Below are 112,174 nucleotides of genomic sequence, written 5' to 3'. Positions count from 1 at the left end.
CCCGGCACGCCGCGTTCGCGGCCGGCCGGGCAGCCGTCGTCGCGCACGTCCCCGAGCACGACCTGGGCGCGGCGGCCTGCGCGATCGAGGCGGCGCGCGCGGCGGCACCGCCCGCGGAGGCGTAGAGCGCCCGGCGAGCGGAATGCCGGTGGCAGCGCGACCATCTCCCGGACGCGCTGCGCGAGCTCGTGCTGGAGGACCAGCGGCGGCGCAACGAGACCTGCTGGTCGGTCTTCGACCCCTAACCGACCCGTTCCCGGGTCCGCTCCACAGCGGCCAGCAGTTCGGGTGCGGCTTCGGCGATGAAGGTCGTCACGACATCGCCCGGCCCGTACCGCTGCTCGATCTCCGCGATCCGATCCCGCGCGTCGGTGGCCTCGCCATCGGGCGTGGTCGTCAGGTCGCAGCACCAGAGCGCATCCCGCGCAGCCGTCCGCTCGTCGACGTAGTCGGCGAGCTCGCCCTCCAACCCCCGGAGCCGCGCGTCCAGCACCGCGCAGGAGTGGTGCGCGACCAGGTGCGCGAGCCGATCCGGCGCACCGATGCGCTCCAGGTACCGAGCACCGTCGAGCGGGTGGAAACCGGTGATCGCGAGATCCGGCGCATAACCCACGTCGTGCAGCACCGCAGCCGCTTCCAGCAAGCTCGCGTCGTCACCGACAGCACCGGCCACCTCCCGCGCCCGCGCGGCAACCCCCTGAACGTGCGCCCACCGCCTCGGAAGCACCTCGGCCAACTTCCCCCGCGCCACTTCGAAGGCCCACTCGACCAACGCCATGCGACGACGGTAACGATGACGCGGAGCGAGGACCGTCGTCACACCGCGACCCGCTCCCGCCTGGAAACCCCTGCCACGAGGCGACGTCGGTCGTCACCATCGCGTCCGTGTTCGAAGTCGGCGGAGGCACGCTCGTCGCAGTTTGGCCGGAAACCACGCCCCCGGGGTGTGGTTTCCGGCCAAACTGCGACGTTGCCGCGCGGTTTCGTCAGCGCGCGCTTCGCGGCGCGGGCGTCTCGGCGCCCAGGAGCCCTGTGATGTAGGCGAAGAAGCCCGCTGCGTCCGCGTCTTCGACCACTGTGGCGTTGGGTTCCAGGCCGTGGACGCCCCAGGACATGGCGGCGTAGCCGCGGGTGAGGTCGCCGGCGGTTTCCACGTCGACGTGGTAGCGGCCGGTGCGGGTGACCAGTTCGGGGTGCAGGAGAGCTGCCACCGTCAGGGAGTCCGGGTGGGTGGTGCCGTCGATGCCGACGCTGCGGTCGAATTCGAGGGTTGCCGCGCAGACGCGGGTGAAGAACTCCGAGAGCGGGGTGGCGAGGGCTTCGATCTCGTCGAGCTGCGGCTGCCCGAAGACCGCGCGCTCCAGGGTCAGCGGTGCCCAGGGGATGACCGTGATGTCGAAGCCCGCCGCGAACACCGTCTTGGCCGCCTCGGGGTCGACGTAGAAGTTGAACTCGGCTGCTGCGGTGATGTTGCCCCGGGCGTTGTTGGAGCCGCCCATGACGTGCAGCGCCTTGACGTTGTCGACGAACCCCGGGTCCTTGACCGCGGCGGTGGCGATGTTGGTCAGCGGGCCGATGCAGACGACGGTCAGCTCGCCGGGAGATTCCGCCGCGAGGCGGATGAGCGCGTCGACGGCGTGCTCGGGGTTCGGCTCGCAACCGGTGAAGTCCATGGTCAGGCCGCCGACGCCGTCGCCGTGGACGTTCTCCGCGCTCTCCCACGGACGCACCAGCGGACGGCGGCAGCCGAGGTGGATCGGGACCTCGCCGAGCCGGCCCGCGGCGTCGAGGGTGAGGAAGGCGTTGCGAACTTGGTGGTCGAAGCCGACGTTGCCGGCGACCACGGTGATCGCGCGCAGCTCGGCCTCCGGGTCGAGCAGGCCGGCCAGCAGGGCGATGCAGTCGTCCTGGGCGGTGTCGGTGTCGATCACCAGCGGGATCATGTCGTCAGCTCCTCCGGGTGGGGTCCGCGTGCCGCGGCAGCGATCACCCGCAATACTCGCCCGGCAGACCGCCCCGCCACCAGCGCTGGAGACGCAGATGACGCAGATCAGCACCTACCTGATGTTCCAGGACGGAAAGGCGGAGGAAGCCATGGACTTCTACCTCGACGTCTTCGGCGGCGAGGTGCTCGACGTCAGCCGCTGGGGCCCGGACGGCCCCGGCGAGGAGGGAGCGGTGCAGCTCGCCGTCTTCACGCTGTGCGGGAACCGGTTCATGTGCTTCAACTCCCCGCCGGTGCACGACTTCGGGTTCACCCCGTCGACCTCCTCGTTCGTCGACTTCGACAGCGAGGCCGAGCTGGACCGCGCCTACGCGGCGCTGGCCGAGGGCGGCACCGCGCTCATGCCGCTGGGCGACTACGGGTTCAGCGAGAAGTTCGGGTGGGTCGCCGACCGGTTCGGCGTCTCCTGGCAGCTCAACCTCCCGCACCGCTGAACGATCTTGTCCCGCTAAGGTTCCCCAAGCCGTTCTAGCTTGATTGGGAGCCCCATGACGACCATCGGCGACCACGCCTCCGAGATGCTGTCCGCGCTCCGGCCGGACGTGCGCGAGAACGCCGAGCGCGCGGACGCGGCCGTCCTCCGCCCCTCCGACCAGTCGCTGGTGACGACCTCCGACCGGCTGCGCATCGCCCTGAGGGTCGCGCTGGTCAACGACGACCACGCCTGCGCCGACGAGCTCGCCGCCGAGATCGACGACGCCGAGGTGGTCCGCGACGTGGAGCGGTGGGGCTCGCTGCCCGAGCCGACGCAGGAGCTGCTGGCCTACTGCGAGCAGGTCGCGCTCGACCCCGCCGACGTCGGGACCGACGAGATCGCCGACCTGCGCGAGCACTTCTCGAGCGCGCAGGTCGTGGCCGCCACCCAGGTCGCCGCCTACGCGAGCTTCCGCTCCCGGCTGCTGTCCGGGCTGCGGCTGGTGGCCGGCTGCGGGGACGGTCCGGCCGCCGAGGCCGGTGTGGTCATCGAGGCCGGGTGCAGCGCCGACGGCGGCGACCTCTCCACACCCGAAGAAGCGTTTCCGCAGCTCAAGTGGGCATCGCGGATCGAGGGGTCGAGCGGTGACGACCAGTTCGCCAGCACGCTGCGGCACGATCCGGCCGCGCTCGCGGCGCAGACCGCGCTGCGCGAGGCGATCATGGCCGGCCGCGGCTCGCTGGACCGGGCCGACCGGGAGCTCGCGGCGCTGGCGACCTCGCTCGTCAACGGCTGCGAGTACTGCTGCGGCGTGCACGGACGCCGGCAGGTCGAGCTCTCCGGGGATCGGCTGACCGCCGTGGTGCTCGCCGAGGCCGGCCCCGCCGCGATCGCCGACCCGCAGCTGCGCGCCGTCGTCGACGCCGCGGGCAAGCTCGCGCGCACCCCCGCCGCGCTCGCCGAGCCCGACGTGCGGCGGCTGCACCAGGCGGGGTTGGACGCCGACGACGTGCACGACCTGGTCGCGGTGGCCTCCATGTTCGCCTGGGACAACCGGTTGATCATGGCCTTGGGCAACGCCGTGCGGCCTTCCTGAGCAGGACATTCCCGCGCGGACTACTGCGAACGGAGGTTTCTCCGGCGATCATGGGGCCGTGGGGTCACAGTGGGAAACGCGACCACGCGTCGCGATTCCGCCGACGGGGTAGTCGGTGCGCACGGACCCTCTAGGAGGCACAGATGGCTCAACTCACCACCGAGCCGATGACCGTGAAAACCCCCGCCGGGGATCTCGAAGGAGATCTCGTCATGCCACCGCCTGCCCGGGCGGTCGTCTTGTTCGCGCACGGGTCCGGCAGCTCGCGGCGCAGCCCGCGCAACCGCGCTGTCGCCGAGTCGCTGCAGAACGCGGGCTTCGGCACCCTGCTGCTGGACATGCTCACGCCCGAGGAAGCCCGGTACGACGCGCGCACGCAGGAGCTGCGCTTCGACATCGAGCTGCTCGCCGAACGGCTCGAGCCCGCGATCGACCAGCTCAACCAGTGGGAGGCGACCCGCGGCATGCCGGTGGGCCTGTTCGGCGCCAGCACCGGCGCGGCCGCCGCGATGAAGGCCGCCGCTCGCCGACCCGAGCGGATCTCGGCCGTCGTCTCCAGGGGCGGCCGACCCGACCTCGGGGGCGAAGGGCTCGCCGAGGTGCAGTCCCCGACGCTGCTGATCGTGGGCAGCAACGACCGCGAGGTGCTCAACCTCAACCGCCAGGCCGTCTCGCTGCTCACCTCGCTGCGCAAGGCCGACGTGCAGATCGAGATCGTGCAGCACGCCGGGCACCTGTTCGAGGAGCCCGGGGCGCTCGAGAAGGTCTCCGAACTGGCCGGCTCCTGGTTCTGCAAGTACCTCGGGGCCGGGACGAACCGCGCCACCGGACCCGATGGCGGGCACTTCAAGCCGCCGGAACCGCGGCGCCGCCCGCCCACGACGTAGGAGGAGGTTCGCGCGGTTCGGGCGCCACCGCCGGCGTCCGAACCCCCGCGGGGACGGATCAGCGCGGCATGCGGCGCCAGATCGGCTGCGGGACCAGCCGCATGACGGCGAAGACCCAGCGCAGGATGCCCGGCACCCACACCACCCTGCGCCCCTTCCGGACCGCGGCGACGGCGGCGTCGGCGACCTGGTCCGGGGTGCTCGACCACGGCGCCGGGGACATGCCCTTGGTCATCCGCCCGATCACGAAGCCGGGCCGGATGATCGACAGGGACACCCCGGAGCCGACCAGCGCGTCGGCCAGCCCGCTGGCGAAGCCGTCCAAGCCGGCCTTGGCCGAGCCGTAGACGTAGTTGGCGCGGCGCACCCGCGCACCGGCGACCGAGGAGAACACCGCGATCCGGCCGCTGCCCTGCTCGCGCAGCAGGTTGGCCAGGTGGGTGAGCACGTTGACGTGCGCGACGTAGTCGATGTGCACCACGTCGACCGCGTGCGCGGCGTCGGCCTCGGCGCGCTGCTGGTCGCCGAGGATGCCGAAGGAGATCACGGCGGTGCCGATCGGCCCGTGCCGGCGCAGCAGCTCGCGCAGCAGCTCCTCGTGGGTGTCGAGCTGCGCCGCGTCGAACTCGGCGCGCACCACCTCGGTCGCGCCGGCCTTGCGGACCGCGGCCTCCTCGGCGTCGAGGTCGCCGGATCGCCGCGCCGCCAGGATCACCGTGCCGTTGCTGTCGCGCACCAGGCGCTCGGCCACCGCCACGCCGATCTCGCTCCGGCCGCCCAGGATCAGTACCGCTCCGCTCACGGCGACAATCCTGCCACCACCCGCGCCGGGCCGATCGCGGTGCACCCCTTCGACCGATGTGTACCGGCCGCACCGCCCCGAATACTCTTGGCGCTGATCGTTTTCCCGGTACCAGCGAGCGGAATCTTCGTCATGCCAGAGGCCCAGCCCCGGATCGACACCAGAAAGCCCAGCATCGCGCGGGTTTACGACGCCTTCGTGGGCGGCAAGGACAACTTCGAGGTCGATCGCGAGGTGCTGCGCACCATCCAGGAGGTGGCCCCGGAGGCGGTCGCGGTCGGCAAGCAGTGCCGCGCATGGCTGATCCGGGTCGTGCGCTTCATGGCCGGCAACGCCGGGATCGACCAGTTCCTCGACCTCGGCTCCGGTCTGCCGACCGCGGAGAACACCCACCAGGCCGCGCAGCGCACCACCCGCGACGCGACCGTGGTGTACGTGGACAACGACCCGTCGGTGGCCGCGCACGGGCGCGCGCTGCTGGAGGAGAACGAGTGCACCCACTTCGCCGTCGCCGACCTGCGCGATCCGGAAGCGGTGCTCGCCGAGGCGGCCCGCCACCTCGACCTGGACCGGCCGATCGGCGTCATCCACAGCAACACGCTGCACCACGTCACCGACGAGGAGGACCCGAGCGGGATCGTGCACGCCTACCTGGATGCGGTGGCCGCCGGCTCCTACCTGGCGATCTCGCACCTGCGCGACCCGCGCGACGGCAGCGCGAGCGCGCGGTTGGCCGAGGAGTCCCAGCAGAAGTTCAACGCGATGATGGGCAGCTGCTACTACCGAAGCCGCGACGAGGTCGCGGCGCTGTTCGACGGCTTGGAGATGATCGAGCCCGGGCTGGTCCACCTCTTCGACTGGTGGCCCGACGGCCCGCGCCTGACCGAACCCTCCACCGGCGAGTACAACCTGCTCGGCGGGGTGGCGCGGAAGAGCTGAGCACCCGGAACCCGAAGGGGGCGCTTCCCGCTGGAGGCGCCCCCTCTTCGCGTCGGGCTCACATGCCCTGGCGCTGCGTCCAGTGCCGCATCGCGTGCTCGACGAGCCCGATCAGGGTCCGCTTGGTCGACTCGCGATCGCGCGCGTCGACCGGGCCGATCGGCACTTCCGGACCGATGGCCATCGCCTCGCGGACCTGCTCCAGCGAGTGCAGCATCTGCCCGTCGAAGCAGTTGACGCCCACCAGGTAGGGCAGGCCGCGGTCCTCGAAGAAGTCGATCGCGGAGAACGAGTCGGCCAGCCGGCGGGTGTCGACGAGCACCACCGCGCCGATGGCGCCGCGGACGAGGTCGTCCCACATGAACCAGAACCGCTGCTGCCCGGGCGTGCCGAACAGGTAGAGGATCAGGTCGTCGGCCAGCGAGATGCGGCCGAAGTCCATGGCCACGGTCGTGGTGGTCTTGTCCGGGGTGTTGTCGAGGTCGTCAACGCCCCGGGAGGCCTCCGTCATGACCGCTTCGGTGGTCAGCGGAACAATCTCCGAGACCGAGCCGACGAACGTAGTTTTACCCACACCGAAACCGCCCGCGACGACGATCTTCGCCGAAGTCGAGCTGGTGCCACCCCGGTTGGCGGCCTGCGGCATCGAGCCGACCTGGGGCGCGCTATAGCCGACGGAGTCCACTCAAAACCCTTTCCATCAACATCATGTGTGGTGCGCTGCCGCTTTCGCTCACCGTCTGGTGGACGGTGATCAGTCCCAGCTCGGCCATGTCCGCCAGCAGCACGCGGGCGACCCCGATCGGAACCGAAAGCAGCGCCCCCACCTCGGCGACCGAACGGGGTTGTTGGCACAGCTCGGCGATCGACTGGTGCTCCAGCCGGACCGGTGCGCCGGGCCGGTAGTTCTCGCCGACCGAGACCAGGGTCTCGATGGCGAACTCGTAGTTGGACTTCGTGCGTCCCCCGGTCCAGGTGTAGGACCGGATGCTGGATGCCGCGGGGGTCTCCTGCACCACGTCGGCCGGGTCCTCGGACTGCGCGCGCTGCCGCATCCGCTCGTAGGGGTCCGGCTCCGGCTCGGGCGGGCGCTGCGCGGGCTGTTCCACCGGCTCGGTGTCCGGTTCCCTGCGCTTGGCCCGCTTGCCGAACGTGAACCCGTTGACGACGTCAGCGAAGCTGTCGTCGCCCGAGTTGGCCCGTCTTCGGTCCCGACGCGGGTATTCCGAGCGTCTGCTCATCGTTCCCTCACACCAACTGACCCGAGACGGGGTTGTTGTTCTGCTGCAGCTGGTTGCGGATCTCCGGGGTCAGCATCTGGCCGACCCGCTCCACCAGCATGGTCATCTCGTAGGCGATCAGACCCATGTCGCACTGCGGCGCCGCGAGCACCGTAAGGCACGAACCGTCGCTGATCCCCATCTGCAACAGGGTGCCACGATCCATCTCGACTATGGTCTGAATCACCTCACCGGCCTCGAAGCACTTCGCCGACCCCTGGGTCAGGCTCAGCAGGCCCGAGGACACCGCCGCCAGCTGATCCGCGCGGTCGCGGGGCAGCGTGGCCGAGGCGGTCAGCACCATCCCGTCAGCGGAGACCACGATCGCGTGCGCCACACCGGCCACGCGCTCGGTGAAGTCCGTGATCAGCCAGCCGAACCTGCGAGAAATAGTCTGTGCGCTCATGCAACCTCCTGTTCGTTGCCGAGGTGATCACGTGTTCGTGAGTGCATCCATGATCACTCCCCGTCCATCCGGTGACGACCACGGCTGATACCGCCCTGGAAGTCGGAGAGCCTGCTGCGCAGCGCGTCCGCGTCGCGCTGGAAGCGCCGCTGCGGCTGCTGCGGCTCGTCGCCGTTGGACACACTCCCCGGCACCAGGTTCGCCTTGGGGGTGCGGCGAGGGAGCCCGGCGCTGGTGAACTCCGCGGACGGGTTGGACGCCGACTCGGTGACCTCCCGCGCCTTCTCCGCGGCGAAGTCCCAGGCCTGCGCCTCCGGGGTCTGCGGGATCCACGGCTCGGGCTCGGCAGCGGCCTCGGCAGCAGCGGCCGAGGGCCAACCGGACGCGCCCTCGTCGGCGATCTCGGAGTCGCCGAAGCGGATCCCGTTGTGCGCGAGCTGGTCGCTGATGTCCTCCGGGCTGCGCGCGCCGTTGCCGGCCAGCGCGTCTGCGCCGCTCGGCGGTGACGTCGGGCCCGGCTCGGATCCCGCGGGGTCCTGGGGCGCGGCGCGGCGCGGCTTGCGCTGCGGCAGGCCCGAGGCGGTCAGCGGGGTCTCCTCCGGTTCCGCATCGGACCCGGTCGGCGCACCCAGCGGGTCGTCGTCGTCCGGCCAGCTGAACTCGCCGGTCTGCGCGGCGGCGCTCTCGCTGGCGGGCATGAACCACTGGGTGGCCAGGTCGTTCCGCGGCGGCTCCGGCGCCGGCGGCTCCGCGTCCTGCGGTTCGGCCGAAGCCGGCCACCCGTCATCGGGATCGAGGTCGCCGAGCAGCCCGTTGGGGTGCTGCGCGGTCTCGGCCTCGGCGAACCCGCTCGGGTTGAAGAAGCCCGTGGCCTCGGCACCGGAGTCCGCGACCTCGCCACCGGACGGGCTGAAGAAGTCGGTGGACTCCGCGCCCTCGCCGAACAGGCCCGGTGGCGGCTCCGGCGGGTTGTCGCTGGGCTGCGCGGGCTCGAACAGACTGGCCGGCTCCGGCGACTGCTGGTCCTGCTGGGGCTGGCCGGTCGGCTGCGCCGCGAACTGCGGGCCGCGCGTCTGCCAGCCCGAGTCCTGCGGCGGGATCGACTGGCGCCCTTCGCGGCGGGGCAGGCCACCGGAGGTCAGCATCGCGTCGTTGTGCTGGTGGGAGTGCCCGTTGCGCTGGGCGGGCTGGGCCGCCGAGGGCATCTGCGGCTGCTGCCCCTGCGCGGAGACCACGTGGTCGGAGGGGATGAGCACCGCGGCGCGCACGCCCTCCACGTCCGGGCCGCCGTGCAGCTCGACGTTGATGCCGTGCCGCTGGGCCAGCCGACCCGCGACGAACAGGCCCATCCGGCGCGAGGTCGCCATGTCGTCCTCGGAGACCTGGGAGAGGCGCTGGTTGGCCTCGAACAGCTCCTCGTTGCCCATGCCGATGCCCTGGTCGAGGACGTCCAGGACCAGCGTGCCGTCACCGGACTGGTAGGCCGAGACGGTCACCGAGGTGTCCGGGGCGGAGAAGTTCGCCGCGTTGTCCAGCAGCTCGGCGACCAAGCGCACCAGGTCGGAAGCGGTGTTGCCGCGCAGCTTGATCGCCGGGGGCGGCTGCACCATCACGCGCGGGTACTGCTCGATCTCGGAGACCGCGGCGCGCAGCACGTCGGCCACCTCGGTGGGCTGGGTGAAGCGCCGCGCCAGGTCCGAGCCCGACAGCACCATCAGGTTCTCGTTGTTGCGGCGCATCCGCGTCGCGAGGTGGTCGAGCTGGAACAGGCGGGACAGCTGGTCGGGGTCTTCCTCGTCCTGCTCCAGCTCCTCGAACAGGCGCAGCTGCCGCTCCAGGAGCGCCTGGCTTCGCCGGGAGACGCTGACGAACGCGTCGGAGTAACCGCGCCGCAGGTCGGCCTGCTCCACGGCCAGCCGGAGCGCCTGCTCGTTGACCTGGTCGAACGCGCGGGCCACCTGGCCGACCTCTTCGCTGGTGTCCACCGGCAGCGGCGGCACCTCCGCCGAGGCGCCCTTGCCCTCCCGCACCTGGGCGACCGCCTGCGGCAGGTCGTACTCGGCGGCGTCGAGCGCGCCGATGCGCAGCGCGCGCAGCGAGCCGAGCAGCTGGCGGGAGATCATGATGATCATCGCGGCGGCGGCGATCAGCGCGGCCAGCAGGAACACCGAGTCCCAGCCGGCGGAGTCGCTGGCGTCGTCGGCGAGCTCGTCGGCGATGGTGCGGACCTCGTGGGCCAGCTCGCCGCGACCGCCCTCGATGGTGGCCACCGAGCCGTCGCTGGCCTCGTTCCAGGCCTGCCGGTCGATCGAGTAGCTGCCGCTGTGCACGTCGTCGGTGCTCTCCGCGACCAGCTGCGCCAGCATCGCGTTGCGCTGCACGATCGACGGGACCTTGAGCTGATCGTCCAGCCGATTCTGCCAGTGCTCGGCCACACCGGAACGAGCGTCGTTGATCTTCGACAGCAGTCGGGCGCGCGAGCCGTTGAGCTGCTGCAGCGTCTGCTCGTCGAGCTCGCCCTCGCTGAGGCCGGTGAGCACCAGGGCCTGCTGCAGGCGGACCTCCTCGCTCAGCGCCAGGAGGTCCTGCAGCGCGGTCGCGGTGCTGGAGATCCGGGGGTCGGCCACCGAAGCCGTCAGCGCGCGGTCCAGCGACAGCGCCTGCTGGATGACCTGGCTGTAGCCGCCGACCACCGCGGTCATGTCGACCGCGCCGACAGCTGCGCCCTTGCGCAGCTTGTCGACGGTGTCCATGGCCTTGCGCACCTCGTCGTACCGCTCGGTCGCGACGTCGGTGAACAGGTCCCGGTTGGCGTTCATCGCCTGGCGGAGGTCCTGGGCGGCCTTGTCGGTCTCGGCGGTCTGCTGCTCGAAGGCCGCGGCGTCACCGTCGCCGGCCAGCAGCTCGACCGCTCGGTTGCGCTCCAGCTGCAGGCCTTCGGTCAGCGGCTGGATCCGGTGCTCGGTGTCCAGCACCGTCGCGACGCGGCCGTAGTCGTCGGCCTGCTCGACCTGCCACCGGATCTGGCCAACACCGAGCGTAATCGCGAAGATGACCGGGACCAGCACGACGGCGGCCAGCTTGGTCAGCAGCGACCAGTTGCGCCACTGCAGTTTCGAGGCGCCTGCTTTGTCCCCGCTCACGAGCTGACTCCCGTCCTGCTCCCGTGCAGGTCACCCAGTGTCTGGACCCTATCGGGCGAACAATGCGTTGAAGAACGGCGCATGCGTGCGGTCCCGCAATCGTCGTCTTGGCTGTCAGGGGCGAAAGGCTTCTGATAACGGGCTGTCGGCGACCGGTGACTCTTTGTGAAACGCAAACTTCGAGCCACCCGCATCTCGTCGGCACTCAGCGTCACCAATGGCATACCGGATCTCCCATTCCGGACACTGGTACCGAACCGTAACCTTTCCCGTTCACCGTCCACCTCTCGGTGCCCAAGCACTATAAGCCCCTGCCGCGAGGAAAGCACCGGGGGCTTTTTCGCATTCGACTAGGCCAAACAGGCGAGATCACTCGGCGTGGCCATCGCGGTTCAGACGCCGTTCGCGCAATTTCACTCGTTCAGCCTAAGCGGAGGTCTCAACTCCATCTCTGACCTGCGGATATGCCCTGGTCAGCGACCTCCGGCGAAGACCGCGGCGGAGACCGAACCGTGCCTACCTGGCGGTAACCGAGCGTCGTCAGGCCTTCGACCAGGGGCGCGGAGGGCCGGAAACCCACCCCCGGAAACACCCGGGGAGGCGCGGCTGACCACACTGTGGGGAGGTGCTAGAGAAGTGGTAAGAATTCCCCGCCCGCGCCGCTCGGCGACCCCGGCGGGCCCACCGCGAAGTCCAGGAAGGATCCATGAGCAACGCACCGCAATCGGCGCTGCGCGGGTCCCCCCGCGAGCCCGGAAATCAACGTGCGGAGTTCGGCGGAATCGAGAAGAGCGCGGTTCGCACGACCGCGGAGCGACCCGATTTCACCACTATCCAGCACAGTCCTGAATTCCGGGCGCTGCGCAGTCGCCTAAAATGGTTCGTATTCCCCGCGACGGCGTTTTTCCTGATCTGGTACGTCGCCTACGTGATCGCGGCGGCGTACTTCCCGGAATTCATGGCGAAGCAGGTCTGGGGCGAGGTCAACATCGGCCTGCTGATGGGCGTGGGGCAGTTCGTCAGCACCCTCGCGCTGACCGCGTTCTACGTCCGGTTCGCCCGTCGAACCGTCGACCCGCGCGTCGACCGAATCCGTGAGCTGGCCGGAGAAGACGACTGATGATCTCAGCCCAACCGCACGTCATCCCCGAGGACACAGTGCTGGTCAACACCAGCGTGTTCATCGCGTTCGTCCTGATCACACTGCTGATCGTCTACCGCGTCGGCAGCCGCAGCAGCACCAGCGACTTCTTCGTCGCGGGCAGCTCGTTCACCGGCATGCAGAACGGCGTCGCGATCTCCGGCGACTACCTCTCCGCCGCATCCTTCCTGGGCATCGCGGGCGCGATCGCGATCTACGGCTACGACGGCTTCCTGTACTCGATCGGCTTCCTGGTCGCCTGGCTGATCAACCTGTTCCTGCTCGCCGAGCGGACCCGCAACACCGGCCGCTTCACGATGGGCGACGTGCTCGCCTTCCGGATGAAGCAGCGACCGATCCGGGCGGCCGCCTCGATCTCCACCCTGGCGATCACGATCATGTACATGATCGCGCAGGTCGCCGGCGCGGGCGGTCTGGTCGCGCTGCTGCTCAACGTGCACAGCCACCTCGGCCAGGCCGCGGTGATCGCCGGCGTGGGCGTGGTCATGATGATCTACGTGCTGGTCGGCGGCATGAAGGGCACCACCTGGGTGCAGATCGTCAAGGCCGTCCTGCTGCTGCTCTCGGTCATGATCATCACGATCTTCCTGATGGGCAAGTTCAGCTACAGCTTCACCGGGCTGCTCGACGCCGCCGCCGCGAGCAACGAGCACGGTCGCGACATCTTCGCCCCGGGCGTGCAGTACGGCAAGGACGCCATCAGCAAGCTGGACTTCATCTCGCTGTCGATGGCGCTGGTGCTCGGCGTGGGCGGCCTGCCGCACGTGCTGATGCGCTTCTACACCGTGCCCACCGCCCGGGAGGCCCGCCGCTCGGTGGTCTGGGCGACCTGGGTGATGGCGATCTTCTACCTGTGCACGCTGGTCATCGGCTACGGCGCGAGCGCGATGGTGGGCAGCAAGTCGATCATGGCCGCCCCCGGTGGGGAGAACTCCGCCGCGCCGCTGCTGGCCTACGAGATCGGCGGGACGGTGTTCCTGGGCATCATCTCCGCGGTCGCCTTCGCCACGATCCTGGCGGTGGTCGCGGGCCTGACGCTGACCGCTTCGGCCTCGTTCGCGCACGACATCTACGCCAGCGTGCTGCGCGACGGCGAGGCCGACGGCGACCAGGTCGTGCGGGTCGCCAGGATCACCGCGATGGCCATCGGCATCCTCTCGATCCTCGGCGGCATCGTGGTGATCGGGCAGAACGTGGCCTTCCTGGTGTCGCTGGCGTTCGCCTTCGCGGCGTCGGCGAACCTGTCGACCCTGCTCTACACGCTGTTCTGGAAGCGGTTCAACACCACCGGAACGCTGTGGGGCATGTACAGCGGTCTGATCTCGGCCCTCGTGCTGGTGATCTTCTCGCCGGTGGTCTCCGGCTCCGAGGACTCGATCTTCCCGAGCGTCGACTTCGCGTTCTTCCCGCTGAGCAACCCCGGCATCGCCTCGATCCCGATTTCCTTCCTGTTCGGGATCATCGGGACCTTCCTGGGCAAGCCCGAACCGGACCGCGAGCGCGCCGCCGAGATGGAGGTCCGCTCGCTGACCGGCATGAGCTCGCGCTGACCGGCAGCTGACCCGAGCAGGCCGGAGGGGCCGGTGCGATCGCCGATCGCACCGGCCCCTCCGTCGTAGCGCACCGGGTCGATGTTGCCGCGCGGCTCACCCACAGGTGGAGTTTCCGCGTCCCCTCCGGTAGCCGCGCGTCACCGCATTTCGTGCCCGGCCCGCACGAAGTCGATCTACCCAATCGGATACTGACGTCGGCGCCCCGCCGGTTCCTAGACTGGAACCCGTCCCGCACCAGGATTTCTTCGCCAGGCACCACAGGCGCTCGGAGGGATCCCGCGGGCGAAAAGCGGGGGTATTGAGCGATGCGAAATGTTCGCAAAGCGCTGTTAGGCATGGCCGTCGCGTCCGTGTTGCCTCTCGCCGGCCTCGGAACGCACATCTCCTCGTTCGCCGTCGAAGTCTCCGGCGCCCTGGCCCGAGCGGCCGAGCGCGTTCCCGAACGACCGGATGCGGACTTCCTCGCCTTCGGGGCGCGGATCCGCGAAGCTCCGAACACCGGGTCCGCCGTGCGCGGCATCGGAAACCCCGGTGACACCGCCACAGTTCACCTGCGAGTCCTCGGCGAGAGCGTCCGCTGCGCCGACGGCACCACCGATCCCCACTGGTTCGACCTGACCGACCGGCGCACCGGGCTGAGCGGGTTCGTCAGCGGCTGCCTGGTCCAGCAGCGGCACCAGGAGTCGGCCAATCCCGCCCGATCGGGGTGAATCAACCCGCACCGGCGGGGTTTCCCAGCCGCACGTCCGTGTTGCTCGCCAGGCACGAAGATCCACTCGGTCGTGGTGCATCAAGCGGATTCGCTGGCGCGCGCCCGGATCCGGGGTGGAACCTCTTCGCAACGCGACGTTTCCACCGGTCGCGGACGAATCCGGCCGATCGAAGGGATTTTCACATGTCCACCTGCACGCCGCCCCGGTTCGGACGCCTCGGCCTGCTGGCGCTGGGCAGCGCGCTGCTGACCACGGCGCTGCTGCCCGGTCTTGCCACCGAGGCAGGCGCCGGCGAGCAGCCCTGCGCCGACGGCTCGTTCTGCGCGTTCCCGCAGGCGGAGTTCGGCGGTACCCCGGAGGCGCTGCCGAGCCGCAGCACCGAGATCGAGAAGTGCGTGGCCCTCGAAACAGGTTGGGAAGTGCGCTCGTTCATCAACCGCGCCGGGAGACCGGTCACCACCTACCAGGACCCGAACTGCTCGACGCACGCCGAGTTCGACACCCACCCGGACGGCTCGCAGACGCCACGAGCGTCCTACGTGGTCAGAGCGATCAAGATCTGGGAGCGCTGACCCCGGCGAGCTCGCGCAGCAGGTCGAGCAGCCGCTCGGCCGAGTTGTGCCAGGTGAAGCGCGCCGCCTGCGCCCTGGCGCCGGCGACCAGCTCGGCGCGGGTGCCGGGTTCCTCGACGGCGCGCACCGCGGTGGCGAAGCCCTCGGCATCACCGGGGGCGAAGAACCTCGCGTGACCGCCGGTGACCTCGCCGAAGATGTCCAGGTCGGTGCAGACCACCGGCGTCCCCGCGTTCATCGCCTCGATGACCGGCAACCCGAAGCCCTCGTCCCGCGAGGCGGTGACCAGGGCGCTCGCCCCGGCGAGCAACCGCCGGTAGTCGTGCTCGTCGATCCCGCGCCAGAACACCACGTCCGCCCCGGCGGGCACCTGGGCGCGCAGCTCGGCCTCGCGCTCCGGCGCGAGGCGGCTGACCAGGTGCAGCCGGCGGCCCGGGAGGAAGGCCATGCCTCGAAGCAGCGTCTCGACGTCCTTGTACGGCATGAACGAGCCCATGTACACCAGCTCGCGCGGCCCACCGGCTCGCGGCGCCCCGGCGGGCGCCGCGAGCGCGGACCCGCTGGGCGCGTTGGGCACCACCGCGACCGGGCGGCGGGTCAGCCTGTGGTGCTCGATGAGGGCGCGCGTGGTCTCCGAGACCGTGACCACCGCGTCGGCCCGGTCGAGCATCAACCGCTGCGGCCAGAACGCCCGGTGGTACAGCCGCCAGGCGGCGCGCACCGGCAGCGGCAGGAACCCCGGCGGCGTCGGGTGCCGGTAGTAGATGAGGTCGTGCAGGGTCACGACCAGGCGGTAGTTCCGGCGGGAGCCCCCGATGATCTGCAGCGGGCTGAACACCACGTCGGCGCCGAGCCGGTTCAGCGTGCGCGAGATCCACAGCTCCCGCGGCGAGAAGGGGCTGTTGACCTTCACGTGCGGCACCTCGGCGGGCAGCAGGTCCAGCTGCCGCTCGTCGTGGACGAGCATCCGAACCGGGTGGAGGTCGTGCAACGCCTCGATCAAGCTCGCGCCGTAGCGGCTGATGCCGTCGTGCTGGTCGGTGCGGGTCCAGCGCGCGTCGACCACGATCCGGAGCGCCCGCTCGGATTCCCTTCCCACGCGGGTGGTTCCGCGATCGTGCTCGCTCATGCGCACCCCAGGAAGCGCCGGATCTCGGCGCCGGCCCGGGCCGGCGTCTCGTAGTGCACCAGGTGCCCGACCTCGGGGATGATCACGAGCTCGGACTCGGGCAGCCGCTCGGCCAGCGCGCGCTGCCCCGCCAGCGGTGCGATGTCGTCGGTCTCCCCGGCGATCAGCAGCACCGGCATGGTCAGCGCGTCGGCGTAGTCGGACACCGTGTGGGTCACCGAGGCGCGGAAGGTCTCGCCCAGCACGGCGGGGCTGTGGAACCGGCTGAAGTTGCGCAGGTGGTTGCGGTCGATGAACCCGCGCAGCCGCGGATCGCGGGTGCGTGTCATCGCCCGGCTGGCCGCCAGCACCACCCAGCGGTTGCTCAGCAGCGAGTGCGCGGCGCGCACCGGCAGGTGCTCGCCGAGGGAGTAGTAGGCGGCGGTCAGCGAGGACAGCACCACCCGCGGTCCCTCCAGGGCCGGGCTGGCGATCGCGTTGATCAGCACCAGCCTGCGCACCAGCTCCGGCGCGGCGGCGGCCAGCCGAGCCGCCACGATCGAACCGAAGGAGTGCCCCACCAGCGAGATCGGCCGCGCATCGCCGCCGAGCCTGCGCGCCAGTTCGAGCATCGCCTCGGCGTAGCCGGCGATGTCGTGACGGCGCTCGGTCATCGGCCCGGAATCCCCGAAGCCGGGCAGATCCGGGATCGCCACCCGCTGATCGGCCAGCTCGGCGGCGATGAGCTCCAACCCCTCGTGCGTGCCGCGGAGGCCGTGCACCATCAGCACGGTCTCCGGGTCCTGTCCCTCGGGCCCCGGCTCGTCGCGGTAAACCCAGCAGTGCAGGTCCGAGCCGCTGATGCGCTCGACCCGCTCCAGCGGGTGCAACTCCGGGATGATCATGGTCAGCTCGCCAGCTCGGTCCTGATCTCGTCCAGCTCCACACCGCCGTCGGGGTTCATCACGTGCTCGTAGATCGCCTCGAAGCGACCCAGGACCTCGGCGATGTCGTGCCGGGCCACGAGCTGCTCGCTCGCCTTGCCCATCCGGTCGATGGTGGCGCGGTCGTCGAGCACGTCGTCGATGGCCGCGGCCAGCGCGCGCACGTCGCGCGGCGGGTAGAGGTAGCCGTTCTCGCCGCTGCGCACCAGGTGCGGCAGCGCCATCGCGTCGGCCAGAACCACCGGGGTCGCCGCCGACATGGCCTCCATCGTGGCCAGGCTCTGCAGCTCGGCGATGCTGGGCATGCAGAACACGTCCGCGCGCGCGTAGGCGCGCAGCAGCTCGTCGTCGCTGAGGAAGCCGTGGAAGTGCACCCGGTCGGCGATGCCGAGGTCGGCCGCCAGCTGTTCGAGGGCCTCGCGGTGGCTGCCGTTGCCCACGATCTCCAGGCGCGTCTCGGCCTCGGTCTCGAGCAGCGAAATCGCCCGCAGCAGGTCGTCGATGTGCTTCTCCTCGTCGAGCCTGCCCACGAACAGCGCGGTGCGGACCTCGGGGTCCGGGTGCTCGGCCCGGTAGGCCTGCGCCGGGCGCCGGTACCGGTCGACGTCGATGCCGCAGGACACCGGCAGCGCGGTGCGGTGGAAACCGTTGTCCTGCAGCAGCTGGACCGCGCGCGGCGTCGGGGCGGTGACCAGCTGGGCCTTCCCGTAGTGCTTGACCAGGAAGTGCCACAGCACCCGCCCGGCCGCGCTCTGCAGGAAGGACGGGATCTTGAGGTAGCCGAAGACGTTCTCCGGCATGAAGTGGTTGGTGGCCACCAGCCCGATGCCGCGCTCGCGGGCGGCGTTGATCAGGCCGCGGCAGATGAAGAAGTGCGACTGCACGTGCACGATGTCCGGCTGGATCTCGGCCAGCAGCTCCTCCGCCCGGCCGGCCTGCCAGGGCCTGATGGTGCGGATCGACGGGTGGAACATCGTCTCGTAGGAGGCCACCCGGTGCACGCGCACGCCGTCCTCGACCTCGGAACGCTCCTCCCGGTCGGTGGAGTGGCAGATCACGTGCACCTCGTGCCCGCGGGCCGACAGCCCGGTCGCCAGGCGGTGCCCGAAGTTCGCCGCTCCGTTGACGTCGGGCGGGTAGGTGGTGGCACCGACCACGATCCGCAGCGGGCGGGTGCGCGACGGTTGCGAAGTCAAGAGGAACTCCCGTCAGGACTAGTTGTCGAGCGCGATCCGGCGGGATCGGCGCTCCCGGTGGTCACGATGGCGGGCATGGGGTTCGTCGTCTTTGTCGGGGTGGTACCGGGCGAGCACGAACACGCCGGCGCAGGCGACGGCGGCGCACAGCACCTCCCCGGCGGCCACCCAGCCGCCCACCTCGGCGGCTTCGCCGAGCAGTCCGATGCCCAGCCCCACCGCCACCAGCGGGTCGATCACGGTCAGGCACGCCACCACCAGGTCGGGCGGTCCGCTGGCGTAGGCGTGCTGCAGCAGCCAACCGCCCGTCACCATCGCGACCGCGATGCCCAGCAGCGGAAGCGGGTTGATGCCGAACAGCTCGGGGGTGCCGAGCTGCTGGGTGAGCGCGCGAGTCATCAGCGACACGTACCCGTAGGCCACGGCGCACCCGGCGGCGAACAGTACACACCGCACCTTCGCCCTGGTCAGGGCGGCCATCGCGCCGATGACCAGGACCGCGGGGGCGATCAGCTCGGTGGCCACGAGCTGCTGCGCGCCGCTCACCGGGGTGGACGTGGCGCTGCCCACGGCCAGCAGCACGAACATCGACACGCCGCCGGTGGCCGCGGCCACGCCCAGCAGCACGCTCGGGTTCAGCTCGCGCGCCCGGTACCCGCGGGCGCCCAGGTTCAGCAGCACGGTGAGGGGCAGCGCCAGGACCCCGATGGGCTGCACGACGCTGAGCGGGGCCAGGCCGAGCGCGACGGCGTGCAGCAGCGCCCCGGAGCCCAGCGCGCCCAGGCCGACGAGCCAGCGCGTGTTGCGCACCAGCCGCCCCTGGCTGCGCAGCCCCAGACCGCCGCCGGCCATGGCGTCGTGCACGGCGCCGTGCTGCAACCGCGCCCCCAGCGCGTATCCGCAGGCGCCCAACGCCGCGAGCAGCACCGCGAGCACCGTCATAGCGGGCCACCACCCGGACGCACGCGCGCGCGGCGCTCCGGCGAGAGCTCAACTCCGCGCTTCATGGCACGTCCCGTTGCAGGGCACCACGGCATCCGCCGCGACCGTCGGCCGATCGGGGCGAGCGCGCGGCCCGCTGCTCGTCGGCTTCGCTGTCCGTCCACACCGCTCAATCTCGCGTCTCGCGAGTCCGGCGCGCCTCCGGGGCCGGACCCCCAATTTCCCTGAGGTATTTCCCCACCGCATTCCGAATGCCGTTCACGATCGAGCCCCCGGAACGCCGCGGACCTGGCCGGGAACGGGATGGGGGCCTCGCGCGGTGCCCGATTCGGCCTCAGGGGACACCCGCGCGGACCCCGACCGGCGACCGGCGCAGAACGCTCGGCCGGAATTCCGGTCGGCGCGCGGCGGGGCTTCGCCGGAATGCGCGGGCACCGAACCGGCGGGCCGAAATGGACGGCCCGCGCATCCGGGCCGTCTCCCGGCGAAGGCCGCGCGGGCGCCGCGCGCGGGTGCGTCGCGCGCACCGCCCGCGCGTGCTGCCGCTCTGTCCGCCGGGTACACGCCCCGACTCTAGAACAACGACGCTGAGGACTTTGTCAGCAACACATCAACTTCAGCACCGCGCTCGCATTAACGCCGCGGAGCGATTCGGAAGCGATCCGGCGAGCACGCGGCACCAACTGGGAATTCGGCGGAAATGAAGATCAACATTCTGAACGCGGAATGGTGATCTAAGCGACATGGCGACAACATCACGCCCCGAACTGGGGCGCGCACCGAAACCGATCGGGCACGGCGGGTGCTCGGCGCGCAGTTTCGCCCGGAACGGCGAAAGGCGGCGGTGCGCCGATGCGCACCGCCGCCCGCCGCGGAACTCAGCGCGGAATGGTCAGCCGCTGCCCGACCTGGATCTGATTCGGGTCGGCGATGCCGTTGACCCGAGCGATCTCCCGCGAGTCCACGCCCAGCTTGGCGCCGATGCCCGACAGCGTGTCCCCGGGCTGGACCACGTAGGTCTCCGGCGCGGCGCCGCCGGGGACCTTGAGGACCTGGCCGACGTAGATCAGGTCCGGGTCCGAGATGCCATTGAGCCGCGCGATCTCCCGCCAGTCCACGCCTAACTCCGCGCCGATGCCCGACAGCGTGTCCCCCGGCTGGACCACGTAGGTGCCACCCGGGTCCGGGGCCGGCGGCGGGGGCGGCGGAGGCGGGGGCGCACCCGCACCGGTGAGGTGCTGCAGCGGCACCATCGAGACGTTGAGGTCGACGTTGCCCGCGATCCCCGGCACCTGGCCCTCGCTGGAGTGCTGGTGGATCACCACCCGGTCGGTCAGGTACCCGGGCTCGCCGGGAGCGCGGCCGTAGTGCGCGACCCACAGGAACACGCCCGGGTCCACCCACGTGTCGGTGGCCAGCTTGTCCTGGAACCAGGACGAGGAGGCGTAGACGACGATCTCGTTGCGGCCGGTGTGCCCGCGCAGCGCGTCGATGAAGCCCTTCACCCAGGCGCCCAGGTTCGGCGCGTCCTTCTCGATGTCCAGGCACGGCGGCAGGTTGCCCTGACCTGCGGCGTTGAGCCGCGCGAGCTGCGCGGCGAAGTCCGCGGCCTCCTGCTGCGGGCCGTTGGTGTCCGGGCGGGCGAAGTGGTAGAGCCCGGTGACCATGCCGGCCCCGCGGGCGCCCGCGAGCTGGGGGTCGAGCGTGGGGCTGACCCAGCCGATCCCCTCGGTGGCCTTGACGTAGGCGAAGGCGTGGCCGGCGCCGCGCACCGCCCCCCAGTCCGGCTCCCCCTGGTGTTGCGCGACGTCGATCCCAGGAATGCGTTCGGCCATCGTTTACCCCCTGACTTCGGCAAATGCCGCGATCAAACTATCGAAATCGGATAGACCCGGCGTAGGTCCGTTCAGGTCAAGATCGCCGCCCGAAAGACGGAGGAAATCCACGCCGACCCCGCACGTTCGGTGTCTTGAAAACCGCGCACATCCCCCGTTGCGGGCATCTCCGGCGCCGGGTCGCGATCACTGGCAGCTCCCGGCAGAGTTGATGGCGCGGGCAACCCGGTCGGCTGCGGAGCGTCCACTCAACAGGGGCGCGACGACGGCGACCTCATCGACTCGGGGGAGGTGGTCGCGATGACCATCGGAGCACGCGTTGCTCGAACGTCCGCGGTGCTGTTCTCGGCGGCGCTGCTGGCGGGCTGCGGTCAGGCCGCGCAGACCGGCAACGCCGCGGCGGGCGCCGGCCCGCAGGCAGCCGCGCCGAAGGCCGGGACCGAAGCGCCCGGGCGCTGCCACACCTCGATGCTCAGCGGCTCGATGGGCCGCGTCGAGGCGGGCGCCGGCCAGCGCTACGCGGAGCTGATCCTGACCAACAGGTCCGGCGAGCCCTGCACCATCTACGGCTACGGCGGGCTGCAGCTGGTCGACGCGGCGGGCCGACCGCTGCCGACCGAGCTGACCCGTTCGCCGAACCCGGGGCCGAGCCCGATCGAGCTCGCGCCCGGCCAGGCGGCCTCGGCCACGCTGCACTGGACCGCGAACCCGCACGAGGGCGAACCCACCGACGGGCCGTGCCAGCCCACCCCGGCCACCGCCCAGGTCATCCCGCCGGACGAGACCGACTGGGTGCCGGTGAACTGGACCGGCGGCCCGGTCTGCGGCTGGGGCGACGTCGAGGCCAGCGCCTACCACCGCTGACCAGCTCGCGCGCGGCCGGTGGTGGCTCGCCGGCCGCTGGTGTGCTGGGGTGGCGGCATGATCGAGTCAACGGATCGCACCGTCGCGGGCAGCCTGGGCGAGCTCGCCGTGCGGGAGTGGAAACCGGCCGAACCGGCCTGGATCGCGCTGATCGCGCACGGCTACGGCGAGCACTCCGGGCGCTACGAGTGGGTCGCCGAGCGATTGGCCGGGGCGCGAGCGCTGGTCTGCGCGCCGGACCACATCGGGCACGGCCGCTCACCGGGCGACCGGGTGCACTTCGAGGACGCCGAGGTGCTCGTCTCCGACCTCGACGTGGTGCGCCGGGAGCTCGCCGCCGAGCACCCGGACCTGCCGATCGTGCTCATCGGGCACTCCATGGGCGGCATGCTGGCCGCCCGCTACGCCCAGCACCACCCGGGCAAGCTCTCCGCGCTGGTGCTCTCCGGCCCGGTGCTGGGCACCTGGCACGTGCTGGACCTGCTGGAGCACGACGAGATCCCGGACACCCCGATCGACCCGGCCACGCTCTCCCGCGACCCGCAGGTCGGCGCCGACTACCTGGCCGACCCGCTGGTCTGGCACGGCCCGTTCCGCCGCGCCACGCTGCGCGCCGTGGACGAGTGCCTGCTGGCGATCAACGAGGGCCCGTCGCTGGAGCTGCCGACGCTGTGGATCCACGGCGAGGACGACGAGCTCGTCCCGGAGGCCGACACCCGCACCGGCATCGACCGCGTTCGCGGCGGCGACTTCCACGAGCACATCTACCCCGGCGCCCGCCACGAGCTGTTCAACGAGACCAACCGGACCGAGGTCGTCGCCGACGTCCTGAACTTCGTCGGGCGCGCGCTGAACAGCTAGGACCTGTTCAGCGGCTGCTCCGCCCGGCGGTGCGGCTGCGGAGCCCGAGCGGCGGTGCGAGCTCCGGCCCCGCCTGGACTCGAGCAGCGCCCGGGCGCTCGGCCGCGAGGTCCCGGTCCGCCTGATCGGGACCTCGCGGCCGAGCGACCACTATTATCATCCACAAGCATGATCCTTGATCATTACTCGATCGAGTGAGGCGTGTCGGTTGCGCGCTTGCGAGCTGGGAGCTTCGGGGGAAGCTTGAACTCGGCCTTCCGGGCATTCGACGCCCGGTGGACGAGGGGGGCTTGCCATGAACGTCGAGCGCGCGCAGGACCTGATCGGCACGCCGGTCTTCGACAAGGACGGCAACCGGGTCGGCCGGGTGGGCAACGTCTACGTCGACGACGACACCAACCAGCCGGAGTGGGTCACCGTCCGGGTCGGGCTGCTCGGCATGAAGGAGACCTTCGTGCCGCTGGACGGCGCGAGGACCGAGGAGAACCGCCTCGAACTCGGCGTGGACGCCGAGCGGGTGCGCAACGCCCCCGCGGTGGAGGCGGAGAACGGCCGCCTCTCCGACAGCGAGGGCCGCGACCTCTACCGCTACTACGGGCTGGAGCACCCCGAGCTCGACGACGCCGACGACCTCACCTGATCATCGGCTCCGCCGCCGGGCGGGGATGCGGAATAATGCCCGGCGCGATGACTGACGACGAGCTCGAGCTGCTGATCACGGTGGTGCTCGGGGCAGAGGACGAGACCAGCGCGCGCACCGCCTGCGCGGACCTGCTCGACCGGGTCGGCGGCGAACCGGTGAACGCGGCGGACTGCTCCGACGAGGAACCCGGCTGCTGGTCGGTGACCATCGCGGGCCGCACCGGCGAGACCGGGCGACACCCGGCGGCGCTGTCCCGCGCGGTGCGCGGCTTGCTGCGCGAGCTCGGCCCCGGCTTCGCCCGGCAGCGGGTCAGCTGCGCCCCGCCGACCGCGTGGACGGTGGTGGACGAACCGGACCTGGTCGCCGAACTGGTCCCCGGTGGCGAGCGCCTGCTCGTCGAGGCGTGGCTCGACGACGCCCTGGACCTGCCGCTGCTCGGCGCCGGGAACAACGCCCACACCGCAACGGAAATCGCACATCCGGATCCGCATAAATCCACATAGGACAAAGGTCTCCAACAGAGATCAACAAATCCGCCCCGGGTGCGAGCGGTCCGCAGGCTGGCGCTAGCTTGTGAACCGTTACAGAGTTGTGCACCCCTCACGGAGGACCTGGGACAGATGGCAGGCGTGGAAGAAGTTCGCGCGGGCGTTTCGCTGGCCAACCAGAAGATGCAGGAGGGAATCGCCGCCCTGCAGCAGACCGCCACGGTGCTGGAGGAGGCGCAGTCCGCGCTGGCCGAAGCGACCGCGAGCACCTCCCAGGAGGAGATGCTGCACGCCCACGGCATGCTCGCCGAGGCGATCCAGAGCATCGGCGGGATCCAGGGCACGCTCAACACCACGATCAACTCCACCGAGGCCTACGCGGGCCGCCTGTAATCGATGTCGGCCCTCGACGAAACCCGCGCCGCGCTGAGCTCGGTCGAGCAGCAGCTGGAGGAGGCGGGCGCGAGCCTGGGCACCTGCCGGCTGCGGCTGGAGGAGGCCCGCCGCGCGCTGACCCGCCTCGACCCGGAGCACCCGGAAACCGTCGTGCCTCCGGGACTGCCCCGCTCGGATGATCAGGTCGAGCGGGTGCAGAACACGATCGAGCTCATCACGAACACGGTCCGCGACTTCGCAACCCGGCTGTAGGACGCCCCCCGGCCGAGCCTCACCCCGCGGCGCGGAACCCGCCGGGACCGGGGCCGGCGGGTCGCGGTCCGGGGCGCAGCGCTGCGGCCATCCGCCGGGACGACGTCGGAGAACCCGCAGCGAGGCCGACCGGGACGCGAGCCCGCGAAGCGCCCGGCCGAGCCGCATTCGGACCCGCGAATGTGTTCAATCCCAACTCGGCCAGAACGGCGCGGGGTGGTATTTTGATCACGGTCCGTAATCCCGCCTGCCGGAACCCGCGGAGTGACGTGTGAGCAAACGCAGTGCGCGGCGAAGTCGCGTCGAATCGGCTTTCGAGCACCTGCGCAGCACCATCGCCACCGCGCTCGGCGCGGCCGAGAACGCGCACCGGGCGGTGCTCGACGAGTGCGCGCAGCAGGAGTTCGCGCTGCGCATCGCGCAGATGGGCAGCGCGGAGGCCGCCCGCGCGCCCGAGGAGCTCGGCGACCCGGCCGACCCGCACCTGCGAGCGGCGCTGGCGGAATCCCTGGCCGAGCGGGAGCGGATCTACGCGGACTGGACGGCCACCGGCCCCGCCCGGCTGACCGAGCTGGTCGCCGAGACGGCGCCGGGCAGCGCGTCCGATCCCTTCGAGGAGTGGCTCGGCCGGATCGGCTCGGGCGAAGCCAGCGCTCCCCCGCAGCTGTGGCGCATCGGCACCGCCTCGGTACCGGATTCCCCGCGGCCGCAACCGTTCCCGGCCGCGGTGCCGGCCCTGGACCTGTCCCACCTGCGGATCACCACCGACGGCGTGCCGGAGACCGCCGAGTCGCTGGTGCAGAACCTGCTGCTGCGCGTCCTCGGGCACTTCCAGCCCGGCCAGGTGCGGGTGCACGTCTGGGACGTCACGCAGCTGACCGGCACGCTGCCCGCGCTGTACCCGCTGGCCGGCGCCGGTCTGCTCACCGCCCACGACCCCACCCGGTTGGACGAGCTGCTGGAGGCGCTGTCCGACCACATCCGCCGCATCCACGCCTCCGCGCTGCTCGGCGGGCACACCTCGCTGCGCGCGCTGGCCGCCGAGCAGGGGCACCGCTCCGAGCCGTGGCGGATCGCGGTGCTGTTCGGCAACGGCGAGACGTTGCGGGAGGAGCAGCAACAGCAGCTGCAGCGGATCGCCCGCAACGGCCTGTCCTGCGGCATCCAGCTCATCTGCGTGGACCTGTCGCTGACCGTGAGCAGCGCGATCGAGTCGATCACGCTGACCGGCCGCAACCGGGCGCGCACCAGCCTGACCGGCCCGGAGGCCGTGGTCGAGCTCGACGAGGCGCCGCCGCGCACCGAGGCCGCCAAGGCGTGCTCGGCCATCGCGGACGCCTTCGAGGCGCGCCGGGCCCGCGTGCGCACCTTCGACGACCTGGTCCCCGAGCAGCTCTGGCAGCACCGCTCGACCTCCGGCCTGCAGGCCCCGGTCGGCTTCTCCGAGGGCGAGCCGGTGTGGGTCAACCTGGGCGACGCCAGCCCGCACACGCTCATCGGCGGCCCCAGCGGCTCGGGCAAGACGAACTTCCTCTACGGCATGCTCGGCGCGATGACCGCCCGGTACTCGCCGGACGAGCTGGAGCTCTACCTGCTGGACTTCAAGGAGGGCGTGTCCTTCGCCCAGTTCACCCCGGGCAAGCGCGACCCGAGCTGGCTCCCGCACGCGCAGCTGGTCGGGGTCAACGTCAACACCGACCGCGAGTTCGGGCTGGCGCTGCTGCGCTTCCTGGCCGATGAGATGCGCCGCCGCGCCGAGCACGCCAAGCAGCACGAGGTCACCAAGCTGGAGGAGCTGCGCGCCGAGGACCCGCGGGGCCGGTGGCCGCGCATCGTGGCGGTCATCGACGAGTTCCAGTACCTGTTCGCCGAGCGCGACCCGGTCACCGCCGAGGCCACCCAGCTGCTGGAGGACGTGGCGCGGCGCGGCCGCTCGCAGGGCATCCACCTCGTGCTGGCCAGCCAGGACGTCTCCGGGATCGAGGCCTTCTGGGGCAAACCGGCGATCTTCGAGCAGTTCATCCTGCGGATCGCGCTGCCCAAGGCGCGGCGGGTGCTGGCCGAGCAGAACCAGACCGCGCTGGAGCTCACGCGCTGGCACGCGGTGGTCAACCACGAGTCCGGGGTCAAGCACGGCAACGAGGTGGCGCGGATCCCGGACGCCACCGGCAAGAACACCTTCCACGCGCTGCAGCACCGGTTGTGGGAGCGGCGCCCGTCCGGTTCGGCGCCGCCGCGGCTCTTCGACGGCTCGAACCTGCCGAGGTTGTCCGAGCTGGCCGACTACCGGGAGCTCGCTCCGGACGCCCGGCCGCCGAAGGCGCTGCTGGGCCAGATCATCGACGTCACCGGCACGGCCGCGGCGGTGCCGCTGGTGCGCTCCCCCGGCCGCAACCTCGCGGTGATCGGTTCGGTGCGGCAGGACACCACCAGCGTGCTCGGCGCGGCGGCGCTGTCGCTGGGCCGGCAGCACCGGCCGGGCGGCATCCGGTTCACCGTCGCCGGGCTGCTCGACGAGGCGGCCGCGGACGCCGAGGCCGTCACCGCCGAGCTGCGCGCGGACGGGCACGAGGTCGAGGCGGTGTCCTTCGACGGCATCGAGGCGGCGATCGACGGCATCGCCGGAACCATCGACGCCGGTGGCTCCCCGGTGCCGCACGTGCTGCTGCTCTACGGCGTGGACGCCGCGCAGGCGACCCTGGAGCGCAAGGACCCGGTCACCAGGGCCTGCGCGCTGGACCAGCTGCGCAAGATCCTCAAGCAGGGGCCGGAGTCCCGGATCCACGTGCTGGGGTGGTGGCGCAGCGCGCAGCGGGTGAAGAACACGCTGGGCATGGGCCCGGTCGACGACATCGGCGCGTGGGTGGCCTTCGACGTGCACGGCCAGGAGCTGATGCCCTTCGCCGCCGGGCAATCGGTGAACTGGTCGCCCCGGGCGCGGCGCGGACTGTTCTTCGACCGCTCGGTGCACTCGCGGCCCGAGGTGCTGCTGCCGTTCGACCTCGCCGCCGACCGCGCGCCGGAGGTGCCCGCTCCGCGCACCGAGCGCACCGAGATCCGGGAGGAGTCGCATGACTGACGCGGTCGAGCGGTACCGGGAGCTCGTCGAGGCCGCCACCGAGGCCGGCGCGGCGCTGCGCGAGCACGACCGGGCCACCGCCGAACGCCTCGGCGAAGCGGTGGCCAAGGGCAAGCAGCGCCAGGAGGAGTCGGCCCGGCAGCGCGAGGAGGCCATCGCCGACGCCGACGCGCGCTGGAAGGCGGCGCTGGGCGCGCTGTGGGACGAGCGGTGGCTGCGCTCCGACGGCAAACCGGCGCCGGACCGCTCGGCCCCGCCGGCGACGCCCGAGGAGTCCCGCAAGGCCATGGACGAGGCCTACGTGGACTTCCACGACTCGCTGGCCAAGCCCGGCCTGCTGCGGCGCCGGAAGGCCTGAGCGCGGTCGTAGGATCGTGGGCGTGGAGCGGCTGGCGGATTTTCACGCGGTTGCCGGGGCGTGCCCGGGCCTGATGGTCCGGTGGGCGGCGCAGGCGCTCGACGCGGGCTATCCGCACGAGCGCGGTGCGGCGTGGCGGTACCGGGACGCCGTGGCGGTCTTCGCGCCTCGGCTGAGCCGGGCCGACCGGCTGGTGTGCGCCGGTCCCGGCGACGAGGTCGCCGAGCTGGTCGAGGCGGTGCTGCCCGAGCTCGCCGGGCACGACGTGCGGCTGCTGGCCGCCGAGCCGCTGGCGGCGGACCTCGCCGAGCGGCTGGGGCTCGAGGTCCGGGCGACCTTCGGGTGGATGCACCTGGCGACCGGACCGCCGCAGCTCCCGACCCCGGACGTGGTGTGGCTCGGCCGCGCCGACGAGCCCGCGATCGACGCGCTGCTGCGCCGCGCCAACCCGACGTCGTACCTGTTCCCGGACGATCCGGGGGCGATCCGCTGGGCGGGGATCCGGGACTCCGGCGGTGCGATCCGCTCGGTGGCCGGCGACTCCTGGGCGGCACCCGGGATCGGCTGCATCTCCGGCGTGGCGACCGACCCCGAGTGGCGCGGGCGCGGGCTGTCCGGCCAGGTGTGCGCGTTCCTGACCCGCGAGCTCGCCGCGCGCGGCTCGGTGGTGCTGATGGCCGACGCCGACAACGAGCCCGCGCTGGCGGTGTACCGCCGGCTCGGCTACCGCTACACCGCGATCAGCGCCGTGCGGGCCACCAGCGGCTCCGCCTAGGACCGCGCGCTACCCGCACCGCCGCGCGAGAACGCTTCGCCGCGCGCCTAGTGCGCTTCCACGAGCTTGCCGGGGTTGAGGATGCCCGTCGGGTCGACCGCCCGCTTCGCGGCCGCCAGGACGTCGGTGCCGACGGTCCCGATCTCCGCCTCCAGCCAGGGCCGGTGGTCGACGCCGACGGCGTGGTGGTGGCTGATCGTGCCCCGGCCCGCGATCGCCTCGCCGGCCGCTCGCTTCGCCCTCGCCCACTGCTCCAGGGCGTCCTCGTCGCGCGGGGCGAGCACCGTGAAGTACAGCGAGGCGCCGGTTTCGTAGGCGTGCGAGATGTGGCACATCACGATCGGTCGGTGCCGGGCCGAGCCCAGCTCGTGGACCAGCGCGGTGCGCACGGCCGAGCGCAGCTCGCCGAGCCCGGTCCAGTGCGCGGCGGTTTCCAGCGTCTCGACGCACACTCCCCGGTCCAGCAGGGCATCTCGTTGCCGCGGACCCGAGAACCGGTGCGACTTCCAGGATTCGCCGACCGCGCGACCGAGCGACACCTTGCGGAAGTCGCGCAGCGCGGCCAGCGTGCGCGCGCGGCGTCGCTTGAGCTCGCCGCGCGATGCGGCGTCCCAGCCCAGGATCAGCAGGCACGGGCGGCGAATCCCGTTGGCCCGCGCGTAGGCGTTCAGCGCGCGCGACTTCAGCCCGCCGGCGAGCGCGAGCTGCACCTCGGTCTCCTCCACATCGGACAGCCGGGTGACGTCGGCCAGCGCCCGCGACTGGGCGAGCGCGCGCACCGCGTCCGCGCCCGCCTGCCAACCGTCGACCACGAAGGCCTCGTAGCGGCCGCGCGCCGGGGCCGGGCGCACCCGCAGCGCGACCTCGGTGATCACGCCGAGCGCGCCCTCGCCGCCGACCGCCAGCTGGCGCAGGTCCGGGCCCGCGGCCGAAGCCGGGGCCACGCCGGGACGCCACTCCCCGCGCGGCGTGGCCACCCGCACGCCCTCGATCATGTTCTCGAAGCGGCCGTAGCCCGCGGAGGCCTGCCCGGCCGAGCGCGTCGCGGCGAATCCGCCGATGGTCGCGCGCTCGAAGGACTGCGGGAAGTGCCCCAGGGTGAAACCGTGCGCGGCCAGGAGGGATTCGGCCTCCGGGGCGCGCATCCCGGCTTGCAGCACGGCCACCCGCGAGACCGGGTCCAGCGAGACCAGCTTGTTCAACCGGGCCAGGTCCAGCGCGACCACCGCGCGCTTGCCGCCGCGCAGCGCGTCCACGCCGCCGACCACCGAGGTGCCGCCGCCGAAGGGAACCACCGCGATGTCGTGCCGCGCGCAGATCTCCAGCGCGCCCTGCACCAGCTCGGGCTCGCCGGGCAGCAGGACCGCGTCCGGCACCGCGAGGTCCGCGGCGGTGCGGCGACGCATCAGGTCGCTGTAGGACATGCCGCCCGCGCGGCCCAGCCGGGCGGCGTCGTCGAGCAGCACGTGCTCGCCGCCGACCAGCGCCGCCAGCTCGTCGCGCGCATCCTGGGGCAGCGCGCTCTCGGGGACCTCCAGCAGCGAGGCGGGCATGGCCGGCGTGGTGGTGTCGGTCAGGCCGATGCGCTGGCGCAACCAGCGCATCGCCGACGGGGACAGTTGCGCGGCCGCCGCACCCGATGGGGTCCAGCTGCCGCGGAGGGTGTGTTCGATCTGGCCGCTCACCGCTACAGTGTGACACATGGAGGCTAAGTGTCACAGCCCGTCGGCTCCCGGCGCGCGGCGTCCGGCCAACCGGGTCGACGACGCCGAGCTGCTGCGCGCGGCGCGCGAGTGCGTGCTGGCCAACGGGCTGCGGCGCACCACGCTGACCGACGTGGCGCGGCGGGCCGGGGTCAGCCGGATGACGCTCTACCGGCGCTTCCCGGACGTCGACAGCATGGTGACCAGGCTGGTCACCGCCGAGTTCGGCGAGATCCTGCAGCTCGCCCGCGCCGCCGAGCCCGCCGGCGACGCGCGGCACCGGCTGGTCGCGGGCGTCGTGCGGGGCATCCGGCTGCTGCACGAGGCCCCGCTGCTGCAGCGGGTGCTGGAGACCGACGGCGAGCTGCTGCTGCCCTACCTGGTCGAACGGCTGGGCAGCACGCAGCTGGCGGCCGAGGCGATGCTGCACGAGCACCTCGCCGCCGGGCACGCCGACGGTTCGGTGCGCTCCGGCGATCCGGCGGTGCAGGCCCGATCCCTGCTGCTGCTGGTGCAGTCCTTCGTCATCTCGGCGGGGCCGGCCACCGGCGACATCCCCGCCGAAGCCCTCACCGACGAGCTCACCCACCTGCTCGACGGCGCCCTACACCCCGGGAGCAGCACATGATCACCACTCCGTTGCCCGCGGGCTCGCTGCGCGCGACCTCGCTCAACGCCGCTCGGCTCGACGCCGAGCTGACCGCGTCGGCCGAGGACGAGGTCGACCTGCTCGTGGTCGGCGGCGGGGTCACCGGCACCGGCGTCGCGCTGGACGCCGCAGCGCGCGGGTTGTCCGTGGTCCTGGTGGAGTCGCGCGACCTGGCCTGGGGGACCTCGCGCTGGTCCAGCAAGCTGGTGCACGGCGGGCTCCGCTACCTCGCGCACGGCGACGTCGCGCTGGCGCACGAGAGCGCGGTGGAGCGCAACGTGCTGATGACCCGCACCGCCCCGCACCTGGTCCGACCGCTGCCGCAGGTCACGCCGCTGCACTCCGGGGTGTCCCGGCGGCAGGAGCTGGTGATCGGCGCCGGGCTGCGCGCCGGGGACGCGCTGCGCCGGGTGGCCCGCACGCCCTCGGACGTGCTGCCCGCGCCGCGGCGGATCCCCGCCGCCGAGGCCCTCGCGCTGGTGCCCGGGCTGCGCGGGGCCGGGCTGCGCGGCGGGCTGCTGCACTTCGACGGCCAGCTGATCGACGACGCGCGCCTGGTGGTCGCGCTGGCGCGCACCGCAGCCGGCTTCGGCGCGCGCGTCCTCACCCGCACGACCGTGCGCGAGCTGCGCGGCGACGGCGCCGACGTGGTCGACGAGCGCAGCGGCGCGTCGCTGCGCATCCGGGCGCGCTCGGTGGTCAACGCCGCCGGGGTGTGGGCGGGCGAGCTGACGCCGGAGGTGGAGCTGACTCCCTCGCGCGGTTCGCACCTGCTGGTCGACGCCGACGCCGCCGGGCTGGCCGGGACCTCGGTGGTGGCCCCGCTGGCCGGTGCGTCCGGGCGCTTCCTGCTGCTCATCCCGCAGCCCGACGGGCGCGCGCTGCTGGGGCTCACCGACGAGCCCGCGCCCGGGCCGATCCCGTCGGTGCCCGAGGTCCCCGAATCCGATGTGGACTTCCTGCTGGCCGGGATCCGGGAGGTGCTGCGACGTCCGCTGGGGCGGGAGCACGTGCTGGGCAGCTTCGCCGGGCTGCGCCCGCTGCTGCGGCAACCCGGCAAGCCGACCGCGGACCTGTCCCGGCATCACGCCGTGCTCACCTCGCCGGAGGGCGTGGTGACGGTCGTGGGCGGCAAGCTCACCACGTACCGGAAGATGGCCGCCGAGGCGGTCGACGCCGCCGTGCAGGCGCGCGGGCTGTCCGCCGGGCCGTCGCGCACCACCGGGATCGCCCTGGTCGGCGCCGCGCCGCGCCACCACCTGCACGACGTCGAGGCCCCGGCCCAGCTGGTCGCCAAGTACGGCACCGAAGCGGCCCGGGTGGCCGCCCTCGGCGAGTACGACCCGGATCTCGCCGAGCCGGTCGCGGCGGATTCGCGGCTCACCGCCGCCGAAGTCCTCTGGGCGATCCGCCACGAAGGCGCCCTCGACGCCGACGACGTCCTGGACCGCCGCTCCCGCCTCGGCCTCGACCCCGCGGAACGAGCAACCGCCCTGCCCCCGACGAAATCCCTGGTGACCAAGGCCCTGGCCGGCCTGACCCCCCGCTGACCCCGAATCACCTCCCAATCCGGGTACCGAATCACCTCCCTTTCGGGGGTGAAATTCGAGGGTTTTCGGGAGTGGAACCGGTCGGGGGATCGGGTTCGCTCGTTCGGGGTTGGTGCTTCGGTCGGTTCGGCCGGTCCTCGGGGTGCCGGGTCAGTTCGGGGGCTGAGCGCGGGTGGGGTGCCACGGGTGCAGAAAGGCCCCGGGGCCGGCCTGGTGGCCGGGTCCTCCGGGGCCCGTTGCGGGAGTCAGCCGCGGCTGACTTGATTCAGGTTTCGATTCACCGCTCGGTGATCGGCTTGTAGGAGCGATCCGCGTAGCCGGTGTAGACCTGGCGCGGACGGCTGATCTTGCGGGCGGGGTCCTCGATCATCTCCCGCCAGTGCGCGATCCAGCCGGGCAGCCGGCCGAGCGCGAACAGCACGGTGAAGAACTTCGTCGGGAAGCCCATGGCCTTGTAGATCAGGCCGGTGTAGAAGTCCACGTTCGGGTAGAGCTTGCGCGAGACGAAGTAGTCGTCGGAGAGCGCCCGCTCCTCCAGCCGCAGCGCGATGTCCAGCAGCGGGTCGTTGGAGCCCAGCTTGGACAGCACCTCGTCGGCGGTCTTCTTGATGATCGCCGCGCGCGGGTCGTAGTTCTTGTAGACCCGGTGCCCGAAGCCCATCAGGCGAACGCCCGGCTCCTTGTTCTTCACCCGCTCGACGAACGCGTCGACGTCGCCGCCGTTGTTCTTGATGCCCTCGAGCATCTCCAGCACGGCGCTGTTGGCGCCGCCGTGCAGCGGGCCGAACAGGGCGTTGATGCCCGCCGAGACGCTGGCGAACATGTTCGCCTCGGACGAGCCGACCATCCGCACCGTCGAGGTGGAGCAGTTCTGCTCGTGGTCGGCGTGCAGGATGAACAGCAGGTCCAGCGCGCGAGCCAGGGTCGGGTCGACCTCGTAGGGCTCGGCCGGGAAGCCGAAGGTCATCCGGAGGAAGTTCTCCACCAGGCCCAGCGAGTTGTCCGGGTACAGGAACGGCTGGCCGACCGACTTCTTGTAGGCGTAAGCCGCGATGGTGGGCAGCTTCGCGAGCAGGCGGTGGGTGGACAGCTCGACCTGGTCCTTGTCGAACGGGTTGAGGCTGTCCTGGTAGAAGGTCGACAGCGCCGAGACCGCCGACGACAGCACCGGCATCGGGTGCGCGTCGCGCGGGAAGCCGTCGAAGAACTGCTTGAGGTCTTCGTGCAGCAGGGTGTGCCTGCTGACCCGGCCGGCGAACTCGTCGTACTGCTGCTGGGTGGGCAGCTCACCGTAGATCAGCAGGTAGCTGACCTCGATGAAGTTGGACTTGGCGGCAAGCTCCTCGATCGGGTATCCGCGGTACCGGAGGATGCCGGCGTCGCCGTCGATGTAGGTGATGTCGGAGTTGCAGGCTGCCGTATTCACGAAGCCCGGGTCCAACGTCACCATGCCGGTCTGGGCCAGCAACTTGCCGAGATCGACACCAGGCGCGCCCTCGGTCGGCTGTGTCACCTGCATCTCGTGCTCGCCGGCGTCATAGCGCAGCGCGACGGTACGTTTTGCGGTCACGTCGTCGGGCATTCGGGAACCTCTCGCGCTCGTCAAGGGGTGCGTGTGGTGACGACCGCGTCTTGCCCAGCCAAGCGGCAGGGCTGCGTATGTCGCCCGCGCGCCGGTCGGGGTGTCCGAACCGTCGCAGCACCACCCCGTTGGGGTCCTGTCAGTAGTCACGCTAGACCGCAACGGGGCCCTGGCGCAGCAATCGTGTTTCGTCTTTTTTGCAGGTGGGACCACGATCACATCACAACAGCGGTGCCAGCGGTCCCACCCGCACGCTCCGGAGCCGCCCGCGACCCCCATCGTGACCACGGATCCCATCCGATCGGACTAATCCGAATTCCGCCGCGCGCAGCGTTCCTCCAGGCGGAGGAGAACGACGATCGCTACCCGAGCTCCGCGGCCCACGGCGGCTCGGCACCGGCCCGCGAGACGGTCACGCCAGCCGCCTCGGCGGCGAAACCGAGCACCTGCTGCCACCGCCGCGCGTCGAAGGAGCGGAGCTCCTCGGCCGACAGCGCGCCGTTGCGGTGCAGCCAGGCCAGCAGGGCCGCCTGCACGGTGTCGCCGGCTCCGATGGTGTCGGCGACCTCGACGGAGCGGCCGGGCACCGCGAACTCGCCGGACGCGGTGACCGCGGTGAGCCCGTCCCCGCCGCGGGTGAGCACCACCGCGGCGGGTCCGCGGGAGACCCACTCCCGGGCGGCTTCCAGCACGTCCCTGCCCGGCGCGAGCCACTCGGCGTCGTCGTCGGAGACCTTGAGCAGGTCGACGGCGGGCAGCCAGGACTCGAAGCGCTTGCGATAGGCGTCCGGGTCCTCGATGAGGTCGGCGCGCACGTTCGGGTCCAGCGCGGTGAACCGGCCGCGCTCGGCGGCGTCGAACAGCGCCCGCTCGTAGACCGAGGCGCCGGGTTCGAGGACCATCCCGAGGGTGCCCACGCACAGCGCGGTGGCCTCCTCCGGCAGCGGCCGGTCGGCGACGAACCGGGCCGCGGTGCCGTCGGTGTAGAAGCTGTAGCGGGCCGACCCGTCCTCGCCGAGGCCCACCACCGCCAGGGTCGTCGGCTCGCTCCCGCGCTCCACCAGCGAGGTGTCCACATCGGACTCGCGCAGCCGGTCCAGCATCCGGTCGCCGAACTGGTCGGTGGAGAGCTTGGCGTAGAAGGCCGCCGGAACTCCCAGCCGTCCCAGGGCGATCGCGACGTTGTACGGCCCGCCGCCCAGCAGCGGGCGCAGCGGCCCCAGTCCGCCGTCCGGAGCCGACTTGTCCGGCACGAGGTCGACCAGGGCCTCACCGCCGATGACGATCACATTTCCTCCACTGTGCACTCTGCGGGGGACTGCTCGGCGGACAGACCGCCGAGCAGGAACTGGGACAGCGCTGCGAAGGCCGCCGCGTCCGACAGCCCGGTCCGCTCGCCGATCTCGCCGCGCTGGATGCCGACGATGGTGCGGCCGACCATCTCGCCGACGAACCCGGCGTGCACCTCCCGGAACACGCCCTGGCGCACGCCCTCGGCGATGAAGCCGCGCATCCGGTCGGCGGCTGCCTGCGCGTTGGCCTCGTAGGTCGCGCGGGTGGCGAGGTTGGCGGCCATGTCCTCGATGAACTCCCTGGAGGCCGGGCGCAGCGCCTCGGCCGCGGCCTCCAGGTAGACCCGGACCTTCTCGCGCACGTCGCCGGCGGCCTCGACCCGCCGCTCGATGGCACCGGTCGCGCCCTTGAAGTAGTGCGCGACCACGCGAACGGCGAGCTGCTCCTTGCTCCCGGCCAGGGTGTAGAGCGTCGACTTCGAGCAGTGCAGGCGCGCGGCGAGCTCGTCGAGCGTGAAGTGCGCGAACCCCTCGGCGAGGAACAGGTCGCGCAGCCTGTCCAGCAGCTCGGCCCGCCGTGCGTTCTGCGGCGGGCGCGGGGGTCGGGAAGCGCTCATCGGACAAAGCCTGCCACAGCGCTGCGGCGCTACCGCGGGCTTCCCGCCGGCGGACCTGTTGACAGTACTGCCGTACGCTCTACAGTACGGGTCACGGTACGTACATACTGGCCCCAGGAGCGTCGCCATGACCGTTGAACGCCTGCTGCCCAGCACCGAGGCCGCCGACCTGCTCGCGCTGACCCGCGAGATCGCCCGCGACGAGCTCGCCCCGCGCGCCGCCGCGGACGAGGCCGCCTCGGAGTTCCCGCGCGACGTCTTCCGGCTGCTCGGCGACTCCGGGCTGCTCGGCCTGCCCTACCCGGAGGCCTTCGGCGGCGGGGAGCAGCCCTACGAGGTCTACCTGCAGGTGCTGGAGGAGATCGCCGCCGCCTGGATGACCGTGGGAGTGGGGCTCTCGGTGCACACCATGGCCTGCTTCCCGCTGGCCCGGTTCGGCACCGACGAGCAGCGCGAGGAGCGGCTGCCCGAGCTCATCGGCGGCACCCTGCTCGGCGGCTACGCGCTGTCCGAGCCGCACGCGGGTTCCGACGCGGCGTCGCTGAGCACCAGGGCGGTGCTCGACGGCGAGGAGTACGCGATCAACGGCGCCAAGTCCTGGATCACCCACGGCGGCGCGGCCGACTTCTACACGTTGATGGCGCGCACCTCCGACGACGGACCGCGCGGGATCAGCTGCTTCCTCACCGAGGCCGGCGCGCCGGGGATCTCGGCCGGTCCGCCGGAGCACAAGATGGGGTTGACCGGCTCACCGACCACGCCGCTGTACTTCGAGGACGCGCGGGTGCCCGCGCGGTGGCGGATCGGCGCGGAGGGCGACGGGCTCAAGATCGCGCTGTGCGCCCTGGACTCCGGGCGGCTGGGCATCGCCGCCTGCGCGGTGGGCCTGGCCCAGGCCGCGCTCGACCTGGCGGTGGACTACGCGAGCCAGCGCCAGCAGTTCGGCAAGCCGATCATCGAGTTCCAGGGCCTGGAGTTCCTGCTGGCCGACATGGCCGCAGCGGTGCACACCGCCCGCGCGACCTACCTGGACGCCGCGCGGCGCCGGGACGCGGGGCTGCCGTTCTCCCAGCAGGCCTCGGTGGCCAAGCTGGCCGCCACCGACGCGGCGATGAAGGTCACCACCGACGCGGTGCAGGTGCTCGGCGGTGCCGGCTACACCCGGGACTACCCCGCCGAGCGCTACATGCGCGAGGCGAAGGTGCTGCAGATCTTCGAGGGCACCAACCAGATCCAGCGGGTGCTCATCGCGCGCGGCCTGCGCCCCGCGAAGTAGCGCTGCGCGGCCCGCCCCGGGCCTCGGCGGGCGCGCCGCTCAGAGGGTCTTGAGGCCCCAATGAGCGGTCCAGGCCTCGCCCGGCTGCAGGGTGATGAGGTCGGTGCCGGAGTTGAGGGCGTCCGGCGGGCAGGTCATCGGCTCGATGGCGATCGCGCGGCCGCGGCCGGGGAAGTCGCCCGACGTGTAGACCTGGACCCACTTGAACACCGGGTCGGCCCACAGCTGCACGCCGCGCCCGTCCGGGCCGGTCAGCGAGTGCCGGACCAGGCCCTCCGGGTCGTCGGGAGCCGGGCTGGCGCCGCCGAAGGCGGTGTCCAGCCAGACGCCCTCCAGCCTGCGGCCGCTGCGGAAGTCGACCTCGTCGCCCTCCAGGGCGCGCGGCGGGCGAGCGGGCAGCAGGCGGTCGGCGTCCACCGGCAGGACCGTGGCGGCCGCCAGGCGCAACGTGCACTCGTCGGTGTCGACCTCGCCCGCGCGCGGGTAGGGGTGCACGCCCACGCCGAAGGGCACGGCCCGGCCGCCCAGGTTCTCGACGGTGTGGGTCACGGTCAGGCCGTGCTCGTCGAGGCCGTACCCGATCGAGGTCAGCAGCGGCACCGGCCAGCCCTGCTGGGCCGGGACGGTCGCCTGCAGCACGATCGCCGAGGTCGTGTGCTCGACGACCTGCCAGGGCGCGTGCCGCAGCAGTCCGTGGATGGCGTTGTTGCGGCCCGGCTCGGTCAGCGCCAGCTGCTGCGGCTCGCCGTCGAGCGCCCAGCGGCCGTCGGCGACCCGGTTCGGCCAGGGCACCAGCACCGAGCCCGCTGCCGACGGCGGCAGCCGGTCGGGGTCGAAGGTCTCGCTGTGCGGCACGCCGTCGACCTCGAAGGCCCGCAGCGCCGCACCGAACTCGGTGACCACGGCGCGCGCGGCCCCGAAGGTGATCTCGAACTGTCGCCCGGTGGCGGGAAGAGGATCATGCACCCCGCCACTGTACGACCGGAAGCGGCCCGGGTCACCGCGAGCGGCGACCCGGGCCGGGGACTCACTTGCTCAGGTTCTCGGCCTGGAAGTCGGCCTTGCCCTTCACGAAGTAGTTGATCACCCAGAACACCACGCCGATGCCGAGCAGCGCGGCGGCGATCAGGTACTCGTCCATCGGCCGACCGGACAGCGGGCTGGCGAAGAACGCGCAGGTCAGCGCGCCCAGCACGGGAACCCAGGTGGGCGCCTTGAAGTGCTCGTGCTCGACCCGGTCCTTGCGCAGCACCAGCACCGCGATGTTGACCACGGTGAACACCAGCAGGAGCAGCAGCGAGGTGGTGCTGCCCAGGTCGGAGATCTCCAGCGAGCTGACCAGGATCATCGCGATGATGCTGGTGAACAGGATGGACACCCACGGGGTGCGGCGGCCGCGGTGGACCTTGCCGAACACCCCGGGGATCACCTTCTCGCCCGCCATGCCGTAGACCAGCCTGCTCGCCATCAGCATGTTGATCAGCGCCGTGTTGGTGACGGCGAACAGCGCGATCAGCGAGAACAGGATCGGCGGGAACCACGGCGCGGCGGCCTTGACCACCAGCAGCAGCGGACCGTCCGACTCGGCCAGCTCGCCGGTGGGCACCAGGGTGGAGGTGATCAGCGCGATCACCAGGTAGATCACCGCGGTGATGACCATGCCGGTCAGCAGGGCGCGCGGGAAGGTCTTGGCCGGGTCGCGGGTCTCCTCGGCCATGTTCACCGAGTCCTCGAAGCCGACCATGGCGAAGAAGGCCAGCGCGGTCGCCGAGGTGATCGCCAGCAGCGGCGAGGTGCCGGCGTCGAACTCGAGGAGCCTGCCCGGGTCCGGGGTGACCTCGGCGCTGTGGCTGCCGGAGATCAGCGCGATCGCGCCGAAGACGATCACCAGGGCCAGCCCCGCGAGCTCCACGCAGGTCAGCACCACGTTCATCTTCACCGACTCGCCGACACCGCGGAAGTTGATGCCCGCGAGGACCAGCAGGAAGCCGAGCGCGACCAGCCAGGACACCGGCTCGACGCCGGAGCCGAAGATCTCGGTGAGGTAGTCCCCGCTGAAGGCCTGCGCGGCCGAGGAGGCAGAGGTGATGCCCGAGCACATCACCGCGAAGGCGATCAGGAACGTCAGGAAGTGCACGCCGAAGGCCCTGTGCACGTACAGCGGCGCGCCTCCCGCGCGCGGGTACTTTCCGACCAGCTCTAGGTAGCTGAAGGCGGTCAGGAAGGCGACCACGAAGGCCACCAGGAACGGGACCCAGAGGGCACCGCCGACCTTGCCGGCGACCTTGCCGGTCAACGAATAGATCGTGGTGCCGAGGATGTCCCCCACCACGAAGAACAGCAGCAACTTCGGGCCCATTACCCGTTTGAGCTCAGGCGGGTTCTCGCCGCCTGCCGCGTGCGTGGTCGATTCGTTGGCCATGACCGTGCAGTCTGCCGTGCGCTCGATCACTGAGCAGCGACCCCCCGGGGAAAGCGCACGAGCGCGGCGGTAGTGACCGGTCCGCTTGCACGGATCGGTATTGGCTGGTCACGGGCGGTCGCCGAGAGGGCCGCCGACGACCGCGCGGCGTGCTCGCGCGACCGCGCGGAGTGCGCGCGGTCGCTCGGGGGTCCGCCACCCGCACCGGCGATCCGGCCCGCCCCTAAGCGCTCCCCAGCGGTGCGCGGTAGCGCAGGAAGTCGGGCAGCGCGACCGCCGCGATCCCGGTGGCCAGCACCACCAGCAGGCCGCCGATCATCACCGCCCCACCGGTGCCCAACCAGGCGCCGCCGAGGCCGTGCAGCGTGTCGGCCAGCCGCGGACCGCCGGCGACGACCACGGTGAACACGCCCTGGATGCGGCCGCGCATCTCGTCGGTCGCGGCGGCCTGCAGGATCGAGCTCCGGTAGACCATGCTGACCAGGTCGGCACCACCACCGATGACCAGGAAGACCACGGCCAGCCACAGCGAATCGGCCCAGCCGAAGCCGATGATCGCCACGCCCCAGGCGGCCACCGCGAGCACCACGCCGACGCCGTGCCGGGTGATCCGGTGCAGCCAGCCCGACAGCAGGCCGAAGGCGAAGGCGCCCAGCGGGATCGCCGCGTACAGCCAGCCCAGGGCGACACCGCCGCCGTGCGGATCGCCGAAGGTGCGCTCGGCCATCTCCGGGAAGAGCGCGCGCGGCATGCCGAACACCATCGCGATGATGTCCAGCAGGAACGAGGCCAGCAGCACGGTGTGCGCGCCGAGGTAGCGGAAGCCGTCGACGACCGAGCGCAGCCCGGCCCGCTTGGGCGCGCCCTCGCGGGGCGGGATGGCGGGCAGCCGGGAGACCACCAGCAGAGCTGCGACCAGGGCGATCGCGTCGACGAGGTAGAGCACCGGCAGGCCCAGCAGCGGTAGCAGCATCCCGGCCAGCAGCGGGCCGAGGATGGAGCCGAGCTGGAACACCGTGGAACCCAGGGCCTGCGCCGACGGCAGCAGGTGGGTGGGCACCAGGCGGGCGACCGCCGCGCCGCGCGTGGGCGAGTTGACCGCGAAGAAGGTCTGCTGGAGCGAGAACAGGACCAGCACCAGCCACACCGAGGGGATGCCGGCGGCGGCGACCAGCCACAGCAGCACGGCGGTGGCGGCGAGCCCGCCGTTGGTCACCAGCAGCAGCTTGCGGCGGTCGACGGTGTCGGCGATCGCACCGCCCCAGAGCCCGAAGACCAGCAGCGGCACCAGCCCGAAGACGCCGGCCAGCCCGACGTAGGCCGAGGAGCCGGTGATGTCGTAGAGCTGCTTGGGCACGGCCACGGCGGAGAACTGCGCGCCGACCGCGCTGACGATGTTCGACGACCACAGCCGCCGGTAGGCCGGGTACCGCAGCGGCCTGGTGTCCAGGACGACCTTGCTCAGCAGCCCTCGGATCCCGCTCCGGGTCGCCGTCTCCCCGCGTTGCGCCACAGTTCCAGGAGCTTATCCGTTAGCGAAGCTAAGGTCGGGTCCTGCGCGTGTGCCTCTTCTCATCAGAAGTCCCCGCGCCACGCGCGGGGACTTCTGATGAGAAGAGGGTTTCGTCGCCTCACGGTGCGAGGCGCTCGATGTGCCAGGTCTCGTCGTCGCGGCGGAAGCGGAGGCGGTCGTGCAGGCGGTCCGGGCGGCCCTGCCAGAACTCCACGAAGTCAGGGCGGATCCGCCAGCCGCCCCAGTGCGGCGGCACCGGCACCTGCTCCGCGTCGGAGAACCGCCGCTCGATGCCGTTGAGCGAGGACTCCAGCGCCTCCCGGCCGTTGACCACGCGGGACTGCGGCGAGGCCCAAGCGCCCAGCTGGGAGCCGCGCGGGCGCACCCGCCAGTAGGCGGCGGTCTCCTCGGCGGAGACCTTCTCCACCGTGCCGCGCAGGTTGACCTGGCGCTGCAGGCCCAGCCACGGGAAGGTCGCCGCCGCCACCCTGGTCTGCTGCAGGTCGTGGCTCTTGTTCGAGGTGTAGTTGGTGTAGAACACCACGCCGCGCTCGTCGATGCCCTTGCACAGCACGGTCCGCGAGGACGGCATGCCCTCGGCGTCGGCGGTGGCCAGCACCATCGCGTTCGGCTCCACCAGGTCGGCCTCGACGGCCTCGTCCAGCCAGCCCTGCAGCTGCTCGTGCCAGGTGTCGGCCAGGGACTTCTCGTGCAGTGCTCCTGCCTCGTAGGAAACGCGCATGGCCGGCAGCGCGACGTTGGCCTCCGACATCATCAATTCCTCCCTGACTCGCCCGACAGCGGTACGACTCGACGACGGGCCCGGCGGTGGTGCGAGCCGGGCGGGTGCGGGTTGGACCGCGGCCGGCGCGACAGGGGCGGCGCCAGCCACCCCTACGACGGTAAACGGATCCGGAACTCCAGCCGAATCGGCGGCGGCCCGCAATCGATTCCGCAACCGATGCAGTGATCGTTCCCACACTCGTTCGGATGCCCCATGACCAGGGCGAAAGCCGAATCCCAGCACAATTCGGACAGTCCGGCGGATCGGCGCCTCACCACATCGGGTCGCCCAGTTCGGCAGCACCCGGATGGCGGCCGACGGCCTCGGCCAGCCGCCGCGCGGCGGTCACCGCGTCGTCGGCCACCGCCGTGGCCAGGCAGCCGCCCGCGGCCAGCGGGCTCAGCGACCACCACCGCCCCGAGGACGCCGCCGGCGGGTCCTCGTCCCAGGCCAGCACCTCGGTGGCCAGCACGCGCGCACCGGCGAGGTAACCGCTGCTGGCGGTCAGCCGCGGATCGCCCAGGTCGAGCCGCTGCCGCAGCAGCGGGGTCTCCCCGCGCACGAGCTGCGTGCCGGTCACCAGCCGCCCGGGAGGTTCCCCGCTGCGGCCCAGCACCAGCGTCTCCCGGCAGCGCGCCCGCGCGCCCGCGCCGAGGCGCACCGACAGCTCCGCGCGGTGGTCCGCGCGCTCGCTGATCACCGCGGCCTCCGGCAGGTACTCGGCGGTGCCGCCCTCGGCGACCTCGATGCGCACCACCGAGCGGCTGCTGCCGCGCCCGGGCAGCGCCACGGTCGCCGCGGTGCCCACCAGCCGCAGCCGCGCCCCCGCGCCGACCCGCACGTCGAGCTCCACCTCGTCCCCGCCCAGCGGATTGGCCGCCGAACCGACCAGGTGCACCACGGCCGTCCCGTCCGGGGCCGTGCTCGCCCGCCGGGGCAGCAGGGTCAGCGGGGCCTGCGAGCGCAGCTCCCGCACGACGCTGCGGCCGCGGGCGAGCTCGACGCTCAGCGACGCACGCGCGCGCACCGCGCACCCCCGTCAAGCACCGACGACCGCCTTCAGGCACTGCCGCACCCAGGCCGAGACGTCCGGGGCGTTCGGGGTGCGGGTCAGCGACTGGGCGATCACCGGCAGCTCGCCGCGCATCCGGTGCGCGTCGCCGACCATGACCTCCATGTCGGCTCCGACCAGCTCGGCGAGGTCCACCTTGTTGATCACCAGCAGGTCGGCCGTGGTCACCCCGGGACCTCCCTTGCGCGGCACCTTGTCCCCGCCGGCGACGTCGACCACGAAGACCTGCTTGTCGGCCAGCCCGCGGCTGAACACCGCGGTGAGGTTGTCCCCGCCGCTCTCCACGATCACCAGCTCCAGCCCGGGGTGGCGCTCCTCCAGGCGGTCCACGGCGTCGAGGTTGGCGGTGATGTCGTCGCGGATCGCGGTGTGCGGGCAGGCGCCGGTCTGCACCGCCTCGACCCGGTCGGCGTCGAGCACGCCCGCCCTGCGCAGGAAGTCGGCGTCCTCGGTGGTGTAGATGTCGTTGGTGACCACCGCGAGGTCGACCTCCTGGCCCAGCGCGCGGCACAGCGCGGCGGTCAGCGCGGTCTTGCCGCTGCCCACCGGGCCGCCGATGCCCAGCCGGAAGGGACGTCCGCGCGGCGGCGCGGTGTGCGGATCGGGGCCCGCAGCGGTCGGGTCGAAGCCGACCGGGTGGGCGTGGCCGTGGCCGTGGTCAGGAAGCAAAGAGACGCACCTCTTCCCGGTGATGGCGATCGTGGGCCTCGGCGAGCAGGTCCAGCGCCGGAGCGCCGGGCGCGGGCAGCTCCTGCGGCGCCAGCCCCGCGCAGCGCGCCGCCTCCTCGGCGATCTCGTCGAGCTCGTCGGCCAGCGCGACCACCGCCGCGTTGGCCCCGAAGGGGTCCAGGCCGAGCAGCCGGACCGCCGCCGAAGCGGGTCCGCTGATCGCGAGGTACCCGGCCGCCAGCGCGGCGTCGCGGGGCGCGGAGCCGGCGGCCGCGGTGAGCACGCCGAGCACGATCGGTTGATGCGGCCGCGGTGTCGCGGCCACCAGTCCGCCCAGCACCGGCGAGGGCCAGGCGGCCCGGCCGGCGCGGAGCAGCCCCTTGCCCTGCGCGCGGGAGACCTCCCGCTGCGCCGGTGAGGGGGTGCGGGCGGCGAGCTCGACGTCGAGCTCGCGCCAGCGCCCGGGGGCGACGCCCCGGGCGGCGGCGTGGGCGGCCGCGGCGGCGAACACCGCCTGCGGCGCGCCCGCGCCGAAGAGCCTGCCGCGCAGGAATTCCCGCAGGTCGGCAACGCTGTTGACCAGTCCCCTGGCGGCGGCCTCCTCGACGCCACCGGAGTGCGCGTGGCCGCCGCCGGGGAAGCGGGAGTCGGCCAGCGCGAGCACGGCGAGCCCGGTCATCAGAACAGGGAGTAGCGCTGGGCCAGCGGCAGCTCGTCGACCGGGGCGGGCTCGACGAGCTCGCCGTCGACGTGCACCGCGAAGCTGTCCGGGTCCACCCGGATGTCCGGGGTCGCCGAGTTGTGCACCATCTGCGACTTGTCCACGGCGCGAGTGCTCTCGATCGGTACCACCCGCGAGGCCAGCTCCACCCGCTCGGCGAGCCCGTCCTCCAGCGCGATCGGCGCGACGAACGCCGCGCTGCTCGCCGCGGCCACCCGCGGCTCCGCCCCGAAGTTCGGCCGCAGCACGTAGGGCTGGGGCGTCGGGATGGAGGCGTTCGCGTCGCCCATCGCCGCCCAGGCCGCCATCCCGCCCTTGAGCACCGAGTGCGGCCGCACGCCGAAGAACTCCGGCTCCCACAGCACCAGGTCGGCGAGCTTGCCGACCTCGACCGACCCGACCTCGCCCGCGATGCCGTGCGCCAGCGCGGGGTTGATCGTGTACTTCGCGACGTAGCGCCGCGCGCGGTGGTTGTCCGCGCGGCCGTCGCCGGCCAGCGCGCCGCGGCGGCGCTTCATCGCGTGCGCGGTCTGCCAGGTGCGCGCGATGACCTCGCCGATGCGGCCCATGGCCTGCGCGTCCGAGCTGATCATGGAGATCGCGCCCAGGTCGTGCAGCACGTCCTCGGCGGCGATGGTCGAGGGGCGGATGCGGCTCTCGGCGAAGGCCAGGTCCTCGGGCACCGCCGGGTTGAGGTGGTGGCAGACCATCAGCATGTCGAGGTGCTCGTCGATGGTGTTGACCGTGTGCGGCCGGGTCGGGTTGGTCGACGAGGGCAGCACGTTGGGCGCCGCGGCCACCTCGATGATGTCCGGTGCGTGTCCGCCACCTGCACCTTCGGCGTGGTAGGCGTTGATCGAGCGCCCGTTGATCGCCGCGAGAGTGGACTCCAGGAAGCCCGCTTCGTTGAGCGTGTCGGTGTGGATGGCCAGCTGGACTCCGGTGCGCTCGCAGGCGCGCAGCGCCGCGTCGATGGCCGCCGGGGTGGCGCCCCAGTCCTCGTGGATCTTGAGTCCGCCCGCGCCCGCGCGCAGCTGCTCCATCAGCGCCTCCTCGCGGGTGGTGTTGCCCTTGCCCAGCAGCAGCACGTTGACCGGCAGCGAGTCCATCGCCCGCAGCATCCGCGCCAGGTTCCAGGCGCCGGGGGTGACCGTGGTGGCCTTGCTGCCCTCGGCCGGGCCGGTGCCCCCGCCGACGAGCGTGGTGAGGCCGCTGGCCAGCGCGGTGTCGACCTGCTGCGGGCAGATGAAGTGCACGTGGCAGTCGATGCCGCCCGCGGTGAGGATCCGCCCGTTGCCCGCGACGATCTCGGTGGACGGGCCGATGACCAGCGCGGGGTCCACCCCGTCGGCGGTGTCCGGGTTGCCGGCCTTGCCGATGCCCGCGATGCGCCCGTCGCGGATGCCCACGTCGGCCTTGACCACGCCCCAGTGGTCCAGGATCACCGCACCGGTGATCACCACGTCCGGCGTGCCCTCGGCGCGCGTGGCCACCGACTGGCCCATCGACTCGCGGATCACCTTGCCGCCGCCGAAGACCGCTTCCTCGCCGGAACCGGTCGGCCCCTGGCTGCGGTCCTCGGTGACCTCGATGAGCAGGTCGGTGTCGGCCAGCCGGATCCGGTCGCCGGTGGTCGGGCCGAACAGCTCGACGTAGTGGGATCGATCGACGGAGCTCACCGCTCCCCCTCCGCGCCGTAGGCGAACGGGGTCGCCCGGTGGTCGCGCTCGTCGAGCTCGCCGGCGTACTCGGGCCGCAGGCCGCGCACCCGCCGGGCGCCGCCGATGGGCACCAGCGAGACCTCGCGCGCCACACCGGGCTCGAAGCGCACCGCGGTGCCCGAGGGCACGTCGAGGCGGTGCCCCCAGGCGGCCGCGCGGTCGAACTCCAAGCCCGGGTTGGCCGCGGCGAAGTGGAAGTGCGAACCGACCTGCACCGCGCGATCGGCCGTGTTGACCACGGTCAAGCGCACCCGGCCCCGACCGGGATTCAGCGGGATCTCCCCCGCACCCGTGATGACCTCTCCAGGTCGCATGGTGACCCCCTCGGAACTCCTTCTGCGCGGCGGCGCGGCTGCCGGTCGCGCGGGTGGGCTGACGCCGTGGCGGGCCGAGCGGCGGGCGCGCAGCCCCCGCTGCGGCCGGACGACGTGGTTCGCGGGCACTCGCTCAGGTGATCGGGTCGTGCACCGTGACCAGCTTGGTGCCGTCCGGGAAGGTGGCTTCGACCTGCACGTCGCGCAGCATCTCCGGGATCCCGTCGAGGACCTGGTCGGCGGTGAGCACGCGGCGCCCGCTGTCCATCAGCTCGGCCACCGACCGCCCGTCCCGGGCGCCCTCGGCGACGTGGTGGCTGATCAGCGCGACCGCCTCCGGGTAGTTCAGCCGGAGGCCGCGCTCCAGCCGTTCCCCGGCCAGCCGCGCGGCTAGGTAGACGAGCAGCTTGTCGCGCTCGTGCGGAGCGAGTTGCATCCAGCATGATTAGCACGGCGCGGCCCGCCCGGAGGCGTGCTCGGCCCGAGGTTTAACACGCGCGTCCGGTTCCGAAACAACAATTTTTCCGGGATTTTTCATGGGTGCACAAATGCCCTGTTTCACCGTGAGCTAATACCTCCGAGGGTTTTCACCCGCGCACCGATTGCCCGGAGGGCGTGCTGCGGAGTGCAATCGAGCGACCACTCCGCCACTAGTCCCCGCCCGCACCACCCCGCGGGCCACCCACGACCACGAACGAGGCATTCGATGAGCGAATTCCGTCCTGGACTGGAGGGCGTCGTCGCCTTCCAGACCGAAATCGCCGAACCCGACCGCGACGGTGGCGCGCTGCGCTACCGCGGTGTGGACATCGAGGACCTGGTTGGCACGGCTTCCTACGGCGACGTGTGGACGCTGCTGGTCGACGGGCGGTTCAGCGGCGGACTGCCGCCCGCCGAGGACGTGCCGCTGCCGGTGCGCACCGGCGACGTGCGCGCCGACGCGCAGGCGGCGCTGGCCATGAGCGCCCCGCAGTTCGGCTTCCAGCCGATCCTGGACATCGACGAGGGCACGGTCCGCGACCAGCTGGCGAAGGCCTGCTCGCTCGGGCTGTCCTACGTCGCCCAGTCCGCGCGCGGCGACCAGCCCGCCGTGCCGCGCGAGCGCATCGCGGAGGCCGCGACCACCACCGAGCAGTTCCTGGTGCGCTGGCGCGGCGAGCCGGACCCGGCGCACGTGCGGGCGCTGGACGCCTACTGGGCCTCGGCCGCCGAGCACGGCCTCAACGCCTCCACCTTCACCGCGCGCGTCATCGCCTCCACCGGCGCGGACGTGGGCGCGGCGCTCTCCGGCGCGGTCGGGGCCATGTCCGGCCCGCTGCACGGCGGCGCGCCGGCCCGGGTGCTGCCGATGATCGACGAGGTGGAGCGCACCGGCGACGCCCGCGCCGTGGTGGCCGGGATCCTGGACCGGGGCGAGCGGCTGATGGGCTTCGGCCACCGCGTCTACCGCGCGGAGGACCCGCGCGCCCGGGTGCTGCGCAACACCTGCGACCAGCTCGGCGCCCCGCGCTTCGAGGTCGCCCGCGAGCTGGAGCAGGCCGCCCTGGCCGAGCTGCGCGAGCGCCGCCCGGACCGGCAGATCGAGACCAACGTGGAGTTCTGGGCCGCGGTCGTGCTGGACTTCGCCCAGGTGCCGACGCCGATGATGCCCGCGATGTTCACCTGCGCCCGGCTGGCCGGCTGGTCGGCGCACATCCTGGAGCAGAAGCGCACCGGTCGCCTGATCCGGCCCTCGGCCGAGTACATCGGACCGGACCCGCGCTCGCCGCAGGACGTCGAGGGCTGGGACTCGGTCACCCAGCTGATCGCCCCCGTATGATTTTCGGCGGCGCCCGGCTCACCACCGACGAGCCGGGCGCCGCTCCCCCTCGACGGGGGTAGCTTCTGCGGTGTGCACACCGACGCGGAGCGGCGCAAGCGGGACCGGGAGTACGCGCGAGCGCTGGAGGAGGACGCCGAGCTCGGCGACGAGCCGTGCAACGACCTGGTCGAGGCCGCCGGCTACTGGCACGAGGCCGGCGAGCACGAGCAGGAGCGCGCCGCGCTGGCCCGCGCCCGCGAGATCGATCCGGACACCGGCCCGCTTAGCGGCCGCGGCGCCTACATCGCCCACCTGATCACGCACGGCCGCGCCGAGGAGGCCGCGCCGCTGCTGGAAGCCGAGCGGCGCTCGCCATCGCAGGTGGAGTTCGCCTACTCGGACATCTCGCAGGCCTACGCCGCGATCGGCGATCACCAGCGGGCGCTGCGCTGGCTGAACATCGGCATCAACCGGCTGGTCCCGGACCTGCACCCGGACCTGGACATGTCGCGGGGCGACCCGGGCTACGAGCTGCTGCGGGCCCGCTCCGAGCTGCGCGCCGAGAACGGCCTGCCCCCGGACGCCATCGACGAGTTCTTCGCGCAGGTCGACCGCCGGGCCGAGGACGGCGCCGCCCAGATCGCCGAGATCATGCGGGGCGCGCCCGCGCTGACCGAGCAGGAGCGGCCGGGCGCGCTGGGCTGGACCGCCGAGGAGTTCGCGCGGGTCCAGCGCGAGCACCCGGACTGGTACCCGGGATCCACCCACGAGGACCACCGCCGCGAGGTGGAGCGCGCGCTCGGGCGGGCCACCGGCGGGCGCGTCGTCCCGGCCGCGCTCGACGACGTGCGCGCCTGGGCCGCCGCCGAAGGTCTCGATCCGGCGGATCCGGCCACCCGCTCGGAGTACGCCGCCGAGCTGGCCCGGACCACCCGCGGAGTTCCCTGGCCACCGGGCCGCAACGACGCTTGCTGGTGCGGTTCGGGACGCAAGTACAAGAAATGTTGCGGGGCTCCGGGATTCGCCTGACCAGGGCGTTCGCCGCGCGCCGCGCGGTGCGGACGGGACATCTCCGCCACAGTGCTGTTGGCCCCCGCGCGCCAGGGCAGTAAGTTGCGGTGCGGCTGTGCAGCCGCACCGAAGCGCATCGGACACCCGGCTGCAACACTTCAGCCGAGCCGGCAATGGCGCCGGCATCCCTGGCCACTGGCGCGCGGTGGTGGATCCGCGCCACCCGCAGTCACCACAACCAAGCCCGGAGGCGCCGGAATGACGCAGGCCGAAATCGATCCGACCACCCTGAAGCTGCCCGACGAGCTGCAGCCGTCCGACGGCCGCTTCGGCTGCGGGCCCTCCAAGGTCCGCCCCGAACAGCTGTCCCGGCTGGCCGACGAGGGCGCCGCGGTGATGGGCACCTCGCACCGGCAGAAGCCGGTGAAGTCCCTGGTCGGACGGGTTCGGGAAGGACTGCGCGAGCTGTTCGCGCTGCCCGACGGATACGAGGTCGTGATGGGCGTCGGCGGGACCACCGCCTTCTGGGACGCCGCGACCTTCGGCCTGGTGCGCGAGCGCTCGCTGCACCTGACCTACGGCGAGTTCTCCCAGAAGTTCGCCAAGGCCGCCAAGACCGCCCCGTTCCTGGGCGAGCCGGTCGTGGTCTCCGCCGAGCCGGGCGACGCCCCGGAGCCGGTGTCGGACCCGAGCGTCGACCTCATCGGTTGGGCGCACAACGAGACCTCCACCGGCGTGATGCTGCCGCCGAGCCGCCCGGCCGGTTCGGAGAACGCGCTGATCGCGGTGGACGCCACCTCGGGTGCCGGCGGTCTGGCGTTCAACCCGGCCGACGTGGACGTCTACTACTTCGCGCCGCAGAAGTCCTTCGCCTCGGACGGCGGTCTGTGGCTGGCCGCGATGAGCCCGGCCGCGATCGAGCGGATCGGCGAGATCGCCGACGGCGGCCGCTGGGTGCCGGAGTTCCTGTCGCTGCCCACCGCGCTGGACAACTCCCGCAAGGACCAGACCTACAACACCCCGGCGGTGGCCACGCTGTTCATGCTGGCCGACCAGATCGAGTGGATGAACGGCCAGGGCGGTCTGACCTGGTGCGACAAGCGCACCGCGGAGTCCTCCAAGCGGCTCTACGACTGGGCCGAGGCCTCGGACGTCGCGACCCCGTTCGTGCAGGCCCCGGCGAAGCGCTCGCAGGTCGTGGGCACCATCGACTTCGACGACTCGGTGGACGCCGCGGCGATCGCCAAGGCGCTGCGCGCCAACGGCATCGTGGACACCGAGCCGTACCGCAAGCTGGGCCGCAACCAGCTGCGGATCGGGATGTTCCCGGCGATCGAGCCGGACGACATCACGCAGCTGACGAAGTCCATCGACTGGGTGGTTTCGCAGCTCCGCTGATCACGGTAGGTTAATCGGCTTGAGCACACGCCGCCGGGCGGTTCGCAGCGATTCGCGAACCGCCCGGCGGCGTTTCAGCGCCGTGATCAGCCGAAAGCGGGACAGTTGATCACAGCAGGTGATATTCGCAGCAATTGAGTAGTTCGACTCATTCGCATGCACCGCCGCCATCAGGCAAGATCGAACCGGACAGGCGACCAACAATGACACGGCGAACCCGGCGCGCCTCCAGCGTCAAGGCGGCGCGCCGGGTTACTGTCACAGCTTGGTGACATGTAGGTCGGCGGGAGGCTGCGTGATGCGATCGCTGCGAGTGGTCGGGCTCGACGAGGACGGTGAATCCGTCATTTGCGAGGACCCCGAGAACGGCGAGCGCTTCACCGTGCCCGCCGACGAACGGCTGCGCGCCGCGGCCCGCGGGGACCTCACCCGGCTGGGCCAGGTGCAGATCGAGATGGAGCAGCAGATGCGGCCGCGGGAGATCCAGGCCCGCGTCCGCTCCGGCGCGTCGGTCGCCCAGATCGCGGCCACCTCCGGGCTGCCCGAGCACCGCATCGAGCGCTACGCGTACCCGGTTCTGCTGGAGCGCACCCAGATCGCCGAGATGGCCCAGCGCGCGCACCCGGTCCGCGAGGACGGCCCGGACGTGCAGACGCTCGGCGAGGTCGTCTCGCAGACCTTCGCCATGCGCAGCCACGACTACAACGAGGCCGGCTGGGACGCCTGGCGCAGCGAGGACGGCAAGTGGATCGTCCAGCTGGCCTGGCAGGCGGGCCGCTCGGAGAACCACGCGCACTGGGTGTTCCACCCCGGCGCGCACGGCGGCACGGTCGCGTCGCTGGACGAGCACGCGGCCGACCTGCTCGACCCCTCGCCGAACCGGCCGCTGCGCACCGTCCGCCCGGTGACCGAGCTGGCCAGGGAAGCGCTGGAGCTCGACCAGCAGGACGAGGAGGCGCAGGAGGCCGTCGAGGAGACCGCGGAGCCGGTCGAGGAGCTGCCCGAACCCGCGGTGCAGCCGGTCGAGCCGCCGGTCGCCGAATCGCCCGCTCCCCCGATCACCGCGCAGACGCCGGGCGCGCAGGCGCCGGTCGCGCAGCGCCACGAGCCCGCGGTGGTCTCCCGGCCCGAGGAGCCGACCCTGGACCTGGAGACCCCGGAGCTCGCCGAGCGCGCCGAGCAGTCCGACTCCGCGGGGGAGACCGAGGAGGACAAGGACCAGCCCAAGCGCAACGGGCGCAAGAACCACCCCATCGTCCCGTCCTGGGAGGACGTCCTGCTCGGCGTCCGCTCCCACCGCTGACCCGCCGCCGGGAGCCCGAGGGGCGCGCTCAGCCCAGGAGGCTGAGCAGGTCGGCGAGCCAGGAGACGACGATGCCCACCGCGGTGCCGCAGGCGACCCAGCGCCAGATCGGGACGTTGCGACCGAGCCAGATCGACGGGGCGAACCCCGCCGCGACGCCGAGGTTGACCAGCACCGCCAGCACCGGGCTGAGATCGCCCAAGCCCTGGGTGACCGCCACCAGGATCACGGCGACCAGACCGGCCACGATCGCGCTGACCGTCAGACCGGTGCCCCACGGGGTCGGGTTGACCGGAGCGAGCGGCACCCCGTCGCGGTGGATCGCGGTGGCCGAGCGGGACCGGCCGATGCGTTCCACCGCCCCGCTGCGCGGGTCCAGGTAGTCGACGCGGCCGCCGGTCTCGGTGGCCAGCAGGGTGGCCAGGTGTCGCCCGCGGCGGGAGACCAGCTCGGAGTCGGCGGCCTCCGCGTGGCGCAGCGAACCGGCCACGCCCGCCCACTCGTGCAGCGCGGCGACCAGGTCCTCGGGCAGCTTGAGCCGGGCCGGGTCGTACTCCCGGTGGTCGGAGCGCACCAGCACCGCCCGGCCGGACCGGGCTCGCAGCTCCCAGCTGGCCTCGCGCACCATCAGACCCCGCTCATCGCGTGGAAGGTGATGGCTCCGGCGGTGGCCACGTTCAACGAATCCACCTCTCCGCTCATCGGGATGCGCACCGCGAGATCGGCCGCGTCGATCGCCTCGTCGGTGAGCCCGGGCCCTTCCGAGCCCAGCAGCACCGCGACCTTGCCCCGGTCCAGCCCGGCGTCGCGCAAAGACTCCGAACCTGCTCGCGGGGTCAGCGCCGCGATCCGGAAGCCGTTGTCGCGCAGCGTCTTCAGATCGCCCGGCCAGGCGTCCAGGTGCGCGAACGGGACCCGGAGCACGTGGCCCATCGACACGCGCACGCTGCGCCGGTAGAGCGGGTCCGAGCAGCCGGCGCCGAGCAGCAGGCCGTCCAGGCCCAGCGCGGCGGCGTTGCGGAACAGCGCTCCGAGGTTCTCGTGATCGCCGACGCCCTCGAGCACCGCCAGCTTGCGCGAGCGCGCGATCAGCCGGGCCGGCTCGACCGCGGGCGCGCGATCGGCGACCGCGAGCACGCCGCGGTTGAGGTGGAAGCCCACGACCTGCGCCATCACCTCAGCGCTGGCCACGTAGGCCGGAACGTCCAGGTGCGCGCTGGTCTCGACCAGCTCCTCGACGCGCCGGCGGACGCCGAACAGGGCCCGCACCGGGTACGGCGAGGCCAGCAACCGCTCGACGACCACGACTCCTTCGGCGATCACCAGCCCGCGGCCGCCCGGCCGATCCGGGCGGCGGTCCGCGCGGGAGAGGTCGCGGAAGTCGTCGACCCGCGGGTCCTCGACATCGCTGATCTCGACCATCTGCACCACGGCGGCATTGTCCCAGGCCGCCGCGGAGGGCGTGACAGGAAGGTTCCCCTCCTCGCCCTGGAACAACCGGGCGGACGTACGGGTTCGACTTCACGGGCGACCGCTCGACGAGTGTGGTTCGCGACACGATTTCCGCAAGATCCACGAGGAGTAGGTTCGGCGACATGGCGCGACTCGGCAGCAGCGATCTCGATGTCTTCCCCATCTGCTTCGGCGGGAACGTTCTGGGCTGGACGGCCGACGAGGCCGACTCCTTCGCCGTCCTGGACTACTACGCCGCAGCCGGTGGGAACTTCATCGACAGCGCGGACAGCTACACGGCCTGGGCTCCCGGGCATTCCGGGGGCGAGTCGGAGCGGACGCTGGGCGCGTGGCTGAAGGCCCGCGGCAACCGCGACGAGATGGTGATCGCCACCAAGGTGGGCCGCTGGGATCAGCGGCCCGGCCTCTCTGCGGCCAACATCAAGGCGGCTGCCGAGGATTCGCTGCGGCGGCTCGGCGTCGAGCACATCGACCTCTACTACGCGCACGCCGACGATCCGGACACCCCGCTGGAGGAGACCCTCTCCGCCTTCGACGACCTGGTGCGCGCGGGCAAGGTCCGGCACGTCGCGGCGTCGAACTACTCGGCGGAGCGGCTGGCCGAGGCGTTGCGGATCTCCCGCCGCGAGGGCTTCGCCGAGTACGTCGCGCTGCAGCCGCACTACAACCTCGTGGAGCGCGAGGCCTTCGAGGGCGAGCTCTCCGAGCTCTGCGAGCGGGAGAACCTGGCCGTGCTGCCGTATTTCGCGCTCGCGAAGGGCTTCCTCACCGGCAAGTACCGGCCGGGCGGGGACTCCTCGGAGAGCCCGCGCGCGGAAGGCGCGCGCGCCTACCTCGACGAGCGCGGCGTGAAGGTCCTCGCCGGATTGGACGAGATCGCGACGCTGCGTGGTGTCCCGGTCTCCTCGGTCGCGCTCGCGTGGCTGCTGGCGCAGCCCGCGATCACTGCGCCGATCGCCAGCGCGCGCAACGCCGATCAGCTCGCGAGCCTGCTCCCGGCGGCGGATTTCGAGCTGTCCGCGGCCGAGCTGGAGAGGCTGAACTCGGCCTCCGCGTGAGGCCCGGCCGCCTCCCCCGCAGACACCGTTTTGGCCGCTGGCCGGTCGGGTAGGGATGTGTCACGGTGGTTTCCCCAGCGCTGGGCGCTGACGTGCTGCCGAACAAGGGGAGACGGCATGGGATGGCACGTGAACGATCGCTCCTTCAAGCCGATCGATCGGCAACGCTACCGCAACAAGATGCAGCGGGGGCTCGACGCGCTCGCCCGGATGCTCAACGACGGCAACTTCTCCTTCCCGCACCAGCAGATGGGCCTGGAGATGGAGCTGTGCCTGGTGGACGAGCACATGGATCCGTCGATGACCAACGCCGTGGTGCTGGAGAAGATCAGCGACCCGATCTTCACCACCGAGCTGGGGCAGCAGAACATCGAACTGAACGTCGAGCCGCGGGTGCTGGCCGGGGACAGCGCGCTGCAGCTGGAGGAGCGGATCCGCGCGGCGCTGCAGCGCGCTGACGAGTGCGCGGACGTGGCCGGGGCGAAGGTGGTGATGATCGGGACCCTGCCGACGCTGCGCAACCTGCACCTGGACCCGAGCTCGCTGACCGGCAACCCGCGCTACGCGGTGCTCAACGACCAGATCATCCAGGCCCGCGGCGAGGAGATGCTGCTGGACATGGAGGGCGTGCCGCTGGCCGACGGCCCGGTGGAGCGGCTGCGCTCCTACGCCGACTCGATCGCCCCGGAGTCGGCGTGCACCTCGGTGCAGCTGCACCTGCAGGTCGCCCCGGAGGACTTCGCGGCGCACTGGAACGCCGCGCAGTGCCTGGCCGGGGTGCAGGTCGCCATCGGCGCCAACTCGCCCTTCCTGCTGGGCAAGGCGCTGTGGCACGAGACCCGCATCCCGCTGTTCCTGCAGGCCACCGACACCCGCCCGATGGAGCTGCGCAACCAGGGCGTGCGACCGCGGGTGTGGTTCGGGGAGCGCTGGATCACCTCGATCTTCGACCTGTTCGAGGAGAACGTGCGCTACTTCCCCGCGCTGTTACCCGAGCCGGAGGACGAGGACCCGCTCGCCGCGCTCGACGCCGGGCGCGCGCCGCGGCTCAACGAGCTGCGGATGCACAACGGCACCATCTGGCGCTGGAACCGCCCGGTCTACGACCTCGTCGACGGGGTGCCGCACCTGCGGGTGGAGAACCGCGTGCTGCCCGCGGGGCCGTCGGTGGTCGACACGGTCGCCAACGCCGCGTTCTTCTACGGCGCGCAGCGCGCGCTCACCGAGCAGGACAGGCCACTGTGGACGCAGATGTCGTTCGCCGCGGCCGAGGAGAACTTCTACTCCGGCGCCCGCAACGGTTTCGACGCCCACCTGTACTGGCCGGGGCTGGGCTGGGTCGCGCCGGACGAGCTGGTGCTGCGCCGCCTGCTGCCGATGGCCCACGACGGGCTGGACGCCTGCGGGGTCTCCCCGGCCGCGCGCGACCACCTCCTCGGCGTGATCGAGCAGCGCTGCAAGGCCAAGCAGAACGGCGCGACCTGGCAGCGGAACACCGTGGCGGACCTCGAATCCCGCGGCGAGGACCGCCCGTCGGCCCTGACCGCCATGCTCGCCCGCTACATCGACCTCGCCGACGACGGCACCCCGGTCCACACCTGGCCCATCCCCTAACCCGCCCCAACCCGGACCTCGGCAAGAACCAGGCAATTCGACCCGCGGAATTCCCTCGAGTTCGGCGGGTCGAATTGCCTGGTTCTTGCCGCTCCGGGGGCGTCCGGGCGTGTCGGGGTCCCGGTCGGGAGGCGCAGGGGGCGCGTCGGGCGGCGCGGGAATTGCGGCGGCTCGGTCGTCGGGCGCGTGTGGCCAGATACTGGTTGTTGCAATATGGTGGCAACAGATCGGTGATGTTGATTGGTGGAGGGAGCTTCCTGGTGGCCGAGTACGTGTTGCCGGAGTTGGACTACGACTACGCCGCGCTGGAGCCGGCGATCTCGGGCGAGATCAACGAGCTGCACCACAGCAAGCACCACGCGGCCTACGTCAAGGGCGCCAACGACGCGCTCGACAAGATCGCCGAGGCGCGCGAAGCGGGCGACTACTCCTCGATCGTCGGGCTGGAGACCACCCTGGCGTTCAACCTCGCGGGCCACGGGATGCACGTCATCTGGTGGAAGATCCTGTCCCCGCGCGGCGGCGACAAGCCCACCGGCGAGCTGGCCGCGGCCATCGACGAGCACTTCGGCTCCTTCGACAAGTTCCGCGCCCAGATGGAGGCGGTGAGCACCACGATCCAGGGCAACGGCTGGGGCGTGCTGGCCTGGGACCCGATCGGCGAACGGCTGATCACCCAGCAGCTGCGCGACCACCACTCCAACCTGGCGATCACCACCACACCGCTGCTGGTGTTCGACATCTGGGAGCACGCCTACTACCTGCAGTACCGCAACGTGAAGGCGGACTACGTCAAGCAGCTGTGGAACGTCGTCAACTGGGACGAGGTGGCCAAGCGCTTCGAGGACGCCCGCGCGGGCCGCAACGGGCTGCTGCTGCCCTGACCCGCCCCCGACTCGGTGGTCAGTGCTCCGACAAGCCGGCTGCCGAAATGATCGAGCCCCGGCCTCCCGAAGGAGACCGGGGCTCGATCTGTTCCCGAACTGACTGCCGCTCCCACCACGAAGCGGACGAGTTTTAGGTTAGCCTAACCTGTCAGGCTCGACAACCCCCGATTTCCGGCGGGCCAGCACCGCCGCCCCGGCGATCGCCGCGACCAGGACCAGCGCCCCGCCGAGCAGGATCGGCCAGCGCGGGCCGAACACCTCCGCCAGCCAGCCCGAGGCCAGCCCGCCGAGCGGCTTGCCGCCCAGGAACAGCAGCATGTACAGGCCCATCACCCGGCCGCGCATGGTCGACTCCACGGCCAGCTGGACGTTGGAGTTCGCCGCGGTCGTGAAGGTCATCACCGCGACGCCGACCGGCACCAGCGCGACCGCGAACAGCTCGTAGGTCGGCATCGCACCGGCGAGCACCTCCAGGGCGCCGAAGACCGCGGCGCCGAGGAACATCAGCCGCATCCGCGGCCTGCCGCTCTTCCCGCTGCGCCGCGCGGCCAGCGAGGCCCCGGAGAGCGTGCCGACCGCGAGGCTGGTGATCAGCAGCCCGTAGCCCGAGGCGTTGTGGCCGAACTCGTTGCGGGCCATCACCGCGAGGGTCGACTCGAAGTTCATCCCGAAGGTGCTCACGCAGAACACCAGCACCAGCACGACCACCAGGTCCGCGCGCCCGCGCACGTAGCGCAGGCCCGCCAGCAGGCGCCCGCGCTCGGCGGCGCCGCCCTCGGCCCGGTGCAGCCTGGTCGGGTCCATCAGCAGCAGTCCGGCCACCACCGCCACCGAGCTGAGCCCGTTGACCACGAACACCCAGCCGGTGCCGATGGCGGTGATCGCCACGCCCGCGATGGCGGGCCCCACGATGCGGGCCAGGTTGAACGTCATCGAGTTCAGCGCGACGGCGTTGGTCAGCTGCGCCGGCCCGACCATCTCGACGACGAAGGACTGCCGCACCGGGGCGTCGACGGCCGCGAAGCAGCCGAGCACGAAGCACAGCACGTAGACGTGCCACAGCTGCGCGATGCCGGAGAGGTCCAGCGCTCCCAGCGCGAACCCGCACAGGCCCAGCGCGACCTGGGTGGCGATCAGGATCCGGCGCTTGTCGAACCGGTCGGCGACCGAGCCCGCCCACAGGGTCAGCAGCAAGGTGGGCGTGAACTGGAGCGCCACCGCGATGCCCAGCGCCGCCGGGCTGCCGCCGGAGAGCGTGAGCACCAGCCAGTCCTGGGCGGCTCGCTGCATCCAGGTGCCGGTCAGCGAGACGACCTGCCCGCCGGCGTAGTAGCGGTAGTTGCGCTCGCGCAGCGAACCGAAGGTGCCACCGCCGGCGCCCCGCCTCGGCGGTTGCGCGTGGTCGGCCGAGTCTCCGCCCGGTCTCGTCTCAGCCGGGGAACGGGACTGGTCAACCACGCTCGGTCGGACCGCCTTTCAGCCTCGGGCGATCATCGGCTCGCCAATCGGTCGATGATCTCGGACGCGCGGGAGAGCACCGCGCGCTCTTCAGGGTCCAGCTCCGCGAGGTGCTCGTCGAGCCAGCGCTCGCGGATGGACACCTCCTCCTCGATGCGCTCGGTGCCCGCAGCGGTGAGCTCGACGATGGCCTGCCTGCCGTCGGTGGGGTGCGCCCGCCGGGCCACCAGGCCGTTCTCCTCCAGGGCCGCGATGACCCTGGTCATCGAGGGCGGCTGGACGCCCTCCTTGGCGGCGAGTTCGCCCGGGGTCATCGATCCGGCCTTGTGCAGGCACGACATCGCCGACAACTGGGACAGCGTGATGCGCGAGTCGGCGCGCTGCGCACGCAACCGTCGGTTCAGGCGAACGACCGCGAGCCGCAGCCGGCTCGACAGGGTGCGCTCGCGCTCCGCGATATCGGACACGTCGTTAGTCTACCAAACTATATCGGGGGAATCCGGACAAACCGAGCCACGGGGCCGGCTGGCCGTCCACCCTAGCGACCGAATCGCCCACCGCACCGCATTCGCGACCAAGAAGATGCCGCGGAACCCGGTAGCGGGACCGGGAAACGAAGGAAATCCCCCGAACCGGTGGTGACCGTTCCGGTAGACGGGGCTTTCTCGCGCGAGAAGCCCCCGCGAGCGCGGTGCTCGCGGGGGCTTCTCGCGCGGAGCTCAGACGCCGAGGGCGGCGCTCAGCGGCCCGGAGGCGAAGTAGAGCACGAACGCCGCCGAGACGACCCACATCAGCGGGTGGACCGAGCGGGCCTTGCCGCTGAAGGCGTGCAGCAGCACGTAGCTGACGAACCCGGCACCGATGCCGTTGGCGATCGAGTAGGTGAACGGCATGACCACGATGGTCAGGAAGGCCGGCAGCGCGACGGTGAAGTCGCCGAGGTCGATCTGGCGGATCTGGCCCAGCATCATCGCGCCGACCACGACCAGCGCCGGAGCCGCCGCCTCGACCGGGACGACCTGGTAGAGCGGGGTCAGGAACATGGCGGCCAGGAACAGCGCGCCGGTGACCACGTTGGCCAGGCCGGTGCGCGCGCCCTCGGCGATGCCCGAGGCCGACTCGACGAACACGGTGTTCGAGCTGGCCGAACCCGCGCCACCGGCGACCGCGCCGAGGCCCTCGACCGCCAGCGCCTTGCCGATGCCCGGCAGGTTGCCGTCCCGGTCGGCCAGACCGGCCTCCTTGCCCAGTCCGGTCATGGTGCCCATGGCGTCGAAGAAGTTGGCCAGCACCAGGGTGAACACCAGCATCGCGGCGGCCAGCGCGGGCAGCCGGGTGAACGCGCCGAAGGAGATGTCGCCGACCAGCGAGAGGTCCGGCAACCCGGCGATGGTGTCCGGCATCGCCGGGTAGCCCAGGTTCCAGCCGGTCTCACCGGTCTCGCTGGAGGAACCGGCGTGGAAGACCGACTCGACCACGATCGACAGCACGGTGGTGACCACGACGCTGATCAGGATCCCGCCGCGCACGTTGCGCGCGACCATGATCGAGGTCAGCACCAGGCCGAAGACGAACACCGCGGTCGGCCAGGAGGCGATGGAGCCGTCGATGCCCAGGCCGACCGGGACGGTGGTGTCGGCGGCGTCCGGCAGCCGACGCACGAACCCGGAGTCGACCAGGCCGACGAACGAGATGAACAGGCCGATCCCCACCGCGATCGCGGCCTTGAGCGCGGGAGGCACCGCGTTGAACACCGCGGTGCGGAAACCGGTGGCCACCAGAACCAGGATCACCAGGCCGTCGACGACGACCAGGCCCATCGCCTCGGGCCAGGTGACCTGCGGCGCGATGGTCACCGCGAGCAGGGTGTTGATGCCCAGGCCGGTGGCGATCGCGAACGGGTAGTTGGCGATCAGGCCGAACAGGATGGTCATCACCCCGGCGACCAGCGCGGTGGCCGCGGCGACCTGCGGGATCGGCAGGATGTTGCCCAGCACGTCGCGCTTGGCGCCGGCATCGGTGGCGGAGTGGCTGCCGAGGATGAGCGGGTTCAGGACGATGATGTAGGCCACTGTGACGAACGTGACCAGGCCACCGCGGACCTCCCGGCTGATGCTCGACCCGCGTTCGGCGATCTTGAAATAGCGGTCGAGTAATGACGTAGTGCGTTCGGTTGTCTCCACCATGTGACTTTCCAACTCAGGTGGCCTGCGCGCGGGCCGTTGTTACCGCGGGTAGCCTGCCTGACGTGGCACAAGACGGCGAAAGCACCCCCTCGGGCGCGGCCCACCGACCGGTTCCCGGGCTCCCGCGCAAGCTCGCCGGCCCGACGCCGGTCGTGCTGATCGGCACGGCGCTGTGGTTCGCCGCCGCGGTGTTCTTCGGCTGGCGCGACGCCGCCGACGGCAGCTTCGACATCCACTTCTGGACCAGCGCGGCCGGGGCCGCGCTCGGCGTCATCGGCTACGGCGTCTTCCGCTGGCAGCGCAACGCCGCCCGCCGGGGCAGCCGCGGCTCCTGGCAGGGCCTCTCCGGGCTGGACAGCTGACCTTCTGCTGATGGACTCGCCCGGCGATGCGGGTAGCGGGCGCTGAGCGGCTACGGGCGCGTTCCCCGGCGCACCGCGTAGAGCTGGGGCGATTCCGAGCTCACGCCGTAGAGCGCGCTCCCGTCGAGGTGCAGGTCGTCGCCCACCGGGTTCAGGCGGGCGATCGACCCCAGCCGAGGCCGGCGCGCTCGCTGGCCCGGCGACCAGGTGAAGACGCCCGCCTCGCCCGGTCCGGCGAAGACCACGTCCCCGCCGGTGACGGCGACGGGCGCGGTGCCCACCCCGTCGCCCGGTTCGACCGGCCCGAGCCGCCCGCTGCGGAGGTCGACCGAGGTGATGCTCCGCCCCTCGCCCGCCGTGCCGATCAGGCGCCCGCCGACGACGGCGAACGGGTACCGGCGCGGGAAACCCGGCCGAGGCGCGTTCTTCGGCAGCACGTCGAGCCCGGTGTAGTCGAGGTCGAGGATTCCGGTGGCCGACCCGTCCCGGGCGAAGAGCAGCAGCCGGTCCGGCTCGGTGGTGTCGGTGTTGACCACCGGCGGATCGGCGGAGATCGCCTGCGGCATCGGCGCGGAGCCCAGCGCGCGGTCGGCGATGCGGGCGCCGTCGGCGGCGTCGCGCAGCACGAGGCGCGAGCCGCCGGGGCAGCGCTGCGGGAGCACCACCGCGGGCCCCAGGGCCGGTCCGGAGAGGTGGCAGCCCGGCTCGGCCGAGCCCCGCCAGACCTCGCCGCCGTCGGCCGCGCGCACCGCCATCACGTGATCGTCCCAGCTCAGCAGCACCAGGTCACCGACGAACTCGGCGCGCGCGCCGCGCCCCGGAGCGGTGGGCAGCCGGTGCCGCCAGATCGGCTCCCCGGTGCGCAGGTCCACCAGCGCGACGCCGGTGCAGTCGACCGCCAGATCGCTGGTGCTCGTGCCGTAGGCGACCACGCCGAGCCCGTCGCGGGCGCCGCCGCTCATCCCGCACAGCGCGTCGGCGCGCGGATCGCCGGCCAGCGATCGGCCGGTGGCGCGCCAGGCGGTCCCGCCGTCGGTCGCGCGGTAGCCGGTCAGCGAGCTGCGCCGCGCCACCACCAGCGAGCCGCTGGAGAACCAGCTGCCCAGCGGTTCCTCCTGGTCGCCCGCGCTGCTCCACAGCTCGGTCGCCGGTCGCGGGGCGTCGCCCGCGGCGGGCCAGCCGGCGAGGTGCGCGCCCGTGGTGACCGCCGCGGACAGCAGCACGACCGCTGCGAGCAGCACCGCCCACCACTTGCGCGACATCCAGAGAGCTCCCGAAGTCCGAATCCCCGGGCACGGATGATGCCGTTCCTCACTCCAGCGGGTGAAGGCAATGGATCGCCTTCATCCGGATAGAGCAGTCAGCGCAGCAGCGTCGCGGCTTCCGGATCGGCCAGCAGCGCGGGGAGCGCGAAGCGCTCGCTCCAGCGCCCGGCCGCCCAGGCCAGGGCGCGGGCGAGGCCGTCGGGCGCGCGTTCGGCGTGCACCTCGCCGCCCGAGGTGACCCACCAGTGCACCTGCCGCTGCGCCTCCGGGGTCCGCACGACCAGCTTGTCGTGCAGCAGGACCGCGCCGTCGGGGACCGCGATGCCCAGCAGCTCGCAGGCCCCGGGCACGCGGGCGACCTCCGCCCAGCGCTGGGCGCGGCCGGTGCCCTCGACGCGCATGCTGTTCTCCTCCGAGGCCAGCGGAAGGTCGAGGAGTTCGGCCAGCGCCTCGGCGTCGAACCGCTCCGGGCTGCCGCCCGCCACCACCAGCGGGGCGTCGAGGACCGAGAGCATCCACGGCTCGTCGAGCACCACCGCCCGCTCGGTGCTGACCACCGCGCCGGAGATCGAGCGCACCTGCTCCGGCGGGTCCAGTTCGGACGGATCCGCGGTCCCGGCCGCGACCGCCTCGGAGAGCGCCCGGTGGGCGCGCAGCGCGGTGCCCGCGCGCACCTGGCGCTGCGGATCGCCCAACCTGCGCAGCAGATCGGCGGCGTCCTCCCCGCCGTCGACGCGCAGCTCGGCGCGCACCCCGGCCAGCCGCAGCGCCTCCGGTTCGACCCCGAGGTCCGGGACCGGGTCGTGCAGCCCGGCGAGGTCCTCGGCCTCGGGCATCCGCCAGTACCGGGGCGGGCGGCCCGCGAGCAAGGCGTAGCGCGAGATCCACCAGCGCGAGTAGTTGTCCGGTTCGCGCAGCTCCCGCAGCGTCTCGGGCTGGCTCACCAGCAGCCGCAGCGCGGCGGGCCAGGCGTCGTCGGCGACCAGGTCCAGGTCGCGCACGGCCGCGAAGCGCGCGGGCGGCCACTCCTCGGGCCGCTCCGCCTGCTGCTCGGCCCACCAGCGCGCGGAATCGCCGAAGTCCGGGTCGGGTTCGACCGGTTCCTCCTCGACGTGCACCGCGAAGCCGTCCAGCACCCCCGCCGACAGCAGCAGGTCGTCCGGCCAATCCGCGGCGAAGTCCTCGTCCAAGGTGGACAGCGGCCCGTCCTCGCCGAGCTGGTCGGGGTCGAGCACCTCCAGCAGGGCGGCCTCTGGCAGCAGCAGCTCGTCGGCGCGGCGGAGGTCCCCGTCGGCGGTCGGCAGCGCGAGCGCGCCGAGCCAGTCGCGGGGCCCGGTCTCGGCGACCAGCCGCAGCACCGCCTCGGCCAGCGGGCGCACCTCGAAACCGGCCAGCGCGTCGGCGACGCTGCTGCGCACGGCCTCGGCCAGGGCCGGGGCGTCGAGCAGCTCGGCGGGCCCGGCGAAGTGCGCGCCGAGCCTGCCCAGCAGCGGGTGGGTCGCCTCCGGGTGCGCGATGCGCAAGCCCGAGATGTCCAAGGTGGACAGCAGCGCGGCCGGGTCCGGACCGGTCTCCGCGCTGCCGAGCAGCACGTCGCGCACGCCGCTCACGGTCCGCCCGTCGGCCAGCGGGACCGGCAGCGCGGCGAACTCCTCGCGAGCCACCGGGTCGGTCTCGGCGATCGGCGCGAGCGCGCCGTAGAGCCGGTACCACCATCCCGGCTCGCGGCGCAGCCCGGTGACCGCCTCGACCAGCTCGGCCGCCCCGACCCGCCGCACCTCCAGCGCCTGCAGCGCGCGGCGGTGGCCGGCGTCGGCCAGCTCCGCGCTCAGCAGGCCGGGGACGACCTCGCGCAGCAGCTCGACGAGCTCGGTCGAGACGTGGTCGAGCACGCGCGCCTCCACCGGCGCGACGTGCTCCTCCCCCGCTCCCGGCAACCAGGGCACCACCCGCAGCCGGTCGCCCGCGCCCTGCCGCAGCTTGTCGTCCACATCGGACAGCGGGAACCCGGGGAGCGGGACCAGCGCGGTGCGGTGCTCGGGCGGCAGCTTGTCGACCAGGGCCGGGTAGTGCTCCGCGGCGAAGGTCAGCACGGCGTCGGTGGCCGGCGAGGCGGCGACCCGCCGCCGGTCGGCCTCCACGGGCACGTCGGCCAGCAGTCGCGCGGGCAGCGAGAGCCGCTCCTCGGTCGGGGTGGGCGTGTGCAGCACGTCCTCGGTCAGCGGTCGCGGCACGCCGTCGGCGTCGACCGGCACGGCCCAGGCGATGCGCCAGTGCGCGCCCGCCTCGGGGCCCAGCCCGTCGAGCACCGCCGGGCTCAGCTCGCCGGAGGCGCGGTGCACCAACCAGCGGTCGCTGCGCGCGGGACCGGAGACCAGCACCCGGTCGCCGGTCTCGTCGGTGCGCGTCCAGGTCTGCCCGGCGACCCGGATCTCGCTCAGCGAAGGCAGCGCCAGCAGCAGGTCCGCGGCCTGCTCGGCGCAAGCGGCCAGCAGCGCGTCGGAGTCCACCTCGTCGCGCAGCGGCAGCCGGACCTCGGTGGCGAAGCCCTCGGGCGGCCGCTCGGCGGTCTCCCACGGCAGCCGCAGCACCGGCACCGCTCCCTCGCGGCGGCGCATCTCCTCGGCCGGGCCGGGCAGGTCGGCGACCTCGTCGCGGGTGCGCTCGGCGGAGAACTCCACCCCGCCGGAGGTCGACAGCACCCGCGGGGCGTCGGAGACCGCCAACACGGCGGCGAAGCCGACGCCGAAGCGGCCGACCGTGGCGCCCTCGCGCTTGGCCGAGGCCCGCAGCGAGGCCAGCGCGGCCACGCCGTCGGAGGTCAGCGGCGCACCGGTGTTGGCCACCCGCAGCTCGCGCCCGGCCAGCTCGACGCGCAGCGACCCGTCGCCGTCCGCGGCGTCGGCGGCGTTCTGCGCGAGCTCGACCAGCAGCCGATCCCGGTAACCGCCGAGCCGCAGGTCCTCCTCGGCGTTGGCGTCCTCCCGGAACCGCGTCGGCGAGGCCTCCCAGGACCGCAGCACCGCGTCCCGCAACGCGGCCGCGCCGAAGTGGTCCGGCTCGCTCACCCGCGCCCCGAGGTGCGCGGCTCGAAGTCCAGGGTGGTGTCGTCGTAGACGATCTCGGCCACCGGCACCGTCGAGGACACGTCCACCTCGACCTCGGAGTGCGCGCCGCAGCCGAACTCGACGCTGACCACCCGGCCGTCGGCGGGCGCGAGCTCGTTGGCGCACACGCCGAAAGCGCTGCCCATCGAACCGGCCAGCTTCACGAAGAAACCGCACGTGCCGCAGGCCCCCGGGGCCAGCCGCGCGGTCTCGGAGTCCGGCCCGAACTCGCCGGAGTTCCAGCGGTCGGCGGCCTCGTTGCGGCCCTCGAAGCTGAGCACCCGCTTGCGGCCGAAGCCGACCTCCTCGGCGAGGTCGCCGATGCCCGGGTCGTCGACGGCCAGGTGGCCGGGGGCCAGCCGGTGGTCCTCCGGGCTGGTCGGCAGCAGGTCGCCGGCGCCCAGATCACCGGGGCGGACCCGGTCGCGCCACGGCACCCAGTCGGGCGCGGTCAGCGCCGAAGGCCCCGGGACCAGGACGACCTCGCTGACGGTCACCGGCTCGCCCGGTCCGACGCCGGCGACGGTGACCGCCCAGCGCCAGCCGACGTAGCCGGGGTAGTTCGACTCGAAGTAGTGCGTGACGGCGTTCGGCCCCTCGGGCTCGACCCCGACGTGCGCACCCACCGCCTCCGGCGAGGCGGCGCCGACGGACAGCACCGGGGAGCCGATCGGGTCGGCACCGGGTCGCGTCTCGTCCTCCGCCGCAGCTCGCGCGACGTCCTCCGCCGCGGCGAGCTCCGGGTTCAACGGCTCGGCGGCAGGCTTCCCGGCATCGTCGTACCGGGCGTCCGCGCCTGGGCTGGTCATCGGAGCAGGCATAGGCGTCACACGTCCGATTGTGCCGTACGGGGTCGCGGCCGCACGCGGCTGTGCCTGCGCGGCGCTGCGTGTCAGGCTTTCGGGGTGCGAGTTGCCCGAACCGGAACCGTCCTGTGCGCACTGCTCGTCCTCGGCCTCGGTGTCGCGTGCGCGCCGCAGGTACCAGCGCAGCGCGACGGCCAGGACGACCGCGAGCAGACCGATCAGAGCTTGGGGCACTCGGGAAGCGTGCCACACCTGCGAGCCGAGGTGATCAACACGCTCCCGCACGACCGCTCCTCGTTCACTCAGGGCCTCGAAATCGCCGACGGGACCCTCTACGAAGGCACCGGGCTGCGCGGCTCGTCGCTGCTGCGCGCGACGGACCTGGCCAGCGGATCGGTGCTGGCCGAGGAACCGCTGCCCGCGGAGTTCTTCGGCGAGGGGGTCACCGTCACGAGTGACCGTATCTGGCAGCTCACCTGGCAGGAAGGGGTTGCGTTCGAACGCGACCGGCGAACCCTGCGCGAGCTGCGCCGCGTGCGCTACGACGGCGAGGGCTGGGGGCTGTGCCACGACGGCTCCCGCCTGGTGATGAGCGACGGCAGCGACCGGCTGACCTTCCGCGACCCGAGGTCGTTCGAACCCGCGGGCTCGGTGCGGGTGGCGCTGGACGGCAGCCCGGTGCGCGAGCTCAACGAGCTGGACTGCTCGGGCGGCGCGGTGTGGGCCAACATCTGGCACCGCGATCAGATCGTGCGGATCGACCCCTCCGACGGCCGGGTGACCGCGGTGGTCGACGCCTCCGGCCTGCTGCCCCCGGATCAGGCCGCGCGCGCCGGGGTCCTCAACGGCATCGCGGCCGTCCCCGGCACCAACGAGTTCCTGCTGACCGGGAAGAACTGGCCGACGACCTTCCGCGTCCGCTTCGTCCCGGCGTGAACCGCCCGCGCGGGTGGACGGGGCCGAGTCGAGCGGGGGCGCGGTCCGCGCCTGAGGCAGGATGGGAGCCATGGGGAAGAGCGGGGGTCCGCCGGGGCGGCCTGGCTGGGGCGCCGGTCAGCGCGGCAGACGAGGTGCCTACGACGGCGGCGCTCGCCGCTCGGCGCAGCGGTTCGACGCCCCGCGCGATGAGCAGCGCCGCTACCCCTGGCAGGAGGACCCCGACTACGACGGGCGCACCGGTCCGCTGCCCCCGCTGCCCGAAGACCACCCCGGGCAGGAGGAGCCGGAACCGGAACCGGAGCCCGAGCCGGAGGGGCCGCGCGGCCCGAAGAAGATCACCGTCACCCGCGTGGTGGGCTGGCGCAGCAAGGACCTGACCCAGCGCGCGATGCGGATGTTCTTCTCGCTCGCGCACGCCGACGGCGCCGACCGCTCCGGGCTGGCCAAGTTCACCTACGCGGTGATGGGCAACTACGCGGTGGACGCGGCGATGGCGGTCGCGCTGGCCAACACCCTGTTCTTCTCCGCGGCCACCGCCGAGAGCCGGGACAAGGTCGCGCTCTACCTGCTGATCACGATGGCCCCGTTCGCGGTCATCGCACCGGTCATCGGCCCCGCGCTGGACCGGCTGCAGCAGGGCCGCCGGGCCGCCCTGGCCGCTTCCTTCGGCGTGCGCGTGGTGCTGGCGGTCGTGATGGCGCTGAACTTCGACAGCTGGCTGCTCTACCCCGCGGCGCTGGGCTGCATGGTGCTGTCCAAGTCCTTCACCGTGCTGCGCTCGGCGATGACCCCGCGGGTGCTGCCCGACCAGATCACCCTGACCAAGGCGAACTCCCGGCTGACCGTCTTCGGCCTGGCCGCGGGCGGGGTGCTCGGCGGGATCGCCTCCGGAGTCGCCTGGCTGGCCGGTTCGGAGGGCGCGCTGTGGTTCATGGCCGCGCTCGCCGCGGGTGGGATCTGGCTGTGCCTGCGCATCCCGGGCTGGGTGGAGAGCACCGAGGGCGAGCTGCGCACCTCGCTGAACCCGCAGCCGCGGCAGTCGCGCAAGGTCCCGCTGAGCGGGCACGTCGTGGTGGCGCTGTGGGGCAACGGCGGGGTCCGGGTGCTGACGGGTTTCCTCACCCTGTTCGCCGCCTTCGTGATCAAGCACAACACCCAGCACGAACCGCAGATGCAGCTGGTGCTGCTGGGCATGGTCGGCGGCGCGGCCGGTGCCGGCAGCTTCCTGGGCAACGCCATCGGGTCGCGGATGCGGTTCGACAAGCCGGACCGCACGATCATCGCCTGCCTGAGCGCGGTGCTGGCCGTGGTGGTCTGCGCGGCCGTGCTGGCCGGGCTGCCGCTGGCGGTGGCCCTCGGCCTGGTCGGCGCGACCGCCAGCGCGCTGGCCAAGGTCTGCCTGGACGCGGTGGTCCAGCACGACATGCCCGAGGAGTCCCGCGCCTCGGCGTTCGGCCGCTCCGAGACCGTGCTGCAGCTGAGCTGGGTGTTCGGCGGCGCGCTGGGCGTGCTGCTGCCGCCGGTGTACTGGATCGGTTTCACCGTGGTCGCGGCGCTGCTGGCGCTCGTGCTGCTGCAGACGGTGCTGCGCGGGCGGGGGTCCGGCCTGCTGCCCTCGCTGCCGCGCCGCGCACCGGCCAGCGCCCGCTCGCACGCCGGGTCGTAGGCTCAACGGCGTGCATCGAGGACTGAAGCCGCTGCTGGCGGTGGCCGCCGTCGCGTTCGCCGCCGGGTGCGGAGCGCCCAGCGACCCGCAGGTCACCTTCTACTCCCACGGGAACTCGGTGGAGGTGGCGCCCGCCCAGTACTGCGACCCGACCGGGGAGAACTGCTCGAAGCCGCCCGCCGACCCGGCCGGTGAGCTGCGCATGACCGGGCGCGATCCGCTGCAGATCTCGGTGCCCAGCGAGGTGGCCTCGGCACCGTGGCAGGTCGCCTTCGTCTACCGCGACGTCGCCGGGCAGGAGGTGGAGAGCCGCAGCGCGGTCTTCGCCCCGGGCACCCGGCACGCCTACACGCTGCACCTGCCACCGGACGCCGCGCGCATCGAGCACGTTGAGGTCCAGCAGTTCTCCGCCCTGCTCACCGCCGGACCCGACGGCGGCGTCCAGTTCGGCATCGGCGGCAGCTGGGTCCTCGACGTCCACCAGTGACGCACCGAGCACCGGGCCGCCCTTGCGGCGGCACCTGACCGGCTCCCCGGGCGCCCCTCCTCGTGCAGCCGCCCGCGGCGAGGTCGCGCGCTCCGCGGAACTCGAGAGCGGAACGCCGGGCGCTCCGGGCGCCCGGCGTTCGGCGGTTCCGCTCAGTTCCCGCCCGGGTCGAGCTCGCGGGCGACCGCGCGGACGACCTCGCCGATCTTCTTGGCGGTCTTGCGGTCCGGGTACTTGCCGTGGCGAAGGTCGGGCTGGACCTTGGCCTCGAGCAGCTTGATCATGTCGTCGACCATGCCGTGCAGCTCGTCGGCCGGGCGACGGCGCGCCTCGGTGACCGAGGGCGGCGGGTCCAGTAACTTCACCTTCAGCGCCTGCGGCCCGCGACGGCCCTGCGCCATGTCGAAGTCGACGCGCTGCCCGGTCTTGAGCGCATCCACGCCGGAAGGCAGCGCGGAGGCGCGCACGTAGACGTCCTCACCACCATCCTGGGTCAGGAAGCCGAAGCCCTTGTCCGAGTCGAACCACTTGACCCTGCCGGTCGGCACTGTCCTCACCGTTCCCTGTCGAATGCGCTGACCCGTCGCCGGGCCTGTTCCCTGCCATGGCACATCGCGGCGGGAACAGGCCCGTCACGACGAAAGCGCCCCGGGAACGCCACGCAGGTTGCGCGCGCCGGGACGCGTCACGACCAAGCGTACCGCGTGGACCGGAGAAATCACTCATCCTTATCGACCAAGACCCGCCGCCCCCGCTCGCGCGCGGGTGAATACGCTGCTCGGCATGGCAGACACCCCACGTCGATCGGCGCTGCTGCCGATCTCGCTGACGCTGTTCGGCATCGGCCTGCTCGCCATCATCGCGATCTTCGCGCTGTTCGCCACCGGCCGCTCGAACCTGCCGGCGTGGCTCAACATCGCGGCGCTGCTGTGCCCGGCCGGGCTGATCTTCGGCGTGCTGGCCTCGATCGCCAGGGCCCGCCGCGACCGCGGCTAGCGCGCGGAACCGCGCTGCTCTCCCCGGGCTAGGCGTTCGCCAGCCAGGCGGGGAACTCGGTCAGCGAGCCGAGCACCACGTCGGCGCCGAGCTCGCGCAGCTGCTCCGCGTCGTAGGGCCCGGTGGCCACCCCGACCGCGACCGCCCCGGCCGCCTTGGCCCCGGCGATGTCGCCGCGGTGGTCGCCGACGTAGATCGTGGCGCCCTCGGCGCGCAGCACCTCGCCCTTGCCCTCGGCGAACACCCCGCCCGCCAGCCGGTCGACCTCCCAGCCCAGCGCTTTGAGGTGCAGCGCGGCGTTCGGCTCGTACTTGCCGGTGATCACCAGCGCGCGGGCGCCCGCGGCGCGCACCGCATCGAGGGACTCGGCCGCGCCCGGCAGCGCGGCGGTCTCCTCGATCACCACCGTCGGGTAGATCGCGCGGAAGTGGGTGACCATCCGCTCGACCTGCGGCTCGTCGTAGCCGTAGCGGCGCAGCACGTCCTCCAGCGGCGGACCGAGGTTCGCCGCGAAGTGGGCCGCGTCGACCTCGGTGCCGAACTCGGCGTTGACCGCCTCCATGGCGCGCAGCATCCCGGGCCGCGCGTCGATCAGGGTCATGTCCAGGTCGAAACCGATTGCCGGGGTACTGCGCTCTGCCACCACGTTTCCACCCTACGGGTGAGCCGGAACGCCCCTCGCAGTTGACGCGGAACTGACCGGTACCGAAAATTGCTGGGTAATCCTCCTCACACCGGCGCACCTGGAGACTCGATGACGAGCACTCACCCGGCCCAGCGCGAGGGCTTCCACTCCCTGCGCGAACGCGGGTTCAACTGGGACTCGCTGCCGCTGCGGCTGTTCACCAAGGGCAACGCGAAGTTCTGGAACCCGGCGGACATCGACTTCAGCCAGGACGCCGAGGACTGGAACGCGCTCACCGACGACGAGAAGCAGAGCGTGGCCGGGCTGTGCGCGCAGTTCATCGCCGGCGAGGAAGCGGTCACCGAGGACCTGCAGCCGTTCCTGGCCGCGATGGCCGCCGAGGGCCGCTTCGGCGACGAGATGTACCTCACGCAGTTCTGCTTCGAGGAGGCCAAGCACACCCAGGCCTTCCGGCTGTGGATGGACGCCGTGGGGCTCACCGAGGACCTGCACTCGCTGGTCGAGGAGAACCCCGGCTACCGGGAGATCTTCTACAGGGCGCTGCCGGAGTCGCTCAACGCCCTGCACGGCGACCCGAGCCCGGAGAACCAGGTGCGCGCCTCGGTGACCTACAACCACGTGGTCGAGGGGACGCTGGCGCTGACCGGCTACTACGCCTGGCACAAGATCTGCGTCAGCCGCGGCATCCTGCCCGGCATGCAGCAGGTCGTGAAGCTCATCGGCGACGACGAGCGCCGCCACATGGCCTGGGGGACCTTCACCTGCCGCCGCCACGTGGCCGCCGACGAGCGCAACTGGGAGGTCGTCGAGGACCAGATGAACCGGTTGCTGCCGCACGCGATCGCCCAGGTTCAGTGGCGTCCCGAGGACGCACCGGAGGTGCTCCCCTTCGAGCTGGACGTCGAGGAGCTGACCAGCTACGCCTCCGACCGCGCCACCCGCAGGCTCGGGGCCATCGCCAGCGCGAAGGGCATGCCGCTGAGCAAGATCGACGTCGACGCCGAGCCGGAGGCCCTGGAGGAGCGCTTCGGCGCGGAGGACGCCGCCGAGCTGGACCGGCTCCGGCAGTAGCACGCCCTCTGATGAAAGAAGTCCCCCGAGCACGGAGGAGCGCTCGGCGGACTTCTTTCATCAGAAGGCTCAAGCCCCTACAGGCCCAGGAGCTTGCGGGCTTCCTCGCGCATCTCGACCTTGCGGACCTTGCCGGTGACCGTCATCGGGAACTCGTCCACCACGCGCACGTAGCGCGGGATCTTGTAGTGCGCGAGCCGGCCGGTGCAGAACTCGCGCAGCGCCTCGGCGGTGAGCTCCTCGGCGCCCTCGCGCAGCCGGACCCACGCCATCAGCTCCTCGCCGTACTTGGCGTCCGGGACCCCGATGACCTGGGCGTCGACGATGTCCGGGTGGGTGTAGAGGAACTCCTCGATCTCGCGCGGGTAGACGTTCTCGCCGCCGCGGATGACCATGTCCTTGATCCGTCCGGTGATCGAGACGTACCCCTCGTCGTCCATCACCGCGAGGTCGCCGGTGCGCATCCAGCGGGCGCGGTCGATGACCTCGTCGGTCTTGTCCTGCTGCTCCCAGTACCCGAGCATCACCGAGTACCCGCGGGTGCACAGCTCCCCCGGTTCGCCGCGCGGGACGGTCAGGCCGGTGGCGGGGTCGACGACCTTGACCTCCAGGTGCGGCCCGACCCGGCCGACCGTGGACACGCGGCGCTCCAGCGAGTCGTCGGCGCGGGTCTGGGTCGACACGGGGCTCGTCTCGGTCATGCCGTAGCAGATCGCCACCTCCCGCATGCCCATCCGCTCGATGACCTGCTTCATCACCTCGACCGGGCAGGGCGAGCCCGCCATGATGCCGGTGCGCAGCGAGGACAGGTCGAACGAGGCGAAGTCCGGGTGGTCCAGCTCGGCGATGAACATGGTCGGCACGCCGTAGAGCGAGGTGCACCGCTCGGCCTGCACGGCCTCCAGCGCGGTGCCCGGGTCGAAGGCCTCCGAGGGGATCACCATCGCCGAGCCGTGGCTGGTGCAGGCGAGGTTGCCCATGACCATGCCGAAGCAGTGGTAGAAGGGCGGCACGATCGCGACCCGGTCGGCCTCGGTGTAGCCGCAGAGCTCGCCGACGAAGAAGCCGTTGTTCAGGATGTTGTGGTGCGACAGCGTCGCGCCCTTGGGGAAGCCCGTGGTGCCCGAGGTGTACTGGATGTTGATCGGGTCGTCGGCCGACAGCCCGATCGAGCCGAGTTGCTGCCGGTCCGCCGGGGTGCCGGCCAGCCGCTCCCACTCCGGCGAGTCCAGGAACACCACCTGCTCCAGACCCGCGCAGGAACCCCGCACCTCCTCGATCATCGCGGCGTAGTCGGAGCTCTTGAACGACTTCGCCGACACCAGCATCCGGACGCCCGACTGGTTGAGCACGTACTCCAGCTCGTGCGAGCGGTAGGCCGGGTTGATGTTGACCAGGATCGCGCCGATCTTGGCGGTGGCGTACTGCACCGCCGTCCACTCGGCGCGGTTGGGCGCCCAGATGCCGACCCGGTCGCCCTTGGCGATGCCCGCGTCCAGCAACCCGGTGGCCAGCGCGTCCACCGCGCCCGCGAACTCCCGGTAGCTCCAGCGGCGGCCGGTGGCGCGCTCCACCAGCGCGTCCCGATCCGGGAACCGGGCGGCGGTGCGGTCCAAGTTCTCGCCGATGGTGTCGCCGAGCAGCGGGACGTCGGATATCCCGGAGTCGTAGCTCGGCCGGACCGGTTCGGTGGAATCCACGTTGCCAACCTCCGATGCGCGGTGACTCGGGCCACTCATCTTGACCCGTGCGGCGCGCCGCGGCCACCCCCGAAAGTGCCTGCCGGAGCGCCCCCGGGCGGCGATGGCGTGGTCCGACCAATTCGGACTCGAAGTATGCAACCGGAGACGGGTGAAAAATCGCCGGAATCGCGTATGCTCAGTCCTCCGAACGGGTCTCATTGCTGTCCGCCGATCGCCGGATTGGGGAAGCAACCATGATCACCGAGCTTGAGCTGGAGCGGGTCGCCGCCGCCATCGAACGCGGGTTCCGGCACGAAACCGATCCGGACTGGACCGAGGTCGAGCGACTCCGCCTGCAGGCAGACCTGTTCGACCGGCTGGCCGCCTCGCAGCGGCACTGGTCCGGGTCCCTGAGCCGCCGCGCGGAGCTGCTGCGCGACGCCGCCGAACGCATGGCCGACGACCTCAACGGCGTGACGATCGCGATAGACGTCGACGACGTGAGCGCGGCCGGCCGGTCGTGAGCGCGGCCCGGCGCCCACGACCGCCGGGCGATCAGGTCTTGAAGGGGTCGGTGACGTTGTCGGTGAGGTCGGTGATGGAGCGCACGACCTTGGTCGGCCGGTACGGGAAGAGCTCCGCGGTGTCCTCGTTCGAGATGCCGGAGAGCACCAGGATCGTCTGCAGCCCCGATTCGAGCCCGGAGCGCACGTCGGTGTCCATCCGGTCGCCGATCATCAGCGTGTTCTCCGAGTGCTTGCCCAGGTGGCGCAGCGCCGAGCGCATCATCAGCGGGTTCGGCTTGCCCACGTAGTAGGGCGCGCGCCCGGTGACCCTCTCGATCAGCGCGGCGACCGCGCCCGTGGCGGGCAGCGTGCCCTCGCGGCTGGGCCCCTTCTCGTCCGGGTTGGTGGCGATGAACCGCGCCCCGCCCTCGACCAGCCGGATCGCCTTGGTGATCGCCTCGAAGCTGTAGGTGCGGGTCTCGCCCAGGATCACGTAGTCCGGCTCGCGGTCGGTGAGCACGTAGCCGATGTTGTGCAGCGCGGTGGTCAGGCCGGACTCGCCGACCACGAAGGCCGAGCCGCCAGGGCGCTGGGTCTGCAGGAACTGCGCGGTGGCCAGCGCGGAGGTCCAGATCGACTCCTCCGGCACGTCCAGGCCGCTGCGCAGCAAGCGCGCCCGCAGGTCGCGCGGGGTGTAGATCGAGTTGTTGGTGAAGACCATGAACGGGATGCCGTTGTCCTTGAGGGCGCTCAGGAACCGGTCCGCACCGGGAACCATGTGCTCCTCGTGGACGAGCACGCCGTCCATGTCCATCAGGTAGGTCCAGCTGGATGCCTCAGTCACGCCCCCGATGATCCTCCGGAGACGGGGTGGATTGCTACCTCTGCGGCCTTGACCGCGAACCACACCTCGTCGTTCGAGGTCACGCCCAGCTCGGCGACGGCGGCTGGGGTGACGTCCGCGGCGATCGCGCCGTCCGGCAGCACGCCGCGCACCCGGACCACGTCCCCGCGGGGCTCCAGCGCGCTCACCCGCCCGCGCAGCGCGTTGCGCGGGCTGCCGCCCGGGCGCTCGCGGTGCACCGCCACCGCCGAGGGCGCGAAGACGGCCGCGGCCGCCTCGCCGGGGACGACCTCCTCGACCGCCCTGCCGCTGATCCGGTGCTCGCCGACCGCGACGCCGTCCTCGACGGCCTCGCCCGCCAGCAGGTTCAGCCCGGCGATGCGCGCGGTGAACGGTTCCCTGGGCCGGGCCAGCACCTCGCGGGTGGGTCCCTGCTCGACGATCTCGCCGTCGAGCAGCACCAGCAGCCGGTCGGCCAGCACCACCGCGTCGAGCACGTCGTGGGTGACCAGCACCGTCGGGGTGCGCTGCCCGCGCAGCACCTGGTGCAGCAGGCCGCGCACGGCCGGGGCGGCGTCCACGTCCAGCGCGGCCAGCGGCTCGTCGAGCATCAGCAGCCGCGGCTCGGCGGCCAGCGCGCGGGCCAGCGCGACCCGCTGGGCCTGGCCCCCGGAGAGCCGCCCCGGGCGCCGGGCGGCCAGCGCCGTCGCGTCCACTTCGGACAGCCACTGCTCGGCGATCGCGCGCGCGGCCTCCTTGCCGCGGCCCGCCGCGCGCGGGCCGAAGGCGACGTTGTCCCCGGCGGTCAGGTTGGGGAACAGCAGCGCCTGCTGCGCCAGCAGGCCGACTCCCCGGCGGTGCGTCGGCACGTTGATCCCGCGCTCGGTGTCCAGCCAGGTGTCGCCGTCCAGCTCGACGCGTCCCCGATCCGGCACCAGCTCGCCCGCCAGGATCGACAGCAGGGTCGACTTCCCGGCCCCGTTGGGGCCGAGCACCGCCAGCACCTCGCCCGCGGCGACCTCGAACTCGGCGCGCAGCGCGAACTCCGCGCGCCGCAGCGCCACCTCCACCCGGAGCGTCACAGCCGTCCCTCCACCGCCCTGGGGCGGGCGATCACGATCACCAGCAGGGCCACCGCGACCAGCAGCAGCGACATCGCCACCGCCGCGTCCACGTCGGTCTGCGCCGTGGTGTAGATGGCCAGCGGCAAGGTCCGCGTGGTGCCCTGCAGGCTTCCCGCGAAGGTGATCGTGGCGCCGAACTCGCCCAGCGCGCGGGCGAAGGTCAGCACCAGGCTCGACCCCAGCGCGGGCAGCAGCAGCGGCAGCGTCACCCGCCGGAACGCCAGCCACGGACCGGCGCCGAGGGTCGCGGCGACCTGCTCGTACCGGCCTCCCGCGGTGCGCAGCGCGCCCTCCAGGCCGACGACCAGGAACGGCATCGCCACGAAGGTCTGGGCCAGCACGACCGCCGCGGTGGTGTAGGGAAGCCGGATCCCGACCAGCTCCAGCGCGCCGCCGAGCAACCCGGTCCGGCCCAGCAGGTAGAGCAGCGCCAGACCGCCGACCACCGGCGGCAGCACCAGCGGTAGCAGCACCAGCGCCCGGACCACCCGCAGGCCGCGCAGCCGGGAGCGGGCCAGCACCACGGCCAGCGGCGTGCCCAGCACCAGCGACAGCGCCGTGGAGATCAGCCCGGTGAGCACCGACAGCCGCAGCGCGTCCAGCGCGGCCGGGCTGAGCAGCAGCACCGGGAGCTCGACCGGGTCGACCCTGGTCAGCAACCCGGCGACCGGGAGCACCACGAGCGCCAGGGCGATCGCGGCCGGCACCCACAGCACCACCGGCACGCGCGAGGGGGCCCGGCGCATCACGGCACGCCGAAGCCGTGCTCGGCGAGCACCTGCCTGCCGACCGGCCCCCGGACGAACTCCACGAACGCCCGGGCCCGCTCGGGATGCGGGGCGGAGTTGATCGAGGCGATCGGGTAGGTGTTGCGGGCCTGCTCGGCCTCCGGGAAGTCCACGGCTTCCACCCGACCCCCGGCGGCCACCGCGTCGGTGACGTAGACCAGCCCCGCGTCGGCCTCGCCCGCGGCGACCTTGCGCAGCACCGACTTGACGTCGTTCTCCTCGCTGGCCGGGTGCAGCCGCACCCCGCCCGCGGCGGCGACCTCCCGCGCGGCCGAGCCGCAGGGCACCTGCGGGGCGCAGACCACGACGTCCTGCGCGCGCGCCAGGTCGGCCAGGGAGGTGATGCGCGCGGGGTTGCCGCGCGGCACCGCGATGGTCAGCCGGTTGGTCGCGAACGTCCGCGGCGGCGAGACCTGGTCGCGGACCTTGTCCACGTTCTTCGCGTCGGCCGAGGCGAACACGTCGGCCGGCCGCCCCTGCCTGATCTGCTCGGCCAGCGTGGAGGACCCCTGGTAGTCGAACTTGACCTCGACCTCGGGGTGCTCGGCGTGGAACTTCCGCCCGATCTCGTCGAAGGATTCGGTCAGCGAGGCCGCGGCCAGCACGGTCAGCGTCCGGTGCTGCTCCGACCCGGCCGTGCCGCAGCCGGCCAGCAGCACCAGCGCCAGCGCGGCGCCCGCGATCGCCTTGAGCCTCATGTTCCCTCCCCCGTCCGGCGAGCGGCTCGCACCACCGGTAAGGCACCCGCGCGCATCAGTCCTCCGGCGTCTCCACCACGACGTTGGTCGACTTGACCACGGCCACCGCCAGCGCCCCCGGTTCGAGACCGAGCTCGTGGGCGGCTTCGGTGCTCATCAGCGAGACGACCCGGTGCGGCCCGCACTGGATCTCCACCTGGGACATCACCTTGTCCGAGACCACCTCGGTGACCAGCCCGACCCATCGGTTGCGCGCCGACCGGCCCACCCCGGAGGGGTCCGGGGTGGCGCGGGCCTGGGTGCGGGCGAACGCGGCGAGCGTCCCGCCGTCGATCACCAGCCTGCCCGCGGAGTCCCGCTCGGCGGGCAGCTGACCGCCGTCGACCCAACGGCGGACGGTGTCATCGCTGACCCCGAACAGCCCGGCGACTTCAGCAATCCGATAGTGCGGCACGATGGGCACATTACTTCCGCAGGTGCGAAGAAACCAGGGGGTGCCTCACCCGCAATTCCGGATACCCGCCCACCCGGACGGCGGTTTCGTCCCCCGGGCGAATGCCGCTCGACGATCGAAATCGGTCGCACCGAGGAGATAGGGTCGAGGGGTGAACGCGGTGGAGCTGGGAATTCCGTTCGTGCGCCGCACGACCGACACCTCGGAGCGGCCGGACACGCCGTACCTCGTGGACCGCTTCGGTCGCGTGGCGCAGGACCTGCGCGTCTCCCTCATCGACAAGTGCAATCTGCGCTGCACCTACTGCATGCCCGCCGAGGGCCTGCCCTGGCTCAAGCGCGCCGAGATGCTCGACACCGACGAGATGAACCGGTTGATCCGGATCGCCGTCGAGGAGCTCGGGGTGACCACGGTGCGCTTCACCGGGGGCGAACCGCTGCTGCGCCAGGACCTGGTGGACATCATCGGCGCGACCTCGGCGCTGCCCAGCAGGCCGAAGACGTCGCTGACCACCAACGGGATCAACCTCGGCAGCTACGCGGAGCCGCTGGTCGCCGCGGGCCTGAACCGGGTCAACGTCTCCCTGGACACGCTCGACCGCGAGGTGTTCAAGGAGCTCACCCGGCGGGACCGGCTCGACGACGTGCTCGACGGGCTGGCGGCGGCCAAGACGATGAAGCTGGAGCCGGTCAAGGTCAACGCGGTGCTGATGCGCGGCGTGAACGACCACGAGGCGACCGAGCTGCTGCGCTTCTGCATCGAGCGCGGTTACCAGCTGCGGTTCATCGAGCAGATGCCGCTGGACGCCCAGCACGAGTGGGACCGCGGCGCGATGATCACCGCCGACGAGATCCTGGATCTGCTCGGCCGCGAGTTCACCCTCTCCCCGGACACCGCCGAGCGCGGCTCGGCCCCGGCCGAGCGCTGGCTGGTCGACGGCGGGCCCGCGACCGTCGGCGTGATCGGATCGGTCACCCGGCCGTTCTGCTCCGCCTGCGACCGCACCCGGCTCACCGCCGACGGGCAGCTGCGCTCCTGCCTGTTCTCCACCACCGAGACCGACCTGCGCGGCCCGATGCGCGACGGGGCGAACGACGCGGAGCTGATCCGGCTGTGGCAGGGCGAGATGTGGGCCAAGGCCGCCGGGCACGGCATGGACTCGGGCGAGTTCGCCCGGCCGGACCGGCCGATGAGCGCGATCGGGGGCTGAGCCGATGACCGCCGCACCGCAGCCGGCCACTCAGGTCGTGACCGTCCAGGTCCGCTACTTCGCGGGCGCCCGCGCGGCCGCGGGCGTGCCCGAGGAGACCGTGCGGCTGAGCCGGCCCGCCACGGTCGCCGACGCACTCGCCGCGGCGCTGGCAGCGCGCGACGACGGGAAGCTGGCCCGGGTCGTGGAGGCGTGCAGCTTCCTGCTCGACGGGCTGGCCGTGCACGACCGCGGCGCGGCCATCGAGGCGGACACGACGCTGGACGTGCTGCCGCCGTTCGCGGGCGGCTGATTCCGCCCGCGCCCCTCCCCTCCCACCGGCGCCACGAGCCGGGCACTGCACTTCTCTGCGCGCGCGTACGAGCGCGTGCGCACGCGCAGATACAACATGTTCTGGCGTGTCGTACACACTCGAACGAGTGGATTTCCGGCACATTTTCGGGGCGCTCGCGGCCCGCTCGCGGCCCGTTCCCGACCGACCGGGTCGCGCACCTCGTCGGTTTCGAAATCTTCGCCCGGTTCAGCTAGCCCGATGATTACTCGCGGTCGACAGGCGAACACGATTCGCGATCATCGAAACGCGCGCCCGCAGCCGCTCGACCGGGGTGCACCAGGCGACCGCAACGGCTGTTGGCCGTGTGACGGCCGCTTCTCAACGGGAGTAACGAGGTGACTCAGGCCTCACTTACGGTGATCGATATCAGGACGGAAACGGCCCGATAACGACGCTCTGATCAGGTAAAACACCCTAGATCGACACCCCCTATCCCGGTGTTACTGTGACCAGCGTCACATGCTAGAAGATTTGGGATCTCCCCGTTGGTTACGTAGTGTCGCTCCTCGGTCGGCCCCGAACCGATCAGCAAGGAACCGCGAAGCCCGTGGCGCTGGACCTGCCCAGCGGGCTTCAACCCCGAAACGGAAACGAACCGGGCAGGAACGAGGGTTCACCTCAGGGCACCCCGACGCCCCGAGGCGTGCCGGCTCCCCGAGCCGGACGAGCCACCGAGGCTCGCCCCGCAAGCGCGGCAGGAGAGAGGGACATGTCTAGCCATAAGGGCAAGCACCGCAAGCCTTCTAACACCAAGCGCAACTTCGCCCGCTTCGCCGTCGCCGGCGCGGTCGTCGCAACCCCGATCGCGATCGCCGCTCCCGCCAACGCCGCGGACTGGGACATGCTCGCGCAGTGCGAGAGCAGCGGTGACTGGAGCACCAACACCGGCAACGGCTTCTACGGCGGCCTCCAGTTCACCCCCTCCACCTGGTCCGCCTACGGCGGTACCCAGTACGCCAGCAGCGCGCACCTGGCCACCCGCGAGCAGCAGATCGCGGTCGCCGAGAAGGTGCTGGCCTCGCAGGGCGAGAACGCCTGGCCCGCCTGCAGCTCGAAGCTGAACTGGACCAGCGGCTCCACCGACACCAGCTCCGAGGCGAGCACCTCGCAGCAGAGCACCGAGACGGAGACCGAGACGCAGTCCTCCCCGGTCAAGGCGTCCGGCGGTGACTACACCGTCAAGGCCGGCGACACGCTGAGCAAGATCGCCCAGTCCTACGGCGTGGACTACAAGTCCATCTTCAACAACAACACCGATGTGCTGACCGACCCGAACATGATCTTCCCGGGTCAGCAGCTCGACATCCGGTAACGACTGGCACGGCCGGTCTCCCCGCCGGCCGGCAGGAGTACGCGCCGTCTCCCCCGACACGGCACGTGCTTCCCTCCGGAACCCCCTCATCGCCTTGCCCCCAGCCACGATGAGGGGGTTCCGCTTTACCTCGAGGGCCTTCGCGCAAAGCCGGCCCCGCACCCGAAGGCGCGGGGCCGGCTCGCTCGGAGGACGACCGGAGGGCCCTCACGGGCAGTTGACCCACTCCTCGGTGTCGTCGTCGAAGACCTGGCGCTTCCAGATCGGCAGGCGGCGCTTGACCTCGTCGACCAGCTCGGAGCAGGCGTTGAAGGCCTGCTTGCGGTGCTCGGCGGCGACCGCGCAGCCCAGCGCCACATCACCGATCTTGAGCAGTCCGATGCGGTGCGAGACCGAGAGGGCGCGCACGCCCTCGAAGCGAGCGGCGATGTCGGCGGCGACCTCGGCGATCACCTCGTCGGCGCTGGGGTGACCGGTGTACTCCAGCTCCTGGACGCCGCGTCCGCCGTCGTGGTCGCGGACCACGCCGCCGAAGGTGACCACCGCGCCCGCCGCCCGGTGCTCCACCTGGCGCGCCAGGGCGTCCACCTCGATCGGCGCGTCGACGACGTCGGCGCGCAGCACCTCCGCAGCGGCGGTCGCGCCCGCCGGACGCGGGTGGTCGCCGCCGTTGAGCTGGTCGACCGCGTGGTCCAGGACCTCGGCGAGGACCCCCAGACCGTCCTTGACGCCGCCGCGCGAGCCGGGGAGGTTCACGATCAGCGTCCGGCCCGCCACCCCGGCCAAGCCGCGGGAGAGCACCGCCGTGGGCACCTTCGGCAGGCCCGCCGCGCGGATCGCGTCGGCCAGGCCCGGGACCGGTCGCTCGAGCACCTCGGCGGTGACCTCGGGAGTGCGGTCGGTGGGGTTGATCCCGGTTCCCCCGGTGGTGATCACCACGTCGGTCCCCGCGGCGACCGCCGCGCGCAGCTGCTCGCCGACCGGGTCGCCGTCGGGGACCACGATCGGATCGGGCGTGTCGTAGCCGCGCTCGCGCAGCCATTCGGCGATCACCGGGCCGGTGCGGTCCTCGTAGACCCCGGCCGCGGCGCGGTTGGACGCGGCGATCACGCGCGCCGTCCTCGGCATTTCGACCTCCCCAACGCGACGAACCGCCGCGTGCAACCGGTTTCGGCGGCGTCAGTCCCCGGAGCGCTCCCAGACGCCGGTCTTGCCGCCTTCCTTGCGCTCGACCCGCACGGCGTCGAGCACCGCTCCGGGGTCGACCGCCTTGATCATGTCGTGCAGCGCGAGCCCGGCCACCGAGACCGCGGTCAGCGCCTCCATCTCGACGCCGGTGCGGTCGGTGGTCTTGACCGCTGCGGTGATGCGCACGTCGGTGTCGCCGAGCTCCAGCTCGACCTTGGTTCCGGAGATGGCGATCGGGTGGCACAGCGGGATCAGGTCCGGCGTGCGCTTCGCACCCATGATCCCGGCCAACCGCGCGGTGGCCAGCGCGTCGCCCTTGGGCAGGCCGTCCCGGCGCAGCAGGCCGATCACCTCGGCGGTCGTGCGCACCACTCCGGTGGCCACGGCGCGCCGCGCGCTCTCCTGCTTCTCGGACACGTCCACCATCCGAGCCGCACCCGACTCGTCCACGTGCGTCAGCTCGTCCCGCCCCATACCCAGAGCCTAAAGCACCCGGGAGACACCCCGACCCGCCAACCGCCCGAAACCCGGCGCACCACCACCCCGACCGCCCCCGGAAAACCCTCGAAAACACCACCCGGATTGGGAGGCGATTCGGTGCACGGATTGGGAGGCGATTCGGTGCACGGATTGGGAGGCCATTCCGCACCCGGATTGGGAGGTGATTCCGGGGGTGGAACGGGTGGAGCCCCCGGGGTTGGGTCCGAGGGCTCCTGGTGGCGTGGGTGGGGGCTGGGTCAGAAGTCGAGGTCTTCGGCCATGCTCCAGGGGAGGGAGCTGCCGCCGGCCGAGGCGGGTTCGGCGGGTTTGGCCGCCAGCGCCGCCTTCTTGACCGCGTCGGCGACCGCCGGGGCGACCGCGTTGTCGAAGACGCTCGGGACGATGAACGAGGCGTTCAGGCGGTCCCCGTCGACCACGTCGGCGATGGCGTTGGAGGCCGCGATCATCATGTCGTCGGTGATCTCGTGCGCGTGCGCGTCCAGCAGGCCGCGGAACACGCCGGGGAAGGCCAGCACGTTGTTGATCTGGTTCGGGTAGTCGCTGCGCCCGGTGGCCACGATCTTGGCGTGCTGCTGCGCGGCCAGCGGGTCGATCTCCGGATCCGGGTTGGCCAGCGCGAACACGATCGCGTCCGAGTTCATCGAGGCGACGTCCTCGGCGGTGAGCAGGTTCGGAGCGGAGACCCCGATGAACACGTCGGCGTCCCGGACCGCGTCGGACAGCGTGCCGGTGCGGCCCTCGGCGTTGGTGGTCGCGGCGATGTTGCGCAGGTTCTCGTCGGTGTCGCCGCGGCCGGAGTGCACGATGCCGTCGATGTCCACCGCGATCACGTCGGCCGGCTTCTTGTGCTGCAGCAGCCGGATGATCGCCGAACCGGCCGCGCCGACGCCGCAGACGACCACGCGGCAGTCGGTGAGGTCCTTCTCGACCACGCGCAGCGCGTTGCGCAGCGCGCCGAGCACCACGATCGCGGTGCCGTGCTGGTCGTCGTGGAAGACCGGGATGTTGAGCTTGTCGCGCAGCCGGGCCTCGATCTCGAAGCAGCGCGGCGCGGCGATGTCCTCGAGGTTGATGCCGCCGTAGACCGGGGCGATCAGCTCGACGGCGCGGATGATCTCCTCGGTGTCCTGGGTGTCCAGGCACACCGGCCAGGCGTTGACGCCGGCGAACTTCTTGAACAGCGCCGCCTTGCCCTCCATCACCGGCAGCGCCGCCTCCGGGCCGATGTTGCCCAGGCCCAGCACGGCCGAGCCGTCGGTGACCACGGCGACGGCGTTGCGCTTGACGGTCAGCCTGCGCGCGTCGTCGGGGTTCTCGGCGATCGCGGTGCACACCCGGGCCACGCCCGGGGTGTAGGCGCGCGAGAGGTCGTCGCGGTTGGCCAGGGCCACGCGCGAGTTGACCTCGATCTTGCCGCCGAGGTGCACCAGGAAGGTCCGGTCGGAGATCTTGCGGACCCGCACGCCGGGCAGATCGCCGAGCAGACCGGTCAGGTCCTCGGCGTGGTCGGCCGACAGCGCGTTGCAGGTGATGTCGACGACGATCCGGTCGGCGTGCGACTCGACGACGTCGAAGGCGGTGATGACACCGCCGGCGCGCCCGATGGCGCTGGTCAGATCGCCGGCGGCGGTCGTCGACGGCGGCGCCTCGACGCGCACGGTGATGGAATAACCCGGACCTGGAACCGGCATGGCACACCCCTGTCGAGCGAACGGCTATGGACTTGGTGGGTGCCGTTCTTCGGCGGCCCCGCGGGGCCGCCGAAGCGATCGCCGAACCGGGATGCAAGCCCTCCGGGCCCGCCAAGCGACCGAAACTTCACCCAGTACGAAAAAGCCTAAAACTTTCTCGACTGTGAGCTAGATCCGGCCTGCTACCCATCGGTCGCCCTTGACACGCATCACTTGTTGATGCGCGTCTCCGGGTGCTCGTAGGGAACGCCGTCCAGCGGGAAGGTGGTGTCGCCGAACGGCGACAGCGCGCCCTGCTTGTCGGCCACCAGCTCGCTGACGGGGTGCTCACCGGCACCCGGCTGCGGCCAGGTCGGGTCGATCCGGTCCTTCTTGGTCTTGCCGGCCACGTGGTCCTCCTACCTTCCGGCTACGGGCACCACCCAGTCTGCCGCAACCCGGGCCGCGACCTCTCCCAAGGGTGCTGCGCACTACACCCCGGCCCGCCTTGTCAGGGACGGCGGCGCGGTGCTCGCCGCCGCGCTCGCCCGGGCGATCCGCCCAGCTGGGTATCGTGGCCGGGATGGTTTCGCTAGCGGAATGGCTGCGGGAGCGCAGCGACGACGAGCTCGTGGCGCTGCTCCGCGCCCGCCCCGACCTGGCCACCCCACCGCCTGCCGACACCTCCGTGCTGGCCACGCGCACCGGCGTGCGCTCCTCGGTGGCGCGCGCGTGCGAGGGCCTGGACTCCTTCGCCCTGTCCACCCTCGAAGCCCTGGTGCTGCTGGACGCCGACCAGGCGCCCGTGACCAGCGACCAGCTCGCCGAGATGCTCGGCGAGGGGATCACCCCGCAGCGCGTGCGCCGCTCCGCCGACGAGCTCGCGGGGCTGGCGCTGGCCTGGGGCGAGGACGAGCTGTCCATCCCGCCGACGGTGCGCGAGGTGCTGCCGAACTTCCCCGCCGGGCTGGGCCGCCCCGCCGAGCACCTCACCGCGGACGCGGCCGAGGCAGCGCTCGTCGAGCTCGACGACGAGGAGCGGCGCCTGGTCGAGCGGCTGGCGGGCGACTCCCCCGTCGGCCGCACCAAGGACGCCTCGGCGCACGTCCCGCTGGCCGAGGCCACCAATCCGGTCCAGCGGCTGCTGGCCAAGGGTTTGCTGCTGCGGCGCGACGCCGAGAACGTGGAGCTGCCCCGGCAGCTGGCCCTGGCGGTGCGCGGCGACCGGCCGATGGGCCGGGTCGAGCCGGAGGAGCCCTCCCCCGAGCTGATCGAGTCCGGTTCGGACCGGGTGGACTCCACCGCCGGGGGCGCCGCGCTGGAGCTGCTGCGCCACGTCGAGGAGCTCCTGCAGGCGTGGGAAGCCGACCCGCCGGACGTGCTGCGCTCGGGCGGGCTGGGCATCCGCGAGCTGCGCCGCACCGCCAAGGCCCTCGAGATCGACGAGGCGCACCTCGGGCTGCTGGTGGAGGTCGCGCACGCGGCGAACCTGATCAACAGCACCGATGACGCCGAGCCGCAGTGGCTGCCGACCATCCAGTCGGACACCTGGCTGGCCTCCCCGCCCGAGCAGCGCTGGGCCGCGCTGGCCGCCGCCTGGCTGGACCTGCCCCGGCTGCCCGGGCTGATCGGCGCCCGCGACGAGAAGGACCGGGTGCTCGGCCCGCTGTCGGAGGACCTGCGCAGGCCGCTGGCCCCGAAGGACCGCAGGCACGTGCTGTCCTACCTCGACGAGCTGCCCGGCGGGTTCGGCGTGCGCGCCGCGGACGCCGCGGCCGTGCTGGCCTGGCGCTCGCCGCGGCACGGCGGCAAGCTGCGCGACGACCTGGTGAGCTGGACGCTGGACGAGGCCACCAAGCTGGGCGTGATCGCGCTCGACGCGATGACCACCGCGGGCCGCGCGCTGGTGTTCGACGGACCGAGCACCGCGGCGCAGCTGCTCGGCGAGCAGCTGCCCGAGCCGCTGGACCACGTGCTGGTGCAGGCCGACCTGACGGTGGTCGCGCCGGGCCGGCTGGAGCCGGGGCTGGCCGCGGAGATGAAGCTGGTGGCCGACGTGGAGTCGGCGGGCAGCGCGACGGTCTACCGGATCGGCGAGGACAGCGTGCGCCGCGCGCTGGACGCCGGTCACACCGCCGAGGACCTGCACGCGCTGTTCCGGGAGCGCTCGCGCACGCCGATCCCGCAGTCGCTGACCTACCTGATCGACGACGTCGCCCGCAGGCACGGCAAGCTCCGCGCGGGCACCGCAGCGGCCTTCCTGCGCTGCGACGATCCGGTGGTGCTCGCCGAGGTGCTGGGCAAGCCGGAGACCGAGGACCTGGAGCTGCGCCGGATCGCGCCGACCGTGCTGGTCAGCCCGCTGCCGCTGGCCGACCTGGTGGACGGGCTGCGCGGCGCGGGGTTCGCCCCGGTGGCCGAGGGCCCGGACGGCAACGTGCTCGACCTGCGCACCAGCGGCCGCAGGGCTCGGGGGCGCAACCGGACCGCGCCGCCGGCCGGCATCACGACCCCGGACACCGCCCAGCTCGGCGAGCTGGTCACGCAGCTGCGCGCGGGCGACCGCTCGGCCAGGGCCCGGCGGGGCCGCGGCATCGCGCCGGAGCGGGGACGCCCCAGCGCCGAGGCCACGCTGCAGCTGCTGCGCACCGCCGCGGAGCGGGAGCAGCAGGTGCTGCTCGGCTTCGTCGACACCCACGGGCTGCGCAGCGAGGTCGTGGTCCGGCCGATCTCGGTCGGCGGCGGGGTGCTGCAGGGCGTGGACACGGCCAACGACCAGCCGGGGGCCTTCCCCCTGCACCGCATCACGACCGTCGCGCTGGTGGAGGAGTAGCCGCAGCAGTTTGGCCTAGAACTGCACCCCCTCTGGAGGTGCAGTTCTAGGCCAAACTGCGAGGAATCGGCCGCGTCAGGTCGTGGCCATGCGCTGGCGCATGGCGTGCTCGACCAGGGTGATCAGCGCCTGCTTGGTGGACTCGCGGTTGCGGGCGTCCACCGAGATCATCGGCACCGAGTCGGCGATGGTCAGCGCCTCGCGGACGTCCTCCTGGCGGTGGTGCATGACGCCGTCGAAGGTGTTCACCGCGACGATGTAGGGCAGCCCGCGGTCGTCGAAGAAGTCGATCGAGGCGAACGCGTCGGCCAGCCTGCGGGTGTCGACCAGCACGACCGCGCCGATGGCGCCGCGCACCAGGTCGTCCCACATGAACCAGAAGCGGTGCTGGCCCGGGGTGCCGAACAGGTAGAGGATCAGGTCGGAGTCCAACGACACGCGGCCGAAGTCCATCGCGACCGTGGTGGTGACCTTGCCCGGCGTGGCGCTGAGGTCGTCGACCCCCACGCTGGCCTCGGTCATCACCGCTTCGGTCGTCAACGGAACGATCTCCGAGACCGAACCGACGAACGTCGTCTTCCCGACACCGAAACCGCCGGCAACCACGATCTTCGTCGAGGTTTTCTGGTTGCCCGGCGTCGATCGGGGGTCAGAGCCTGCGAAGCCCACTGAGCACCCTCTCCAAGAACTCCATGGACGGCCGATCACCGACGACCATGCCACTGTCGTGAATCAGAACCTGCCCGGAATCGGCCATGTCGCCGATCAGCACCCGCACCACGCCGAGCGGAAGCCGCAGGTGAGCGGCGACCTCGGCCACGGAGCGGGCCTCCGTGCACAGCTCGGAGATCGAGCGGTGTTCGGGCCGGGATTGGGTCGCCTGCGCGCGACCGCGTTCGCTGGTGGTCACCAGTGTCTCGATGGCGAGATCGTGATCGGTGCGCGTGCGCCCCCTGGTGCGGGCGTAGGGCCGCACCAGCGAACCGCCGTCGTCGTCGGCGTCCACGTTGCCCGGCGCGGGGATGGCCGGCATGGAGCCCGAGATCGACGGCATGGACTGCGAGATCGGCGGCATCGGCTGCGAGATCGACGGCATCGACACCGACGGCGGACCGCTGTCGACCGGTCGCTGCCGCGGCTGCGGCTGATTCCCCTGCGGCTGCGGCTGCGGCTGCTGCGGATGGTTGCCGTTCTCCCCGTCGTAGCCGGAGCCGAACAGGTCGGCGCCTGGTCCGCCGAAGAGCGCGCGGTCGTAACCGCCGGAGTCACCGGCGGACTGCTGGTCCTCGACGAAGTCGTCCTGCCAGGACTCCGCGCTCAGTCGCTTGTTGTAGAGGCGGAACAGGTCACCGTCCCAGCTGGGCTCGGAACCGGCGTTCATGTGTCAGCTCCCCTCAGCGTCCCCAGCCGATTGATCACAGCGGATGATCACCGGCGGCCCATGCCCTGCAGCTGCGCGCGCAGCTCCGGGGTCAGCTGGCGGCCGACCCGCTCGACGAGCAGGGTCATCTCGTAGGCCACCAGGCCGATGTCGGCGTTCGGCGCGGCGAGCACGGCGAGGCAGGAGCCGTCGCTGATGGACATCAGGAACAGGTAGCCCTGCTCCATCTCGACGACGGTCTGGGTGACGTCGCCGGCCTCGAAGCACCTCGCGGCGCCCTGGGTGAGGCTGACCAGGCCGGAGGCCACGGCGGAGAGCTGTTCGGCGCGGTCCCTCGGCAAACCCTGGGAACCGGCCAGCAGCAGACCGTCGGCGGAGACCACGACCGAGTGCGCGACGCCGGGGACCCGACGTACGAAGTCGGTGATCAGCCAACTGAAGCTGTTGCTGCTCATCGGTTGCTGCACGGACCCGTTCACTCCTGCTCCTCGGGACGGCTCGGATTCGGGTTGGAATTCTCGGTTGAAGCCGGTTCGGACTTGGAGTGCCTGCCCCGCGAGACGCCCTGCTGGAAGTTGGCCATCCGACCGCGCACGGCGTCAGCCGAGCGCGGGGTGGCGGCCTTCCTCCGGGGTGCTTGCGGCGTCTGCGGCGCTGCCGAGCCGGGCACGAGGTTGGTCTTGGGCACCCGCTTGGGCAGTCCGGCCGACGTCGTCTCCTGGACCTCGGGGGTCTGCAGCAGCGCTTCGGCGGCCTTCCAGCCGACGTCCGCCGAACCCCAGCCCGGGTCGGGCGTGGTGGTCCGGGGGACCTCGTCGACCGTTCCGGGCTGCGCGGTCGGGCTCTCCGGCCGCGCGGCCGGTTCCGGATCGGCGGGCTCGGACTCCGCAGCTTCCGGCTCGTCCACGTCGGACTCCCGGAACCACTGCGAAAGAACGGCTTCGTAGATCGGTAGGCGTTGGGTGGGCGCGTCGTCCATGTCCCATGGCTCCCTCGGCTCGTCGTCGGCGAACGCCGGCGACCGGCCGTCGGAGTCCACCGGCGAGGAGTCCTCGCCCGCCCAGGACCGCGACGCCGGCTCGGGCCGGGTTCCGCTGCCTGGGGCGCCCTCGCCGTCACCGGGACCGAAGGCCGAGCCGATCCCGCTGCCGCCGAAGCCGTTGTTCGGGCCGCCGCCCGAGTCGAGCTCGGTGGGCGTGAAGCTCTGCGTCTTCGCGTCCTCGAACGGGCTGTGGAACAGGTCGGTGGAGGAGGTCTCCGACGGAACACCGCACTGTCCGTCGAACCCGGGATCCGCACTCGGCCAGGCGTCGGTCCCGACGACGTCGTCGTTGGGCGCCCGGTGGCCATCCTCCCATCGGGGGACATCGGTAGCGCCGAACGAATCGCCGTTGGCGAGTGTGACGGAGTACTCAGCGGGCAGTTCGGAGTCGTCGGAACCGGGCGTTTCGCCCGCGGCGCCCTCCGGGGCCGACGGGTCGGTGAAACCGGTCGGCGGCTCCGAGGTGCTCAGGCTGGGCAGCGAGGCGCGCTCGGTACCCGGGTCCAGCGCCGCGCCGTTGGTGCGCGCCCCGCCGCCGAACGCGGCGGCCAGGCCGGCGTGGTTGCCGGTGGACTCGACGCCGCCCAGCGAGGTCTCGCGCCTGCCGTCGCCCCCGATCGGGGCGCGCGGCACGTCCGGCATCGGGACCGGGCCGTCCGGCGTGAGCTGCATGACGTACTCGCCGTCGACGTGGACGGTGGCGGTGACACCGCCTTCGAGGCTCTCGTTGTTGTGCAGCTCGACGTGGATGTTGTGCCGCTGGGAGAGCTGGCCGACCACGAACAGACCCATCCGGCGGGAGACGGCGACGTCGATCTCCGGGGGCCGGGTGAGCCGCTCGTTGATCTCGTCGATCTCCGAGCTGTCGATGCCCACGCCGCGGTCGCGGATCTCGATGACCAGCTGGCCGCGCCGGTAGGCGGTGCGCACCGTGACCTCGGTGTCCGGGTTGGAGAACACCGTGGCGTTCTCCAGCAGCTCGGCGATGAGGTGCACGAAGTCGTTGACCACGCGGCCCTGCAGGGCCAGGTCGGGGGCGTCGACCACGGCGACCCTGGCGTACTGCTCGACCTCGGAGACCGCGGCGCCGAGGACCTCGTTGAGCGGCACCGGGCGGGTGGTGCGCCGGGTGAGGTCGGTGCCGCCGAGGATCAGCAGGTTCTCGTTGTTCCGCCGCATCCGGGTGGCCAGGTGGTCGAGCTCGAACAGCTGGGACAGCTGGTCCGGGTCCTGCTCGTCCTGCTCCAGCTTGTCGATCAGCGCCAGCTGGCGCTGCACCAGGGTCTGGCTGCGGCGGGCGAGGTTGACGAACAGGTCGTTGACGTTGTTGCGCAGCATGGCCTGCTCGACGGCCAGCCGCAGCGCCTGCTGGTGCACCGCGTCGAAGGTGCGGGCGACCTGCCCGATCTCCTCCCTGGTGTGCACCGGCACCGTCGGGACGGTGGTGTTGCTGGCCGCGTTCGGGCTGTCGGTGACCCGGTTGATCGCGTCCGGCAGGCTCTGCTGGGCGATCTCCAGCGCGCTGTAGCGCAGGGTGCGCAGCGGGCGCAGCATCGAGCGGGCGATGAAGGCCGCCACGCCGAAGGCCACGATCAGCAGCAGCGCGACCAGCGCGGCGTCCCGGACCAGCAGCCAGCGGGCCGAGTCGGCCAGCGCGGAGGCATCGCTGTGCAGGTCGTCGATGGCGTCGGACTCGACGGCGCGGACCAGGTCGGTGCGCTCGCCGGAGACCTGCGCCCAGGCCTGCGGGTCGATGCCCAGGTTCTGGTTCTCCTGGTCGTTGTCGTAGGCGATGAGCGCGGACTGCTCCATCTGCTCGGTGCGGTCCACCGCCGCACCGGCGACCCGCTGGTCGTAGAGCGCCCGCTGCTGCGGGGCGGCCGCGGCCTCGAACTCGGCGAAGGCGGCCTCGAAGCGCGCGTCCGCGGCGCGCATGGCGTCCGGCTGACCGGTGAGGAACTCGTTGCGCAGCGCCGCCGACAGCAGGATCGACCGCTCCTGGGCCAGCTGCTCCTTGGCGTCGCCGAGCGCCGCGACGGCCCTGGCGGCCTGGCTGGTCTCGGTGTTGGCCGCGGAGGTGGCCACCGCGGTGTTGATCTTCAGCAGGTTCTCGATCACCGAGTTGTAGGCGACGAGGGTCTGCGGGCTGGTGAATCCGGTGCTCACCGTCTGGCGCAGCGCCTGCAGGCTGTCCACCCGGTGCTCGGCGCTGTGGAACGCGCTCGCCACGCTCGGGCTGAACTCGTCGACCTGCGACTCGAAGGAGCGCAGCTTGTTCACCGCCTCGTCCACCCGGCGGTTCTGCGCGTCGTAGTCGCCGGCGTTGCCCCCGCCGTTGGCGGTGGTGCGCACGATCGCGATGTCCCGCTCGCGCTGCAGCTCGTGGGTGACCTCGGAGGCCTGCTGCACGAGCTGGACCTCGTCGACGATGGTCTGCATGCGCGACTCGGTGGCCAGGCCGTCGTAGAGACGCACACCACCCACGCCGAGCGCGGCCAGCGTCGGCACCAGCAGAACGGCGGCCATCTTGTACCTGAGGCGCCAGTTGCGCAGCCACCAGGACTTGTTGTGGCTGGCAGCCGGATCGGCTGCACCGGCTCCGGTCGCGGGGTCGTTGTTGAGCATCCCTGTTTCCTGCGCTGCGGCGGACATGTGCGGCACCGCCACGGCCTAGCCGTCCTTCCGAGCCGTGACAGCGAAGATCATTGTGGTGGGAAGGCGCCCGTCAACCGACCTGGACACGTCGGACACCCACGAGCGGGCCCGCGGCCTCGAACTCCCGCAGACCCTGACTCTGCCAGTCGGGCTTGCCATCACACTCCCTGGTCACAACGTGCAATCCCCCGAAGCAGAGGCCAGTCACCTCGACGGGCGAGACTATACTTAACCCGGCGTCACACGTCAGGCCCCCAATGGGAGCGTTAGTCACTCTTTAGAGTGGCCCAGGCAACATATAGGCCAAACGTGTGACCTAACTGTAGTTACGCCTGGTTGTGACCGGTTAGTTCAACGCTTTACAGTTCTCCTGCGCCCGGCCCCACCAAGATCCGAGAGCGAGCTCCCGAACATGGCACGGTCCTCGCCGATCTCCGGTCCCGGCGCGACGTCCACAGTGCACCCATGCCGCCCCCGGGGCATCCAGAGCACCAGCGGGGCCCAGGGGTCGTTTTGCGCCGAATCGGCGGCTGTACCCGGATTTCTTCGGCGCCCGCCCGCGCCGACGCAAGGAGGACTCACGATGAACCTGACCGACCGCGCCCTGTCGCGCCGAGGTCTGCTCAAGCTCGCAGGCGGCACCGCGACCGCGGGAGCCCTGATGGGCGCCAGCGGCTGCGGCCTGCTCGGCGGCTCCGAAGGCGCCGGCGGCGGCAACGGCCAGGTGGAGAAGCCGACCATCAAGGTCGGCGCGCTGCCGATCTCCGACCTCGCCCCGCTGCACCTCGCGGTGCGCGAGGGCCTGTTCGAGCAGGAGGGGCTCAAGGTCGAGATCGTCACCGCCTCGGACGGCAGCGCCGCGCTGTCCAGCACCATCGGCGGCGACTACGACATCACCTACTCCAGCTACGTCCCGTTCTTCGCGGCCCAGGCCAAGGGCGTGGCCGACCTCAAGATCGTGGCCGACTGCGGCGCGGGCGCGCCGAACACCACGGTGATCATGACGACGCCGGGCTCGGACGTGCGCACCCCGAAGGACCTGGCCAACTCCACCATCGCCATCTCCGGCCCGCGCACCATCTCGGAGCTGCTGGTCAAGGCGACCATGAAGGCCTACGGCGTGGACTTCGCCGGCAGCGAGTTCGCCCCGGTGCCGTTCCCGACCATGCCCGCCGCGCTGGAGCAGGGCCGGGTGGACGCGGCGATCCTGACCGAGCCGTTCCTGACCCAGGCCGCGCGCAAGATCGGCGCGGTCCCGGTGGCCGACACCAACACCGGCCCGCTGGAGGACCTGCCGCTGACCGGTTACGGCGCGACCGCGCAGTTCACCCAGGAGAACCCGAAGACCGTCGCGGCCTTCCAGCGCGCGATGGACAAGGCCGTGGCCGCCGCGCAGGACCGCAGCAAGGTCGAGCCGCTGCTGCCGGAGTTCGCCAAGGTGGACAAGCAGACGGCCTCGATCATGTCGCTGCTGAAGTTCAACTCCCGCCCGGACGCGACCCGGCTGCAGCGGGTGCCCCGCCTGATGAAGGAGTTCGGCTTCATCAACGCCGACATCGACGTGGCGAAGATGATCGTGCAACCCGCGAGCAACTGATCGGTGAATTCCGCGCGAAGGCCGCGGGAGGCTCGTCGAGCCTCCCGCGGCCTTTTTTCGATCGCTGGCCTTCCCCATTTTCAACATCGGCAACCGGAAATGCGCGCGATGATCACCCAGAGTTCCCGCCGGGAGCGCTCCGTGATGCGCGACACAGCATTGAGTAACTCAGGACAACGAGCTAATTACGTTTCGTTGTTCCCCGGGGTTCCGGCTTCTACAGTGCGAACCGCTGAAACGCCGGTCAGCCGGGAGAAGCAGCGCGACGGGCGCCCTCGGGCGCCACGGGTTCCGCTCCCGAGCGGACCACCCCTCCCGGCCTCGGCACCAGGTCGTGACACCCGCCATGCCAGGAGGATCCAGATGCGTCCGTCGTCCCGCGCCTTACCCCGCCGCGACCTGCTCAAGCTCGCCGGGGGCGTGGCCACCGCAGGAGCGCTGATGGGCTCCAGCGGCTGCGGCCTGCTCGGTGGCTCGCAGCAGCAGGAGTCGGCCGGGAACGGCCAGGTGGAGAAGGCCAGCATCAAGGTCGGCGCGCTGCCGACGGCCGAGCTCGCGCCGCTGCACTACGCCGTCAAGGAGGGCCTGTTCGAGCGCCACGGCCTCACCGTCGAGATCGCGCCCGCGTCCGACGGGGCGACCGCGCTGAACAACGCCATCGGCGGCGACTACGACATCACCTTCTCCAGCTACGTGCCGATCTTCGCAGCGCAGGCCAAGGGCGTGGCGAACCTCAAGATCATCGCCGACTGCGCGTCCGCGGTCCCGAACAGCTGCTTGATCATGTCCACCCCGAACTCCGGCGTGCGCACCCCGCAGGACCTGGCCGGCAAGCGGATCGCCATCAGCGGCACCGGCACCATCTCCGAGCTGATGGTCAAGGCCTCGATGAAGGCCAACAACGTGCCCTTCGACCAGGTGCGGTGGAGCCCGCTGGGCTTCGCGAACACGCCGAAGGCGCTGGCCGCGGGCGACGTGGACGCCGCGATGCTGGTCGAGCCCTTCCTCACGCTGGCCGCTCGCGACTCCGGCGCGGTACCGGTGCTGGACTGCGCCACCGGGCCGCTGGAGGACCTGCCGCTGGTCGGCTACGTCTCGAACGCGCAGTTCGCCGACCAGAACCCGAGGACCATCGAGGCCTTCCAGCGCGCGATGGGCGAGGCCGTGGCCGCCTGCCAGGACCGGGGCAAGGTCGAGCCGCTGCTGCCGGAATTCGCCAAGATCGATCAGCAGACGGCCTCGGTGATCACGCTGCTGAAACTGAACAACCGCCCGGACGCGACCCGCTTGCAGCGCATTCCGCGGCTAATGCTGGAATTCAACTACATCGACAAGAACATCGACGTGGCGAGCATGATCATCGCTCCGCCGCAGAGCTGATTGCGGGAAATGACGAGAACAATCCGGGGACTGCTCGGTCTGCTGGGCTTCCTGCTGGTGTGGGAGGCCTTCAGCAGGTCCGGCTTCGTCGCCCAGCAGTACCTGCCACCACCCACGACGGTGCTCACCAGGTTCGCGCAGCTGCTCGGTGACACCTCCTTCATCCTCGACCTGGTCGCCAGCGTGCTGGCCTGGGCCATCGCGCTGGGGATCTCGATCGCCATCGCCGTGCCGCTGGGCCTGCTGCTGGGCAGCGTGCGCGGCATCCGGGTGGCCACCCGGGCGATCATCGAGTTCCTCCGCCCGATCCCCTCGGTGGCGCTGATTCCGCTGGCCATCGTGCTCGTCGGGTCCGGGCCGGAGACCAAGATCGCGCTGGCCGTGTACGCGGCGGTGTGGCCGATCCTGTTCAACACGATCTACGCGCTCGACGAGATCGACCCGGTGATGGTCGACACGGCGCGCTCGTTCGGCCTGGGCCGCGGTCGCACCATGTTCACCGTGGCCCTGCCGCACGCCGCGCCGTTCGTGCTCACCGGCATCCGGATGTCGGCCACGGTCGCGCTGATCCTGGTGGTCAGCACCGAGTTCCTGGCAGGCGGCGGCAGCGGGCTGGGCAGCTTCGTGCTGGAGGCCAGCACCGGTGCCGGGCGGATGGACCTCGTGCTGGCCGGAACCCTGGTGGCGGGCATCGTCGGCTACCTGATCAACGAGGCGCTCGAACTGGTGCACAAGCGCGGGCTGCGCTGGAGCACGGTGGATCGGGAGGCGCTGTGAGCAAGACGCGTTCGTTCCTGCGGCAGTGGCTCGTGCTGATCGTGGCGATCGGGTTGTGGCAGCTGGTCACCCAGCTCGCCCAGCACCCGTTCTTCCCGCCGCCGAGCAAGATCGTGACCACCGCGGTCGAGAAGTGGTTCAGCGGACCGGCCTCCGGGCTGTTCCTGACCACCGAGGCGCACGCCGACATGCTGGCCAGCCTCGGCAGGGTCGCGTTCGGCTGGCTGCTGGCGGTGCTCATCGGCGTCACCCTCGGCGTGCTGCTCGGCCGGTCCCGGACGGCCCTGGACTACGTCGGGCCGCTGATGGCCTTCATGCGCGCCATCCCCTCGCCGGTGCTGGTGCCCGTGTTCATCGTGCTGCTGGGCATCGGCACCCAGATGCAGATCACCGTGATCGTGTTCAGCGTGGTGTGGCCGATCCTGCTCAACACCGTCGACGGGGCGCGCTCGGTGGACCAGGTGAAGTTCGACACCGCGCGCTCTTTCGGCATCCCCCGGGCGCACTGGATCTTCGGCGTGGTGCTTCCCGCCGCGGCGCCCAAGATCTTCGCCGGTCTTCGGGTTAGCCTGTCGTTGTCGCTGGTGGTCATGGTCGTGTCGGAGCTGGTCGGCTCCACCAACGGCATCGGCTACCGGCTCATGTTCGACCAGCGGCAGTTCGACTTCCCGGCGATGTGGGCGGGCATCGTGCTGCTGGGCGTCCTGGGATACCTACTGAACTCGCTGCTGCTCGTGGTGGAGCGCCGGGCGCTGAGCTGGCAGCCCACGTCGGGGAACCAAGTTGTCGGAGGCTGAGATGACCCGAACCAACCCCATGCTGGAAGTCTCCGGACTCGGGCACCGCTACGGCGGCGCGCACGGGCACGAGGCCATCTCCGAGCTCACCTTCGCGGTGGACACCGGCGAGCTGGCCTGCATCGTCGGCCCGTCCGGTTGCGGCAAGTCGACGCTGCTGCGGTCCATCTCCGGGCTGCTCACGCCGACCTCCGGCGACGTCCGCCTGCACGGCGACGACGTCAAGGGCTCGGTGCCCAGCGATCTCGCCGTGGTGTTCCAGGACTACAGCCGCTCGCTGTTCCCGTGGCTGTCGGTGCGCGCCAACGTCGAGTTCCCGCTGCGCTCCCGCGGCCTGAGCAAGTCCGAGCGGCGCTCGCGCTCCGACGAGGTGCTGGAGTGGGTCGGTCTCGCCGGGGCCGCCCGGAAGTACCCGTGGCAGCTCTCCGGCGGCATGCAGCAGCGGGTGTCCATCGCCCGGGCGCTGGCCTGCCGCCCCGCCCTGCTGCTGATGGACGAGCCGTTCGCCTCGGTGGACGCGCAGACCCGCTTCGAGCTGGAGGACCTGCTGCTGCGGGTGCGCAAGCAGTTCGACAGCACAGTGCTGCTGGTCACCCACGACATCGACGAGAGCATCTACCTGGCCGACCGGGTGTTCGTGCTGTCGAAGTCGCCGGCCACGGTGGTCAAGGACCTGGAGGTCCCGCTGGGCGAGGACCGCGACCAGATCAGCACGCGCGAGTCGGAGACCTTCGTGCACCTGCGCTCCGAGGTCGCCCGCCTCCTCGACGTCCGCAGCGCGGCCGCGCCCGCCGAGACGGCGTAGCCGGCGCGAAGCGAGAGGGGCCCGGCCGAGCGCGCTGCTCGACCGGGCCCCTTCGCGCGTTCGGCCGTCTCCGCCGGGCGCGTCAGCCCCTGCCGGCGCCGGGTCAGTACAGGAACCGCTGGCCCGGGTCGACCTTGACGTGCAGCAGGGTCGGCCCCCGCTTGCCGGCGAACTCCTCCTTGAGGGCCGCGTCCAGCTCCTCCGGGGAGGTGACCGGCTTGGCCGGGCAGCCCATGCTGCTGGCCAGATCGGCGAAGTCGATGCCCCCGAGGTCGACGCCGGGCAGCTTGCTGCCGCCGGCCGCCTCGCCGAGCACCGCCACCGCGGCGTAGCGGGAGTTGTCCAGGATCACGAAGGTCACCGGCGCTTGCTCGCGCACCGCGGTCCAGATCGCCTGCACCCCGTACATGCTGGAGCCGTCGCCGAGCAGCGCGACCGTGCGCCGCGACGGGTCGGCCATCGCCACGCCGACCGCGGCACCGATGCCGTAGCCCAGCGCGCCGGAGAACCCGGTGAAGAAGCCGCCGTCCCTGCTCACGATCGGGAAGTGCTCGTGCAGGTCGTTGCGGTGGCTCGGGGCCTCCTCGACCACGGCGGCGTCGGCGGGCAGCGCTGCGGTGATCGTGTCGAAGACGTAGGCCGCGGTCATCGGAGTGGAGGCGGCGGGCTTCTCCGGGCGGTCCATCGCCTTCGGCGCGTCCCGCACCAGCTTCTCGACCTGCGCGTTGACCTGCGGGATCGAGTGCGCCATGGTGCCCTGCACGCCGCGGCCGGTGCGGGCCCTGGCCAGCACGTCCGGGTCGTCGTGCACCAGGAACAGCTCGGGCAGCTCGACGTCGGTCTCGCCGCGGTAGACGTGGTAGGTGAACGCGGGCGCGCCCCAGACCACGACCAGGTCGTGCGCGGCGAGCTCCTGGCTGAGCAGCTTCTGCTCGGGCTGCAGGAAGCCCGCGAAGTTCGGGTGGTCCTCCGGGAACGAGCAGCGCGGGGACATCGGCGGCACCCACACCGCCGCGCCGGTCTTCTCCGCGAGCTCGACGAGCTCCTCGACCACGCCGTCCTGGTCCACCGCGGGGCCGGCCACGAACGCGGGCCTGGCGCTGCCGCGCAGCGCGGCGGCCAGCTCGCCCACCGCGCCCGGGTCCGGGGCGAATCCCGGGGTGCGCGGGCGCGCGGTGACCTCGACGCCGGGCTCGTCCCAGTCGTCGGCCGGGATGGACACGAACACCGGGCCGAACGGCGGGGTGGTCGCCATCTGGTGCGCGCGCTGCAGCGCGGCCGGGACGTCGGCGGCGCGGGCGGGCTCGTAGCTCCACTTCACGTAGGGCTTGGGGAAGTTGGCGGCCTCGGTGGCGCCGAGGAAGGGCTCGCCGAACATCACGGTGCGGGTCTGCTGCCCGGCGGTGATGATCATCGGCGTGCGGTTGCGGTAGGCGGTGAACACCGCGCCGAGCGCGTGGCCGACGCCACCGGCGGAGTGCAGGTTGACCAGCACCGGCTCGCGGCGCGACTGGGCGTAGCCGTCGGCCATCGACACCACCGCGGACTCCTGCAGCCCCAGCACGTAGCGGAAGTCGTCGGGCCACCCGGTCAGGAAGGGCACCTCCGTGGTGCCGGGGTTGCCGAACACCGTGGTGAGCCCCAGTTCGCGCATCAGTCCTCGGGTGATGTCGCGGACCGTGCGATCCTCGCTGGCCATCGAAGTCCTCCTCGTCCTGCGAATCCTGCCCTCATCACAGCAGAGCGGATGTCGTTAGCGGTAATAGAAAGGTGTCGAATCGCAACGGCGCGGGCCGGCCGCGCGAGCCCTCCTAGGCCCCCTGGACCTCGGCGAAGCACACCGTCTCGCGGCTGAACACGTAGTAGCCCTCGTTCTCCCGGCAGGCGGTCTCCGGGTCCTGCCCGGAAGCGATCCGCGTGACCTGGTCCTGCGCCGAACCGCAGGTGACCTTCAGCGGGAGGATCTCGACGTCCTCCTGGAACGAGGTCAGGCAGTCCCCGGCCCGCACGTCGAGCACCACGCAGTAGGTGGTGTCGCGGTAGACGTTGGCGTAGTCGTCCCCGCAGGCCCCGAGGTCCTGGCCGCGCTGCACGCTGACCACCCGGTAGTCCGAGTCCGACGCCCCGCACTCGGCGGAGGACATCGGGCCGCCGCGCTCGTGCTGCAGCGACATGCAGTCGCCCGCCTCGATCTCGTCGGGCGCGAGCGCCAGCGCCAGCGCGATCACCGCCGCCACCAGCACCAGCCCGCTCGCGACGAGGACGCCGATGACCGGTCCGCGCCGGTTCCGGCGCGGCGGCCCCGGCGGCGGGCCGCCGGCCACCTGCTGCCAGAACTGCTGCTGCGGGTGCGCACCGCCCGGGTGGTTCGCGCCCTGCGGCCAGCCCCACTGCGGCGGCTGCTGCGGGTAGTAACCCCCTTGCGGACGGGGGCCCGGCTGCGGGCCGTGAGGCCCCTGCTGCGGCGGGTAGTTCACGGGCCCTCCGAGGTCAACGACGCTTCCCGGAGGAATCTACCTATCCGCCCGACCCCGCCCCGGCACCCCCGAAGAACCATGGAATTCGGTCGCCGGCGTGTCGGTGGGTCAGGGGGTGGCTCGGCGCAGCGCGAACATGAGCGGGTCGGGCAGGCCGCGCAGGTCCATGGCGCAGAGCAGGGTGCTCTCGTCGACCTTCCGGAAGGGATCGCAGATCGGCAGGGCGTCGTAGACCATCGCCGCCGAGGAGACGCCTCGGTACTCGACCACCCGCAGCCTCGCCCGCGGCTCGCGCGTGGACATCAGCGGCAGGAGCGCCCGGAAGACCTTCGCCACCGCCGGGCCGTCCAGCCGGTCGGCGACCTTGAGCAGGGACCCGACCGGCACGAACCTCGGGTTCACGCTCACCACGCGGCCTGCGCGGCCGGTGAACAGCAGCGGGTGCGCGTCCTCGGCCCCGCCGAACCGCTTGCCGTACCAGCCGAAGCGCTCCAGCAGGCCGTCCAGCGGGTTGCCGGTGCGGATCCCGGTGCCGCGCCAGGTGCCCGCCAGCTCCTCGATCCGCACCGGCGGCAGCGAGTCGAACAGCTCCAGCACCGCATCCAGGCGAGCCCCCGCTTCTAGCGCCGCCAGCTCCTCGTTCGCCGTCATCACCCCTCCGCGGTCGTCACCACGACGCTGGCACGCCGGCACGCCCCGCACAATCCACCCGGCGCCCCCGCACTTCTCCCCTCAGAAGTCCGGGAGGACGCCCGTGGACTCTTGATGAAAGAAGTGCGCGGGGTGGCGCGGCACCGGACCCGAGGTGGGCGGTGCGCGACGAGTGGAATACTGGGACGGGCCCGGACGGTTTCCTCCCGTAGTGCTGATCACCTGCGGAAACGTCACCCGACCCCGAGGGAGCGCACACCTGTGACCGACGGACCCCTGATCGTCCAATCCGACAAGACGCTGCTGCTCGAGATCGACCACGAGCTCGCCGAGGACGCCCGCACCGCGATCGCACCGTTCGCCGAGCTGGAACGCGCCCCCGAGCACGTGCACACCTACCGGATCACCCCGCTGGCGCTGTGGAACGCGCGCGCCGCCGGGCACGACGCCGAGCAGGTCGTCGACGGGCTGGTGAAGTTCTCCCGCTACCCGGTCCCGCAGCCGCTGCTGGTCGACATCGTCGAGACCATGGGGCGCTTCGGCCGCCTGCAGCTGACCAACGACCCGGCGCACGGCCTGGTGCTGGTCTCGCTGGACCGCGCGGTGCTCGAGGAGGTGCTCCGCAACAAGAAGGTCAAGCCGATGCTCGGCGAGCGGGTCGACGAGGACACCGTGATCGTGCACCCCAGCGAGCGCGGCAGGCTCAAGCAGCTGCTGCTCAAGATCGGCTGGCCCGCCGAGGACCTGGCCGGCTACGTCGACGGCGAGGCGCACCCGATCAAGCTGGAGCAGGACGGCTGGCAGCTGCGTGACTACCAGCGGCAGGCCGTGCAGAGCTTCTGGGCGGGCGGATCCGGCGTGGTCGTGCTGCCCTGCGGCGCGGGCAAGACGCTGGTAGGCGCCGCGGCGATGGCCGAGGCCGAGGCCACCACCCTGATCCTGGTCACCAACACCGTCGCGGGCAGGCAGTGGAAGCGCGAGCTGATCGAGCGCACCTCGCTGACCGAGGAGGAGATCGGCGAGTACTCCGGGGAGAAGAAGGAGATCCGCCCGGTCACCATCGCCACGTACCAGGTGATCACCCGCCGCTCCAAGGGCGAGTACAAGCACCTGGAGCTGTTCGACTCGCGCGACTGGGGCCTGGTGGTCTACGACGAGGTGCACCTGCTGCCCGCCCCGGTGTTCCGGATGACCGCCGACCTGCAGTCCCGGCGCCGCCTCGGGCTCACCGCCACGCTGGTCCGCGAGGACGGCCGGGAGGGCGACGTGTTCTCGCTGATCGGGCCCAAGCGCTACGACGCGCCGTGGAAGGACATCGAGTCGCAGGGCTGGATCGCACCGGCCGACTGCACCGAGGTGCGGGTGACGCTGACCGACGAGGAGCGGCTGCAGTACGCCACCTCCGAAGCCGAGGAGCGCTACAAGCTGTGCTCGACGGCGCGCACCAAGGCCCCGGTGGTCAAGGCCATCCTGGACCAGCACCCCGGCGAGCCCGCCCTGGTCATCGGCGCCTACCTGGAGCAGCTGCACGAGCTCGGCGATGCCCTCGAGGCGCCGATCGTGGAGGGCTCGACGAAGAACAAGGAGCGCGAGGAGCTCTTCGACCAGTTCCGGCGCGGCGAGATCAACCGCCTGGTGGTGTCGAAGGTCGCCAACTTCTCCATCGACCTGCCCGAGGCCTCGGTGGCGGTGCAGGTCTCCGGCACCTTCGGTTCCCGGCAGGAGGAGGCGCAGCGGCTCGGGCGGCTGCTGCGGCCCAAGGTCGAGCGCAACCAGGCGCACTTCTACTCGGTGGTCTCGCGCGACACGCTGGACACCGACTACGCGGCGCACCGGCAGCGGTTCCTCGCCGAGCAGGGCTACGCCTACCGGATCGTCGACGCCGACGACCTGCTGGGCCCGGCCCTCCCGGACGTGGGGTGACGAAAAATTGACGCGCCCCACGGACAGCTGTCACCCAAAAGTGTCCGTGTTGGACCCGTTTCCGGTTACCGTTGCGTTGAACGCACCCAGTACCCGGGCTGAGCAGCGGTGCCGCCGCACGTGATTAATACAATCGGGTGAGCCGGGACTGGTGCGCCGCAGAACCACCGGAAGCCGTGCTGAGCGAGCACCTGGCCCCTCAGCAGGCGGACCGGCTGTGGGTGTCCCGCAAGATACTGGAGATCGGATGGCAACCGAGCAGCAGCAACGCCTGGCGTTGGGCGGCGCGCACCGCTTCGTGGGGCTCGCGGAGAACCTCGAGCGCCACGCCGGCACGCCCACCGGGGCCGAGCCCCCGAACGTGCGCGGGCCCGACCGCGGCTACGGCCTGGTCTTCTTCTACCTGGAGCGCTATCACCTGACCACGGTGATCAGCAGCGGCCTGCGGTTCCAGCCGCTGGGCGCCGAGCCCGCCCAGGAGCTGGCCTGCACCGTCTACAAGGAGCAGGCCGAGGCCGCGCGGCACCTGGTGGACCTGACCGCCGAGCTGCTGGTGCAGCAGAAGACCTACCTGGTCCCGGACCAGATCGTGCCGAACAAGAAGCCGCTGCTGCCCGGCACCGAGTTCCACGGCGTGCTGGCCAGCGGGCACCCGTTCTTCCCGCCGGAGTTCACCCGCTTCACCGACGAGGACGGGGTCGAGCAGCTGCAGGTCTTCACCCTGCTGCCGGTCACCATCGGCGAGCTCAACTACATCCTGGACCACGGCGTGACCGCGCTGCGCCAGCAGTGGGCCCGCTTCGAGGTCGACGTCTTCGACCTGGGGCGGCCGAGCGTGGCCTGAGCGCCCTCCGGGGCCGCGCGCGGCCGGCGCGGCGCTCCCCCGGAGCGGGGAGCGGTTCGGGCTGAAAGGATCGTGCGCATGGACATCGATCTGGCCGAGCTCGACGCGGTGCGGGTCTACGCGCTGCCGATGCGCAACCGGTTCCGCGGGATCACAGTCCGGCGCGGGGTCCTGCTGTCCGGGCCCTCGGGCTGGGGCGAGTTCTGCCCGTTCGAGGACTACGACGACGCGCAGTCGGTTCCCTGGCTGCGCACCGCGCTGGAGGCCTGCGGCCGCGGCTGGCCGGAGCCGGTGCGCGACCGGATCCCGGTGAACTGCACCGTGCCCGCGGTGCCCGCTGACAAGGCGCACCGGATCGCGGCGGGCTCGGGCTGCACCACGGCGAAGGTCAAGGTCGCCGAGACCGGCCAGTCCCCCGGCGAGGACCTGGAGCGGGTCGCGGCCGTGCGCGACGCCCTGGGAACGAGCGGGGCCATCCGGATCGACGCGAACGCCGCCTGGGACGTCGACACCGCGGTCGCGCGGATCATCGAGCTGGACCGGGCCGCCGGGGGCCTGGAGTACGCCGAGCAGCCCTGCCCGAGCGTCGAGGAGCTCGCCGAGGTGCGCCGCCGGGTGGACGTGCGCATCGCCGCCGACGAGTCGATCCGGCGCGCCGAGGACCCGCTGCGGGTGGCGGTGGCCGGTGCCGCCGACGTGGCGATCATCAAGGCCGCCCCGCTCGGCGGCGTGCGCCGCGCGCTGGAGGTGGCCGAGGCCTGCGGCCTGCCCTGCGTGGTCTCCTCCGCGGTGGAGTCCAGCGTCGGCCTGTCCGCCCAGCTCGCGCTGGCCGGAGCGCTCCCGGAGCTGCCGTTCGCGTGCGGGTTGGGCACGATCGCGCTGCTGGAGGGCGACGTGGTCGCCGAGCCGCTGCTGCCGGTCGACGGCCACCTCCCGGTGCCGTCCAAGCCACCCGAGCCCGACCCGGCCAAGGTCACCGCCGCGACCCCGCCCGCCGACGTCCAGCGCCGCTGGATCGACCGCCTGATCAGGGTGAACGAACTCGTCTAGGCGCTGCACCGCGACCTCGCGGCGCGACGCCCGGCGCGCACGAGCGGTGGAGGCCGCGGAGCCGCGCCGAGCAGAACGATCCGCGAGCAGCTCCCGGCCGGGAGTGCGGCGCCGGGCTCCGGCGGAGCCCGGCGCGCGGTCTCACCTGGTGGCCTTGCGGGCCTTGCGGCGCTTGATCCGGCGCAGGACGACGACGGCGACCAGCAGTCCGGCGGCCACCGGGGCCAAGCGCTTGAGCACCGGGGTGCCCGCGGTGTCCAGCAGGTCGATCGCCTCGCTGCCGCCCGCGGACTGCGCGCTGCTCGAGTCCGCCGGGGTGACCTTCCAGCTGGGCTCCTTCTTCACCGAGCTGGCCGCGGCCGCGCCCGCGGCGGCACCCGCCGCACCCGCGGCGCCGTTGCCAACCGAGCCCTCCGAGCCCGTCGAACCGGTCGAGCCCGATTCGGCAGCGGTCTCCGACCCGCCCCCGGCCGGGGCCTCCTGCTCGCCGGAGAGCTTCTCGGCGAGGTTGGCGGAGAACTGGTTGAGGATCTTGCCGCCGACCTCGGAGATCAGCCCGCGCCCCATCTGGGCGGGCTTGCCGGTGACCTTGAGGTCGGTGTCCACGGTGCCGTTGGTGGTGTCGCCGTCGGCGGTGAGCTGCACGGTCACCGTGGCCGCGGCGGTGCCCGCTCCCCGGGAGTCCTTGCCGCTGGCGTCGATGACGATGCGCCGGGCGCTCTCGTCGGTCTCCTTGAAGGTGCCGTTGCCCTTGTAGAGCAGCGTGACCGGCCCGAGCTTGACCTTCACCGAACCGGCGAACTCGTTGCCCTCGGCCTTGGTGAGCGTGGCGCCGGGCATGCAGGGGGCGACCGCCTCGGGGTCGATCATCGCTTGCCACGCCCTGTCGATCGGCACCGGAACGCTGAACGTGTGCTGCATCTGCACTGGAGGGTCCTCCTGGTTCGACCGAGCTCGGCCCTGTCGAAGAGCCGTAGTCCTTGCTGAAGCTGTAAGCCGTGATCCGACGCTATAACGCGGTCTCCGCCCCAGCTTCCCAGCCCGGGCGGCGCGCCGGTAGCCCGAACGGTGCAATGCGGGCGGCCGAAACGCTTTCAGGGCCGGTGGCGCCGCGGCCACCGGCCCTGAAGAACGCGAACCGATCAACCGCAGGCGGCCAGCACGGCGCGCCGGGTCAGCACCTGCGCGAGGTGCTGGCGGTAGTCGGAATCGGCGCTCGCGTCGGAGGCCGGGCTGGTGCCCTCGGCCGCGTGCGCGGCCGCCGAGCGGATCGCCTCGGCGGTCGCCGGCTGCCCGACCAGGGCCTGCTCGACGCCGCGCGCCCGCACCGGGGTCGGGCCCATGTTGGTCAGACCGATGCGCGCCTCGGCGATGGACCCGCCGTCGACCCGCACCGCCGCCGCGACCCCGACGATCGACCAGGCCTGGGCGACCCGGTTGAACTTCTCGTAGTGCGCCTTCCAGCCGGTCCACTTCGGCATCCGCACCTCGACCAGCAGCTCGCCGGGCTCCAGCGCGGTGGTGAAGTAGTCGACGAAGAACTCCTCGGCCGGGACCGTGCGCCTGCCGGAAGGACCGGCCAGCACCATCTCCGCGTCCAGCGCCAGCGCGGGAGCGGGCAGGTCGCCCGCCGGGTCGGCGTGCGCCAGCGAGCCGCCGAACGTGCCCCGGTGGCGCACCTGCGGGTCGGCCACGGTGCGGGTGGCCAGCGAGATGAGCTCGCAGTGCTGGGCCACCAGCGGGTCCCGCGCCACCTCGTGGTGGGTGGCGGTGGCGCCGATGACCACGCGGTCGCCGTCCTCGCGGATGCCGCGCATCTCCGGGATGCGGCCGACGTCGATCACCGCCTCGGGATCGGCCAGCCGCATCCGCAGCACCGGCAGCAGGCTCTGCCCGCCCGCCAGCACCTTCGCGTCCTCGCCCGCCGAGGCGAGCGCCGCCACGGCCTCCTCCGTCGTGGAGGGTGCGGTGTAGGAGAACTGAGCCGGGATCACCGGGCACCTCCCTGGGGGTCGATCGAGCCGAGTCCGCCGCCGGACTCGGAAGCGGTCGCGCCGGAGGCCCCGGCGCCGGTGATGGCGCGCCACACGCGCTGCGGCGAGCAGGGCATCTCCACGTCGTCGACGCCCATCGGGCGCAGCGCGTCGACGACCGCGTTGACCACCGCGGGGGTGGAGGCGATGGTGCCCGCCTCGCCGACGCCCTTGACGCCCAGCGCGTTCGAGGTCGCCGCGGTCTCGGTGCGACCCGTGGTGAACTCCGGCAGGTCGGCCGCCGAGGGCACCAGGTAGTCGGCCAGGGTGCCGGTCGTCAGCGTGCCGTCCTCGTCGTAGACCGCCTCCTCGAACAGCGCCTGCGCGATGCCCTGGGCGAGGCCGCCGTGCACCTGGCCCTCCACGATCAGCGGGTTGATCACCTGGCCGATGTCGTCCACGCAGACGTACTTGCGGATCTTCACCTCGCCGGTCTCCGTGTCCACCTCGGTGGCGCACAGGTGGGTTCCGTGCGGGAAGGAGAAGTTCTCCGGGTCGAACGTCGCGTCCGCGTCGATGCTCGGCTCCACCCCGTCGGGCAGGTCGTGCGCGGCGAAGGTCGCCAGCGCCACCTCGGCCATGGCCACGCCCCGATCGGTGCCCCGGACGCCGAAGCGGCCCGCCGAGAACTCCAGGTCGTCCTCGGAGCACTCCAGCATGTGCGCGGCGATCTTGCGGGCCTTGTCGATGACCTTGTCGGCCGCGCTGACCACCGCCATGCCGCCCACGGTCAGCGACCGCGAGCCGTAGGTGTCCATGCCCTTGGGCGAGACCTGGGTGTCGCCGTGCAGCACCTCGACGTCGTCGAAGGGCACGCCCAGCCGGTCGGCGACGATCTGGCTCCAAGCCGTCTCGTGCCCCTGCCCGTGCGGCGAGGAACCGGTGACCACCTCGACCTTGCCGGTGGGCAGCATCCGGATCGAGGCGCTCTCCCAGCCGCCGGCGCCGTAGGACAGCGAGCCCAGCACCCGGGAGGGCGCCAACCCGCACATCTCGGTGAACGTGGAGATGCCGATGCCCAGCTGGACGACGTCGCCGTCGCGCCGGCGCCGCTCCTGCTCCTCGCGCAGCGACCGGTAGCCGAACAGCTCCATCGCCTGGTCGGTGGCCGCCTCGTAGTTGCCCGAGTCGTAGGTCAGGCCCGCGACCGTGTTGTACGGGAACTCCTCGTGCGCGATCCAGTTCTTGCGCCGCAGCTCCATCGGGTCCATGCCGAGCTCGTCGGCCAGCTCGTCCATCATCCGCTCGATGGCGAAGGTGGCCTCCGGGCGCCCGGCGCCGCGGTAGGCGTCGGTGGGCGTCTTGTTGGTGAACACGTTGGTGCAGCTGAAGTGGTAGGCCGGGATCTTGTAGATCGAGTTGAACATCAGCGCGCCGAGGATCGGCACGCCCGGCGTGACCAGCCGCAGGTAGGCGCCCATGTCGGCGAGCAGCTCCACCTTCAGGCCGGTGATGGTGCCGTCGCGGTCGGCCGACATGGACAGCTTCTGGATCTGGTCGCGGCCGTGGTGCGCCGAGACCATCGACTCCGAGCGGGTCTCGGTCCACTTCACCGGGCGGCCCAGCCTTCGGGCCATCACGAAGGAGATGACCTCCTCCGGCGTGACCTGCAGCTTGCCGCCGAAGCCGCCGCCGACGTCGGGGGCGATCACCCGGATCTTGCTCTCCGGCACGCCCAGCGACATCGCCAGCATCACCCGCAGGATGTGCGGCACCTGGGTGGCCGACCAGACGGTGATCTGCTCGCCGGTCGGGTCCACCACCACCGAGCGGGGCTCCATGAACGCCGGGATCAGCCGCTGCTGCCGGAAGGTGCGGTCCACCCGCACCTCGGCCGAGGACAGCGCCTGCTCCACGTCGCCGCCGGTGCCCGCCTCGGCGGAGTCGAACTTCCAGGTCGCGTTCTCGTTGGTGCCCAGGTCCTCGTGCACCAGCGGTGAGCCGGACCCCAGCGCCGAGGGCATGTCCAGCACCACCGGCAGGTCCTCGTAGTCGACGTCGATGGCGTCGGCGGCGTCGCGCGCCTCGGCGGCCGAGCGGGCGGCCACCACGGCCACCGCCTCACCGGCGAAGCGGACCTCGTCGACGGCCATCGGGGGCGCGGTGGGCGCCTTCATGTCGTCGGTGATCGGCCAGGCGCAGGGCAGCGAGCCCTGCTCGTCGGCGATGTCCCGGCCGGTGATCACCGCGGCGACCCCCGGCATGTCCCTGGCCGCCGCGGTGTCGATCGCGGTGATCCTGGCGTGCGCCATCGGCGAGCGCAGCATCGCCAGGTGCAGCGTGCCGCTCGGGGCGAGGTTGTCGGTCCAGCGGGTGCGGCCGGTGATCAGCCGCGCGTCCTCCTTGCGCTTGCGGGAGCGCCCGAGTTCCGGTTCGGCCACGGAGGTCATTGGGCACCTCCGGTGACGCGCGAGCCGGTCTGCTCGTCGGCGGGCGTGCGCGGCACCGGCGTGTCCTCGGTGTGCTCCACCGCCGGCCCGGCCCCCGGCTCCATCCGCGAGGCCGCGTCGCGCACCGCGCGCACGATGTTCTGGTAGCCCGTGCAGCGGCAGAGGTTGCCCTCCATGCCCTCGCGGACCGCCTGGTCGTCGGGTTCGGGGTTCTCCGCGAGCAGGTCGAGCGCCTGCATGATCATGCCGGGGGTGCAGTACCCGCACTGCAGCGCGTGGTTGTCGTGGAAGGCCTCCTGCAGGGGGTGCAGCTTGCCGTCCTGGGAGAGCCCTTCGATGGTCGTGATCTCGCACCCGTGGGCCTGCACGGCCAGCACCGAGCACGACTTCACGCTGTGCCCGTCCATGTGGACGGTGCACGCGCCGCAGTTGCTGGTGTCGCAACCCACGACCGTTCCTACCTTGCCGAGCCGCTCGCGCAGGTACTGCACGAGCAGCGTTCTCGGCTCCACCTCGTCCTCGTACTTGGTGCCGTCTACGTTGACGGTGATGCGGGGCATGGAGCGGCCTCCTAGCCGAACGGTGTTCAGCGGACGTTCGGGAACACGACTGATCCGCCTGAGTGACGGACGTCACTCACGTGAGCGTGCTACTCCGCTCGTCGATGAGCAAGCGCGCCCCGCGGGCACGCCCGGGAGGACCGTCTGTTCCGGTGAATCGACCGGTCACGTCGGAGGGACGGCCGTTCGCCCCTCTCATGAGAAGTCCCCGGGGCGCTCCGGCACCCCGGGGACTTCTGGTGAGCAGGAGCTCGCCCGCTCCGTCACGAGTGGTGGTGGATCGGCCCGTCGAGCTCGGTCAGGCGCACCCCGCGGCCGCCCCAGCGCAGGGCGATCAGCTCGGCGGCGATGGACACCGCGGTCTCCTCCGGCGTCCGCGCGCCGAGGTCCAGCCCGATCGGCGAGGACAGCCGCTCCAGCTGCCGCTCGCTCACGCCCTGCTCGCGCAGCCGGGACAACCGGTCCTCGTGGGTGCGCCGCGACCCCATCGCCCCCACGTAGCCGACGTCCAGCGACAGCGCCTGCTCGAGCACCGGCACGTCGAACTTCGGGTCGTGGGTGAGCACCATGACCGCGGTGCGCTCGTCGATGCGCCCCGCCTCGGCCTCGGCGGCCAGGTAGCGGTGCGGCCAGTCCACGACCACCTCGTCCACGCCGGGGAAGCGGCTGTTGGTGGCGAACACCGGCCGGGCGTCGCAGACCGTCACCCGGTAGCCCAGGAACCCGCCCATCCGGGCCATCGCCGCGGCGAAGTCGATCGCGCCGAAGACCAGCATCCGCGGCGGCGGCTCGAAGGAGTTCACGAACACCCGCATGCCCTCGCCGCGGCGCTGCCCCTCCGGGCCGTACTCGATGACGCCGCTGCGGCCGCTGGCCAGCATGCCGCGCGCGTCGTCGATCACCGCGTCGTCCACCCGCTCGGTGCCCAGGCCACCGCGCACCCGGTCCCGCCAGATCAGCAGGTGCGTGCCGACCTTGGACCCCTCCGGGTGCTCGATGACGGTGGCCACCGCGACCGGTTCCTCGGCGCGCACCGAGGCGGCCACCTCGTCGAGCTCGGGGAAGGTCTCGCGGTCGATCTTCTCCACGAAGATGTCCAGGATCCCGCCGCAGGTCAGGCCCACGGCGAAGGCGTCGTCATCGCTGACGCCGTAGCGGCGCAGCACCGGCTCGCCGCCGTCGAGCACACCGGTGCCCTCCTCGTAGACGGCGCCCTCCACGCAGCCGCCGGACACGCTGCCCACGGCCTCGCCGCCCTGGGTGACCAGCATCGACGCCCCGGCCGGGCGCGGCGCGGAGCGGAAGGTGGCCACCACTGTGCCCAGGCCGACGGACTCGCCCGCCTCCCAGCGCTTGGTCAACTCGTCCAACACGTCGCGCACCGCGCCCACCTCCACGTGCCGATCGGCACCGTTGCCTCGATCAAGCGAATCCGACGGGGAGCCGCTCCCCGGATCGGGAAAGCCTGCGCACCCACGACCAGATGTCCTCGAGCGACCGCAGGCTGTGCCCGGCCACCAACTGGTCAACGTGCGGCAGGGCCGCAACAATTCCGGACTGCACCGGCTGGTACCCATCGTGCCCCGCGTGCGGGTTCGCCCACACCACCCCTCGGGCCAATCGGCGCAACCTGCGCATCTGGTCGGCCAGCTCGCCGGTGTCGCCGCGCTCCCAGCCGTCGGAGAACAGCACGACCACCGAGCCGCGGGCGAGCCCGCGCTGGCCCCAGCGGTCCAGGAACACCCGCAGCGTCTCGCCGAGCCGCGTGCCGCCGGAGAAGTCCGGGACCGCGCGGTTGGCGGCCAGCAGGGCCGCCTCCGGGTCGCGCTGGCGCAGCTGGCGGCTCACCCGGGTCATCCGGGTGCCCAGGGTGAACACCTCGGTGCTGGCCGGGGCGTGCCGCACCACCACGTGCGCGAAGCGCAGCAGCGCGTCGGCGTACGGGCTCATCGAGCCGGAGACGTCGATGAGCAGCACCACCCGGCGGGCTCGCCGGGCCCGCCGCTGCTTGGGCAGCCGGACCGGCTCGCCGCCCGAGCGCAGCATGGCGCGCAGCGTGGCCCGGGGGCTGAGCGCACCGCGCCTGCCGGGTTCCCTGCGCAGCGCCGGACGGGTCGGCGGCACCGGCCGCAGCACGTCGAGCAGCCTGCGCAGGTGGTCGCGCTCGGCGGTGGTCAGCTCGGAGAGGTCCCGGTTGCGCAGCACCTCGGCATCGCTGGCCGCCGCCGCCAGCGGGTCCTCCCCCTCGCCCTCGCCCTCGCCGGCGTCGCTGCCGGTCAGCGCCGCGATGCGGGCCGGGCGCGCGACCGGCTGCCCGGGCTGCTCCACCGGCACCGGCTCGGCGCTGAACCAGGCCGCGAAGGCCGCGTCGTAGCGCGCGATGTCGTCCGGCTCGGAGCACAACGTGACCCGGCCCGCCCAGTACAGCGACTCCCGGTCCTCCACGCCGACCTGCTCGACGGCGTCCAGGAAGTTCTGCACCCGGTTCGGGCCGCAGGCCATGCCGGAGTGCCGCAACGCCCTGGCGAAGCCGAC

Annotated in this window: 106 protein-coding genes (2 of these 106 only partly in view); 47 read left to right on the top strand and 59 right to left on the bottom strand. The window is 72.1% G+C overall.

Features of this window, described 5'->3' with window-relative positions; genetic code table 11:
• Window positions 1-125 carry the end of a putative immunity protein gene (locus ACFQRI_RS07830; protein ID WP_380666057.1) on the top strand. 271 nt of this gene lie to the left of the window's left edge, so the window shows 125 of its 396 coding nt (coding positions 272-396); the start codon falls outside the window, past its left edge; the stop codon is at window positions 123-125.
• A gap of 116 nt (window positions 126-241) precedes the next feature.
• On the opposite strand, the gene ACFQRI_RS07825 is transcribed toward ACFQRI_RS07830, so the two are convergent.
• Together ACFQRI_RS07825 and ACFQRI_RS07820 are read right to left on the bottom strand one after the other, a co-directional pair.
• Window positions 242-778 carry an HD domain-containing protein gene (locus ACFQRI_RS07825; protein WP_380666055.1) on the bottom strand — a complete coding sequence of 179 codons (537 nt, stop codon included), beginning with the start codon at window positions 776-778 and terminating at the stop codon, window positions 242-244.
• Between the two features lie 208 nt (window positions 779-986).
• Window positions 987-1,943: a nucleoside hydrolase gene (locus tag ACFQRI_RS07820; RefSeq protein ID WP_380666053.1), complete on the bottom strand. Its 957-nt coding sequence runs from the start codon at window positions 1,941-1,943 to the stop codon at window positions 987-989.
• Window positions 1,944-2,040: 97 nt separating this feature from the next.
• On the opposite strand from ACFQRI_RS07820, the gene ACFQRI_RS07815 reads away from it, so the two are divergent.
• From ACFQRI_RS07815 to ACFQRI_RS07805, 3 genes are all read left to right on the top strand, one after another.
• Window positions 2,041-2,439, top strand: a complete 399-nt coding sequence (locus tag ACFQRI_RS07815) for a VOC family protein (RefSeq protein ID WP_380666051.1) — start codon at window positions 2,041-2,043, stop codon at window positions 2,437-2,439.
• A 54-nt stretch (window positions 2,440-2,493) separates the two neighbouring features.
• Entirely contained in the window at window positions 2,494-3,516 is a 1,023-nt protein-coding gene (locus ACFQRI_RS07810) for a peroxidase-related enzyme (protein WP_380666049.1), read from the top strand.
• A gap of 143 nt (window positions 3,517-3,659) precedes the next feature.
• Window positions 3,660-4,403 carry a dienelactone hydrolase family protein gene (locus ACFQRI_RS07805; RefSeq protein WP_380666047.1) on the top strand — a complete coding sequence of 248 codons (744 nt, stop codon included), beginning with the start codon at window positions 3,660-3,662 and terminating at the stop codon, window positions 4,401-4,403.
• A gap of 58 nt (window positions 4,404-4,461) precedes the next feature.
• Here the strand turns inward: ACFQRI_RS07805 and ACFQRI_RS07800 are convergent, their stop codons facing one another.
• Complete coding sequence (locus ACFQRI_RS07800) at window positions 4,462-5,205, bottom strand: SDR family NAD(P)-dependent oxidoreductase (protein WP_380666045.1); 744 nt, start codon at window positions 5,203-5,205, stop codon at window positions 4,462-4,464.
• Between the two features lie 132 nt (window positions 5,206-5,337).
• Here ACFQRI_RS07800 and ACFQRI_RS07795 point away from each other — a divergent pair, with 132 nt between their 5' ends.
• Window positions 5,338-6,144, top strand: coding sequence for an SAM-dependent methyltransferase (locus ACFQRI_RS07795; RefSeq protein WP_380666044.1), 807 nt, complete (start codon window positions 5,338-5,340; stop codon window positions 6,142-6,144).
• Window positions 6,145-6,202: 58 nt separating this feature from the next.
• Here ACFQRI_RS07795 and ACFQRI_RS07790 read toward each other — a convergent pair whose 3' ends face one another.
• From ACFQRI_RS07790 to ACFQRI_RS07775, 4 genes are read right to left on the bottom strand one after another with little or no spacing between them, the layout of a single operon-like run.
• The gene (locus ACFQRI_RS07790) at window positions 6,203-6,829 is read right to left on the bottom strand and encodes a GTP-binding protein (RefSeq protein ID WP_380666043.1); all 627 of its coding nucleotides are present in this window, start codon (window positions 6,827-6,829) and stop codon (window positions 6,203-6,205) included.
• Window positions 6,810-7,385 (bottom strand): DUF742 domain-containing protein, encoded by a 576-nt coding sequence (locus tag ACFQRI_RS07785; protein WP_380666041.1) that lies wholly within the window; start codon window positions 7,383-7,385, stop codon window positions 6,810-6,812. Before ACFQRI_RS07785 ends, ACFQRI_RS07790 begins: the two co-directional genes overlap by 20 nt.
• A gap of 7 nt (window positions 7,386-7,392) precedes the next feature.
• A complete protein-coding gene (locus tag ACFQRI_RS07780; protein WP_380666039.1) occupies window positions 7,393-7,830 on the bottom strand; it encodes a roadblock/LC7 domain-containing protein in 438 nt (145 codons plus the stop codon).
• A 53-nt stretch (window positions 7,831-7,883) separates the two neighbouring features.
• Window positions 7,884-10,973 (bottom strand): nitrate- and nitrite sensing domain-containing protein, encoded by a 3,090-nt coding sequence (locus ACFQRI_RS07775; protein ID WP_380666037.1) that lies wholly within the window; start codon window positions 10,971-10,973, stop codon window positions 7,884-7,886.
• 706 nt (window positions 10,974-11,679) lie between these two features.
• On the opposite strand from ACFQRI_RS07775, the gene ACFQRI_RS07770 reads away from it, so the two are divergent.
• The 4 genes from ACFQRI_RS07770 (at window position 11,680) to ACFQRI_RS07755 (ending at window position 14,973) form a co-directional block, all read left to right on the top strand.
• Window positions 11,680-12,093: a DUF485 domain-containing protein gene (locus ACFQRI_RS07770; protein ID WP_380666035.1), complete on the top strand. Its 414-nt coding sequence runs from the start codon at window positions 11,680-11,682 to the stop codon at window positions 12,091-12,093.
• Window positions 12,093-13,685 (top strand): solute symporter family protein, encoded by a 1,593-nt coding sequence (locus ACFQRI_RS07765; protein ID WP_380666033.1) that lies wholly within the window; start codon window positions 12,093-12,095, stop codon window positions 13,683-13,685. Before ACFQRI_RS07770 ends, ACFQRI_RS07765 begins: the two co-directional genes overlap by 1 nt.
• Before the next feature lie 338 nt (window positions 13,686-14,023).
• Window positions 14,024-14,398, top strand: coding sequence for a hypothetical protein (locus ACFQRI_RS07760; RefSeq protein ID WP_380666031.1), 375 nt, complete (start codon window positions 14,024-14,026; stop codon window positions 14,396-14,398).
• Window positions 14,399-14,583: 185 nt separating this feature from the next.
• Window positions 14,584-14,973 carry a peptidase inhibitor family I36 protein gene (locus ACFQRI_RS07755; protein ID WP_380666029.1) on the top strand — a complete coding sequence of 130 codons (390 nt, stop codon included), beginning with the start codon at window positions 14,584-14,586 and terminating at the stop codon, window positions 14,971-14,973.
• Here the strand turns inward: ACFQRI_RS07755 and ACFQRI_RS07750 are convergent.
• The 5 genes from ACFQRI_RS07750 to ACFQRI_RS07730 all read right to left on the bottom strand — a co-directional run bounded on the left by ACFQRI_RS07750 (window position 14,954) and on the right by ACFQRI_RS07730 (window position 20,998).
• Window positions 14,954-16,102, bottom strand: a complete 1,149-nt coding sequence (locus ACFQRI_RS07750; protein ID WP_380666027.1) for a glycosyltransferase family 4 protein — start codon at window positions 16,100-16,102, stop codon at window positions 14,954-14,956. The genes ACFQRI_RS07755 and ACFQRI_RS07750 overlap by 20 nt on opposite strands.
• A complete protein-coding gene (locus ACFQRI_RS07745) occupies window positions 16,099-16,986 on the bottom strand; it encodes an alpha/beta fold hydrolase (RefSeq protein WP_380666025.1) in 888 nt (295 codons plus the stop codon). Before ACFQRI_RS07745 ends, ACFQRI_RS07750 begins: the two co-directional genes overlap by 4 nt.
• 2 nt (window positions 16,987-16,988) lie before the next feature.
• Window positions 16,989-18,221, bottom strand: coding sequence for a glycosyltransferase (locus ACFQRI_RS07740; RefSeq protein ID WP_380666023.1), 1,233 nt, complete (start codon window positions 18,219-18,221; stop codon window positions 16,989-16,991).
• A gap of 18 nt (window positions 18,222-18,239) precedes the next feature.
• Entirely contained in the window at window positions 18,240-19,163 is a 924-nt protein-coding gene (locus tag ACFQRI_RS07735; RefSeq protein WP_380666021.1) for a DMT family protein, read from the bottom strand.
• Window positions 19,164-20,041: 878 nt separating this feature from the next.
• The gene (locus ACFQRI_RS07730; protein WP_380666018.1) at window positions 20,042-20,998 is read right to left on the bottom strand and encodes a GH25 family lysozyme; all 957 of its coding nucleotides are present in this window, start codon (window positions 20,996-20,998) and stop codon (window positions 20,042-20,044) included.
• 300 nt (window positions 20,999-21,298) lie between these two features.
• Here ACFQRI_RS07730 and ACFQRI_RS07725 point away from each other — a divergent pair, with 300 nt between their 5' ends.
• From ACFQRI_RS07725 to ACFQRI_RS07685, 9 genes are all read left to right on the top strand, one after another.
• Window positions 21,299-21,862 (top strand): DUF4232 domain-containing protein, encoded by a 564-nt coding sequence (locus ACFQRI_RS07725; RefSeq protein WP_380666016.1) that lies wholly within the window; start codon window positions 21,299-21,301, stop codon window positions 21,860-21,862.
• 57 nt (window positions 21,863-21,919) lie between these two features.
• Window positions 21,920-22,723, top strand: coding sequence for an alpha/beta hydrolase (locus ACFQRI_RS07720; protein ID WP_380666014.1), 804 nt, complete (start codon window positions 21,920-21,922; stop codon window positions 22,721-22,723).
• A gap of 295 nt (window positions 22,724-23,018) precedes the next feature.
• The gene (locus ACFQRI_RS07715) at window positions 23,019-23,363 is read left to right on the top strand and encodes a PRC-barrel domain-containing protein (protein WP_380666012.1); all 345 of its coding nucleotides are present in this window, start codon (window positions 23,019-23,021) and stop codon (window positions 23,361-23,363) included.
• A 47-nt stretch (window positions 23,364-23,410) separates the two neighbouring features.
• Complete coding sequence (locus tag ACFQRI_RS07710; protein WP_380666010.1) at window positions 23,411-23,869, top strand: hypothetical protein; 459 nt, start codon at window positions 23,411-23,413, stop codon at window positions 23,867-23,869.
• 117 nt (window positions 23,870-23,986) lie between these two features.
• Complete coding sequence (locus ACFQRI_RS07705) at window positions 23,987-24,247, top strand: hypothetical protein (protein ID WP_380666008.1); 261 nt, start codon at window positions 23,987-23,989, stop codon at window positions 24,245-24,247.
• Between the two features lie 3 nt (window positions 24,248-24,250).
• On the top strand, window positions 24,251-24,502 hold the full coding sequence (locus ACFQRI_RS07700; protein WP_380666006.1) for a hypothetical protein: 252 nt from the start codon (window positions 24,251-24,253) through the stop codon (window positions 24,500-24,502).
• A 271-nt stretch (window positions 24,503-24,773) separates the two neighbouring features.
• Window positions 24,774-27,581, top strand: a complete 2,808-nt coding sequence (locus tag ACFQRI_RS07695; protein WP_380666004.1) for an FtsK/SpoIIIE domain-containing protein — start codon at window positions 24,774-24,776, stop codon at window positions 27,579-27,581.
• Window positions 27,574-27,939, top strand: coding sequence for a hypothetical protein (locus ACFQRI_RS07690; protein ID WP_380666002.1), 366 nt, complete (start codon window positions 27,574-27,576; stop codon window positions 27,937-27,939). The genes ACFQRI_RS07695 and ACFQRI_RS07690 overlap by 8 nt, the downstream gene beginning before the upstream one ends.
• Before the next feature lie 22 nt (window positions 27,940-27,961).
• Window positions 27,962-28,714 (top strand): GNAT family N-acetyltransferase, encoded by a 753-nt coding sequence (locus tag ACFQRI_RS07685; RefSeq protein WP_380666000.1) that lies wholly within the window; start codon window positions 27,962-27,964, stop codon window positions 28,712-28,714.
• Between the two features lie 47 nt (window positions 28,715-28,761).
• On the opposite strand, the gene ACFQRI_RS07680 is transcribed toward ACFQRI_RS07685, so the two are convergent.
• Window positions 28,762-30,399, bottom strand: a complete 1,638-nt coding sequence (locus ACFQRI_RS07680; RefSeq protein ID WP_380665998.1) for an FAD-binding oxidoreductase — start codon at window positions 30,397-30,399, stop codon at window positions 28,762-28,764.
• 16 nt (window positions 30,400-30,415) lie between these two features.
• On the opposite strand from ACFQRI_RS07680, the gene ACFQRI_RS07675 reads away from it, so the two are divergent.
• Window positions 30,416-31,045: a TetR/AcrR family transcriptional regulator gene (locus tag ACFQRI_RS07675; RefSeq protein WP_380665996.1), complete on the top strand. Its 630-nt coding sequence runs from the start codon at window positions 30,416-30,418 to the stop codon at window positions 31,043-31,045.
• Window positions 31,042-32,616 carry a glycerol-3-phosphate dehydrogenase/oxidase gene (locus tag ACFQRI_RS07670; protein WP_380665994.1) on the top strand — a complete coding sequence of 525 codons (1,575 nt, stop codon included), beginning with the start codon at window positions 31,042-31,044 and terminating at the stop codon, window positions 32,614-32,616. The genes ACFQRI_RS07675 and ACFQRI_RS07670 overlap by 4 nt, the downstream gene beginning before the upstream one ends.
• Before the next feature lie 277 nt (window positions 32,617-32,893).
• On the opposite strand, the gene ACFQRI_RS07665 is transcribed toward ACFQRI_RS07670, so the two are convergent.
• From ACFQRI_RS07665 to ACFQRI_RS07655, 3 genes are all read right to left on the bottom strand, one after another.
• The gene (locus tag ACFQRI_RS07665; RefSeq protein ID WP_380665992.1) at window positions 32,894-34,198 is read right to left on the bottom strand and encodes a citrate synthase; all 1,305 of its coding nucleotides are present in this window, start codon (window positions 34,196-34,198) and stop codon (window positions 32,894-32,896) included.
• A gap of 362 nt (window positions 34,199-34,560) precedes the next feature.
• Window positions 34,561-35,487: a carbohydrate kinase family protein gene (locus tag ACFQRI_RS07660; RefSeq protein ID WP_380665990.1), complete on the bottom strand. Its 927-nt coding sequence runs from the start codon at window positions 35,485-35,487 to the stop codon at window positions 34,561-34,563.
• Window positions 35,484-36,107 (bottom strand): TetR/AcrR family transcriptional regulator, encoded by a 624-nt coding sequence (locus ACFQRI_RS07655; RefSeq protein WP_380665988.1) that lies wholly within the window; start codon window positions 36,105-36,107, stop codon window positions 35,484-35,486. The genes ACFQRI_RS07660 and ACFQRI_RS07655 overlap by 4 nt, the downstream gene beginning before the upstream one ends.
• Before the next feature lie 127 nt (window positions 36,108-36,234).
• On the opposite strand from ACFQRI_RS07655, the gene ACFQRI_RS07650 reads away from it, so the two are divergent.
• A complete protein-coding gene (locus tag ACFQRI_RS07650; RefSeq protein WP_380665986.1) occupies window positions 36,235-37,383 on the top strand; it encodes an acyl-CoA dehydrogenase family protein in 1,149 nt (382 codons plus the stop codon).
• A gap of 39 nt (window positions 37,384-37,422) precedes the next feature.
• Here the strand turns inward: ACFQRI_RS07650 and ACFQRI_RS07645 are convergent, their stop codons facing one another.
• The 10 genes from ACFQRI_RS07645 to ACFQRI_RS07600 all read right to left on the bottom strand — a co-directional run bounded on the left by ACFQRI_RS07645 (window position 37,423) and on the right by ACFQRI_RS07600 (window position 47,035).
• Window positions 37,423-38,349, bottom strand: coding sequence for an aldose 1-epimerase family protein (locus ACFQRI_RS07645; RefSeq protein ID WP_380665984.1), 927 nt, complete (start codon window positions 38,347-38,349; stop codon window positions 37,423-37,425).
• A 61-nt stretch (window positions 38,350-38,410) separates the two neighbouring features.
• Window positions 38,411-39,805, bottom strand: a complete 1,395-nt coding sequence (locus tag ACFQRI_RS07640; protein ID WP_380665982.1) for an APC family permease — start codon at window positions 39,803-39,805, stop codon at window positions 38,411-38,413.
• Window positions 39,806-40,028: 223 nt separating this feature from the next.
• Window positions 40,029-41,318 carry an MFS transporter gene (locus ACFQRI_RS07635; RefSeq protein WP_380665980.1) on the bottom strand — a complete coding sequence of 430 codons (1,290 nt, stop codon included), beginning with the start codon at window positions 41,316-41,318 and terminating at the stop codon, window positions 40,029-40,031.
• A 118-nt stretch (window positions 41,319-41,436) separates the two neighbouring features.
• A complete protein-coding gene (pdxH, locus tag ACFQRI_RS07630; protein WP_380665978.1) occupies window positions 41,437-42,090 on the bottom strand; it encodes a pyridoxamine 5'-phosphate oxidase in 654 nt (217 codons plus the stop codon).
• 283 nt (window positions 42,091-42,373) lie between these two features.
• Entirely contained in the window at window positions 42,374-43,129 is a 756-nt protein-coding gene (locus ACFQRI_RS07625) for an urease accessory protein UreD (protein ID WP_380665976.1), read from the bottom strand.
• Window positions 43,130-43,141: 12 nt separating this feature from the next.
• Window positions 43,142-43,843: an urease accessory protein UreG gene (gene ureG, locus ACFQRI_RS07620; protein ID WP_380665974.1), complete on the bottom strand. Its 702-nt coding sequence runs from the start codon at window positions 43,841-43,843 to the stop codon at window positions 43,142-43,144.
• The gene (locus ACFQRI_RS07615; protein ID WP_380665972.1) at window positions 43,833-44,522 is read right to left on the bottom strand and encodes an urease accessory protein UreF; all 690 of its coding nucleotides are present in this window, start codon (window positions 44,520-44,522) and stop codon (window positions 43,833-43,835) included. The genes ureG and ACFQRI_RS07615 overlap by 11 nt, the downstream gene beginning before the upstream one ends.
• Window positions 44,522-46,243 carry an urease subunit alpha gene (locus ACFQRI_RS07610; RefSeq protein WP_380665969.1) on the bottom strand — a complete coding sequence of 574 codons (1,722 nt, stop codon included), beginning with the start codon at window positions 46,241-46,243 and terminating at the stop codon, window positions 44,522-44,524. The genes ACFQRI_RS07615 and ACFQRI_RS07610 overlap by 1 nt, the downstream gene beginning before the upstream one ends.
• On the bottom strand, window positions 46,240-46,599 hold the full coding sequence (locus tag ACFQRI_RS07605; protein WP_380665967.1) for an urease subunit beta: 360 nt from the start codon (window positions 46,597-46,599) through the stop codon (window positions 46,240-46,242). Before ACFQRI_RS07605 ends, ACFQRI_RS07610 begins: the two co-directional genes overlap by 4 nt.
• A 133-nt stretch (window positions 46,600-46,732) precedes the next feature.
• Window positions 46,733-47,035, bottom strand: coding sequence for an urease subunit gamma (locus ACFQRI_RS07600; protein WP_380665965.1), 303 nt, complete (start codon window positions 47,033-47,035; stop codon window positions 46,733-46,735).
• A gap of 270 nt (window positions 47,036-47,305) precedes the next feature.
• Between ACFQRI_RS07600 and ACFQRI_RS07595 the strand changes: the two genes are divergently transcribed.
• The 4 genes from ACFQRI_RS07595 (at window position 47,306) to sepH (ending at window position 52,112) form a co-directional block, all read left to right on the top strand.
• Entirely contained in the window at window positions 47,306-48,418 is a 1,113-nt protein-coding gene (locus ACFQRI_RS07595) for a citrate synthase 2 (protein WP_380665963.1), read from the top strand.
• Between the two features lie 72 nt (window positions 48,419-48,490).
• On the top strand, window positions 48,491-49,429 hold the full coding sequence (locus ACFQRI_RS07590; RefSeq protein WP_380665961.1) for an SEC-C metal-binding domain-containing protein: 939 nt from the start codon (window positions 48,491-48,493) through the stop codon (window positions 49,427-49,429).
• 240 nt (window positions 49,430-49,669) lie between these two features.
• Window positions 49,670-50,809, top strand: a complete 1,140-nt coding sequence (serC, locus tag ACFQRI_RS07585; protein ID WP_380665959.1) for a phosphoserine transaminase — start codon at window positions 49,670-49,672, stop codon at window positions 50,807-50,809.
• Window positions 50,810-51,107: 298 nt separating this feature from the next.
• A complete protein-coding gene (gene sepH, locus ACFQRI_RS07580) occupies window positions 51,108-52,112 on the top strand; it encodes a septation protein SepH (RefSeq protein WP_380665957.1) in 1,005 nt (334 codons plus the stop codon).
• A gap of 28 nt (window positions 52,113-52,140) precedes the next feature.
• Here sepH and ACFQRI_RS07575 read toward each other — a convergent pair whose 3' ends face one another.
• Window positions 52,141-52,740 (bottom strand): DUF2537 domain-containing protein, encoded by a 600-nt coding sequence (locus ACFQRI_RS07575; RefSeq protein ID WP_380665955.1) that lies wholly within the window; start codon window positions 52,738-52,740, stop codon window positions 52,141-52,143.
• Complete coding sequence (locus tag ACFQRI_RS07570) at window positions 52,740-53,534, bottom strand: TrmH family RNA methyltransferase (RefSeq protein WP_380666424.1); 795 nt, start codon at window positions 53,532-53,534, stop codon at window positions 52,740-52,742. The genes ACFQRI_RS07575 and ACFQRI_RS07570 overlap by 1 nt, the downstream gene beginning before the upstream one ends.
• Window positions 53,535-53,707: 173 nt before the next feature.
• On the opposite strand from ACFQRI_RS07570, the gene ACFQRI_RS07565 reads away from it, so the two are divergent.
• The 3 genes from ACFQRI_RS07565 to ACFQRI_RS07555 all read left to right on the top strand — a co-directional run bounded on the left by ACFQRI_RS07565 (window position 53,708) and on the right by ACFQRI_RS07555 (window position 57,141).
• Window positions 53,708-54,643: an aldo/keto reductase gene (locus ACFQRI_RS07565; protein WP_380665953.1), complete on the top strand. Its 936-nt coding sequence runs from the start codon at window positions 53,708-53,710 to the stop codon at window positions 54,641-54,643.
• Between the two features lie 117 nt (window positions 54,644-54,760).
• Window positions 54,761-56,257: a glutamate-cysteine ligase family protein gene (locus ACFQRI_RS07560; RefSeq protein ID WP_380665951.1), complete on the top strand. Its 1,497-nt coding sequence runs from the start codon at window positions 54,761-54,763 to the stop codon at window positions 56,255-56,257.
• Between the two features lie 260 nt (window positions 56,258-56,517).
• Entirely contained in the window at window positions 56,518-57,141 is a 624-nt protein-coding gene (locus ACFQRI_RS07555; RefSeq protein ID WP_380665949.1) for a superoxide dismutase, read from the top strand.
• Window positions 57,142-57,279: 138 nt separating this feature from the next.
• On the opposite strand, the gene ACFQRI_RS07550 is transcribed toward ACFQRI_RS07555, so the two are convergent.
• The 3 genes from ACFQRI_RS07550 to ACFQRI_RS07540 all read right to left on the bottom strand — a co-directional run bounded on the left by ACFQRI_RS07550 (window position 57,280) and on the right by ACFQRI_RS07540 (window position 60,788).
• Window positions 57,280-58,602 carry an MFS transporter gene (locus tag ACFQRI_RS07550; RefSeq protein WP_380665947.1) on the bottom strand — a complete coding sequence of 441 codons (1,323 nt, stop codon included), beginning with the start codon at window positions 58,600-58,602 and terminating at the stop codon, window positions 57,280-57,282.
• A 32-nt stretch (window positions 58,603-58,634) separates the two neighbouring features.
• Complete coding sequence (locus ACFQRI_RS07545; protein WP_380665945.1) at window positions 58,635-59,069, bottom strand: MarR family winged helix-turn-helix transcriptional regulator; 435 nt, start codon at window positions 59,067-59,069, stop codon at window positions 58,635-58,637.
• A gap of 252 nt (window positions 59,070-59,321) precedes the next feature.
• Window positions 59,322-60,788 (bottom strand): NCS2 family permease, encoded by a 1,467-nt coding sequence (locus ACFQRI_RS07540; RefSeq protein ID WP_380665943.1) that lies wholly within the window; start codon window positions 60,786-60,788, stop codon window positions 59,322-59,324.
• A gap of 62 nt (window positions 60,789-60,850) precedes the next feature.
• On the opposite strand from ACFQRI_RS07540, the gene ACFQRI_RS07535 reads away from it, so the two are divergent.
• Entirely contained in the window at window positions 60,851-61,150 is a 300-nt protein-coding gene (locus ACFQRI_RS07535; protein ID WP_380665941.1) for a DUF2530 domain-containing protein, read from the top strand.
• 50 nt (window positions 61,151-61,200) lie between these two features.
• Here ACFQRI_RS07535 and ACFQRI_RS07530 read toward each other — a convergent pair whose 3' ends face one another.
• From ACFQRI_RS07530 to ACFQRI_RS07520, 3 genes are all read right to left on the bottom strand, one after another.
• Window positions 61,201-62,412: an outer membrane protein assembly factor BamB family protein gene (locus ACFQRI_RS07530; protein WP_380665939.1), complete on the bottom strand. Its 1,212-nt coding sequence runs from the start codon at window positions 62,410-62,412 to the stop codon at window positions 61,201-61,203.
• Window positions 62,413-62,510: 98 nt separating this feature from the next.
• On the bottom strand, window positions 62,511-65,483 hold the full coding sequence (locus ACFQRI_RS07525) for a sacsin N-terminal ATP-binding-like domain-containing protein (RefSeq protein WP_380665937.1): 2,973 nt from the start codon (window positions 65,481-65,483) through the stop codon (window positions 62,511-62,513).
• Entirely contained in the window at window positions 65,480-66,331 is an 852-nt protein-coding gene (locus tag ACFQRI_RS07520; RefSeq protein WP_380665935.1) for a DUF3027 domain-containing protein, read from the bottom strand. Before ACFQRI_RS07520 ends, ACFQRI_RS07525 begins: the two co-directional genes overlap by 4 nt.
• 96 nt (window positions 66,332-66,427) lie before the next feature.
• Between ACFQRI_RS07520 and ACFQRI_RS07515 the strand changes: the two genes are divergently transcribed.
• The 3 genes from ACFQRI_RS07515 to ACFQRI_RS07505 all read left to right on the top strand — a co-directional run bounded on the left by ACFQRI_RS07515 (window position 66,428) and on the right by ACFQRI_RS07505 (window position 69,420).
• Window positions 66,428-67,264 (top strand): glutaminyl-peptide cyclotransferase, encoded by an 837-nt coding sequence (locus ACFQRI_RS07515; RefSeq protein WP_380665933.1) that lies wholly within the window; start codon window positions 66,428-66,430, stop codon window positions 67,262-67,264.
• A gap of 70 nt (window positions 67,265-67,334) precedes the next feature.
• On the top strand, window positions 67,335-68,933 hold the full coding sequence (locus tag ACFQRI_RS07510) for an MFS transporter (protein WP_380665931.1): 1,599 nt from the start codon (window positions 67,335-67,337) through the stop codon (window positions 68,931-68,933).
• 10 nt (window positions 68,934-68,943) lie between these two features.
• Window positions 68,944-69,420, top strand: a complete 477-nt coding sequence (locus ACFQRI_RS07505; RefSeq protein WP_380665929.1) for a DUF2771 family protein — start codon at window positions 68,944-68,946, stop codon at window positions 69,418-69,420.
• Window positions 69,421-69,572: 152 nt separating this feature from the next.
• On the opposite strand, the gene ACFQRI_RS07500 is transcribed toward ACFQRI_RS07505, so the two are convergent.
• Window positions 69,573-69,968 carry a cold-shock protein gene (locus ACFQRI_RS07500; RefSeq protein ID WP_380665927.1) on the bottom strand — a complete coding sequence of 132 codons (396 nt, stop codon included), beginning with the start codon at window positions 69,966-69,968 and terminating at the stop codon, window positions 69,573-69,575.
• 235 nt (window positions 69,969-70,203) lie between these two features.
• On the opposite strand from ACFQRI_RS07500, the gene ACFQRI_RS07495 reads away from it, so the two are divergent.
• Window positions 70,204-70,416: a hypothetical protein gene (locus ACFQRI_RS07495; RefSeq protein ID WP_380665925.1), complete on the top strand. Its 213-nt coding sequence runs from the start codon at window positions 70,204-70,206 to the stop codon at window positions 70,414-70,416.
• Window positions 70,417-70,444: 28 nt separating this feature from the next.
• On the opposite strand, the gene ACFQRI_RS07490 is transcribed toward ACFQRI_RS07495, so the two are convergent.
• Window positions 70,445-71,059 carry an HAD family hydrolase gene (locus ACFQRI_RS07490; RefSeq protein WP_380665923.1) on the bottom strand — a complete coding sequence of 205 codons (615 nt, stop codon included), beginning with the start codon at window positions 71,057-71,059 and terminating at the stop codon, window positions 70,445-70,447.
• Between the two features lie 111 nt (window positions 71,060-71,170).
• Here ACFQRI_RS07490 and ACFQRI_RS07485 point away from each other — a divergent pair, with 111 nt between their 5' ends.
• Window positions 71,171-72,133 (top strand): R2-like ligand-binding oxidase, encoded by a 963-nt coding sequence (locus tag ACFQRI_RS07485; RefSeq protein WP_380665921.1) that lies wholly within the window; start codon window positions 71,171-71,173, stop codon window positions 72,131-72,133.
• Window positions 72,134-72,210: 77 nt separating this feature from the next.
• Here ACFQRI_RS07485 and ACFQRI_RS07480 read toward each other — a convergent pair whose 3' ends face one another.
• The gene (locus ACFQRI_RS07480; RefSeq protein WP_380665919.1) at window positions 72,211-73,833 is read right to left on the bottom strand and encodes an AMP-binding protein; all 1,623 of its coding nucleotides are present in this window, start codon (window positions 73,831-73,833) and stop codon (window positions 72,211-72,213) included.
• 236 nt (window positions 73,834-74,069) lie between these two features.
• Here ACFQRI_RS07480 and ACFQRI_RS07475 point away from each other — a divergent pair, with 236 nt between their 5' ends.
• Window positions 74,070-74,339 carry a hypothetical protein gene (locus tag ACFQRI_RS07475; RefSeq protein WP_380665918.1) on the top strand — a complete coding sequence of 90 codons (270 nt, stop codon included), beginning with the start codon at window positions 74,070-74,072 and terminating at the stop codon, window positions 74,337-74,339.
• A gap of 31 nt (window positions 74,340-74,370) precedes the next feature.
• Here ACFQRI_RS07475 and ACFQRI_RS07470 read toward each other — a convergent pair whose 3' ends face one another.
• Genes ACFQRI_RS07470 through ACFQRI_RS07450 form a run of 5 tightly spaced genes read right to left on the bottom strand, consistent with a single transcriptional unit; the run spans window position 74,371 to window position 78,229 of the window.
• Window positions 74,371-75,135 carry an HAD-IIA family hydrolase gene (locus ACFQRI_RS07470; protein ID WP_380666422.1) on the bottom strand — a complete coding sequence of 255 codons (765 nt, stop codon included), beginning with the start codon at window positions 75,133-75,135 and terminating at the stop codon, window positions 74,371-74,373.
• Window positions 75,136-75,161: 26 nt separating this feature from the next.
• Complete coding sequence (locus ACFQRI_RS07465) at window positions 75,162-76,247, bottom strand: sulfate/molybdate ABC transporter ATP-binding protein (protein WP_380665916.1); 1,086 nt, start codon at window positions 76,245-76,247, stop codon at window positions 75,162-75,164.
• A complete protein-coding gene (locus ACFQRI_RS07460; protein WP_380665914.1) occupies window positions 76,244-77,035 on the bottom strand; it encodes an ABC transporter permease in 792 nt (263 codons plus the stop codon). Before ACFQRI_RS07460 ends, ACFQRI_RS07465 begins: the two co-directional genes overlap by 4 nt.
• Window positions 77,035-77,775, bottom strand: coding sequence for a molybdate ABC transporter substrate-binding protein (gene modA / locus ACFQRI_RS07455; protein WP_380665912.1), 741 nt, complete (start codon window positions 77,773-77,775; stop codon window positions 77,035-77,037). The genes ACFQRI_RS07460 and modA overlap by 1 nt, the downstream gene beginning before the upstream one ends.
• 55 nt (window positions 77,776-77,830) lie before the next feature.
• Window positions 77,831-78,229 carry a TOBE domain-containing protein gene (locus ACFQRI_RS07450; protein ID WP_380665910.1) on the bottom strand — a complete coding sequence of 133 codons (399 nt, stop codon included), beginning with the start codon at window positions 78,227-78,229 and terminating at the stop codon, window positions 77,831-77,833.
• 151 nt (window positions 78,230-78,380) lie between these two features.
• On the opposite strand from ACFQRI_RS07450, the gene moaA reads away from it, so the two are divergent.
• The 3 genes from moaA to ACFQRI_RS07435 all read left to right on the top strand — a co-directional run bounded on the left by moaA (window position 78,381) and on the right by ACFQRI_RS07435 (window position 81,085).
• Complete coding sequence (gene moaA, locus ACFQRI_RS07445) at window positions 78,381-79,439, top strand: GTP 3',8-cyclase MoaA (RefSeq protein ID WP_380665908.1); 1,059 nt, start codon at window positions 78,381-78,383, stop codon at window positions 79,437-79,439.
• Window positions 79,440-79,443: 4 nt separating this feature from the next.
• A complete protein-coding gene (locus ACFQRI_RS07440) occupies window positions 79,444-79,731 on the top strand; it encodes a MoaD/ThiS family protein (protein WP_380665906.1) in 288 nt (95 codons plus the stop codon).
• Between the two features lie 751 nt (window positions 79,732-80,482).
• Entirely contained in the window at window positions 80,483-81,085 is a 603-nt protein-coding gene (locus tag ACFQRI_RS07435; RefSeq protein WP_380665904.1) for a transglycosylase family protein, read from the top strand.
• Window positions 81,086-81,292: 207 nt separating this feature from the next.
• Here ACFQRI_RS07435 and ACFQRI_RS07430 read toward each other — a convergent pair whose 3' ends face one another.
• From ACFQRI_RS07430 to ACFQRI_RS07415, 4 genes are all read right to left on the bottom strand, one after another.
• A complete protein-coding gene (locus ACFQRI_RS07430; protein WP_380665902.1) occupies window positions 81,293-82,213 on the bottom strand; it encodes a molybdenum cofactor biosynthesis protein MoaE in 921 nt (306 codons plus the stop codon).
• A gap of 51 nt (window positions 82,214-82,264) precedes the next feature.
• Window positions 82,265-82,747, bottom strand: a complete 483-nt coding sequence (moaC, locus tag ACFQRI_RS07425) for a cyclic pyranopterin monophosphate synthase MoaC (protein WP_380665899.1) — start codon at window positions 82,745-82,747, stop codon at window positions 82,265-82,267.
• A 263-nt stretch (window positions 82,748-83,010) separates the two neighbouring features.
• Window positions 83,011-84,465 carry an NAD-dependent malic enzyme gene (locus ACFQRI_RS07420; protein ID WP_380665897.1) on the bottom strand — a complete coding sequence of 485 codons (1,455 nt, stop codon included), beginning with the start codon at window positions 84,463-84,465 and terminating at the stop codon, window positions 83,011-83,013.
• Window positions 84,466-84,674: 209 nt separating this feature from the next.
• Window positions 84,675-84,854 carry a hypothetical protein gene (locus ACFQRI_RS07415; RefSeq protein ID WP_380665895.1) on the bottom strand — a complete coding sequence of 60 codons (180 nt, stop codon included), beginning with the start codon at window positions 84,852-84,854 and terminating at the stop codon, window positions 84,675-84,677.
• 173 nt (window positions 84,855-85,027) lie between these two features.
• On the opposite strand from ACFQRI_RS07415, the gene ACFQRI_RS07410 reads away from it, so the two are divergent.
• The gene (locus ACFQRI_RS07410; RefSeq protein ID WP_380665893.1) at window positions 85,028-87,277 is read left to right on the top strand and encodes a helicase-associated domain-containing protein; all 2,250 of its coding nucleotides are present in this window, start codon (window positions 85,028-85,030) and stop codon (window positions 87,275-87,277) included.
• Window positions 87,278-87,352: 75 nt separating this feature from the next.
• Here ACFQRI_RS07410 and ACFQRI_RS07405 read toward each other — a convergent pair whose 3' ends face one another.
• Genes ACFQRI_RS07405 through ACFQRI_RS07390 form a run of 4 tightly spaced genes read right to left on the bottom strand, consistent with a single transcriptional unit; the run spans window position 87,353 to window position 92,352 of the window.
• Window positions 87,353-87,946 (bottom strand): GTP-binding protein, encoded by a 594-nt coding sequence (locus ACFQRI_RS07405; protein ID WP_380665891.1) that lies wholly within the window; start codon window positions 87,944-87,946, stop codon window positions 87,353-87,355.
• Window positions 87,927-88,658 carry a DUF742 domain-containing protein gene (locus tag ACFQRI_RS07400; protein WP_380665889.1) on the bottom strand — a complete coding sequence of 244 codons (732 nt, stop codon included), beginning with the start codon at window positions 88,656-88,658 and terminating at the stop codon, window positions 87,927-87,929. Before ACFQRI_RS07400 ends, ACFQRI_RS07405 begins: the two co-directional genes overlap by 20 nt.
• A gap of 47 nt (window positions 88,659-88,705) precedes the next feature.
• Window positions 88,706-89,113, bottom strand: coding sequence for a roadblock/LC7 domain-containing protein (locus tag ACFQRI_RS07395; RefSeq protein WP_011873092.1), 408 nt, complete (start codon window positions 89,111-89,113; stop codon window positions 88,706-88,708).
• 20 nt (window positions 89,114-89,133) lie between these two features.
• Window positions 89,134-92,352, bottom strand: a complete 3,219-nt coding sequence (locus ACFQRI_RS07390) for a sensor histidine kinase (RefSeq protein WP_380665887.1) — start codon at window positions 92,350-92,352, stop codon at window positions 89,134-89,136.
• A gap of 586 nt (window positions 92,353-92,938) precedes the next feature.
• Between ACFQRI_RS07390 and ACFQRI_RS07385 the strand changes: the two genes are divergently transcribed.
• The 5 genes from ACFQRI_RS07385 to ACFQRI_RS07365 all read left to right on the top strand — a co-directional run bounded on the left by ACFQRI_RS07385 (window position 92,939) and on the right by ACFQRI_RS07365 (window position 97,711).
• Window positions 92,939-93,952: an ABC transporter substrate-binding protein gene (locus ACFQRI_RS07385; protein ID WP_380665885.1), complete on the top strand. Its 1,014-nt coding sequence runs from the start codon at window positions 92,939-92,941 to the stop codon at window positions 93,950-93,952.
• Between the two features lie 363 nt (window positions 93,953-94,315).
• Window positions 94,316-95,332, top strand: a complete 1,017-nt coding sequence (locus tag ACFQRI_RS07380) for an ABC transporter substrate-binding protein (RefSeq protein ID WP_380665883.1) — start codon at window positions 94,316-94,318, stop codon at window positions 95,330-95,332.
• A gap of 9 nt (window positions 95,333-95,341) precedes the next feature.
• On the top strand, window positions 95,342-96,109 hold the full coding sequence (locus ACFQRI_RS07375) for an ABC transporter permease (RefSeq protein ID WP_380665881.1): 768 nt from the start codon (window positions 95,342-95,344) through the stop codon (window positions 96,107-96,109).
• On the top strand, window positions 96,106-96,906 hold the full coding sequence (locus tag ACFQRI_RS07370; protein WP_380665878.1) for an ABC transporter permease: 801 nt from the start codon (window positions 96,106-96,108) through the stop codon (window positions 96,904-96,906). The genes ACFQRI_RS07375 and ACFQRI_RS07370 overlap by 4 nt, the downstream gene beginning before the upstream one ends.
• 1 nt (window position 96,907) lies before the next feature.
• Window positions 96,908-97,711 carry an ABC transporter ATP-binding protein gene (locus tag ACFQRI_RS07365; RefSeq protein WP_380665876.1) on the top strand — a complete coding sequence of 268 codons (804 nt, stop codon included), beginning with the start codon at window positions 96,908-96,910 and terminating at the stop codon, window positions 97,709-97,711.
• Window positions 97,712-97,814: 103 nt separating this feature from the next.
• Here the strand turns inward: ACFQRI_RS07365 and mdlC are convergent, their stop codons facing one another.
• From mdlC to ACFQRI_RS07350, 3 genes are all read right to left on the bottom strand, one after another.
• Window positions 97,815-99,410, bottom strand: a complete 1,596-nt coding sequence (gene mdlC / locus ACFQRI_RS07360) for a benzoylformate decarboxylase (protein WP_380665874.1) — start codon at window positions 99,408-99,410, stop codon at window positions 97,815-97,817.
• A 112-nt stretch (window positions 99,411-99,522) separates the two neighbouring features.
• Window positions 99,523-100,188: a hypothetical protein gene (locus ACFQRI_RS07355; RefSeq protein ID WP_380665872.1), complete on the bottom strand. Its 666-nt coding sequence runs from the start codon at window positions 100,186-100,188 to the stop codon at window positions 99,523-99,525.
• 108 nt (window positions 100,189-100,296) lie between these two features.
• Window positions 100,297-100,839 (bottom strand): DUF4334 domain-containing protein, encoded by a 543-nt coding sequence (locus ACFQRI_RS07350; RefSeq protein ID WP_380665870.1) that lies wholly within the window; start codon window positions 100,837-100,839, stop codon window positions 100,297-100,299.
• Between the two features lie 261 nt (window positions 100,840-101,100).
• Here ACFQRI_RS07350 and ACFQRI_RS07345 point away from each other — a divergent pair, with 261 nt between their 5' ends.
• The 3 genes from ACFQRI_RS07345 (at window position 101,101) to ACFQRI_RS07335 (ending at window position 104,656) form a co-directional block, all read left to right on the top strand.
• The gene (locus ACFQRI_RS07345) at window positions 101,101-102,762 is read left to right on the top strand and encodes a DNA repair helicase XPB (RefSeq protein WP_380665868.1); all 1,662 of its coding nucleotides are present in this window, start codon (window positions 101,101-101,103) and stop codon (window positions 102,760-102,762) included.
• Window positions 102,763-103,009: 247 nt separating this feature from the next.
• On the top strand, window positions 103,010-103,606 hold the full coding sequence (locus tag ACFQRI_RS07340; RefSeq protein ID WP_380665866.1) for a suppressor of fused domain protein: 597 nt from the start codon (window positions 103,010-103,012) through the stop codon (window positions 103,604-103,606).
• 78 nt (window positions 103,607-103,684) lie between these two features.
• Window positions 103,685-104,656, top strand: coding sequence for an o-succinylbenzoate synthase (locus ACFQRI_RS07335; RefSeq protein WP_380665864.1), 972 nt, complete (start codon window positions 103,685-103,687; stop codon window positions 104,654-104,656).
• Between the two features lie 141 nt (window positions 104,657-104,797).
• Here ACFQRI_RS07335 and ACFQRI_RS07330 read toward each other — a convergent pair whose 3' ends face one another.
• The 6 genes from ACFQRI_RS07330 to ACFQRI_RS07305 all read right to left on the bottom strand — a co-directional run.
• Entirely contained in the window at window positions 104,798-105,583 is a 786-nt protein-coding gene (locus ACFQRI_RS07330) for an SRPBCC family protein (RefSeq protein ID WP_380665862.1), read from the bottom strand.
• A gap of 215 nt (window positions 105,584-105,798) precedes the next feature.
• Window positions 105,799-106,650, bottom strand: coding sequence for an FAD binding domain-containing protein (locus tag ACFQRI_RS07325; protein ID WP_380665860.1), 852 nt, complete (start codon window positions 106,648-106,650; stop codon window positions 105,799-105,801).
• Window positions 106,647-109,079, bottom strand: a complete 2,433-nt coding sequence (locus ACFQRI_RS07320; protein WP_380665858.1) for a xanthine dehydrogenase family protein molybdopterin-binding subunit — start codon at window positions 109,077-109,079, stop codon at window positions 106,647-106,649. Before ACFQRI_RS07320 ends, ACFQRI_RS07325 begins: the two co-directional genes overlap by 4 nt.
• Window positions 109,076-109,639: a (2Fe-2S)-binding protein gene (locus ACFQRI_RS07315; RefSeq protein WP_380665856.1), complete on the bottom strand. Its 564-nt coding sequence runs from the start codon at window positions 109,637-109,639 to the stop codon at window positions 109,076-109,078. The genes ACFQRI_RS07320 and ACFQRI_RS07315 overlap by 4 nt, the downstream gene beginning before the upstream one ends.
• Window positions 109,640-109,902: 263 nt before the next feature.
• Window positions 109,903-111,021, bottom strand: a complete 1,119-nt coding sequence (locus tag ACFQRI_RS07310; protein ID WP_380665854.1) for an XdhC family protein — start codon at window positions 111,019-111,021, stop codon at window positions 109,903-109,905.
• A gap of 40 nt (window positions 111,022-111,061) precedes the next feature.
• On the bottom strand, window positions 111,062-112,174 hold the 3' portion of the coding sequence (locus ACFQRI_RS07305) for a vWA domain-containing protein (protein WP_380665852.1). It continues 24 nt past the right edge of the window; 1,113 of the gene's 1,137 nt are visible here — the last part of the coding sequence; the start codon falls outside the window, past its right edge; its stop codon occupies window positions 111,062-111,064.

Source organism: Saccharopolyspora griseoalba (genome assembly GCF_042665275.1).
GTDB lineage: Bacteria > Actinomycetota > Actinomycetes > Mycobacteriales > Pseudonocardiaceae > Saccharopolyspora > Saccharopolyspora griseoalba.
The sequence above is the reverse complement of the archived record's forward strand: the minus strand, read 5'-3'. Positions and strand labels throughout refer to the sequence as shown.

Bases quoted from the DNA above. Each gene is read 5' to 3' on its own strand.
- ACFQRI_RS07825 (WP_380666055.1), bottom strand. From the start codon at position 778: ATGGCGTTGGTCGAGTGGGCCTTCGAAGTGGCGCGGGGGAAGTTGGCC.
- ACFQRI_RS07820 (WP_380666053.1), bottom strand. From the start codon at position 1,943: ATGATCCCGCTGGTGATCGACACCGACACCGCCCAGGACGACTGCATC.
- ACFQRI_RS07815 (WP_380666051.1), top strand. From the start codon at position 2,041: ATGACGCAGATCAGCACCTACCTGATGTTCCAGGACGGAAAGGCGGAG.
- ACFQRI_RS07810 (WP_380666049.1), top strand. From the start codon at position 2,494: ATGACGACCATCGGCGACCACGCCTCCGAGATGCTGTCCGCGCTCCGG.
- ACFQRI_RS07805 (WP_380666047.1), top strand. From the start codon at position 3,660: ATGGCTCAACTCACCACCGAGCCGATGACCGTGAAAACCCCCGCCGGG.
- ACFQRI_RS07795 (WP_380666044.1), top strand. From the start codon at position 5,338: ATGCCAGAGGCCCAGCCCCGGATCGACACCAGAAAGCCCAGCATCGCG.
- ACFQRI_RS07785 (WP_380666041.1), bottom strand. From the start codon at position 7,385: ATGAGCAGACGCTCGGAATACCCGCGTCGGGACCGAAGACGGGCCAAC.
- ACFQRI_RS07780 (WP_380666039.1), bottom strand. From the start codon at position 7,830: ATGAGCGCACAGACTATTTCTCGCAGGTTCGGCTGGCTGATCACGGAC.
- ACFQRI_RS07770 (WP_380666035.1), top strand. From the start codon at position 11,680: ATGAGCAACGCACCGCAATCGGCGCTGCGCGGGTCCCCCCGCGAGCCC.
- ACFQRI_RS07765 (WP_380666033.1), top strand. From the start codon at position 12,093: ATGATCTCAGCCCAACCGCACGTCATCCCCGAGGACACAGTGCTGGTC.
- ACFQRI_RS07760 (WP_380666031.1), top strand. From the start codon at position 14,024: ATGGCCGTCGCGTCCGTGTTGCCTCTCGCCGGCCTCGGAACGCACATC.
- ACFQRI_RS07755 (WP_380666029.1), top strand. From the start codon at position 14,584: ATGTCCACCTGCACGCCGCCCCGGTTCGGACGCCTCGGCCTGCTGGCG.
- ACFQRI_RS07750 (WP_380666027.1), bottom strand. From the start codon at position 16,102: ATGAGCGAGCACGATCGCGGAACCACCCGCGTGGGAAGGGAATCCGAG.
- ACFQRI_RS07745 (WP_380666025.1), bottom strand. From the start codon at position 16,986: ATGATCATCCCGGAGTTGCACCCGCTGGAGCGGGTCGAGCGCATCAGC.
- ACFQRI_RS07735 (WP_380666021.1), bottom strand. From the start codon at position 19,163: ATGACGGTGCTCGCGGTGCTGCTCGCGGCGTTGGGCGCCTGCGGATAC.
- ACFQRI_RS07730 (WP_380666018.1), bottom strand. From the start codon at position 20,998: ATGGCCGAACGCATTCCTGGGATCGACGTCGCGCAACACCAGGGGGAG.
- ACFQRI_RS07725 (WP_380666016.1), top strand. From the start codon at position 21,299: ATGACCATCGGAGCACGCGTTGCTCGAACGTCCGCGGTGCTGTTCTCG.
- ACFQRI_RS07720 (WP_380666014.1), top strand. From the start codon at position 21,920: ATGATCGAGTCAACGGATCGCACCGTCGCGGGCAGCCTGGGCGAGCTC.
- ACFQRI_RS07715 (WP_380666012.1), top strand. From the start codon at position 23,019: ATGAACGTCGAGCGCGCGCAGGACCTGATCGGCACGCCGGTCTTCGAC.
- ACFQRI_RS07710 (WP_380666010.1), top strand. From the start codon at position 23,411: ATGACTGACGACGAGCTCGAGCTGCTGATCACGGTGGTGCTCGGGGCA.
- ACFQRI_RS07705 (WP_380666008.1), top strand. From the start codon at position 23,987: ATGGCAGGCGTGGAAGAAGTTCGCGCGGGCGTTTCGCTGGCCAACCAG.
- ACFQRI_RS07700 (WP_380666006.1), top strand. From the start codon at position 24,251: ATGTCGGCCCTCGACGAAACCCGCGCCGCGCTGAGCTCGGTCGAGCAG.
- ACFQRI_RS07690 (WP_380666002.1), top strand. From the start codon at position 27,574: ATGACTGACGCGGTCGAGCGGTACCGGGAGCTCGTCGAGGCCGCCACC.
- ACFQRI_RS07675 (WP_380665996.1), top strand. From the start codon at position 30,416: ATGGAGGCTAAGTGTCACAGCCCGTCGGCTCCCGGCGCGCGGCGTCCG.
- ACFQRI_RS07670 (WP_380665994.1), top strand. From the start codon at position 31,042: ATGATCACCACTCCGTTGCCCGCGGGCTCGCTGCGCGCGACCTCGCTC.
- ACFQRI_RS07665 (WP_380665992.1), bottom strand. From the start codon at position 34,198: ATGCCCGACGACGTGACCGCAAAACGTACCGTCGCGCTGCGCTATGAC.
- ACFQRI_RS07655 (WP_380665988.1), bottom strand. From the start codon at position 36,107: ATGAGCGCTTCCCGACCCCCGCGCCCGCCGCAGAACGCACGGCGGGCC.
- ACFQRI_RS07650 (WP_380665986.1), top strand. From the start codon at position 36,235: ATGACCGTTGAACGCCTGCTGCCCAGCACCGAGGCCGCCGACCTGCTC.
- ACFQRI_RS07640 (WP_380665982.1), bottom strand. From the start codon at position 39,805: ATGGCCAACGAATCGACCACGCACGCGGCAGGCGGCGAGAACCCGCCT.
- pdxH (WP_380665978.1), bottom strand. From the start codon at position 42,090: ATGTCGGAGGCCAACGTCGCGCTGCCGGCCATGCGCGTTTCCTACGAG.
- ACFQRI_RS07615 (WP_380665972.1), bottom strand. From the start codon at position 44,522: ATGACCGGGCTCGCCGTGCTCGCGCTGGCCGACTCCCGCTTCCCCGGC.
- ACFQRI_RS07605 (WP_380665967.1), bottom strand. From the start codon at position 46,599: ATGCGACCTGGAGAGGTCATCACGGGTGCGGGGGAGATCCCGCTGAAT.
- ACFQRI_RS07600 (WP_380665965.1), bottom strand. From the start codon at position 47,035: ATGCAACTCGCTCCGCACGAGCGCGACAAGCTGCTCGTCTACCTAGCC.
- ACFQRI_RS07595 (WP_380665963.1), top strand. From the start codon at position 47,306: ATGAGCGAATTCCGTCCTGGACTGGAGGGCGTCGTCGCCTTCCAGACC.
- serC (WP_380665959.1), top strand. From the start codon at position 49,670: ATGACGCAGGCCGAAATCGATCCGACCACCCTGAAGCTGCCCGACGAG.
- sepH (WP_380665957.1), top strand. From the start codon at position 51,108: ATGCGATCGCTGCGAGTGGTCGGGCTCGACGAGGACGGTGAATCCGTC.
- ACFQRI_RS07575 (WP_380665955.1), bottom strand. From the start codon at position 52,740: ATGGTGCGCGAGGCCAGCTGGGAGCTGCGAGCCCGGTCCGGCCGGGCG.
- ACFQRI_RS07570 (WP_380666424.1), bottom strand. From the start codon at position 53,534: ATGGTCGAGATCAGCGATGTCGAGGACCCGCGGGTCGACGACTTCCGC.
- ACFQRI_RS07565 (WP_380665953.1), top strand. From the start codon at position 53,708: ATGGCGCGACTCGGCAGCAGCGATCTCGATGTCTTCCCCATCTGCTTC.
- ACFQRI_RS07560 (WP_380665951.1), top strand. From the start codon at position 54,761: ATGGGATGGCACGTGAACGATCGCTCCTTCAAGCCGATCGATCGGCAA.
- ACFQRI_RS07540 (WP_380665943.1), bottom strand. From the start codon at position 60,788: ATGGTGGAGACAACCGAACGCACTACGTCATTACTCGACCGCTATTTC.
- ACFQRI_RS07530 (WP_380665939.1), bottom strand. From the start codon at position 62,412: ATGTCGCGCAAGTGGTGGGCGGTGCTGCTCGCAGCGGTCGTGCTGCTG.
- ACFQRI_RS07520 (WP_380665935.1), bottom strand. From the start codon at position 66,331: ATGACCAGCCCAGGCGCGGACGCCCGGTACGACGATGCCGGGAAGCCT.
- ACFQRI_RS07510 (WP_380665931.1), top strand. From the start codon at position 67,335: ATGGGGAAGAGCGGGGGTCCGCCGGGGCGGCCTGGCTGGGGCGCCGGT.
- ACFQRI_RS07495 (WP_380665925.1), top strand. From the start codon at position 70,204: ATGGCAGACACCCCACGTCGATCGGCGCTGCTGCCGATCTCGCTGACG.
- ACFQRI_RS07485 (WP_380665921.1), top strand. From the start codon at position 71,171: ATGACGAGCACTCACCCGGCCCAGCGCGAGGGCTTCCACTCCCTGCGC.
- ACFQRI_RS07475 (WP_380665918.1), top strand. From the start codon at position 74,070: ATGATCACCGAGCTTGAGCTGGAGCGGGTCGCCGCCGCCATCGAACGC.
- ACFQRI_RS07470 (WP_380666422.1), bottom strand. From the start codon at position 75,135: ATGGACATGGACGGCGTGCTCGTCCACGAGGAGCACATGGTTCCCGGT.
- ACFQRI_RS07460 (WP_380665914.1), bottom strand. From the start codon at position 77,035: ATGCGCCGGGCCCCCTCGCGCGTGCCGGTGGTGCTGTGGGTGCCGGCC.
- modA (WP_380665912.1), bottom strand. From the start codon at position 77,775: ATGAGGCTCAAGGCGATCGCGGGCGCCGCGCTGGCGCTGGTGCTGCTG.
- ACFQRI_RS07440 (WP_380665906.1), top strand. From the start codon at position 79,444: ATGACCGCCGCACCGCAGCCGGCCACTCAGGTCGTGACCGTCCAGGTC.
- ACFQRI_RS07435 (WP_380665904.1), top strand. From the start codon at position 80,483: ATGTCTAGCCATAAGGGCAAGCACCGCAAGCCTTCTAACACCAAGCGC.
- ACFQRI_RS07430 (WP_380665902.1), bottom strand. From the start codon at position 82,213: ATGCCGAGGACGGCGCGCGTGATCGCCGCGTCCAACCGCGCCGCGGCC.
- moaC (WP_380665899.1), bottom strand. From the start codon at position 82,747: ATGGGGCGGGACGAGCTGACGCACGTGGACGAGTCGGGTGCGGCTCGG.
- ACFQRI_RS07420 (WP_380665897.1), bottom strand. From the start codon at position 84,465: ATGCCGGTTCCAGGTCCGGGTTATTCCATCACCGTGCGCGTCGAGGCG.
- ACFQRI_RS07410 (WP_380665893.1), top strand. From the start codon at position 85,028: ATGGTTTCGCTAGCGGAATGGCTGCGGGAGCGCAGCGACGACGAGCTC.
- ACFQRI_RS07400 (WP_380665889.1), bottom strand. From the start codon at position 88,658: ATGAACGCCGGTTCCGAGCCCAGCTGGGACGGTGACCTGTTCCGCCTC.
- ACFQRI_RS07395 (WP_011873092.1), bottom strand. From the start codon at position 89,113: ATGAGCAGCAACAGCTTCAGTTGGCTGATCACCGACTTCGTACGTCGG.
- ACFQRI_RS07390 (WP_380665887.1), bottom strand. From the start codon at position 92,352: ATGTCCGCCGCAGCGCAGGAAACAGGGATGCTCAACAACGACCCCGCG.
- ACFQRI_RS07385 (WP_380665885.1), top strand. From the start codon at position 92,939: ATGAACCTGACCGACCGCGCCCTGTCGCGCCGAGGTCTGCTCAAGCTC.
- ACFQRI_RS07380 (WP_380665883.1), top strand. From the start codon at position 94,316: ATGCGTCCGTCGTCCCGCGCCTTACCCCGCCGCGACCTGCTCAAGCTC.
- ACFQRI_RS07375 (WP_380665881.1), top strand. From the start codon at position 95,342: ATGACGAGAACAATCCGGGGACTGCTCGGTCTGCTGGGCTTCCTGCTG.
- ACFQRI_RS07365 (WP_380665876.1), top strand. From the start codon at position 96,908: ATGACCCGAACCAACCCCATGCTGGAAGTCTCCGGACTCGGGCACCGC.
- mdlC (WP_380665874.1), bottom strand. From the start codon at position 99,410: ATGGCCAGCGAGGATCGCACGGTCCGCGACATCACCCGAGGACTGATG.
- ACFQRI_RS07350 (WP_380665870.1), bottom strand. From the start codon at position 100,839: ATGACGGCGAACGAGGAGCTGGCGGCGCTAGAAGCGGGGGCTCGCCTG.
- ACFQRI_RS07340 (WP_380665866.1), top strand. From the start codon at position 103,010: ATGGCAACCGAGCAGCAGCAACGCCTGGCGTTGGGCGGCGCGCACCGC.
- ACFQRI_RS07335 (WP_380665864.1), top strand. From the start codon at position 103,685: ATGGACATCGATCTGGCCGAGCTCGACGCGGTGCGGGTCTACGCGCTG.
- ACFQRI_RS07320 (WP_380665858.1), bottom strand. From the start codon at position 109,079: ATGACCTCCGTGGCCGAACCGGAACTCGGGCGCTCCCGCAAGCGCAAG.
- ACFQRI_RS07315 (WP_380665856.1), bottom strand. From the start codon at position 109,639: ATGCCCCGCATCACCGTCAACGTAGACGGCACCAAGTACGAGGACGAG.